Origin of the sequence: Vibrio sp. MEBiC08052 (genome assembly GCF_001506075.1) — a bacterium.
In the GTDB taxonomy this organism is placed as follows: Bacteria; Pseudomonadota; Gammaproteobacteria; order Enterobacterales; family Vibrionaceae; genus Vibrio.
Window position 1 is genome coordinate 661,799 of sequence record NZ_KQ947475.1, and the last position, 115,343, is coordinate 777,141.

At 46.9% G+C, this 115,343-nt stretch carries 120 protein-coding genes, 1 tRNA gene and 1 pseudogene (1 of these 122 cut by a window edge); 72 read left to right on the forward strand and 50 right to left on the reverse strand.

Going from position 1 to position 115,343, the window contains the following annotated elements:
* The first annotated feature begins 31 nt into the window (after positions 1-31).
* Together VRK_RS03040 and VRK_RS20815 are read left to right on the forward strand one after the other, a co-directional pair.
* Positions 32-108: transfer RNA gene (locus tag VRK_RS03040), tRNA-Trp, on the forward strand.
* Between the two features lie 319 nt (positions 109-427).
* A complete protein-coding gene (locus VRK_RS20815; protein ID WP_157371837.1) occupies positions 428-595 on the forward strand; it encodes a hypothetical protein in 168 nt (55 codons plus the stop codon).
* Between the two features lie 43 nt (positions 596-638).
* On the opposite strand, the gene VRK_RS03045 is transcribed toward VRK_RS20815, so the two are convergent.
* The 20 genes from VRK_RS03045 to VRK_RS03130 all read right to left on the reverse strand — a co-directional run bounded on the left by VRK_RS03045 (position 639) and on the right by VRK_RS03130 (position 11,150).
* Positions 639-968, reverse strand: coding sequence for a hypothetical protein (locus VRK_RS03045; protein ID WP_059120042.1), 330 nt, complete (start codon positions 966-968; stop codon positions 639-641).
* Positions 969-1,600: 632 nt separating this feature from the next.
* Entirely contained in the window at positions 1,601-1,822 is a 222-nt protein-coding gene (locus tag VRK_RS03050; RefSeq protein WP_059120043.1) for a hypothetical protein, read from the reverse strand.
* A 91-nt stretch (positions 1,823-1,913) separates the two neighbouring features.
* Complete coding sequence (locus VRK_RS03055) at positions 1,914-2,324, reverse strand: hypothetical protein (protein WP_059122615.1); 411 nt, start codon at positions 2,322-2,324, stop codon at positions 1,914-1,916.
* Between the two features lie 61 nt (positions 2,325-2,385).
* Entirely contained in the window at positions 2,386-3,222 is an 837-nt protein-coding gene (locus tag VRK_RS03060; RefSeq protein WP_059120044.1) for a hypothetical protein, read from the reverse strand.
* Positions 3,219-3,833, reverse strand: coding sequence for a hypothetical protein (locus VRK_RS03065; RefSeq protein WP_157371838.1), 615 nt, complete (start codon positions 3,831-3,833; stop codon positions 3,219-3,221). Before VRK_RS03065 ends, VRK_RS03060 begins: the two co-directional genes overlap by 4 nt.
* Positions 3,830-4,306 (reverse strand): hypothetical protein, encoded by a 477-nt coding sequence (locus VRK_RS03070; RefSeq protein WP_059120046.1) that lies wholly within the window; start codon positions 4,304-4,306, stop codon positions 3,830-3,832. Before VRK_RS03070 ends, VRK_RS03065 begins: the two co-directional genes overlap by 4 nt.
* Positions 4,306-4,719 carry a hypothetical protein gene (locus VRK_RS03075; RefSeq protein ID WP_059120047.1) on the reverse strand — a complete coding sequence of 138 codons (414 nt, stop codon included), beginning with the start codon at positions 4,717-4,719 and terminating at the stop codon, positions 4,306-4,308. The genes VRK_RS03070 and VRK_RS03075 overlap by 1 nt, the downstream gene beginning before the upstream one ends.
* Positions 4,716-4,937, reverse strand: coding sequence for a hypothetical protein (locus VRK_RS03080; protein WP_059120048.1), 222 nt, complete (start codon positions 4,935-4,937; stop codon positions 4,716-4,718). Before VRK_RS03080 ends, VRK_RS03075 begins: the two co-directional genes overlap by 4 nt.
* On the reverse strand, positions 4,934-5,092 hold the full coding sequence (locus tag VRK_RS21180) for a hypothetical protein (protein ID WP_162841948.1): 159 nt from the start codon (positions 5,090-5,092) through the stop codon (positions 4,934-4,936). Before VRK_RS21180 ends, VRK_RS03080 begins: the two co-directional genes overlap by 4 nt.
* A 10-nt stretch (positions 5,093-5,102) precedes the next feature.
* The gene (locus VRK_RS03085) at positions 5,103-5,369 is read right to left on the reverse strand and encodes a hypothetical protein (protein ID WP_059120049.1); all 267 of its coding nucleotides are present in this window, start codon (positions 5,367-5,369) and stop codon (positions 5,103-5,105) included.
* A 10-nt stretch (positions 5,370-5,379) separates the two neighbouring features.
* A complete protein-coding gene (locus tag VRK_RS03090) occupies positions 5,380-6,186 on the reverse strand; it encodes a major capsid protein P2 (protein ID WP_059120050.1) in 807 nt (268 codons plus the stop codon).
* 274 nt (positions 6,187-6,460) lie between these two features.
* Positions 6,461-6,748 (reverse strand): H-type lectin domain-containing protein, encoded by a 288-nt coding sequence (locus VRK_RS03095; protein ID WP_059120051.1) that lies wholly within the window; start codon positions 6,746-6,748, stop codon positions 6,461-6,463.
* A 113-nt stretch (positions 6,749-6,861) separates the two neighbouring features.
* On the reverse strand, positions 6,862-7,521 hold the full coding sequence (locus tag VRK_RS03100; protein ID WP_059120052.1) for an ATP-binding protein: 660 nt from the start codon (positions 7,519-7,521) through the stop codon (positions 6,862-6,864).
* Complete coding sequence (locus VRK_RS03105; protein WP_059120053.1) at positions 7,508-7,990, reverse strand: hypothetical protein; 483 nt, start codon at positions 7,988-7,990, stop codon at positions 7,508-7,510. The genes VRK_RS03100 and VRK_RS03105 overlap by 14 nt, the downstream gene beginning before the upstream one ends.
* Positions 7,990-8,373 (reverse strand): hypothetical protein, encoded by a 384-nt coding sequence (locus VRK_RS03110; RefSeq protein ID WP_059120054.1) that lies wholly within the window; start codon positions 8,371-8,373, stop codon positions 7,990-7,992. Before VRK_RS03110 ends, VRK_RS03105 begins: the two co-directional genes overlap by 1 nt.
* Complete coding sequence (locus tag VRK_RS03115; protein WP_038182612.1) at positions 8,366-8,545, reverse strand: hypothetical protein; 180 nt, start codon at positions 8,543-8,545, stop codon at positions 8,366-8,368. Before VRK_RS03115 ends, VRK_RS03110 begins: the two co-directional genes overlap by 8 nt.
* Positions 8,546-8,547: 2 nt before the next feature.
* Positions 8,548-10,560, reverse strand: coding sequence for a replication endonuclease (locus VRK_RS03120; RefSeq protein WP_331456278.1), 2,013 nt, complete (start codon positions 10,558-10,560; stop codon positions 8,548-8,550).
* Positions 10,560-10,736 carry a hypothetical protein gene (locus VRK_RS20820; RefSeq protein ID WP_157371839.1) on the reverse strand — a complete coding sequence of 59 codons (177 nt, stop codon included), beginning with the start codon at positions 10,734-10,736 and terminating at the stop codon, positions 10,560-10,562. Before VRK_RS20820 ends, VRK_RS03120 begins: the two co-directional genes overlap by 1 nt.
* The gene (locus VRK_RS03125) at positions 10,729-10,926 is read right to left on the reverse strand and encodes a hypothetical protein (protein WP_038182610.1); all 198 of its coding nucleotides are present in this window, start codon (positions 10,924-10,926) and stop codon (positions 10,729-10,731) included. Before VRK_RS03125 ends, VRK_RS20820 begins: the two co-directional genes overlap by 8 nt.
* A complete protein-coding gene (locus VRK_RS03130; RefSeq protein ID WP_021020732.1) occupies positions 10,923-11,150 on the reverse strand; it encodes a hypothetical protein in 228 nt (75 codons plus the stop codon). Before VRK_RS03130 ends, VRK_RS03125 begins: the two co-directional genes overlap by 4 nt.
* Before the next feature lie 143 nt (positions 11,151-11,293).
* Here VRK_RS03130 and VRK_RS03135 point away from each other — a divergent pair, with 143 nt between their 5' ends.
* The 5 genes from VRK_RS03135 to VRK_RS03150 all read left to right on the forward strand — a co-directional run bounded on the left by VRK_RS03135 (position 11,294) and on the right by VRK_RS03150 (position 14,321).
* Positions 11,294-11,947, forward strand: a complete 654-nt coding sequence (locus VRK_RS03135) for an XRE family transcriptional regulator (protein ID WP_059120055.1) — start codon at positions 11,294-11,296, stop codon at positions 11,945-11,947.
* Positions 11,944-12,897, forward strand: a complete 954-nt coding sequence (locus VRK_RS03140; RefSeq protein WP_059120056.1) for a phage integrase — start codon at positions 11,944-11,946, stop codon at positions 12,895-12,897. The genes VRK_RS03135 and VRK_RS03140 overlap by 4 nt, the downstream gene beginning before the upstream one ends.
* 15 nt (positions 12,898-12,912) lie before the next feature.
* Positions 12,913-13,353 carry a hypothetical protein gene (locus VRK_RS03145; protein WP_059120057.1) on the forward strand — a complete coding sequence of 147 codons (441 nt, stop codon included), beginning with the start codon at positions 12,913-12,915 and terminating at the stop codon, positions 13,351-13,353.
* A 202-nt stretch (positions 13,354-13,555) separates the two neighbouring features.
* Complete coding sequence (locus VRK_RS20825; RefSeq protein WP_157371840.1) at positions 13,556-13,909, forward strand: hypothetical protein; 354 nt, start codon at positions 13,556-13,558, stop codon at positions 13,907-13,909.
* A complete protein-coding gene (locus VRK_RS03150; protein ID WP_157371841.1) occupies positions 13,881-14,321 on the forward strand; it encodes a hypothetical protein in 441 nt (146 codons plus the stop codon). Before VRK_RS20825 ends, VRK_RS03150 begins: the two co-directional genes overlap by 29 nt.
* Before the next feature lie 448 nt (positions 14,322-14,769).
* Here the strand turns inward: VRK_RS03150 and VRK_RS03155 are convergent, their stop codons facing one another.
* Positions 14,770-14,943, reverse strand: a complete 174-nt coding sequence (locus tag VRK_RS03155; RefSeq protein WP_231735727.1) for a hypothetical protein — start codon at positions 14,941-14,943, stop codon at positions 14,770-14,772.
* Between the two features lie 427 nt (positions 14,944-15,370).
* On the opposite strand from VRK_RS03155, the gene VRK_RS03160 reads away from it, so the two are divergent.
* From VRK_RS03160 to VRK_RS03170, 3 genes are all read left to right on the forward strand, one after another.
* Positions 15,371-15,703 carry a DUF1904 domain-containing protein gene (locus VRK_RS03160; RefSeq protein ID WP_059122617.1) on the forward strand — a complete coding sequence of 111 codons (333 nt, stop codon included), beginning with the start codon at positions 15,371-15,373 and terminating at the stop codon, positions 15,701-15,703.
* Between the two features lie 25 nt (positions 15,704-15,728).
* Positions 15,729-16,451 carry an oxygen-insensitive NADPH nitroreductase gene (nfsA, locus tag VRK_RS03165; protein ID WP_059120060.1) on the forward strand — a complete coding sequence of 241 codons (723 nt, stop codon included), beginning with the start codon at positions 15,729-15,731 and terminating at the stop codon, positions 16,449-16,451.
* A 137-nt stretch (positions 16,452-16,588) separates the two neighbouring features.
* The gene (locus VRK_RS03170; protein ID WP_059120061.1) at positions 16,589-17,911 is read left to right on the forward strand and encodes an IS4 family transposase; all 1,323 of its coding nucleotides are present in this window, start codon (positions 16,589-16,591) and stop codon (positions 17,909-17,911) included.
* Positions 17,912-17,998: 87 nt separating this feature from the next.
* Here the strand turns inward: VRK_RS03170 and VRK_RS03175 are convergent, their stop codons facing one another.
* From VRK_RS03175 to rdgC, 3 genes are all read right to left on the reverse strand, one after another.
* Positions 17,999-18,253 (reverse strand): YfhL family 4Fe-4S dicluster ferredoxin, encoded by a 255-nt coding sequence (locus VRK_RS03175; RefSeq protein ID WP_059120062.1) that lies wholly within the window; start codon positions 18,251-18,253, stop codon positions 17,999-18,001.
* A 1-nt stretch (position 18,254) separates the two neighbouring features.
* A complete protein-coding gene (gene trhP / locus VRK_RS03180; protein ID WP_059120063.1) occupies positions 18,255-19,655 on the reverse strand; it encodes a prephenate-dependent tRNA uridine(34) hydroxylase TrhP in 1,401 nt (466 codons plus the stop codon).
* A 247-nt stretch (positions 19,656-19,902) separates the two neighbouring features.
* Positions 19,903-20,814: a recombination-associated protein RdgC gene (gene rdgC / locus VRK_RS03185; protein ID WP_059120064.1), complete on the reverse strand. Its 912-nt coding sequence runs from the start codon at positions 20,812-20,814 to the stop codon at positions 19,903-19,905.
* A 298-nt stretch (positions 20,815-21,112) separates the two neighbouring features.
* On the opposite strand from rdgC, the gene phoB reads away from it, so the two are divergent.
* The 3 genes from phoB to VRK_RS03200 are packed head-to-tail and all read left to right on the forward strand — an operon-like array spanning position 21,113 to position 24,125.
* Positions 21,113-21,802, forward strand: a complete 690-nt coding sequence (gene phoB / locus VRK_RS03190) for a phosphate regulon transcriptional regulator PhoB (protein WP_059120065.1) — start codon at positions 21,113-21,115, stop codon at positions 21,800-21,802.
* 38 nt (positions 21,803-21,840) lie between these two features.
* Entirely contained in the window at positions 21,841-23,142 is a 1,302-nt protein-coding gene (gene phoR / locus VRK_RS03195) for a phosphate regulon sensor histidine kinase PhoR (RefSeq protein ID WP_059120066.1), read from the forward strand.
* Between the two features lie 29 nt (positions 23,143-23,171).
* Positions 23,172-24,125 carry a PstS family phosphate ABC transporter substrate-binding protein gene (locus tag VRK_RS03200; protein WP_059122618.1) on the forward strand — a complete coding sequence of 318 codons (954 nt, stop codon included), beginning with the start codon at positions 23,172-23,174 and terminating at the stop codon, positions 24,123-24,125.
* Between the two features lie 57 nt (positions 24,126-24,182).
* Here VRK_RS03200 and ppx read toward each other — a convergent pair whose 3' ends face one another.
* Both ppx and ppk1 read right to left on the reverse strand, forming a co-directional pair.
* Positions 24,183-25,685: an exopolyphosphatase gene (gene ppx / locus VRK_RS03205; protein ID WP_059120067.1), complete on the reverse strand. Its 1,503-nt coding sequence runs from the start codon at positions 25,683-25,685 to the stop codon at positions 24,183-24,185.
* Positions 25,669-27,774, reverse strand: coding sequence for a polyphosphate kinase 1 (gene ppk1, locus VRK_RS03210; RefSeq protein ID WP_059120068.1), 2,106 nt, complete (start codon positions 27,772-27,774; stop codon positions 25,669-25,671). Before ppk1 ends, ppx begins: the two co-directional genes overlap by 17 nt.
* A 512-nt stretch (positions 27,775-28,286) precedes the next feature.
* On the opposite strand from ppk1, the gene VRK_RS03215 reads away from it, so the two are divergent.
* The 4 genes from VRK_RS03215 to phoU are packed head-to-tail and all read left to right on the forward strand — an operon-like array spanning position 28,287 to position 33,699.
* Positions 28,287-30,476, forward strand: coding sequence for an ABC transporter permease subunit (locus tag VRK_RS03215; RefSeq protein ID WP_059120069.1), 2,190 nt, complete (start codon positions 28,287-28,289; stop codon positions 30,474-30,476).
* A 17-nt stretch (positions 30,477-30,493) separates the two neighbouring features.
* Positions 30,494-32,134 carry a phosphate ABC transporter permease PstA gene (gene pstA, locus VRK_RS03220; protein WP_059120070.1) on the forward strand — a complete coding sequence of 547 codons (1,641 nt, stop codon included), beginning with the start codon at positions 30,494-30,496 and terminating at the stop codon, positions 32,132-32,134.
* Positions 32,135-32,136: 2 nt separating this feature from the next.
* Positions 32,137-32,946, forward strand: coding sequence for a phosphate ABC transporter ATP-binding protein PstB (pstB, locus tag VRK_RS03225; protein WP_059120071.1), 810 nt, complete (start codon positions 32,137-32,139; stop codon positions 32,944-32,946).
* A gap of 39 nt (positions 32,947-32,985) precedes the next feature.
* Positions 32,986-33,699: a phosphate signaling complex protein PhoU gene (gene phoU, locus VRK_RS03230; protein ID WP_059120072.1), complete on the forward strand. Its 714-nt coding sequence runs from the start codon at positions 32,986-32,988 to the stop codon at positions 33,697-33,699.
* Positions 33,700-33,815: 116 nt separating this feature from the next.
* On the opposite strand, the gene VRK_RS03235 is transcribed toward phoU, so the two are convergent.
* The gene (locus VRK_RS03235) at positions 33,816-34,427 is read right to left on the reverse strand and encodes a peroxiredoxin C (protein WP_059122619.1); all 612 of its coding nucleotides are present in this window, start codon (positions 34,425-34,427) and stop codon (positions 33,816-33,818) included.
* A 191-nt stretch (positions 34,428-34,618) separates the two neighbouring features.
* Here VRK_RS03235 and VRK_RS03240 point away from each other — a divergent pair, with 191 nt between their 5' ends.
* From VRK_RS03240 to aceA, 3 genes are all read left to right on the forward strand, one after another.
* Positions 34,619-35,524: a hydrogen peroxide-inducible genes activator gene (locus VRK_RS03240; RefSeq protein ID WP_059120073.1), complete on the forward strand. Its 906-nt coding sequence runs from the start codon at positions 34,619-34,621 to the stop codon at positions 35,522-35,524.
* Positions 35,525-36,090: 566 nt separating this feature from the next.
* Positions 36,091-37,728, forward strand: a complete 1,638-nt coding sequence (gene aceB, locus VRK_RS03245) for a malate synthase A (RefSeq protein WP_059120074.1) — start codon at positions 36,091-36,093, stop codon at positions 37,726-37,728.
* Between the two features lie 202 nt (positions 37,729-37,930).
* The gene (gene aceA, locus VRK_RS03250; protein WP_059122620.1) at positions 37,931-39,241 is read left to right on the forward strand and encodes an isocitrate lyase; all 1,311 of its coding nucleotides are present in this window, start codon (positions 37,931-37,933) and stop codon (positions 39,239-39,241) included.
* A gap of 151 nt (positions 39,242-39,392) precedes the next feature.
* Here aceA and VRK_RS03255 read toward each other — a convergent pair whose 3' ends face one another.
* Positions 39,393-39,860 carry a CBS domain-containing protein gene (locus VRK_RS03255; RefSeq protein ID WP_059120075.1) on the reverse strand — a complete coding sequence of 156 codons (468 nt, stop codon included), beginning with the start codon at positions 39,858-39,860 and terminating at the stop codon, positions 39,393-39,395.
* A gap of 226 nt (positions 39,861-40,086) precedes the next feature.
* On the opposite strand from VRK_RS03255, the gene queA reads away from it, so the two are divergent.
* The 5 genes from queA (at position 40,087) to secF (ending at position 45,677) form a co-directional block, all read left to right on the forward strand.
* Positions 40,087-41,154 carry a tRNA preQ1(34) S-adenosylmethionine ribosyltransferase-isomerase QueA gene (queA, locus tag VRK_RS03260; RefSeq protein WP_059120076.1) on the forward strand — a complete coding sequence of 356 codons (1,068 nt, stop codon included), beginning with the start codon at positions 40,087-40,089 and terminating at the stop codon, positions 41,152-41,154.
* 95 nt (positions 41,155-41,249) lie between these two features.
* Positions 41,250-42,383, forward strand: coding sequence for a tRNA guanosine(34) transglycosylase Tgt (gene tgt / locus VRK_RS03265; protein WP_059120077.1), 1,134 nt, complete (start codon positions 41,250-41,252; stop codon positions 42,381-42,383).
* A gap of 106 nt (positions 42,384-42,489) precedes the next feature.
* Positions 42,490-42,822, forward strand: coding sequence for a preprotein translocase subunit YajC (yajC, locus tag VRK_RS03270; protein WP_021020758.1), 333 nt, complete (start codon positions 42,490-42,492; stop codon positions 42,820-42,822).
* A 19-nt stretch (positions 42,823-42,841) separates the two neighbouring features.
* A complete protein-coding gene (secD, locus tag VRK_RS03275) occupies positions 42,842-44,698 on the forward strand; it encodes a protein translocase subunit SecD (RefSeq protein ID WP_082671293.1) in 1,857 nt (618 codons plus the stop codon).
* 31 nt (positions 44,699-44,729) lie between these two features.
* The gene (gene secF / locus VRK_RS03280; protein ID WP_059120079.1) at positions 44,730-45,677 is read left to right on the forward strand and encodes a protein translocase subunit SecF; all 948 of its coding nucleotides are present in this window, start codon (positions 44,730-44,732) and stop codon (positions 45,675-45,677) included.
* Between the two features lie 76 nt (positions 45,678-45,753).
* Here the strand turns inward: secF and suhB are convergent, their stop codons facing one another.
* Positions 45,754-46,557 (reverse strand): inositol-1-monophosphatase, encoded by an 804-nt coding sequence (gene suhB / locus VRK_RS03285; RefSeq protein ID WP_059120080.1) that lies wholly within the window; start codon positions 46,555-46,557, stop codon positions 45,754-45,756.
* A gap of 199 nt (positions 46,558-46,756) precedes the next feature.
* Between suhB and trmJ the strand changes: the two genes are divergently transcribed.
* The 19 genes from trmJ to VRK_RS03380 all read left to right on the forward strand — a co-directional run bounded on the left by trmJ (position 46,757) and on the right by VRK_RS03380 (position 64,617).
* Complete coding sequence (trmJ, locus tag VRK_RS03290) at positions 46,757-47,479, forward strand: tRNA (cytosine(32)/uridine(32)-2'-O)-methyltransferase TrmJ (RefSeq protein ID WP_059120081.1); 723 nt, start codon at positions 46,757-46,759, stop codon at positions 47,477-47,479.
* 113 nt (positions 47,480-47,592) lie between these two features.
* Positions 47,593-48,114, forward strand: coding sequence for a Fe-S cluster assembly transcriptional regulator IscR (gene iscR / locus VRK_RS03295; protein ID WP_059120082.1), 522 nt, complete (start codon positions 47,593-47,595; stop codon positions 48,112-48,114).
* A 26-nt stretch (positions 48,115-48,140) separates the two neighbouring features.
* Entirely contained in the window at positions 48,141-49,355 is a 1,215-nt protein-coding gene (locus VRK_RS03300) for an IscS subfamily cysteine desulfurase (protein ID WP_059120083.1), read from the forward strand.
* Between the two features lie 36 nt (positions 49,356-49,391).
* The gene (gene iscU / locus VRK_RS03305) at positions 49,392-49,775 is read left to right on the forward strand and encodes a Fe-S cluster assembly scaffold IscU (protein ID WP_059120084.1); all 384 of its coding nucleotides are present in this window, start codon (positions 49,392-49,394) and stop codon (positions 49,773-49,775) included.
* A gap of 63 nt (positions 49,776-49,838) precedes the next feature.
* Positions 49,839-50,162, forward strand: coding sequence for an iron-sulfur cluster assembly protein IscA (gene iscA, locus VRK_RS03310; protein WP_038182523.1), 324 nt, complete (start codon positions 49,839-49,841; stop codon positions 50,160-50,162).
* Positions 50,163-50,324: 162 nt separating this feature from the next.
* A complete protein-coding gene (gene hscB / locus VRK_RS03315; RefSeq protein WP_059120085.1) occupies positions 50,325-50,840 on the forward strand; it encodes a co-chaperone HscB in 516 nt (171 codons plus the stop codon).
* A 21-nt stretch (positions 50,841-50,861) separates the two neighbouring features.
* Entirely contained in the window at positions 50,862-52,718 is a 1,857-nt protein-coding gene (hscA, locus tag VRK_RS03320; RefSeq protein WP_059120086.1) for a Fe-S protein assembly chaperone HscA, read from the forward strand.
* A 13-nt stretch (positions 52,719-52,731) separates the two neighbouring features.
* Positions 52,732-53,070, forward strand: a complete 339-nt coding sequence (gene fdx / locus VRK_RS03325) for an ISC system 2Fe-2S type ferredoxin (RefSeq protein ID WP_059120087.1) — start codon at positions 52,732-52,734, stop codon at positions 53,068-53,070.
* Between the two features lie 38 nt (positions 53,071-53,108).
* Positions 53,109-53,303, forward strand: coding sequence for a Fe-S cluster assembly protein IscX (gene iscX, locus VRK_RS03330; protein WP_059120088.1), 195 nt, complete (start codon positions 53,109-53,111; stop codon positions 53,301-53,303).
* 169 nt (positions 53,304-53,472) lie between these two features.
* Positions 53,473-54,759 (forward strand): aminopeptidase PepB, encoded by a 1,287-nt coding sequence (gene pepB / locus VRK_RS03335; RefSeq protein WP_059120089.1) that lies wholly within the window; start codon positions 53,473-53,475, stop codon positions 54,757-54,759.
* A 55-nt stretch (positions 54,760-54,814) separates the two neighbouring features.
* Complete coding sequence (gene ndk / locus VRK_RS03340) at positions 54,815-55,252, forward strand: nucleoside-diphosphate kinase (RefSeq protein WP_059120090.1); 438 nt, start codon at positions 54,815-54,817, stop codon at positions 55,250-55,252.
* A 145-nt stretch (positions 55,253-55,397) separates the two neighbouring features.
* Positions 55,398-56,522 carry a dual-specificity RNA methyltransferase RlmN gene (locus VRK_RS03345; protein WP_059120091.1) on the forward strand — a complete coding sequence of 375 codons (1,125 nt, stop codon included), beginning with the start codon at positions 55,398-55,400 and terminating at the stop codon, positions 56,520-56,522.
* Positions 56,523-56,974: 452 nt separating this feature from the next.
* Positions 56,975-57,958: a cytoskeleton protein RodZ gene (gene rodZ / locus VRK_RS03350; protein ID WP_059120092.1), complete on the forward strand. Its 984-nt coding sequence runs from the start codon at positions 56,975-56,977 to the stop codon at positions 57,956-57,958.
* Positions 57,959-57,966: 8 nt separating this feature from the next.
* Positions 57,967-59,094 (forward strand): flavodoxin-dependent (E)-4-hydroxy-3-methylbut-2-enyl-diphosphate synthase, encoded by a 1,128-nt coding sequence (gene ispG, locus VRK_RS03355; RefSeq protein ID WP_059120093.1) that lies wholly within the window; start codon positions 57,967-57,969, stop codon positions 59,092-59,094.
* Positions 59,095-59,121: 27 nt separating this feature from the next.
* Positions 59,122-60,399: a histidine--tRNA ligase gene (gene hisS / locus VRK_RS03360; protein ID WP_059120094.1), complete on the forward strand. Its 1,278-nt coding sequence runs from the start codon at positions 59,122-59,124 to the stop codon at positions 60,397-60,399.
* Positions 60,400-60,444: 45 nt separating this feature from the next.
* Positions 60,445-61,059 (forward strand): YfgM family protein, encoded by a 615-nt coding sequence (locus tag VRK_RS03365; protein ID WP_059120095.1) that lies wholly within the window; start codon positions 60,445-60,447, stop codon positions 61,057-61,059.
* Between the two features lie 12 nt (positions 61,060-61,071).
* Positions 61,072-62,232 (forward strand): outer membrane protein assembly factor BamB, encoded by a 1,161-nt coding sequence (gene bamB, locus VRK_RS03370; protein WP_059120096.1) that lies wholly within the window; start codon positions 61,072-61,074, stop codon positions 62,230-62,232.
* A 184-nt stretch (positions 62,233-62,416) separates the two neighbouring features.
* A complete protein-coding gene (der, locus tag VRK_RS03375) occupies positions 62,417-63,907 on the forward strand; it encodes a ribosome biogenesis GTPase Der (RefSeq protein ID WP_059122621.1) in 1,491 nt (496 codons plus the stop codon).
* 467 nt (positions 63,908-64,374) lie between these two features.
* Positions 64,375-64,617, forward strand: coding sequence for a zinc ribbon domain-containing protein (locus VRK_RS03380; RefSeq protein WP_059120097.1), 243 nt, complete (start codon positions 64,375-64,377; stop codon positions 64,615-64,617).
* A 7-nt stretch (positions 64,618-64,624) separates the two neighbouring features.
* Here VRK_RS03380 and xseA read toward each other — a convergent pair whose 3' ends face one another.
* Positions 64,625-65,965, reverse strand: coding sequence for an exodeoxyribonuclease VII large subunit (xseA, locus tag VRK_RS03385; protein ID WP_059120098.1), 1,341 nt, complete (start codon positions 65,963-65,965; stop codon positions 64,625-64,627).
* Positions 65,966-66,175: 210 nt separating this feature from the next.
* Between xseA and guaB the strand changes: the two genes are divergently transcribed.
* The 5 genes from guaB to VRK_RS03410 all read left to right on the forward strand — a co-directional run bounded on the left by guaB (position 66,176) and on the right by VRK_RS03410 (position 74,684).
* Positions 66,176-67,642, forward strand: coding sequence for an IMP dehydrogenase (gene guaB, locus VRK_RS03390; protein ID WP_059120099.1), 1,467 nt, complete (start codon positions 66,176-66,178; stop codon positions 67,640-67,642).
* 97 nt (positions 67,643-67,739) lie between these two features.
* On the forward strand, positions 67,740-69,317 hold the full coding sequence (gene guaA, locus VRK_RS03395) for a glutamine-hydrolyzing GMP synthase (protein WP_059120100.1): 1,578 nt from the start codon (positions 67,740-67,742) through the stop codon (positions 69,315-69,317).
* 308 nt (positions 69,318-69,625) lie between these two features.
* A complete protein-coding gene (locus VRK_RS03400) occupies positions 69,626-70,813 on the forward strand; it encodes a tyrosine-type recombinase/integrase (protein WP_059120101.1) in 1,188 nt (395 codons plus the stop codon).
* 47 nt (positions 70,814-70,860) lie between these two features.
* Entirely contained in the window at positions 70,861-72,822 is a 1,962-nt protein-coding gene (locus VRK_RS03405) for an ATP-dependent nuclease (RefSeq protein ID WP_082671295.1), read from the forward strand.
* The gene (locus VRK_RS03410) at positions 72,819-74,684 is read left to right on the forward strand and encodes a UvrD-helicase domain-containing protein (RefSeq protein WP_059120102.1); all 1,866 of its coding nucleotides are present in this window, start codon (positions 72,819-72,821) and stop codon (positions 74,682-74,684) included. Before VRK_RS03405 ends, VRK_RS03410 begins: the two co-directional genes overlap by 4 nt.
* 123 nt (positions 74,685-74,807) lie before the next feature.
* Here VRK_RS03410 and VRK_RS03415 read toward each other — a convergent pair whose 3' ends face one another.
* Positions 74,808-75,851, reverse strand: a complete 1,044-nt coding sequence (locus tag VRK_RS03415; RefSeq protein ID WP_059120103.1) for a hypothetical protein — start codon at positions 75,849-75,851, stop codon at positions 74,808-74,810.
* A gap of 86 nt (positions 75,852-75,937) precedes the next feature.
* On the opposite strand from VRK_RS03415, the gene VRK_RS03420 reads away from it, so the two are divergent.
* The 15 genes and pseudogenes from VRK_RS03420 to VRK_RS03490 all read left to right on the forward strand — a co-directional run.
* Positions 75,938-76,168 (forward strand): helix-turn-helix transcriptional regulator, encoded by a 231-nt coding sequence (locus tag VRK_RS03420; protein WP_059120104.1) that lies wholly within the window; start codon positions 75,938-75,940, stop codon positions 76,166-76,168.
* Between the two features lie 4 nt (positions 76,169-76,172).
* Positions 76,173-77,027 (forward strand): helicase RepA family protein, encoded by an 855-nt coding sequence (locus VRK_RS03425; RefSeq protein WP_059120105.1) that lies wholly within the window; start codon positions 76,173-76,175, stop codon positions 77,025-77,027.
* Positions 77,017-77,925, forward strand: coding sequence for a replication protein C, IncQ-type (gene repC / locus VRK_RS03430; protein WP_059120106.1), 909 nt, complete (start codon positions 77,017-77,019; stop codon positions 77,923-77,925). Before VRK_RS03425 ends, repC begins: the two co-directional genes overlap by 11 nt.
* A 1,157-nt stretch (positions 77,926-79,082) precedes the next feature.
* Positions 79,083-79,859 carry a P-type conjugative transfer protein TrbJ gene (trbJ, locus tag VRK_RS03435; protein ID WP_059120107.1) on the forward strand — a complete coding sequence of 259 codons (777 nt, stop codon included), beginning with the start codon at positions 79,083-79,085 and terminating at the stop codon, positions 79,857-79,859.
* A 2-nt stretch (positions 79,860-79,861) separates the two neighbouring features.
* The gene (locus VRK_RS03440) at positions 79,862-80,059 is read left to right on the forward strand and encodes a hypothetical protein (protein ID WP_000790452.1); all 198 of its coding nucleotides are present in this window, start codon (positions 79,862-79,864) and stop codon (positions 80,057-80,059) included.
* Positions 80,060-80,061: 2 nt separating this feature from the next.
* Positions 80,062-81,357 (forward strand): P-type conjugative transfer protein TrbL, encoded by a 1,296-nt coding sequence (trbL, locus tag VRK_RS03445; protein ID WP_059120108.1) that lies wholly within the window; start codon positions 80,062-80,064, stop codon positions 81,355-81,357.
* A 55-nt stretch (positions 81,358-81,412) separates the two neighbouring features.
* Positions 81,413-81,610: a hypothetical protein gene (locus VRK_RS21400; RefSeq protein WP_059122623.1), complete on the forward strand. Its 198-nt coding sequence runs from the start codon at positions 81,413-81,415 to the stop codon at positions 81,608-81,610.
* Positions 81,611-81,630: 20 nt separating this feature from the next.
* Complete coding sequence (locus VRK_RS03455) at positions 81,631-81,885, forward strand: hypothetical protein (RefSeq protein ID WP_059120109.1); 255 nt, start codon at positions 81,631-81,633, stop codon at positions 81,883-81,885.
* Between the two features lie 72 nt (positions 81,886-81,957).
* A complete protein-coding gene (locus tag VRK_RS03460; protein ID WP_059120110.1) occupies positions 81,958-82,185 on the forward strand; it encodes a type I toxin-antitoxin system ptaRNA1 family toxin in 228 nt (75 codons plus the stop codon).
* Positions 82,186-82,196: 11 nt separating this feature from the next.
* Positions 82,197-82,571 (forward strand): conjugal transfer transcriptional regulator TraJ, encoded by a 375-nt coding sequence (traJ, locus tag VRK_RS03465; protein ID WP_059120111.1) that lies wholly within the window; start codon positions 82,197-82,199, stop codon positions 82,569-82,571.
* A gap of 186 nt (positions 82,572-82,757) precedes the next feature.
* Positions 82,758-83,324, forward strand: coding sequence for a recombinase family protein (locus VRK_RS03470; RefSeq protein ID WP_059120112.1), 567 nt, complete (start codon positions 82,758-82,760; stop codon positions 83,322-83,324).
* A 12-nt stretch (positions 83,325-83,336) separates the two neighbouring features.
* On the forward strand, positions 83,337-85,085 hold the full coding sequence (locus VRK_RS03475; protein WP_197413050.1) for an Eco57I restriction-modification methylase domain-containing protein: 1,749 nt from the start codon (positions 83,337-83,339) through the stop codon (positions 85,083-85,085).
* Positions 85,086-85,829, forward strand: coding sequence for a PaeR7I family type II restriction endonuclease (locus VRK_RS03480; RefSeq protein WP_059120113.1), 744 nt, complete (start codon positions 85,086-85,088; stop codon positions 85,827-85,829).
* A gap of 3 nt (positions 85,830-85,832) precedes the next feature.
* Positions 85,833-86,654: an abortive infection family protein gene (locus VRK_RS03485; RefSeq protein ID WP_059120114.1), complete on the forward strand. Its 822-nt coding sequence runs from the start codon at positions 85,833-85,835 to the stop codon at positions 86,652-86,654.
* Positions 86,655-87,132: 478 nt separating this feature from the next.
* Positions 87,133-87,285, forward strand: a pseudogene (locus tag VRK_RS03490) (Arm DNA-binding domain-containing protein); the annotation flags it as partial.
* Positions 87,286-87,454: 169 nt separating this feature from the next.
* Here the strand turns inward: VRK_RS03490 and VRK_RS03495 are convergent.
* Positions 87,455-88,312 carry a LysR family transcriptional regulator gene (locus VRK_RS03495; RefSeq protein WP_059120116.1) on the reverse strand — a complete coding sequence of 286 codons (858 nt, stop codon included), beginning with the start codon at positions 88,310-88,312 and terminating at the stop codon, positions 87,455-87,457.
* Between the two features lie 99 nt (positions 88,313-88,411).
* Here VRK_RS03495 and gstA point away from each other — a divergent pair, with 99 nt between their 5' ends.
* On the forward strand, positions 88,412-89,026 hold the full coding sequence (gstA, locus tag VRK_RS03500; RefSeq protein WP_059120117.1) for a glutathione transferase GstA: 615 nt from the start codon (positions 88,412-88,414) through the stop codon (positions 89,024-89,026).
* Between the two features lie 365 nt (positions 89,027-89,391).
* On the opposite strand, the gene VRK_RS03505 is transcribed toward gstA, so the two are convergent.
* Positions 89,392-90,312, reverse strand: a complete 921-nt coding sequence (locus tag VRK_RS03505; RefSeq protein WP_059120118.1) for an ornithine cyclodeaminase family protein — start codon at positions 90,310-90,312, stop codon at positions 89,392-89,394.
* Entirely contained in the window at positions 90,313-91,476 is a 1,164-nt protein-coding gene (locus VRK_RS03510; RefSeq protein ID WP_059120119.1) for a DSD1 family PLP-dependent enzyme, read from the reverse strand.
* Positions 91,477-91,582: 106 nt separating this feature from the next.
* Here VRK_RS03510 and VRK_RS03515 point away from each other — a divergent pair, with 106 nt between their 5' ends.
* Positions 91,583-92,491: a LysR family transcriptional regulator gene (locus tag VRK_RS03515; RefSeq protein WP_059120120.1), complete on the forward strand. Its 909-nt coding sequence runs from the start codon at positions 91,583-91,585 to the stop codon at positions 92,489-92,491.
* 136 nt (positions 92,492-92,627) lie between these two features.
* On the opposite strand, the gene VRK_RS03520 is transcribed toward VRK_RS03515, so the two are convergent.
* Positions 92,628-92,876 carry a DUF1330 domain-containing protein gene (locus VRK_RS03520; RefSeq protein ID WP_059120121.1) on the reverse strand — a complete coding sequence of 83 codons (249 nt, stop codon included), beginning with the start codon at positions 92,874-92,876 and terminating at the stop codon, positions 92,628-92,630.
* Between the two features lie 159 nt (positions 92,877-93,035).
* Here VRK_RS03520 and VRK_RS03525 point away from each other — a divergent pair, with 159 nt between their 5' ends.
* The gene (locus tag VRK_RS03525; protein ID WP_059120122.1) at positions 93,036-93,287 is read left to right on the forward strand and encodes a hypothetical protein; all 252 of its coding nucleotides are present in this window, start codon (positions 93,036-93,038) and stop codon (positions 93,285-93,287) included.
* A gap of 117 nt (positions 93,288-93,404) precedes the next feature.
* Here VRK_RS03525 and VRK_RS03530 read toward each other — a convergent pair whose 3' ends face one another.
* Positions 93,405-93,971: a helix-turn-helix domain-containing protein gene (locus VRK_RS03530; RefSeq protein WP_059120123.1), complete on the reverse strand. Its 567-nt coding sequence runs from the start codon at positions 93,969-93,971 to the stop codon at positions 93,405-93,407.
* A gap of 167 nt (positions 93,972-94,138) precedes the next feature.
* On the opposite strand from VRK_RS03530, the gene VRK_RS03535 reads away from it, so the two are divergent.
* Complete coding sequence (locus tag VRK_RS03535) at positions 94,139-94,750, forward strand: LysE family translocator (protein ID WP_059120124.1); 612 nt, start codon at positions 94,139-94,141, stop codon at positions 94,748-94,750.
* Positions 94,751-94,863: 113 nt separating this feature from the next.
* Here VRK_RS03535 and VRK_RS03540 read toward each other — a convergent pair whose 3' ends face one another.
* Together VRK_RS03540 and VRK_RS03545 are read right to left on the reverse strand one after the other, a co-directional pair.
* On the reverse strand, positions 94,864-95,355 hold the full coding sequence (locus VRK_RS03540) for a DUF4865 family protein (RefSeq protein ID WP_331456279.1): 492 nt from the start codon (positions 95,353-95,355) through the stop codon (positions 94,864-94,866).
* A gap of 44 nt (positions 95,356-95,399) precedes the next feature.
* Positions 95,400-95,735, reverse strand: coding sequence for a carboxymuconolactone decarboxylase family protein (locus VRK_RS03545; protein WP_059120125.1), 336 nt, complete (start codon positions 95,733-95,735; stop codon positions 95,400-95,402).
* A 105-nt stretch (positions 95,736-95,840) separates the two neighbouring features.
* Here VRK_RS03545 and VRK_RS03550 point away from each other — a divergent pair, with 105 nt between their 5' ends.
* Both VRK_RS03550 and VRK_RS03555 read left to right on the forward strand, forming a co-directional pair.
* Positions 95,841-96,713 carry a LysR substrate-binding domain-containing protein gene (locus VRK_RS03550; protein ID WP_231735728.1) on the forward strand — a complete coding sequence of 291 codons (873 nt, stop codon included), beginning with the start codon at positions 95,841-95,843 and terminating at the stop codon, positions 96,711-96,713.
* Between the two features lie 399 nt (positions 96,714-97,112).
* Positions 97,113-97,763 carry a LysE family translocator gene (locus VRK_RS03555; protein WP_059120127.1) on the forward strand — a complete coding sequence of 217 codons (651 nt, stop codon included), beginning with the start codon at positions 97,113-97,115 and terminating at the stop codon, positions 97,761-97,763.
* Positions 97,764-97,837: 74 nt separating this feature from the next.
* Here VRK_RS03555 and VRK_RS03560 read toward each other — a convergent pair whose 3' ends face one another.
* From VRK_RS03560 to VRK_RS03590, 7 genes are all read right to left on the reverse strand, one after another.
* Positions 97,838-98,593: a helix-turn-helix domain-containing protein gene (locus tag VRK_RS03560; protein ID WP_059120128.1), complete on the reverse strand. Its 756-nt coding sequence runs from the start codon at positions 98,591-98,593 to the stop codon at positions 97,838-97,840.
* 331 nt (positions 98,594-98,924) lie between these two features.
* Complete coding sequence (locus VRK_RS03565) at positions 98,925-100,517, reverse strand: methyl-accepting chemotaxis protein (protein WP_059120129.1); 1,593 nt, start codon at positions 100,515-100,517, stop codon at positions 98,925-98,927.
* Between the two features lie 109 nt (positions 100,518-100,626).
* On the reverse strand, positions 100,627-101,076 hold the full coding sequence (soxR, locus tag VRK_RS03570; protein WP_157371842.1) for a redox-sensitive transcriptional activator SoxR: 450 nt from the start codon (positions 101,074-101,076) through the stop codon (positions 100,627-100,629).
* 107 nt (positions 101,077-101,183) lie between these two features.
* Positions 101,184-101,756 (reverse strand): GNAT family N-acetyltransferase, encoded by a 573-nt coding sequence (locus VRK_RS03575; RefSeq protein WP_231735729.1) that lies wholly within the window; start codon positions 101,754-101,756, stop codon positions 101,184-101,186.
* 60 nt (positions 101,757-101,816) lie between these two features.
* On the reverse strand, positions 101,817-103,229 hold the full coding sequence (locus tag VRK_RS03580; RefSeq protein ID WP_231735730.1) for an efflux transporter outer membrane subunit: 1,413 nt from the start codon (positions 103,227-103,229) through the stop codon (positions 101,817-101,819).
* Positions 103,230-103,235: 6 nt separating this feature from the next.
* Positions 103,236-106,367, reverse strand: coding sequence for an efflux RND transporter permease subunit (locus VRK_RS03585; RefSeq protein ID WP_059120130.1), 3,132 nt, complete (start codon positions 106,365-106,367; stop codon positions 103,236-103,238).
* A 53-nt stretch (positions 106,368-106,420) separates the two neighbouring features.
* Positions 106,421-107,578: an efflux RND transporter periplasmic adaptor subunit gene (locus tag VRK_RS03590; protein WP_231735731.1), complete on the reverse strand. Its 1,158-nt coding sequence runs from the start codon at positions 107,576-107,578 to the stop codon at positions 106,421-106,423.
* A 101-nt stretch (positions 107,579-107,679) separates the two neighbouring features.
* On the opposite strand from VRK_RS03590, the gene VRK_RS03595 reads away from it, so the two are divergent.
* Entirely contained in the window at positions 107,680-108,450 is a 771-nt protein-coding gene (locus VRK_RS03595; protein ID WP_059120131.1) for a response regulator, read from the forward strand.
* On the forward strand, positions 108,447-109,520 hold the full coding sequence (locus VRK_RS03600) for an ATP-binding protein (RefSeq protein ID WP_059120132.1): 1,074 nt from the start codon (positions 108,447-108,449) through the stop codon (positions 109,518-109,520). Before VRK_RS03595 ends, VRK_RS03600 begins: the two co-directional genes overlap by 4 nt.
* 82 nt (positions 109,521-109,602) lie before the next feature.
* Here VRK_RS03600 and VRK_RS03605 read toward each other — a convergent pair whose 3' ends face one another.
* The 5 genes from VRK_RS03605 to VRK_RS03625 all read right to left on the reverse strand — a co-directional run.
* Positions 109,603-111,159 (reverse strand): alanine/glycine:cation symporter family protein, encoded by a 1,557-nt coding sequence (locus tag VRK_RS03605; protein WP_059120133.1) that lies wholly within the window; start codon positions 111,157-111,159, stop codon positions 109,603-109,605.
* A gap of 470 nt (positions 111,160-111,629) precedes the next feature.
* On the reverse strand, positions 111,630-113,156 hold the full coding sequence (gene dgt / locus VRK_RS03610) for a dGTPase (RefSeq protein WP_059120134.1): 1,527 nt from the start codon (positions 113,154-113,156) through the stop codon (positions 111,630-111,632).
* A gap of 113 nt (positions 113,157-113,269) precedes the next feature.
* Entirely contained in the window at positions 113,270-113,695 is a 426-nt protein-coding gene (locus VRK_RS03615; RefSeq protein ID WP_059122630.1) for a hypothetical protein, read from the reverse strand.
* A 203-nt stretch (positions 113,696-113,898) separates the two neighbouring features.
* On the reverse strand, positions 113,899-114,798 hold the full coding sequence (locus VRK_RS03620; protein WP_059120135.1) for an L-ribulose-5-phosphate 3-epimerase: 900 nt from the start codon (positions 114,796-114,798) through the stop codon (positions 113,899-113,901).
* A 4-nt stretch (positions 114,799-114,802) separates the two neighbouring features.
* Positions 114,803-115,343, reverse strand: partial view of a 3-keto-L-gulonate-6-phosphate decarboxylase UlaD gene (locus VRK_RS03625; protein ID WP_059120136.1) — the 3' portion only. It continues 107 nt past the right edge of the window; 541 of the gene's 648 nt are visible here — the last part of the coding sequence; its start codon lies off the right edge, out of view; the stop codon is at positions 114,803-114,805.

Here is a 115,343-nt window from a genome sequence, read left to right on the forward strand (position 1 = left end):
ACTATTTTATATCTTCGCTTTTAGCGATTACAGGGGTGTAGCTCCAATTGGCAGAGCAGCGGATTCCAAATCCGCGTGTTGGGGGTTCGAATCCCTCCACCCCTGCCATTACAAATTGCATATTTATGCAAAACGAAACCCGCTCATTGAAGCGGGTTTTTTGTATCTTGAGAGGGAACAGGGTTGACACAGATCTGTGTGATGAGTAATTTTTGAATCCACAGGTTTAGAACCCTGTTTTCTATTTGGCGTATGAACTAATTAAGGTTTGTACGGCTTTGCCATATTAAATTATGGTGAGTTGGATGAGGGCGCTTCGTGCGCACCGTTTCCAAGTAGGCGGGGTTCTAACCTTATTCAGCTCACCACCCTCAGTTTAGAGCCTTTGCGGTGGTGTATTGGTTATCTTTTTATACTTGGGGTTCTTATGCCAGAAACCAAACCGGAAAGACTCGACTTAGCCCATACCGCGCGTTTACATCTTATCGATTTAATTGCTTACGCTAAGCAAGATGATTTACATGAATTAAGAGAAGTGTTGGTTTATCTCAATAATCTGATCACATTTGATGAGCAGGAAAATCCACAGAGATAAAAAAAGGCTCACGATATGTGAGCCTTAAATCATTTGAATTCTATTATCTTGCCCAATATCCGTAAGGGATTCTACGGGGATCACTTGGAAGTTTTCTCAGTGTATATTCATCTTGTAGGTACATTCTTTCAAAATTATGCTGTCTTGCACCGTATGATGGTAATTCCCTTAGAATATTAACAATATGCTGCACTGGCGGTGAATTAAAACGATATCCATTACTTAGAAGCTCTTCTAGTACAGGGTGAACTTCCTTATATATTCTATCTGCATCATCAACAGATTTGATTCGGCCATACATTGCCATGAGCAATTTTCCAGCTGGTCCCGCTTTTGATGCTTCTTTTGCAAGAATAGATAAATTGATTGCCATTATTTTCTATTTCTCCATAGTAATAATGAAATGAAAATAGAGAACATTAAATCTAACAAATAATATAATAACCAGTATGAAGGCGGTGTTTGATCCGAATACTCATATATCGGGTATAAATGTTCTAGTGAAGTAATGAGTGGAAAAGCAATGCACAGTATTTTAGCTTCTGTATTATTTAATACTTTGCCATATCGCCAACAGGCGAATAAAGATGCGATAATATAATACATGACTATAGATGAGAGGAATGTTGATATTTTTTCAATACTGTTGCCAACGTATAAGACAGCATACATCACAGATAAAGCTATAATGATAAAAAAGAATAAAGTACCAGATATCTTTGAGTCTTTACTCATTGACATAAAAGCCTCACAAAATAAGTAAAAAGAATAACTTGCCTGAATGTTAACATTTAACAAATAAACTACCTACTACTAAGACTCTTGTCTGTAGTTAATGAGTTAAGAGCGAGATTTTAGTCCCAAAATAAACCCACTAACTTGTGGGTTTTGTTAATTTTTGAGCTTCAAGCTTTAAAAGCCTCTTTTCATGACTTAACCACATGATCAGCGGAATGAGTAATGAAGGGGGAAAGCCAATGCTTGTCAGGTATTGAAAGAGTTCTGTCACTTAAATTCATCCCTCAGTGTTTCCCAGATACCAATGAATACAGGGGCAGCGGTACCAATTAAACCACCATAGTGAACCCCGTCCGGTGTGATACTGGCGGTTAACAGTTCAGGATGACCAACAGCCAGTGCAACCCCTGCACCAATTAGCGCGAATCCCTTTTTTGTTGAGGCTTGGTTGATATCAATGCCTAGTTTATCTTTGAAAAAGTCACTCATAGTAATTTACTCTTCTTTAAGTATTTGATGGTATACGCTGCCAGAATCGCACCGGCAACCGACAGGGCGATCCGCTTCATGTCTTGCTTTGTCATGCCATTGCAACCCCTTGTTGTGCCATGCTCAGGCCGTAGTAATTGCCGACCTCTTTACGGCTCATTGCATAAAGCAGGTGGGCGAGTTGGTCGTTATCATTGACATCAATTGTCTGATTCGGAGCAATCCCCGTCCATTGGCTGATTTGCTGCACATAGAGTGCGGTGTCATTTTCATTGTCTGGCGCGAACCGATAAATCATTTGACTGAGTGTTTTATATCCTTGGCGGCTGTAACTTCTGAGTATCCGTGCGCCAGCTCGAAAGCCATAGACCGGATGTTTGAACTCCTCGAATTCTTTATCACGGTTGAGTGCCGATTTCCCTTCCCAGTCATTCGAAGAGTCTCGAATGTTGAGCGGGTTATTGTTACGAACGCCACGCGGCAAAGTTGCCCGATAAAGCATATAGGTGAGTCCTCCTGCTCCGATAAAAATTAAAACTGCTTTCAGTGTCATGGTTATGGCCTTATGCCAGTGGGATTTCTGCATCAAACCGCAGCCCGGTAACACTCGGATCTGCCCCTCTGGGCGTCGCTCTTCCGGTGATATAAACCCGTTTTCCGCTTGACCACGTACCGATATTCGGGGCTGGGTTGAAGTCCTTATAACTGTTATATCCAGCGGTTGGCTTGGTGCGCATCTGTACCGGCAGGGTGATTTCAATATATGCCCAGCGCATGCCGCCAACTTCAGTCAGCGTCGCGTTGACTTTGCTGCCGACATCGTAATAACGTTCCCAGCACCGTAAACGGTTGAGTGCTCTGTCTGGTTCCTGATAGGGAAGCGGTCGCTCTCCCTCATTGAGAACAACTTTTCGGGCATCACTCGGGACATCAATCCGCCAGTGCCCCGATGACGGGCTGGTCAGTTGTACTGTTGTGACGTTCTCACCGGACAGCGTGTAAATGGTATCCGGCTTGTATTGTCCGCTTTCAACCATCTGAGCAATTCCGTTTTCCGTTTTACACCAGCAATCATAACCATACTGACCCGTTTCAAGCGTTGACCACTGGCCGTTGAAATTCCGTTGTTTTTCCTGAAAATTTGGATTGATCAGAATGTTTTTGACGCAAAGGAGCTGACTGAAACTTGCCAGCTCTGCAATCATGCTTTCCAGCGCTGCATCTTTTGCGGTTAGAGCCTGTGTTTTTTCTGCTAGGGTCTGGTCTGAATTTTTCAGGCTCAGAATATCCATGACAAGCTGCTTATCTTTGTCCGACAGCGTGGTGAGCTTTTCACTCAGACCGATAATGTCATCAATACCGTTTTGAGGTTGATTGAATACAGGATTAATAATATTCATGATTTCACTCCGGTAACGGTCAGGCGTGCATGGGTGGCACTGGCGTTATAGGCGTACAGCTCCCCTGAAAAATCCAATGAGACAGAACCAACTGCATTGCTGCTTCCCATCACCATCAGGCCGCGATTGCTGGACACATTGAAGTCACCAATACGTAATGTTGTGACTTCATCACTGATGACCTGAATTGTCAGTTGACGATACCCGCCCGTGGTCAGTCTGGCTTTTTCGCCAGCGGCAATTTCAATATCTGGCTGAGTGGTCATGGCAGATGGGGAAATCAGTTCTACTTTTTGCCCGTCAGTGACCGTGACCTTTGCATTAAATTTCAACGGCTCAATGATCCGCTGAACAACCAGCCCCGATGTTGAGGCCGGTTTGTGCTCTAAGTCTGAAATCTGATAGTCAAAATTCACGGTGTCGGGTGAATGATGCGTCAGAAACATATTTTCAAACTCAGTGACCTGAATCCGGTCACCGGATTCAAGCCGCTGCGGTTTCAGACCGTCGGCAGAAATAAAAACCGGTGCCGTCGTTGACCGGACAATCAAATATTTTCCCCGTCCCCCGACAGAGATCGGGGTTTCAGTATTGGGTTGTAAAATCATCATTTTCCCCTTAGTGCTACAACACCCAGAACACCACCGACCACACAGGCCGCGATTGCAAACTGAGTCAGGTAACTACGGTTATCTAGTCCGGTTTGCTCGCGCTGTTTGGCGGCATCTGCAACGGCAAGGGCGGTGCGTGTGTTTTCACTGGCCTGATTTGCAACTGTCTTGATTGCATCAATGGCGCTTTTATTGGCTGACAGGGACTTTTCACCAAATGAAAGCGCTTCTTTCAGCGAGTCTTTGCCGAAAGATAAAGCCTCTTTGGTGGTGTCTGCACTGGTCTCAAGGGCTTGTTTGGCGGTCTCTTTTGCTGCATTGACCGCCCCTTGATCGGTGACGGTAATATTACCGACACTGCCCTGAATACCACTCAGAAGCACCCCGAGATTATCGCCCTGTACTGCATTGGTGCCGCTGACGGTAGTTGTATTGGTTGTGTTACTGCTGCTTGTCTTTCCTCCGCCACCCATTAACAGACACCTCCGAATTGCAGACACAAGACCGATTCATCACCATGAGTTTCAGTGATAACAAAACCAAATCGTTTTAAGATCCGTGTCATGCCCTGACGCACTGTGTGATATTTCACGCATTGATACCCCTGAGAGCGAACCGCATCAATGATGACGGGTGCCGCTTGTTTGAGTCCCTTGCCGGTCAGCGCCAGAATCAGATATTCGTTTTGTTCGGTGACATAACCGACGAAGCGTACCGCAACCCCTTTGCCTTTGAGTTGGTAAAAGCTGGCACGTTTACAGGTAACAGCATCACAGCAAAACATATACTCATATTTGGCATCCGGAACACGATTGAAAGCCGGACGAAGCAAAGCCAACTGAGCTTTGATGTCAGCCCGATTCGGGCGGATAAGCGTCAATTTCATTTCTTCACCACCACAAACGTAATTGCAGCAATCACAAGGAGCATCGGCAGGTTTTGCATCAAACGTTGTCCCGCACTGCCGCTAAAATTAATCGCTCCGTTGGTGATCCCCCCGATTGAATTTCTGGCGGTTGCCGTCGCATCACCGGCAGCACCACCGCCCGCATTAATTGGCATGGTGCCGGAGTTTGTCAGTCCGCCTGTGAGAGTTGGGATCATTTCATCTCCTTAACCAGCCGGTAAGCGAGATAGCATCCGCCCCCAATCGCTGACAGTTTGACTAACTTCCCCACACCGGAGCCAGCCCAGAAGCCGCCCCCGAACCCTAATGCCCCTGTTGCAAGGGGGATCAGATAAATCAATGGTAATGGCATTGATACCCCCTTATTTTTTAGCCGCTATGACCACAATCCCAATCAGGAGTAAGGCACCGAGACCGCCCCCGATATACAGGAGGGTCTTGTCATTACCTTGTGATGTCGGTGTGACTTTGTTGCCGTTATCATCGGCCTGATGGGTTGCCTGTGGTTGCGTGTTGGCGTTGACCGAACTGTTATCACTGGTTGCGGCTCCGACAAGGTTGTCGAAGCCTTCCCCGACACTATCGAGCAAGCCGGAGCCAAAATTACTTAAATCATCTAAGAACGCCATGATTGCCCCCTTACTTGATCAGGTCAGGGCGAACAATCTTGACGGACTCAACAATGATCGGGATCGAACCCACTGCACTATCGGTTTTCACCGTGAATTTCAGCTCATTGGTGTGCGCGGTCTGGAACAGTTCATCAATGAAATAACCACGCATAATCGGGTCAAAGTGATACATCCCTGATTGCCAGAATCGGCGGTTACGTTTGGCGCGCATCATTTCAACTGCGCGGGTTGTGTCATACACCTTGATATAATCGCGGTGAATTTCGAGTGAGTTCACAGTTTCTGACAAGAAATGCATCCGACGAACCAGCAGCAGCGGACCCGAGACCAAATCAAGAAACTCATTCTCTGTTGATGTCGCTTGCATGGTTTGCTTTTTGATTTGCGGTACAACAATACGCACCCCTTGTGCAGGGGAGACCGTCGCATGACCTTTGAGCACGACGCCCGGCGCGCTGCCGCTGGCATCCGGTGCAATTTCTACTTCAAGGATAATATTGTCTCCGGCCTCAGTCACAAGGGCGGTGTAACGCATCCCGTTTTTAGTCTTGGCGGTAATGTCAGCCAGTGGAATATGATAAAAACCATCAATCGACGGCATCCCTTTGTAGGCTTCAAGGGATTTCATTAACTTCCCGTCAAGGACAATGATTTCATCACCGTTTAAAGTAATCGAAACCCGTTTGATCTGCTCTGGTGACAGGTTGGTTTCAAGAAAGATTTCTTCATAAACGGGTCCGGTCGGGATCACCATTGAGGCTTTTTCCCCGTAGGCAACGCCCGTAAACGAATTAAGTCGCATCACTGAATTCATACGCTCTCCCCTTAACCGATCGCGTCTTCAACAGAATCAACGTTATTTGATGCCCAGACCACGCCAGCGGCAACCACAGCGGCAATCAGGCCGACCACGGCGATATTCTTTGCGGATAACTTCATTTTTGCTCCAATAAAAAACCGCCCAACATTAGGCGGTCTGTATCAAAGCACACGATTGACAATCGATTCCTAACCCGATTGTGAATCCGGTTTAGAATAAATGCGATAAAAGTCACATTTTATGGGGTGTATGACATTAAGTATTATTCTCAACTGTACGCTACAAAGTTAAAAGCAGCCTCTTTTGTATCACCACTCAGGTTTTCGATACTGAGAGTAAAGCCACTGGTTGAAACATTTTTTAATGAGACTGATACGGTATAGGTCTCGCTAGAAAAGTCCGATGTATCAGGAGTAGCAATCACGACAGGGGTTGATGTAAATTTACCTGAATCGAAAAATACTTTATAAAGCCCGTTACTATGTTTTTCTGATTGAAAACCACTACCGATTTCTACTGTACCGCTGGAAGATACTTTTCCTATTAATTGAGTCATTATATTTTTCTCCAAAAATACGTTTTGTGAATGCATTAGATGTTGCTATTATCTATATGTAACTTATTTAATATAGTTCACATTTGCTGTGTGTCTAATGGGGGTCTGGTGATTCACCATCGGATCGCGCCTTTCTGGTAGGCTTTTCCATCCTGAAGCAGGTACTCAAGCGGGTTTAATCGGTCGATTTCATCGGCTGATATGCCGGTCATCTTTTCTAAATATTGCGCACTGGTATGGGTTTTCTGCATCATCACGCAGGCACGCTGACAGTTATCGATAATGGTTTTAGATACCTCCTGACCGCGCTGGAATAAATTGATTGAATGCAGGTTGAATTTACGGCCCAGCCGCAAGATTTTGCCATGATAACCGGTGGCTTTCCCTGCATTCTCGCTATGCTCGGCAATCTCTTCACAGATGATTTTAAGCGGCTTTGGATGTTTGCCGTTGCCGCAGCCCCAAACCACCCGACAAAAGCGGTCAAAGTCTTTGACGGTGGTTTCATGCTTGGGTTGATAGGCAATTTTAAACCCTTGCCGTGTTTTACGCCCTGCAATCATGGCGGTGGCAAAGTCTTTGATATTGTCATACCCCCGAACGACACGACCGGCCAGCGTGCCGGTATAGTCGCCAACCGGATCAAAGATAGCGACTTGATCGGTTGCACGGATAAAGAGTTTCTTTGCGGCTGAGGTCTTACCGCTGCCACTCATCCCGACCGCATAGACATGACCATTGTGCAGCGCATTATTGGGGTTAATCGGCTGCATGGTCTGGCTCTCCGTCTTTTTTGGCCGCTTGGATTTCTTTCGCTCGGTCAAGGGCTTTAAGCTCTTTCACCTGATGATACGATGAAAAGCCGAGCGCCCCCGCAGCCATGACAAAGGTCAGCTCTTCTTTGTACTGGACAAGCCAAGGCGGAAGCTCACCCCCGTATTTGACGAACAGCGGAGCCGCCGCCCCTGCCACTCCTTTGACCTGCGCTTCATCAAACATGAAATCTTTGTGTACGAACTGGCGGATCACTTCCTCAGTGACGCCTATGACGGCCATTGACGTTGCTTCACCTGCTGCCAGTGCTGCCGCCTCTTTGGGATCGGTTTTGGCAACGGCTTCATCAGGGTTAAAATCCTGCTCGGTGATTTCACTCAGTAATGCATCTTCATCCGCTTTTGAATGGGTTTCGAAACCGATCTCATGTTGCGCTTCGTTTTCTGAATATTCCGTCAGATTTTCCATTAAGAGACCACCTTGATTGCTTTAATCAGACCACCGAATACCACGCCTAAAGCGCCCCCTAATCCCATACAAGCGAGGGTAGTCATTGGCTTTGATTGTGTTTCTGGTTTTGGCTCTGGATTGGGTTTATTTTCCGTCTGGATTGGCAATGATTCCGGTTGCGGCTCCGGTTGGCTCATTTCGTCAATCTGAGCCTGAACCGTTTCAAGGGGCTGAAAGGCTTTCATTTCTGCTTGGGCTGCTTTTCCGGTTCGGGTATCGGGACCACAATCACAGCGACCGTGAACAAAGGCCGAGCGTTTCCCTTTGCCTTGCTTAATGGCTTTGGGATTTTGGCAGGTATGACAAACCACATACCCGAGAATATCGTCAGATTCAGTCATGCTTTATCTCTCCTTCAAGTGTTGTGAGTCGGTGATTGAATGCTTTCAATAACCAAATGGTTTTGGTCAGCCACGGCTTGATAAAGCCAAACCCTAACGGGGGCTTATAGGCTTGTGCTTCGGTGTCCATTTCTTCCAGTAATTGGGTTGTTTTCGTTTGTAGTTTGCTCATGTTTACCTGTCTGTAAGGGTGATTAATCGGTGATTGCTGAGTTTCAGGGAGACATAACGGTCAATGGCTATCTTTGCCCCGCGCATCAACGGAGCAATCAGACACTGAACGCCTTTCACGCTCCATCCGGTGGCGTCAATGAGTGCTTTTTCAAGCGTTGAAATTTCCTTTTCTGGGGAAGGGTTACACTTATTTTCAGTGCTCCAAGGGGAAGCGCGCCGCGCTTCTTGCAAACGCTGGACGTCCTTCTTTTTTACGAGACTGTAACGGGTGGCGCAGGTTTGAATGATTTTTCCGAGCCAGTTCACACCAATAACCCGTTTGACGGTATCCCCGTATTTGTTGAAGTTTTCTTCATAAGCAAGCTTGGCTTTTGCGCCCAACTCACAAAACCCTTTCCAGCGGGATTGATCGGCATGGTCACGCAAGGTTTCCAATTCTTCATCAAAGGCGGTATCGACCGCGCTTGCCCGTCGCAATTGCCGCCACAAACCCACGGCAGGAGAGCCGGACTGTGAAAACTGTTTGATCCGGTGGGTTGAAGCCCACGCACGGGCAGAGAATGCCGACTCTTCTGCATCATTTTCCGGCATGTGTGAGCCGTTAATGTTTTTTGAAATGTATTTGATGATGTAGCCGGTTGCGGTGCCTTTGGCCGGATCGCTGTATTCAATTTTAATCCGGTGGGATTTGTGAAACAGGCCACCACTGATTAACTCGTCCCTGTCTTCTTCACAGGCAATGGATTCACAGATACGCACAAAATCAGCCTTCTGGCTGGGATGAACGTATAAGAACAGATGCGCGTGGGGTGTGCCGTCTTTGTGCGGCTCGGCTACTCTCAGGCCGAACCAGTCAATCTCATGTTTCTTGAACAGGGCACGGGCGCGTTTCCATTGCGCCATGATGTTCTGATGGGCTTCTTTGGGGGTGCAGCCGTTCCATTTACTGGAATTGCGGTGATACTTGGACGGCAGTGTCCACGTCATGAATACGCCCTCATAACCTAAATCAATCGCGCGCTCTTCATCACCACGGGAGCGGACGACTAATTCAACGCGACGGTTTTCCTGATTGGCGGTAGTACGTTTGACGACTTCCTCTAAATCAAAGGCGGTGCCGGTCTCTGGGTCGAAGACGGCCATTGATTCAATAAACCGTTTAGCTTCGCCCTGTTTCTGACGCCAGCGGGCAAACGAACGACGGGAAATATATTTGCGTTGTCCCTGATTGGCTCCGACCCGATCAAGGGCGATTTGTGAATATTCGATATATTGGGTGCGTAAAAACCGGAATTTACGCGCCAGATAACCGACATCGAGACAACGACGGATCGCCCGCTCTAATTCGCGCTCGGCTTCTCGGATATTGTCGTGATGTTTGCGGATTTGTGGCGGCTTGATATGGAGCTGAAACAGCTTATCACTGATTGCTGAAAATGCCGTTTGTAATGCGTCAATGTATCCGTTTTCTGTTGCTTCATCAATAGACACACTGCCCATGATTGCGGTGAATTCATGGGTAAGATTCCATGCAAGACGCTCAATCTGCTCATCACTCATCAGGGTGTCATGATCGAGCGATACCGTTTGATGACCGAGTGTGACAGGGGGTGCCGGTGCATTTTTACGGGCATCGACAAAAGGAAATTTTTTCTCAATCAGCGGGGCGAATTTCAGGCCATGCCGGACGGCATCATTGACTGCTAATTCGATATTCTTACGGGTTGGGTTTGCTCGTTTACGTCGCCTGAAAATCTGATGCTGAATATCGTCCTGCACGATTTTCGGCAGACGGGGCATAAAGTGGCGTGAAAATGGGGTGCCATTTTCGAAGGTATCCCGCTTTGCTGCGTCTTTTTCGGCTGCATTGTGCTGATCGCCTTTTGCCTCCGCCAGCCGAAGCGCGGCCGAGAGATAAGGCGAATCGGGGCACACCTGATAAACGTCAATCAGGTGTTTTTTGCGCAAAGTGCGATTGATATGATGACCAATAAAAGAAGCGGTATATTTCATTATTTTTGTGGCGTTAAACCGTGTTTCTCGCGTAGTTTCTGGATTAAGAAAAGGTTTCGTTTGCGTTGCTGCTCCGTCATCGCGGCACCGGTGACCATGTCAGGACAGGGTTTGTGATAAGGTGCCAGATAATCGGAGTTGTGCCCCTTGGGTAGGGTATAACTCACATCATCCATTGAATTGCGCCTCGATATCATCCGCTTGCTGGCCTTCTGCCATACCGATAATGTCACCGTGAAAAGAATGCAGCGCGAGCCATTCGCCCCCGTTTATTCGTTTGATTTCATCAATAAAGATACTGATGTTGCCGACTTGACAGACAATGCCGCCCGTCATGCTATTGCGGTATTTAATTTCGTGTTTCATGCTTCACTATCCAACAGTTTTCTTTTTCTTGGCGGAATGGGCAGCATGATCTGATTTGCTGCAATCCTTCGGTCAAACTCAAGTTTGTTGATCAATACCAATCCGCCTGATTGCTCCTGTGGAATGGTGGGAATGATACAGTCATTGATTAGCTCTTTGACTTTGGTACGACTCATTCCGGTTTCTTCACAGAATTTATTGATTGTCTGAACGCTTGCAGACATGGATCAAACCTCCTAATATCGGGCGTAATCGGTTGTATATAGTTTTGTCCTAAAATCAGGGCGAGACTAAATTTATTATCTTTTTCAGGGCGAGTCAATATTTTGTCCTGAAAATAGGGCGAGTTTTGTTTTGGAATAGGTTTATGTCATTGATAAAAAAAGAAGAAATAAAATTAAGAGACTTTGCGAATAGACTCAAAGAAGCAATGGGTGGATCATCTTTAAGGGGATTTGAAGAAAAAAGCGGCATTTCTAATTCAGCTTTGTCCTCTTATCTGAACAGTAAAAGCTATCCAACCCTTGATCGTTTGTTTGCGATATCTCAGGCTTCTGGAAAGTCTGTAGAATGGTTGGCGTCTGGTGAAATCCCAGATGAAAATATGGTCACTGTTTATCAGTATGATTTACGCGTCAGTGCCGGTAATGGTGCGCTGGTTGAGCATGAAAATCCTGTTGCTGAATTTCGTTTCAGTGCTGACTGGCTACGTCAGCAGGGGTTGCATGGTAGAACGCTCTCCATTGTTCCAGTGATGGGGGATAGTATGGAACCCAGTCTTTATGATGGGGATTTGATACTGGTTCGTCATGATGAAGTGCGCGACGGGCTTTGTGTGATTCGGATTGACAATGATGTCTTAGTCAAACGGGTACAGTATGACTACGCGGAAGGGAAATATCTGATTTCTAGTGATAACGAGCGCTACAAAGATATTGAGCTGAGCAAAGATTTTAAAGGGGATTTTAAAATCATTGGTCAGGTTGTCCGTGTGTTGCAGAGGGTCAGACAAGCGGCATGATTGAGTCGAGCGAATGGGGGTTTTTTACCACCCATGATCCAAACCGTTTTTTTGCTCGGGAAAGGGACGCTAAAAACCATGAAATCACCCTGACACTACGTGATGAAGAGTTACACCCGAATCGGGATACCCGACGACTGAATGAAATGGTCAGCATCTGGTATCGGCTGCACGGTAAGACGCTCCGTGACCATATCCGGCTGAGAAAGTTACTCTATCGAATGTCTGAACGGCTCGGTAATCCGATTGCTTCCGACCTGACAAACGAACATTTTGCCAAGTACCGTGAGCAACGAACGCAGGAAGTCAGTACAACCACCGCTAACCGAGAACATGCCTACCTACGGGCGATGTTTAACGAGCTTAAGCGCCTCGGGGTGATCGATTATGACAACCCCGTCCAACATATCCGCCAGTTTAAAGAGAGAGAAGGGGAGCTTCGTTTTCTTAGTCATGATGAAATCGCAACCCTGTTACATGCCTGTCAGCTATCCAGCAATCAATCCCTGATCTATGTGGTTAAGGTTTGTCTTGCAACCGGTGCCCGTTGGAGTGAGGCCGAAAGCCTGAAAGCATCACAGGTGGCCGGAGGGAAAATAACCTTTCTGAATACCAAATCCGGTAAGAACCGCACAGTCCCGATCAATGAAATTTTATTCAACGAGTTGAAAAATCTTGGTAAAAGTGGTGATGAAAAACTGTTTTTACATAGTTTGAGTGCATTTCGTAAAGCGATTGCCAGAGCACAAATTCAGCTCCCCAAAGGGCAAATGTCCCATGTATTACGTCATACTTTTGCAAGTCACTTTGTGATGCAAGGGGGAAATATTGTTGTACTGAAAGATATTCTCGGCCATAGCGAGATCACCACAACAATGCGTTATTCACACCTTGCACCAAGTCATTTAAGTGATGCGGTGCAACTTAATCCATTAAATCAACATCAATAATCGTCAGAGGTATAAATGAAATATTTTCTTTTATTAGTTTTTGCTGCATCTTTTTCTGTGAATGCGAATGTATGGGATACGCTGAAAGATACACCAGCTACTAAGTATGACATTGGTCGGGTTTATTTTGATATCGGTGCTTATGAAATGTCTAAAACTCTCGAAGGTAAAGACGTCGGGAAGACTCACTATGAATTTTCTAAAGTGACGAGTCTTGTCACTGATGGGAAACTAGGATTGAAGTTTTCATATCAGGCACGAGGAAAGTACATTAAGAAAGAAGACTGTGATGCTTTCTTGTCAGTATCAAGAAAAATGTTTCCTTCGAATAAGATTGTAAATGATATTTGGCCTGAACTGGATGATTCACACAAGAAAGAAATTGTTGATAGTTTAGTGTTTCAAGCTGACTTAATGAATAAAGATAATAGTTCGGTTTTGGTTGAGTGTCGGTAGAGAAATTTTGGCAAAAAAAACATTGTGAACTATTCTTACATAGTCTAATTATATATTTCACCATATTACTTAAGTAATATGGTGAAATATAATAACGAAATATAATGACCAAGAATATTTAGAGGTATGAATGAAATTTCCCGTTTATTGCAATTGTGAAAGTTGTGAAAAAAATCTTACATATTCACTTAGAGCAGATCTCATGAATCTAAGAGATGATGGATTCTATCATTTTACTTGTCCTTATGGACATGAATCAATTTTCTTATTACAAAATCCACTTTTTGAAATTTTATTTGAAATTGGTATAAGTGCTATTGTTGATGAATATTATCGAGAGGCCGTTTCTTCATTTACCTCAGCGCTAGAAAGATTTTACGAGGTTTTTATAAAATATTATAGCGTGTGTAATGAAATTGATTGGGAAGTTATTCAAAAAGGGTGGAAATATACAAAAAAATCATCAGAAAGACAACTTGGTGCATTTGTTTTTCTTTATATGCAAGAGTTTAAAACTCCCCCCCCCAATGTTAACGGAAGATCAGGTTGCATTTAGGAATAATGTTATACATAAAGGTAAAATACCTAGTAAAGATGAGGCTATTAAATATGGCCAGAATGTTATGGATATTATTAGACCAATGTTGATTTTCATGAAAGATAAAAAACGGCGTAAATATTTATCTGACGTAACTCATAAAATGAATAAAGAACGTTGGAATAATGTTATTAATGGAGAGGATGTTTCAAAACAGAAATTGAGCTCAATAAGAATGACTTTAGGTTTACATTACGAACCCCTTGATCAAAGGAGTTTGGAAGAAATTGTATCTTCAAGATTAAATGATATCTATATGAGAGAAGAAGAAAAAAAGAAGCAAATAGAATCCTTATATAGATATCTTGAACGGGGATCGCATGATCCAGAGGGTATAAAAATGATGCTAGATAGAATAAATGAGATATAAATATTCATTTGGTTTTACATTATATTTTTCTGTTTCTGTATTGATATAGAATTATTTATTTTTTATATGTACTAATTTTATGCCTCCTTACGCCCACATACGCCCAATATGAAATTTCCCCTTTTTGTAACCCATTGATTTATTAGTGGTGTAAAGGGTTTTCCAAATCCGCGTGTTGGGGGTTCGAATCCCTCCACCCCTGCCATTACAAATTGCATAATTATGCAAAACGAAACCCGCTCATTGAGCGGGTTTTTTGTATCTTGAATAGCATTAATCGAGATAAACAGTGTGTCACGAAGAACTCTGTTACTTCAGAATAACCTCATACAATACGCCTATCTTATCGATAATTTGTATGAGTTAAGAGAAGTGTCGGGCTATGTCAATAATATGCTTACATGTTATAAGCAGGAGGAAGTCCTGAATAAAAAAGGAGACGACCAAATTAGACTATATCACTTAGATGTATTTTATCTGCTTCCACATAAGGCTTAAACTCATCATGAGTAAGAACAGTTTTATCTAGCTCTTTCTTTGCTCTCCACTGAGTATTTTCTCTTAAATAATTTCTATTTTCTTTTGACTTTGATTTATTAACCAATTCTAGATGATAATTCATCTCGTGCTCTTCACTGAAATTAACATGATTGTGATCTTTCATATAAATAATACCTATATTAATTAATATGCTATGCAATATTGTATTACTAGATATAGAGCTATCGTGGATTTTTTCAAGGTGTCTTTTTATCTCAGGTGCAGACTGTCGGGGAATTATGCGAAAAGAAACCCATAATTTTTATTATATATTGAGTTGCTACATGCTTAATCATTGAGTGGCTAACTGAATCTCTCGCTCAATCGCTGTACCGATATAATCATTGAAAGCGTCCTGTCATTGCTTCAATTCATTTCTCTGTCTCTCCGGTAGGAGGATAATGCACCCAAATTGTTCATCTGGAAGAGCACTGACAGTTAAATATCCCTCATGCTCTCAACAGCTTTGGGGAAAAATGATATCATCTGCTGAAAAAGAGGAAGTCAGTATGCCCCATTTTCGATTTCGTGCGGTCGAACCGCAAACTGTTCAACACCTTTCTAAAACATTGGTGGATGAGCTACAGTCCCCGATGAATGCTCCCCGTGAAGATTTTACATTCGAATACATCTACACCACTTTTTTCCAAGAGGGTGAGGTCGCTCCAGCTTATCCGTTTGTTGAAGTCTTGTGGTTTGATCGAGGCCAAGAGACTCAGGATCGGGTTGCGCAAATCATTACGCGACAGGTTCGAGGGGTGATAGGAGAAGAAGTGGATGTCGCTGTGATTTTTACTGCACTCTCCCAGAAAGATTATTATGATAATGCTCAACATTATTGATTGATACAATGGAGACAAGTTTAAAATGAATCCAGTTATTGAAACGATTCGGGGACATCGCTCGATTCGTTCCTTTGAAGAGAGACCACTGACAACAGAGCAGATGGATGCCATTATTGCTTCTGGGATTGCTGCATCTTCTTCAAGTTTGTTGCAAACCGTCTCTATCATTCGAGTTACGGATCAGGAGAAGCGGCGAGTCTTAGCTGAACTTGCGGGTAACCAACCCTATGTGGCAAGTGCGGCAGAATTTTTAGTGTTTTGCATCGATTATCAACGTCATGCTTCGCTGAATCCAGATGTTCAGTTAGAACATACTGAGCTCACCTTGATTGGTGCGATTGATGCCGGGATTATGGCGCAGAACTGCTTACTGGCAGCAGAATCGATGGGCTTGGGGGGTGTTTATATTGGTGGATTGCGCAATGCACCGAAAGAAGTCGATGAATTGCTGGGGTTACCGCAATATACCGCAATTTTGTTTGGTATGTGTTTGGGATATCCTGCTCAGGATCCGGAACTGAAACCACGTCTGAGTCCTGAAGTGATTGTGCATGAGAACAGCTATCAGCCACTAGATCTGGCGATGATTACGGAATATGACCAGCAGATGGAAAAGTATTATCAGCAGCGTTCATCCAATATGAAGCAGCAAGCATGGTCCGATCAAGTCACAACCAAACTCAGTAAAGAGCAACGACCTTATATTCGGGATTACCTGAACAGTAAGGGATTAGCAAAAAAATAGCGGTCAACCTATCTTAGGACGGGACAAACAATAAAAAAGCCCAATTTTAAAATTTAATGCCGATCGTTTAAGAAAACTTGAATGATCCTAGGGTGGCCTCATAATCGGTCTCAGAGTAATTTCTGAGGCCGTTTTTTATGTCTGAATTTTCTCGCGAGTTACAAATCGCAGCTGAATTTCATTACCCTGAATCAATCGATTCATTTCAGAAAAATATTCCTATTGAATGGATTTCTGAAGCAGTAAAGCAAACTGGCCGTGCTGCGGTTAGAAAACGAAGATTTCCTGCGGAACAAGCCGTTTGGCTGGTGTTGGGGATTGGGCTAATGAGAAACCGCTCTATCAGCGACGTCTGCGATAAGCTTGAACTGGCCTTTCCTGATTCAAAGGGGGAACTTCCCCCTCTTGCGACTAGCAGTATTGTGAAAGCAAGGCAGCGTATCGGTTTTGAACCATTACGTTACTTATTCCATACCACCGCGACTGAGTGGGAAAAAGAAGATACCGCGACCTCAGTTTGTGGGCTGAAGGTTTTGAGTGTAGACGGAACTCAATTCAGGGTGCCTGAAACAAAAGATAATCAACAATTTGGCTATAGAAGTGCCACATCCACATTCCCTTCTGTATTAGCCGTCACATTAACGTCTACCCGAACTCATTTGGTATCCGATGTGGCTTTTGGCCCGATAACCAATAGTGAAATATCTTACGCTCAGCAACTTGTTGGCTCTGCGCCAGATAACTCACTCACTCTTTTTGATCGTGGTTTCTTATCAGCGGAGCTTTTCCAATCATGGCGCGGAGCTGGCAAGAATATCCATTGGCTGACACCAATCAAGAGTAAGTTCAGATATGAGGTTCTGGAGGAGTACTCTCCCTATGACAAACTCATCAAAATGCCGGTCTCTCCTCAAGCTCAAAAAGAATATCCTCATCTGGGACAAAACTGGCAAGCTCGCTTGGTACTCATTCCTGAGCCAAAAGGAGAAATCAAAGGCTTCATCACATCAATGGAATGCCCAGAAACCTATCCATTGAAGGAGATGGTCAAAGTATACTGGGAACGCTGGGAAATTGAGCAAAGCTACGGTGAGCTGAAACAGAATCAACTGGACAACACCACTGTTCTTAGAAGTCAGAAAGCGGAAGGGATTTATCAAGAGCTCTGGGGAGTTTTTATCTCTTACAATCTTGTCCGCTTAGAAATGAAAAGGATGGCAGAGTATTACGGTGTGGAACCACTCAGAATTAGCTTTATCAATGCGCTAAGACTGATACAAGATGAGTTTTTATGGTGTTCTGGCCGTACACCAGGGACGGTACCAAAGAAACTTCAAAACCTGAGAGAGAATGGCAAACGGTTCATCTTACCAGAGAAGAGAAAACGCAAACCGATACCAAGACAGGTACTCTACAAAGCCCCTCGTTATCCCTATAAGAAAAGAGTCGCTCGCTGTTAAGCGAGCGGCATTAAATTTTAAAATTGGGCTTTTTCGTGAACAAGCTGATATGGCTGTCATTTCACATAAAGATAGTGGACTGGATTATCAGGTCAGCCCTTGAATAATGACAAATTTTTCCAGCAGTTCATCTTCTGTTTCAATATGATTCGGATCGGTGATGATGCAATTGCTGATTGGACAAACCGACTGACAAGTCGGCTGATCATAATGTCCCTTACACTCAGTACACAGATCCGGATTGATTTCGTAAAGATGTTCACCAAATGAAATTGCATTGTTCGGACACTCAGGTTCGCACATATCGCAATTGGTACATTTACTGGTGATCAAAAGTGCCATATTACTTGCCTGTCGGGTTACGAGTATCCTGACCAACGTTCAGATTGCGCATCAGTAATGCATAATCGAGTTTGACGTCTTCAGGTACAGGAATATAGACGAAATGACCATTTCCTTTCGCGTCATCAATGGTTTCACCTTTACGGTTTTCCATCGCTTCGAGCGTGAACACGACATTCCCTTGTGGTGTCATCAGTTCCAGACTATCACCGAGGCAGAACTTGTTTTTCACCTCAACCTCGACCAAATCGCCACGACGTTTACCGGTAAACTCACCAACAAACTGCTGACTATCCGATACTGAATATCCATAGTCATAATTCTGGTAAGCATCATGCGTATGGCGACGCAAGAAACCTTCGGTATAGCCCCGGTGTGCCAGACTTTCCAGTGTCCCCATGAGTGTCTCATCAAAAGGCTTGCCTGCGACAGCGTCATCGATCGCTTTACGATACACCTGAGCCGTCCGGGCGCAATAATAGAATGACTTTGTCCGGCCTTCGATCTTCAGGGAATGAACGCCCATTTTGGTGAGGCGCTCAACATGCTGGATAGCACGCAGATCTTTTGAGTTCATGATATAGGTGCCGTGCTCGTCTTCAAAAGCCGCCATTTTCTCATCCGGGCGGTGGCTCTCAGACAGTAACACCACATCGTCAGTCGGTTTGCCGGCACCAATTGTGGTTTCAGGGCGCTCATTTTTCACTTCGATGGTTTGCGGTGCATTGGGATCAAATTGCTCGACGATCTGACCGGCTTCGTCTTCTGTGCCTTTTTCGACTTTGTATTCCCAACGGCAGGCATTGGTACATGTTCCCTGATTCGGGTCGCGTTTGTTGATGTATCCGGACAGGAGGCAACGACCGGAATAGGCCATACAAAGTGCGCCGTGAACGAATATCTCAATTTCGGTATCCGGACATTTTTCCCGGATTTCTTCAATCTCTTCCAGCGAAAGTTCACGGGAGAGAATCACCCGAGTGACGCCGTGCATCGACCAGAATTTAACGGTTGCCCAGTTAACGGCATTTGCCTGAACCGATAAGTGAATTGGCATTTCAGGAAAAGCTTCCCGAACCATCATAATCAGCCCCGGATCTGACATAATCAGCGCGTCCGGCCCCATATCGATGACGGGTTTCAAGTCGCGGATAAACGTCTTCAGCTTTGAGTTGTGCGGCTGAATATTACACACCACATAAAACTGCTTGCCCTGAGCATGGGCTTCATCGATGCCGATTTTCAGGTTTTCATGATTAAATTCATTGTTACGAACCCGCAGACTGTATCGTGGCTGCCCTGCATAGACCGCATCGGCACCATATGCAAACGCGTAACGCATATTCTTGAGGCTACCAGCCGGGGAAAGGAGTTCTGGTACGAATGTTTTTTCTGTTGTCATTGCTTCTATTCCAAATCTGATCACAAGTCAGGCCGATACCACCTGATGGTATCGGAGGGGGCGAATTTTACGTCAAAACAGGTTGTGATCCTAGCTTTGTTTCGAGGATTTCGCGGTAAATTCCGGAGGAACGCGAGGTGATTGAAAAGGGTGAAATGACCACGTGGATAGTGTCGGAAAAATCAAAGCCAGAAGTCGGGGAGCCAACTTCTGGCTTTTCAATCATGAAGTGTGAATCAAATCAGTGTTACTCGGCTTCAGGTAAGCCACCTAATGCTTCAAACAGGTTCGGCAGAAAAGCACTGAGTTCACCGCACATCAATGAGAAATCCGCATCGAAGCGAGCGGCACGATCTTCGCGGGGAATATCTTCGTTGTGATCTTTCAAATCATCGCTGTATTGGACTCTTTTCAGGCTTGCATCGTCGGCCAGTACGAACGTGATTCGTTCTTGCCAGCTAAGTGCCAGCTTGGTCACCACTTTATTGGCCGTGATGTGGCTCATAATTTCGTCACTGGTCAGATCCTGTTTTTTACAGCGTACGACGGCACCATCTTCCAGTAAGGATTTGAGCTCGGCTTCATCTTGGAGTTGAAAACCTGTCGGTAATTGTCCGCTCTGAACCCATTCAGTGAGCGTGGTTTCGACAGCATTTTGTGGAATTGCCGGAATCACAGGCAGACTGCCCATGGTTTTACGCAGCAAGGCGATCACCTCTTCTGCTTTTTTATAACTGCCTGCATCGACCACGATTAACCCCAGTGAAGGCAAAATCAACAAATAGGTATATTGGCTTTTGCTAAACGCACGGGGGAGCAGGTCAATGATGATATCTTCTTTGAGCGTATCTTTTTCTTTCTTTTTGATGGGGCGGCCTTCTTCCGCTTCCAGCGTTTCAACCTTACTCGCAAGAGAATCTTGAATCACGGAGGCTGGCAAGAGCTTTTCTTCTTTTCTGGCACATACAAGGATGCGGTCTTCAGAAACATGGGTCAGCATATCACCATCTTTTCCCATCACACTTGTCCAGCCGAATTTCTGCTTATCCTGACTGCCGCACGGTGTAAAGCGGAATTCATGAAGTTGTTTTTCCAGTTGATCGGCATTGAAGCGGATATCGCGGTTTACACGATAAACCATACAGTTTTTAAACCACATAAAGTCTCTCTTGTCCCATAATCAAGGGCAAATATCATAGGCTAAAAGCCGATAAATGTCTCAGCCGATTTGCAATCTCTGGAGCCGGTTAGCTTCCTGAATACTGTCGAAGCACCACCATGACAATGCGGATCGATCCGGTAAATATTTATGGTTGCAGGATATTGCGGTAAAGCACTTATCTGTGAACTTGCGACGAAAGTTATGTGAAAATTTGTTTTCAAAGGTCACAAAAGTGTCATAATTATTTTTAATAATGCAGAGCGTTGATAGAAAAACAAACAAAGGCTAATCGGATATGTCCAGAAGGATTCTTGTGGTTGAGGACGAAGCACCTATTCGAGAGATGTTGTGTTTTGTACTTGAACAAAAAGGTTATCAGGCGGTTGAAGCTGAGGATTATGAGACCGCAATTAACAAACTCGCAGAACCTTTCCCTGATCTTGTTTTACTTGATTGGATGCTTCCCGGAGGAAGCGGTATCAATTTTATCAAGCATATGAAACGAGAAGAGTTGACCCGAAATATTCCGGTCGTAATGTTGACGGCTCGCGGTGAAGAAGAAGATAAAGTCCGGGGGCTCGAAGTCGGTGCTGATGATTACATTACCAAACCCTTTTCTCCGAAAGAGCTAGTTGCCCGACTCAAAGCGGTGATCCGACGCGTGACACCGACCGCTCTGGAAGATGTGATTGATGTTCAGGGGCTCAAACTTGATCCGGTGTCTCACCGTGTGACGGCCAATGATAAAGCGCTGGACATGGGGCCGACAGAATTTAAATTACTGCACTTCTTCATGACGCACCAAGAGCGGGTTTATAGCCGTGAACAGTTATTGAATAATGTCTGGGGGACGAATGTTTACGTCGAAGACCGGACGGTGGATGTTCATATTCGTCGCTTGCGAAAGGCTCTGGAAGATGCAGAGCACGATAAATTAGTGCAGACGGTTCGCGGTGCCGGATATCGTTTTTCAACGAAAGCATAACTGATGATTGCTCGGTTGAAGAATTGTAGAGGAGTGAGATGGTCGAACGTCTAACTTGGAAAAGGCTGGCTTGGGGGCTGGCTTTTTTTTACTGCCCTTGGTTACTTGTCGGTTGGATCTTTGGCTACATGCCTTGGTTGCTGCTGATCGCAACTGTGATTCAATTGCTCTGGCATTTGGGCAATCAAGTCCGCCTTTCCGCTTGGTTGTGGGATGAGCGTCGTTTAGGACCACCGTCTGGTAAAGGGCAGTGGGAGTATCTGTTTAATGGTATCTACCACCTCCAACAACGTCAGCGTAAAAAGCGCAAAGAGCTGACGAATCTGATCCGCCGTTTCCGCAACGGTGCTGAATCGTTGCCGGATGGTGTGGTGGTATTCCGTGATGAAGGTAATATTGTCTGGTGTAACCGTCTCGCTCAGAACCTGTTGGGGTTTCGTTGGCCGGAAGATGAAGGTCAGCCGATATCCAATCTTTTGCGGGCTCCTGATTTTATTAAATATCTCGAAAAGAATGATTTTACCGAACCGCTGGAAATTCACTCACCGCTGAATGTTGATCGCATGCTGGAGCTGCGTATTGTTCCTTACACCAAAGGTGAACACTTGTTGGTGGTTCGTGATGTGACCCAGTTAAAGCAGTTGGAAGGAATGCGGCGCAACTTCTTTGCCAATGTCTCTCATGAATTACGGACGCCAATGACCGTACTTCAAGGGTATCTGGAGATGACTGAAGACCCGGATATGCTGGGCGGCCCAATGTGGGAGAAGGCCCATCAGGTTATGACTGAGCAGTTGAGTCGGATGAATAGTCTGGTCAATCAGCTACTAACCCTATCGAAGATCGAAGCGGCACCGATGCATGAACTGGATGAGATTGTCGATATTCCTGCGATGCTCAAGGTGTTAGAGAAAGAAGCAATAAGCCTCAGTGGCGACAATCAACACCAGTTACATTTTGAAGTTGATCCTGCCCTGAAAGTTTTGGGCGATGAAGATCAGCTCAGAAGTGCGGTCTCTAATCTCGTTTATAATGCGGTCAAATATACCCCGCCCAAGGCAGAGATTCATGTGCGTTGGTATGCCAGTTATCAAGGTGCATGTCTGGAGGTTGAAGATTCAGGAGAAGGGATTGCACCGCAGCACTTACACCGTCTGACGGAACGGTTTTATCGGGTCGATAAAGCGCGTTCCCGCGATACCGGTGGCAGTGGCCTTGGGCTGGCAATTGTGAAACATGCACTCTCTCACCATGACTCACATCTTGATATTCACAGTGAAGTCGGTGTCGGCAGCCGGTTTTCTTTTGTATTACCCAAACGTCTGGTTGTGCAGCCATGAGTCGGTTCAAGCGCTGGTTATGGGGTGTTATGGTCTGTTGGTGGAGTGGTTGGTCGCTTCAAGCCGCTACATTACCTGACATTACATCACTTGAATCGTTGCCTGCATATCACAAACAGATTGGTGTCTCCGGCAGTCTATTGTCGGTGGGGTCCGATACACTGGCTGGTGTCATGTCTTTGTGGGTGGAAGCCTTTCAGGCTTATTATCCGAATATCAATATTCAAGTTCAGGCTTCCGGCTCTTCGACGGCACCACCGGCATTAATACAAGGGACGGCACAACTGGGGCCGATGAGCCGTGTGATGAGACACCGGGAGGTCGGAGCGTTTGAACAAACATATGGTTATAAACCGACGGCTTTGCGAGTGGCAATTGATGCCATCGGTATTTTCGTTCAGCAGGACAATCCGATTCAGGGACTCAGTTTCCAGCAGATCGATGCCATGTTTTCAACGACACTGCGATGTGGTGAAAATCAGCATCTGATAAGTTGGTCGCAGTTAGGCATACAGGCACGTTGGGCGCTGCGGGCGATCCAGCTATTTGGACGTAATTCTGTATCAGGGACTTACGGCTACTTTAAAAATCACGCATTGTGTGGCGGTGATTTCAGCCCCAAAGTCAATGAACAGCCCGGTTCGGCTTCTGTGGTTCAGTCGGTTGCATCGTCGATGAATGCTATCGGCTATTCTGGCATTGGCTATTCGGTTTCCGGGGTTCGGTTGGTTCCGGTATCCCGTCAGGGAACCGATTATATCTTTCCTAGCCGAGATAATATTTTATCCGGAGACTATCCGTTATCACGCTATCTCTATATTTATATCAATAAGAGTCCGGAACGGTCGCTGCCACCTGTGGAGGAAGCCTTCATTCGCTTTATTTTTTCCCGGGAAGGGCAGGCGCTGGTTGCCAAAGACGGGTATGTCTCGGTTTCGCCACAAATTGTCAAACAAGAGCTGGCGAAAGTCGGGTTAAATTGAGACTCAAAAGACGATGACGCTGCAATATGGTCACCGTCTTTAACTCTTAGAAGTCTTTTAAAAGTTCAATGTCCAACCAATATTTTCCCAGTATTGCTGTTCGTTGAGCAGATCGGCATGAAGCAGTTTGTTGTTTTCTAACCATTCGGCGTCATGGCTGGAGAGCGTCCAGACGTTGTCCTCTGCCGTCAGAAATATCTCCGGGAGTAAGTCATCACTTCTTTGTCCATTCAGAACAATAGCCAGCCGGAGAATGCGGATTAGCCGGATGATCTGTTTTTTCTTGTAGAGTGTGAAGTCCGGCATTTCGTTGAGCTTTAAAGCCTTTCTCTGAAAACGGGCTAATGTTGAGAGCACCAATTGCTGCTCGCTGTTAAAGCCCGGCATATTGGTATAGCGAAGAATATACTCCGAATGACGGTGGTATCCTTGTAGACTAATGCTGAGACCAACTTCGTGTAACAGTGCGCTCCATTCCAGCAAATCGACCAGTTCATCATCCTGAGCCGAAATATTGGCTCCGTGATTGATTTGCTCAAAAAACTGGCGAGCCAATCCTTTGATTTTGGCAGCGTGTTCCAGGTCTACCCGATGTTTCTGAGCGAGACTCTCGGTTGTTCTCAGACGAATATCCGAGCATTTAAAGCGTTCTTCCATCTCATACAACAGACCCTCTCTGAGGGCACCTTGTGAAAAATGCATCTCTTTGATATTCAGATCTTTTAAAATGGCATAAATAATGGCAACGCCTGCGGCAAATACCGGTTTTCTTTCGTCACTGAGTCCCTTGATATCCAACTCTTCAATCTGTGTTTTTTCACAGAGTTTGTCGATCAGTGTCTCCAATCGTTCGATGGTAATGATGCCATCGTCATAGCCAATGCCGATCAACACTTCCCGGACCGCTTTGATTGTACCAGATGAGCCAAACGCACTTTGCCAGCCTTTCTTTCGATACTGTCGGGCGACGGATTCCAGCTTTTGCTGTGCGGCAACAAATGCTTGGGCAAACAGCTTTTTGGAGAGCTTGCCTTGTGGGAAGAAGCGCTGATTGTAACTGACACATCCCATCTGGAGGCTGTTGACGAGTTGCGCTTCGAATCCCTGACCAATCACCATTTCCGTACTCCCCCCGCCAATATCAACGACAAGCATTGAGTCCGATTGTGGTTGGGTATGAGCAACTCCTAAATAAATGAGTCGCCCTTCTTCCATACCCGGAATAATCTCTATCGGGTAGGGCAGAATTGCCCGGGCACGTTCGATGAATTTCTGAGCATTTGTTGCTTGTCGTAAGGTATGGGTTGCCGCGATACGGACATTTTCAGGTGCGAACCCCTGAATGCGTTCAGCAAACATCGCAAGGCAATCCAACCCGCGAGTGATCGCATCGGCATTGAGTTTTTTATTGTCATCTAGCCCTGATGCCAGCCGGACACGTTGTTTATGGCTGCTGATCAACTGAAGATCCTGGTCGATGACCTGTGCGACAACCATGTGGAAACTGTTTGAACCTAAATCAATTGCAGCAATATGCCGGGGTTCACTGGATGCTTTCATTAGACTTTACTTCTATTGCTTTTTGCTTGCGTGTTTGTTTTTCGACATTTTTCAGATAATCGTAAATTGCTATCTGAGAACGTATTTTCTTCCGGTTACCGCGGTTAACATATCTGTTACTCATCTCTTTGTCTATCCAGCGAGCTTTAACCGTATCGGTAAAGTGAATGTTGATGAGGTCAATGATACGTTTTTTCAGGCGCTCGTCACGAATTGGTGTGGCAACTTCAATCCGGTGATCGATATTTCGCGTCATCCAGTCTGCGGAAGAAATATAAACCAGCGGATCCCCGTCATTGTGGGTAATGATGACGCGAGGATGCTCCAAAAACCGATCAACGATACTAATGATTTGGATGTTGTCACTGATGCCTTCTATTCCGGGTACCAGAGAACACATACCTCGGATGATCATTTTGATCTGAACACCGGCAGAACTGGCTTCATAAAGTTTGTTACTCAGATCTCGATCAACCAGATTATTCACTTTCAAGGTAATGGCGGCTTTCTTATTGGCTCTGGCATTGGCAATTTCATTATCCAACAATTCATTGATACGGACGCGGGAGTTTCGGGGCGATACAATCAGGTGACGGAATTTGACCGGGCGGTATGGATTCTCAATGTAGCCAAACACGCTGCGTACTTCATTGGTAATCTCCGGATCTGCGGTTAACAGTGAAAAATCGGTATAAATTCTGGCGGTTCTTTCATGAAAGTTACCGGTTCCGATATGTGCGTAGCGGACGATTTCTTCTTCCTCTTTACGACTGATCAAGAGCAGTTTTGAGTGGATTTTGAGTCCCGGAGCACCAAAAATAACATGTACACCGGCTTCAGTCAGGATTCTGGACCATTCGATATTCGCCTCTTCATCGAAGCGGGCTTGTAGTTCGACCACAACCGTCACCTGTTTACCATTCATGACGGCATGGATCAGGGAATGCATCAATTTCGAATCTTTCGCGACGCGATAAATATTAATTTTGATACTGAGAACTTTAGGATCAAATGACGCTTGTCTGACCAGCTCGGTAATATGTTCGAAAGTGTGGTAGGGGTAATAAAGCAGAATATCTTGCTCTCTGATCGCATCAAAACTGTTGGCGAAACCGAAAAAATCAGCACACTTGATCGGTGGCATCGGCTTGTTTTCCAAGTAGTCCCGACCGACATTTGGAAATGAGATAAAATCTTTGAAATTATGATACCGGCCACCGGGAAGCAGGCTATCATAATTGGAAATTTTGAGTTTATCGCACAGAAACTGCAACATCTCTTTCGGCATGCTATTTTCGTAGACAAAGCGTACCGGCATGGCCGTTAAACGCTGACTGAGGCCTTCCGACATCTGTTCCAGCAAACTGTGTTCCACTTCATGGCTGAGATCATATTCGGCATCCCGGGTCATCTTAATCGCGTAACCATTGAGTTGCTCATACTCGAAGAACCCTCTGAAAATATCGTCCAGACAATAGCGAATAATATTATCCAGTAACATAATCGTTTTGCGCTGTTTGCCTTTTTGCTCCGGCACCATGATAAACCGAGGCAGGTGATTGGTCGGAATCTCAATCAGTGCATAGTGAGAACGTTCATCGGTGTTCAGTTCTACGGCAATGTAAGCATATTCATCTTTGAGAAATTGCAGCATGTCAGCTTCTTCATTGAGTAGCCAAGGCGTGATGTGCTGAATCACTTCATTTTTGAAATACTTTCTGACCCATTTCCCTTGAAATTCGTCCAACTGGGTTTCATTGACTAAAAAAATTCTCCGGCGAGCCATCTCCTTAATGAGATCGTTATACAGTTCTTCGAATTCCAGATTGAGTTTGAGTGCTTTGCTTTGCATCTTGGAGAGTAGGTGCTTGTATGTACTGTTGCCGCCATGCTCCCGATCAATCAGGATCCGCCGTTTTACATCGGCAAAACGGACTTTGTAAAACTCATCTAAGTTGTTAGAAAAAATTCCCAGAAAACGTATCCGTTCAATGAGTGGGACTGACTTATCCGCAGCTTCTTGGAGAACTCGTTCATTAAAAGATAACCAGCTTAATTCTTTTTCAATATATAACTTTTCAACACTCATACAATCAGACCTTTCATACAAAACTCGGGGCGATATATTTAGCGACAGTTAATCAGTCATGATGACTGATTCTCAGTGAAATAATAGTCAGTGAAATAATAGTCAGTAAGATAATAACTAGTGAGTCATAGCGTTAGTATACGTAGCCCACATCATATAAAGAAAACATAACTATCAGTAATAAAAAAGAAAGTTAGGTGTTTTGTGTTACATTTTTATTTCAAAGTATATAAGACATTTGGTGATTCGTGGCGTTGTCTAGGGATATTTGCTCATTTGGACGAGGGGAACAAACTGAAAAAATACTGACGAATCAATCATAAAATCAGACTCATGGGTCACTTGTTATTTCAGGTGGTTAGCGCTTGTTGTAATATAAATGTCACGTCATTGACATATGCTTATGGGTCGGAGATATAGAAGCTCGAGGCCTTGTGAGTCCGTCGCTGGCCGGACGGGCGTTATTCTCTGTCTGTGTTATTGGTATATCGGTCAGATTCATTAGGACAAACATGTCATACCCTCAGTTTTCTCTCAAAGCAGCGGATAAAAAGCGTCTTGTTAAAGATCGGCTGATTCGTTTTACCGTTAGTGCTGGTGGTGTCAGTGTGCTTGGGGCTCTGATCTTAATTTTTGTGTATCTGATTTGGGTGGCGTTTCCCCTGTTTTTCAGCGCTGAAATCAAGATGTCTCCCGCTCATATCAGTGTCTCAACCTCTGATCAGGTCCCGATCCAACTCGCCGTTGATGAATATGGTCAGTATGTCTTTATGCTGGATCATCTTGGGAAAATGACGTTCTGGTCTACTCAAAAATCAGATCAGTCTCCGCTCTGGCTGCAGCAACTCGATTTCGTACCTAAGCAGGGTGCGGTCGTCGGGCATTGGTTTGCAGCATTAGGTGCCGATAAACAGCTGGTTATCGGCCGACCTCAATTTACCCATCGGCTTCGTGCGGGGGCGACGGTTTTCGTCCCGGATGTTGAACAATTACCATTACCTTCATCACTCAGTGCCGATATCCCGGATCATGTACAGCGCTTGACGTTTGCTGTGTCTGCACAGGAAGTAACGCTCGCATTTGCCACGCAAGGTGGCACGCTGACGGTTTTGTCATGGTCCCGGCATTCAGCGCAAGTGAATGCCTTTCATTTTCCTGAGCCGATTGCGGCTGACGCGTTATTATTGTCCCCGGATGGTCAGATGCTGTATGTCCGCGAAGGTGGGCATCTTGTCATTGCAACCCGTAATGGTCAGACATATCAGGTCAGAGAGGTGGTTGATCTGACCCGAGGTGATACCCACCAAACAATCGTCCAGATGGCGTTATTACCGGGTGGTGACTCACTGTTAGTGCGTGACCAGCAAGGCGTTGTCACCCAATGGTTTGACGTCATCCGGGATCAAAAAAGACAATTTATGCCAATCCGTGCATTCAACACTGGTGAGCAAACCAGTCTGATCGTGACGGATGCTTATCATCAGGGATTTTTCTCATTCCATCACGATGGTCAAGTCCGCAATTATCAGGCAACGAATCATAAGCTCGTTCTGAGCCGAAAGGTGTTTGAACAATCGCCGGATAAGGTGGCGTTGTCTGACAATGAAAAATATCTGGTGGCTTATCATCAGGGGCGTCTGAATCTGGCTCGCGTTGATCTCGGATATCCGGAGATATCATTTTCTGCACTTTGGCAGAAGCTGTGGTATGAAAATTACCCTGAGCCTGACTATGTCTGGCAAACGACCTCGGCTTCAGATAGCTTCGAACCCAAGTTTAGTTTGATTCCTATCGCTTTTGGTACTATCAAAGCCGCGTTGTATGCGATGATTTTTGCTGTGCCGATGGCAATTTTAGCCGCGATTTATACCGCTTATTTCATGTCTGCCCGGATGCGACGTAAGGTAAAGCCGACAATCGAACTGATGGAAGCATTACCGACCGTCATTATCGGCTTTCTGGCCGGGTTGTGGCTGGCACCGATTTTAGAGCGTCATCTGGTCTCTGCGGTAGTCATGATCATCTTATTGCCGTTATCGACGATTGTGTTTGGCCTGATTTGGCATTTTTCACCGGATCGATGGCGCGGAACAGTGCAGCGTGGCTGGCACGCTGCGCTTTTAGTGCCAGTTTTGGCCGGTGTAATTGTCCTGATGTTGCCCATTGGCTTTCACCTTGAAACTTGGCTATTTGATGGCGATATCCGGGTGTTTCTGGCGCAATACGGTATCGACTTCAATCAGCGCAATGCATTGGTGGTTGGGATCGCCATGGGATTTGCGGTAATTCCGACCATTTTTACCATCGCTGAAGATGCGATTTTCTCGGTGCCGAAACACCTTTCTGATGGGTCGCTTGCATTGGGAGCGACGCCTTGGCAAACCCTGACTCATGTCGTATTGCTGACGGCAAGCCCGGGTATCTTTTCCGCGATCATGATGGGGCTTGGACGCGCAGTCGGTGAAACGATGATTGTATTGATGGCCACCGGCAATACACCGATTATGGACTGGAACATTTTTGAAGGAATGAGAACGCTGGCTGCGACCATTGCGGTGGAACTACCGGAAGCAGAAGTGGGAAGTAGTCAGTATCGATTGCTGTTTTTGGGCGCATTGCTTCTGTTTATCTTCACATTTTTAGTGAATGCGTTGGCGGAATGGATTCGATTGCGCCTGCGAGAAAAATATCGGGCATTGTAATGTTAGGACTGGATTAAATGGTGAATTGGATAAAGTCCGGCTCTCCGTGGATATGGTTGACAGGCGGTGCGGTGAGTTTCAGTTTACTTGCAGTATTAGGGCTATTGCTGCTGATTGGTTGGAAAGGATTGACCTATTTCTGGCCGACACCGCTGTTATCATGGCAGACGTCGTCAGGTGAGCGTTTGATTGGTCAGTTGTATGACCAAGATAAAGTGCTGGCCTCTCATTTGTTCCCACCGGAAGATGCCAAGACAGAACAACAAGGGGATTCGATTATTCGTTTGCATATTAAGGTTGCGAATCGAGATATTTATCCGTCAGATTTTATATCGGTTCTGAAAAGTCAGCTCTCTGAACCATCGATGCCACAAGGATGGGCCGTGATTGAGCGGGTACGGGACGGGCAGTTTTTTGGCAAACCAATCGGCTATCAGCTGGCTGACGGCGTGATGGCGGATGACATTGATGCAGCCTTGCAAGTCGGACTGCATGAGTCAGAGCAGCGCCATCAACAGATTCAAACCCTTATACATGACAAAATGCAGGTCTGGAGCCAACAGATTGAAAAACTCCGTTTAGAGAAACGCAAGCGGGAACTGAATCATCAGATCAATGCCGCTTATCTGGCACAATATGAACAGCAGAAGTCAGTGTTGGAACAAAAGTTAACCACGATTTCTCAGACCTTGGATGCGTTGCGGGAGCAACTCAGGATGCAAGCGCTGGTGGTGGTGGATATGCGAGGGGATACGATTCACATTCCGGTAAGTCAGATCTTGAATATATGGTATCCCAACGATATGTCTTGGCCGGAAAAAGTGGTTCACTGGGGAAAACAGGTATGGCATTTTGTTTCGGATAACCCAAGAGAGTCTAATTCGGAAGGTGGGGTTTTCCCGGCAATTTTCGGCACCATCTTACTGGTGATTATTATGTCTGTCATCGTCATGCCGTTGGGTGTGGTTGCAGCGATTTATTTGCATGAATATGCCGGTGAAAATACCTTAACCCATCTGATCCGCGTTGCGGTGATGAATTTGGCTGGTGTGCCTTCAATTGTTTATGGTGTTTTCGGACTCGGTTTTTTTGTCTATACCATCGGTGGGACAATCGATTCGCTCTTTTATGCCGAGCGTTTACCAGCCCCGACTTTCGGCACGCCCGGTCTGTTATGGTCGGCGTTGACGCTGGCTGTGCTCACGTTACCGGTTGTGATTGTTGCGACAGAGGAAGGGCTAAGTCGAATTCCACTTGCTGTACGCCATGGCTCGTTGGCACTGGGAGCCACCCAGTTTGAAACCATTTGGCGGGTGGTTTTGCCGATGGCAACACCTGCTATGATTACAGGGTTGATTCTGGCTGTTGCCAGAGCTGCCGGTGAAGTGGCACCGTTGATGCTGGTTGGGGTGGTCAAAATGGCATCTCGCCTGCCGGTTGATAATGAGTTTCCATTTATTCATTTAGAACGAAAATTTATGCATCTGGGATTTCATATTTATGACGTCGGTTTTCAGACCAGCAATATTGAAGCTGCACGTCCGCTGGTATTCGCGACCTCATTCTTACTCGTGGCCGTGATTGTTGCGCTGAATCTGACAGCAATTAGTATCCGGAATAATCTGCGGGAGAAATACAGAACAATGGGACAGGATTAATCATGTTGCCGCTGAATCATACGCAGCCATCAATTGATGTGAATCATCTCAGTGATAAACAGACAGCGATCGAGATTGATGATCTCAGCCTGTTTTATCAGGGAACCGTCGCGCTCAGCCATATTTCAATGCGGATACCCAAAGGGCAAGTCACCGCGTTTATCGGGCCTTCCGGCTGCGGTAAGTCAACGTTATTGCGTTGTATGAACCGGATGAATGATTTGGTTGAAGGCTGTCGCGTCGAAGGAAGAGTGACACTGCACGGTCAGGATATTTATGCGCCATCCGTGGATGTTGCAACACTGCGCCGGCGAGTGGGGATGGTGTTTCAGCGTCCGAATCCGTTCCCGAAGTCAATCTATGAAAATGTGATTTATGGGCTTCGTTTACAAGGTATCCGGAATGCCCGGATATTGGATGATGCTGTGGAGCGTTCGTTGCGGGCGGCAGCGCTGTGGGAAGAAGTGAAACATCGTTTGCATGAGAATGCATTCGGCTTATCCGGTGGGCAGCAACAGCGTTTGGTGATTGCCCGGGCCATTGCGATTGAGCCGGAAATTCTCTTATTGGATGAGCCGACTTCAGCGCTTGACCCGATCTCGACTCTGACGATAGAAGAGCTGATCAATGATCTGAAAACCAAATATACGGTGGTGATTGTCACGCATAACATGCAACAGGCAGCGCGAGTCAGTGATCATACGGCCTTCATTCATATGGGAAAGTTGGTTGAATATGCTGATACGGATACCATTTTTACATCGCCGGTGAAAAAACAGACCGAAGATTATATTACCGGGCGTTACGGATAAACGTTCGTCGTTACGACGATACAATTTAAGAGAGGTATTATGCAGTTTGGTCGTCACATATCCGGACAGTTCAACGCTGAGCTTGAAGCGATCCGGACTCATGTCCTGACAATGGGGGGATTGGTCGAGCAGCAGTTATCCTATGCCATGCAAGCATTGCACAGGCAAGATCTGGAACTTGCTCGTCAGGTGATCCGCGATGATCACAAAGTCAATGCAATGGAAGTATCTATTGATGATGCCTGTACCCGGATTATTGCCAAGAGACAGCCGACCGCGAAAGATTTACGCTTGATTATTGCCATTATCAAGACCATCACTGATTTGGAGCGAATTGGCGATGTTGCGACCAAAATGGCTCACGTTGCTATCGAGAGTCCTGCTTCGAAAGAGCGTCGGTTTCAAGTGTCTCTGGAGCCATTATGCCGCCAAGCAATTGCAATGCTGCATCAAGTGCTGGATGCATTTGCTCGTATGGATGTGGAGGCTGCGGCCCAGGTTCACAAACTCGATGATCGGCTCGATTCAGAATACGAAGCGGTGATTCGCCAGTTGATGACCTATATGATGGAAGATACCAAAAATATTCCGCATATCCTGCAAGTGATGTGGTCTGCTCGAGCCATTGAACGCGTCGGTGACCGTTGTCAGAATATCTGTGAATACATTATCTATTTTGTGAAAGGTAAAGATGTCCGCCATCTGGGCGATCAATCGCTGGATGATGTGTTAAAAACTGATTCCGACACATAAAAAAACCGGAGCAGAGCTCCGGTTTGGTATATCGACTTTACTTTTCATGATTGGGGTAAGTGATTGTTTATTTATTATCCAACCATTGACCAGTGTTGAGAACTGGCAAGCCTATGTTATTTTTTATCTAAATCTGAAGTGTGCTCAGATAAGTAAGCGGCAACACCGTCAGGTGATTCTTTCATGCCGGCTTTACCTTCTTCCCACTGTGCCGGACAAACTTCACCGTGTTTTTGGTGGAAGTTCAGGGCATCAACCATACGCAGCATTTCGTCGATGTTACGGCCCAGAGGCAGATCATTGACGACTTGATGACGAACAACACCTTCTTCATCAATCAGGAAAGAGCCACGGAAAGCAACACCAGCGTCTGGGTGCTCAACATCGTATGCTTTGACGATTTCATGTTTTACATCAGCAACGAGTGGATATTTTACTTCACCGATACCGCCTTTATCTACCGGTGTATTACGCCATGCGTTGTGTGAGAATTGAGAGTCGATTGACACGCCGATAACTTCAACGCCTTTCGCTTGGAAGTCTTCGAAGCGTTTGTCAAATGCGATTAACTCTGATGGGCAAACGAATGTAAAGTCTAGTGGATAGAAGAAAACAACCGCTTTTTTACCCTTAGTAAACTCTGCAAAGTTAAATGCATCAACAATTTCACCGTTACCCAAAACAGCAGCAGCAGTAAAATCAGGGGCTTTACGACCAACTAGTACCATTTTTTTTGCTCCTAATAATATGAAAATTCCAGACTGTTGAAAAACGGCCCGGTCCATGTTTGTTTCCGATCAACTATAGACAAATCCTAGTATAGGAAAAAGCGAAATAAATAGATTAAGTTTATCGAAAAAAACGATGAACTAGGATATGCTAGCCTTTATACAGATTTAACCCGTATATTAATGATTTTATGAATAAATGGCCGAGTTTAAAGCAAATTCATTACTTGGTAACCCTGTATGAAACACGCCATTTCAGCGAAGCGGCTGAACGCTGTTTTGTCAGTCAGTCAACATTGAGTAAAGGCATTCAGACGCTGGAAGCGCTCATCGGTTGTCCTTTATATGAGAAAAAAGACAAGAAGGGCCCGTTAGTCTTTACGCATGCCGGAGAACAGGTGGTTCTTCAGGGCAGAGAGTTACTCGCGAAAGGACAAGACCTGATTGAAATGGGAAAACTCTGTCAGGGTGATCTCATGGAAGGCCAGCTCAGAGTCGGCTGTATCCCGACGATTGCGCCGTTCCTATTGGGGGATCTGGTTCAAGAAGTCAATATGCGCTTCCCTAAGCTTCATTTATTGTTACGAGAAGATACCACCACCAATTTGCTGCAAGGTTTGCGTCACGGTGAACTGGATGTGCTGGTCTTAGCTTTACCGGTTGATATCGGTAATATGGAAAGTCGAATTGTCGGTAAAGATCCCTTCCGAATGATTATCAGTAAAAGTCAGGCTGATCGTATTCCTGTGCCGATTTGTTATGATGATTTGCCAGATGAATCTGTATTTCTGTTAGAGAATGAGCATTGTTTGACCGAGCATGCGGTGTCTGCTTGTCAGTTAACGGAAAAAGAAAAAATTAATCCCTTCATGGCAACGAGTTTGCACACGCTGGTGCAAATGGTAGCGAATGGGTTGGGCACGACGTTTATTCCGCAGATGGCGATTAAACACGGTTTGCTGGATAACCAAAATCTGGTGGTGGTTGATCCGCCCGGTCAAAGTGCATTTCGTCTGATTGGTTTAGTCTGGCGGCCGAGTTCCTCTCGCAGTCAGGTCTTTCACCAGTTATCTGAGGTCGTTTCAGAACTCCTTTAGCAGTTGGTCTTAGCCAGATATTTATACTGCGGGCTGATGATTTCATAGTTCTTTATTTCGATGGGTTGCGATTTTTTGTAAAATTTTACAGCACTTATCGATTGAAGCTTTCATAAAATCAAAAATATTCACAATGTCAATTTTACACAACTCGGTGAGCCAGTTGTTGCTGACGTATTAGATGAATTTGAATGAAATCAATCACTCACCAATCTCCCTTGAAAAGATAACCTTTTATCACACGGTTTTGTTGTGAATTATTTTAGTAATTTTATTACGAAATAAAATTACTTTTTGGGTTTATCTCTCTTACAGTATGAAACTTCGAATTTTGTTTTTTGCTGCTCAACGGTCTTTTCATTTATCTATTTATTTCCTAGAGTTTATCTAGATTAACTAAGACTTATGTCTAGTATGAGAACGGTTGAAAAATTGATCATTCTGGAACATGGTAGATAACATCAAGGTAAAAATATCGGGTTTAAGTTGTATTTAAATGTTGTTTTAAATTTACAAATGAAATTGATGTGTGATTGGATGATTTTGACGAAAAAAAGAGGGAAGCAATGATGGAACCACTCGCTGATGAACAAACGCTCTCTTGTGAGCAACAAAAAGTACTTGAACGACTCAACATTCACGGCAGCGTGCCTGAAGCGCAGTCTTATATTATCTCATCGGCAGCACTGCTCTTTTTGGCTGAACTTTGTGCTCGTTTTGCGCCTCATATCGAAACCTTATTGCAGCGTCGTATTGACCGTCAGGAAAGCATTGATCAGGGGACATTACCTCACTTCTTGCCGGAAACTCAGTCGATTCGCAACGGGCAGTGGAAAATTTTAGGCATTCCACAAGATTTGCAGGATCGACGGGTTGAAATTACCGGGCCGACCGAACGGAAGATGGTGATTAATGCGCTGAATGCGAATGTAAAAGTGTTTATGGCTGACTTTGAAGACTCAATGTCTCCGGTGTGGTCAAAGATGCTGGAAGGACAGATTAACCTTCAGGATGCGGTGAATGGCACCATCAGTTATGTACAACCGGAAACCGGTAAGTCTTATCAGTTGTGTGATGATCCTGCGGTGCTGATATGCCGGGTGCGTGGTCTGCATCTGCGGGAAAAACATGTCACGTTTGAACAACAGCCGATTCCCGGTGCATTATTCGATTTTGCACTCTATTTTTTCAACAATTATCAGGCGTTACTGAAAAAAGGCAGCGGTCCTTATTTCTATATCCCTAAACTGCAAAGCCATCAGGAAGCGAAGTGGTGGAGTGATGTCTTTCATTTCACCGAAGATTATTTCGGGCTCAATACCGGTACGATCAAAGCGACCGTCTTGATTGAAACACTACCGGCAGTGTTTGAAATGGATGAAATCCTGTTTGCCATGAAAGAGCATATTGTCGGTCTGAACTGTGGCCGTTGGGATTATATTTTCAGCTACATCAAAACGTTGAAAAACTATCCGGATCGTGTGCTGCCTGATCGTCAGGTTGTCACGATGGATAAACCCTTTCTCAGTGCTTATTCCCGCTTACTGATTCGCACTTGTCACCGACGCGGTGCTTTTGCGATGGGGGGAATGGCTGCTTTCATTCCTGCCAAAGATGCAGCGCAGAATCGTCAGGTTCAGGAAAAAATTCACCAAGACAAGCGACTGGAAGCAACCAACGGACATGATGGAACCTGGGTTGCCCACCCAGGCCTCGCGGATACCGCCATGGCTGTGTTTGATGAGGTGCTTGGCAGCAAATCCAATCAATTGGACGTCACGCGTGAGCATGACGCGCCGATCTCCGCCGAAGAATTACTCCAACCTTGTGAGGGGGAGCGAACCGAACAGGGAATGCGGCATAACATTCGGGTCGCACTGCAATACATCGAGGCCTGGATTTCCGGCAATGGTTGTGTACCGATTTACGGGTTGATGGAAGATGCCGCAACGGCAGAGATTTCCAGAACCTCTATCTGGCAATGGATTCGACATCATAAAACGTTGGATAACGGGGAGGTTGTCACAAAAGCTTTATTCGAGCGGTATCTCGCTGAAGAAGTTGACGTGGTACGCACAGAAATCGGAGCAGAACGGTTTGAGCAAGGGCGTTTCAGTGAAGCCGCACAACTGATGAAACGTCTGACGACCAGTGATGCGTTAACGGCATTTTTAACGGTGCCGGGATATGACTATCTGGCGTGACCCGCGAGGAGCGCGTTCAGTGTGGGGAGCATCTCGACTCAGGCTCGGTGGTAGTAAACGAAGCCGTGACGGGAATAACAATAAAATGGATCAAAACGTGAAACAAGCTTTTCAATATCAACTGTTTAAAACGGTCTGGTAAAGAAAAGGGAGAAGGATTACCGATATCATTCGGGATAACATGAGGGATAAAACTATGACTCTGACTCTGACTCGTCGTCAACAAATTGAAGCGCTGGAAAAAGACTGGGCAACCAATCCTCGCTGGCAGCATGTGAAACGGACTTATACCGCTGAAGAAGTCGTCGCACTCCGGGGATCGGTCATACCGGAATATACCCTGTCACAGCGCGGTGCCGACAAACTTTGGTCTTTGGTTAATGGACAGGCGAAAAAAGGCTATGTGAACTGTCTGGGCGCACTGACCGGCGGACAGGCGGTTCAACAAGCCAAAGCCGGTATTGAGGCCATTTATTTGTCGGGCTGGCAAGTCGCCGCAGATAATAATACGGCTTCAGCGATGTATCCGGATCAATCCCTCTATCCGGTCGATTCTGTACCGGCGGTGGTCAAACGAATCAATAGTGCATTCCGTCGTGCCGATCAAATCCAATGGTCGAATGGCATTACCCCGGAAGATGAAGGGGGAATCGACTATTTTCTGCCGATTGTTGCCGATGCAGAGGCTGGTTTTGGCGGGGTGCTCAACGCTTATGAGCTGATGAAACATATGATCGAAGCCGGTGCGGCTGGTGTCCATTTTGAAGATCAACTGGCATCGGTGAAAAAATGTGGTCACATGGGCGGTAAAGTATTAGTCCCCACTCAAGAAGCCGTGCAAAAACTGATTGCAGCCCGTCTTGCTGCTGATGTTGCGGGGACGACGACATTAGTGATTGCGCGGACCGATGCCAACGCAGCCGATTTGTTGACCTCCGATTGCGATCCTTATGATCAGGATTTCATTATCGGAGAGCGGACGGCTGAAGGGTTCTATCGGGTAAAAGCGGGGATTGAACAGGCGATCTCGCGCGGTCTGGCCTATGCACCTTATGCTGATTTGGTCTGGTGCGAAACTGCCAAACCTGATTTGGAGGAAGCACGGCGTTTCGCCGAGGCGATTCATGAGCAGTATCCGGATCAGCTACTGGCATATAACTGTTCTCCTTCCTTTAACTGGGAGAAAAATCTCGATGCAGAAACCATTCGTCACTTCCAACAGTCACTCGCTGACATGGGATATCGCTATCAATTCATCACGTTAGCGGGGATTCATAACATGTGGTACAACATGTTCGATTTAGCCCATGCTTACGCGCAGGGAGAAGGGATGCGTCACTACGTTGAAAAAGTTCAGCGGCCTGAGTTTGAAGCAGCAGAGCGAGGATATACCTTCGTTGCACACCAACAGGAAGTCGGAACCGGTTATTTTGATCGCGTGACCAATACCATTCAGGGCGGGCAATCTTCTGTGACAGCACTGACGGGGTCAACCGAAGAAGATCAGTTCTGAATCTCGCGAAGGTTTTTTACAATTCATCTTGCCATTTTACTTTGCAATTCATCTTGTCAGATTGCAAAGAGAGCAGCTTAGGCTGCTCTTCTTTTGTGTAATCATTCATCGATTGGAGCTCACCCATCAAATTTGGCTATCGCCATTCTCGTTAAAGGGAATCAAGATCTTCATCTTCGCCTTCAAACTCATCCGGTTCGGCTTCTTCTTGTAGTTCAAGCAGGTTAATCGCAATCGCAACAAAGTCGTTGTCGGTGATGATCCCAACCAAACGCTCATGTTCAATCACGGGGAGACAACCGACCTTGTGTTTTTGCATAAATAAGGCACTCTCTTTCAGCCCTGCATCGGGAGAAACCGTGACCATATGTGTATGCATGATTTCTGAGAGCGGGTGGGAGAGTAAAATTGTCGAAGGAGAAATATCACGATTCAGACAGGAGTGCTGGGCCTGTAAGATGTCTCTTTGGGAAACGATACCCAAGATTTTCTGGTGTTGATCGACAATCGGAATATGGTGAATTTCATATTTTTCCATAAATGCCCGAGCATCTTCTATGGTATGTGTGGGGGTGAGCGTATGTGGATGGCGAGTCATCATGTCTTCAATCTTGATCATAGCGAACTCCTTACTGAAGCGGCAATCATCGGGTGTTGTGAATCCAAGAAGGTGGATACCCTGACTATAGTTTTTTCTGCTGAACCGAGATGAGAGATCGCGACCGATTTCTGGCTTTTGTTAAAAAAATTATTCCAGATTTAGCCTGAATCAATGGAATACGCTGCCGTCCTCGCTGATTTCCGTATATACTACCGCGCTGCGAATGACTAGACAGAAAAGAGTGATGCAAGTTTCCGATTTTCATTTTGACTTACCTGATGAGCTGATAGCCCGATACCCCAAAGCTGAACGGACATCAAGTCGTCTGTTGCAGCTCGATGGTGAGACAGGTGCCGTTGTTGACGGAACCTTTACCGATGTGCTGGACCTAGTGCGGCCGGGTGATTTACTGGTGTTTAACAACACGCGAGTTATCCCGGCGCGAATGTTTGGTCGCAAAGCCTCCGGTGGTAAGATTGAAGTGTTGGTTGAGCGAGTTCTGAATGAGCACAGTATATTGGCTCATGTTCGCTCTTCAAAAGCCCCGCGTGCCGGCAGTGCATTATTGCTGGGAGAAAGTGACGATTATCCAGCCACGATGGTTGCTCGTCATGATGCCTTGTTTGAGATTCGTCTGGAAACTGAAGTCGCAGTTCTGGATGTCTTGAACGCAATCGGACACATGCCTTTACCGCCTTATATTGACCGGCCGGATGAAGACGCTGATAAAGAGCGTTATCAAACCGTCTATAACGAAAAACCGGGTGCGGTTGCCGCACCGACCGCCGGGTTACATTTTGATACTGATTTGCTTGAACAAATTGCGGTAAAAGGTGTCGAAATGGCTTATGTTACGCTCCATGTCGGTGCCGGCACATTTCAGCCGGTACGGGTTGAAAATATCGATGATCACCATATGCACGCGGAATACGTTGAAGTGCCTGCCGCAGTTGTTGATGCCATTGCCGCGACTCGTCAACGTGGTGGCCGGGTTATTGCTGTCGGAACCACTTCGGTTCGTTCGTTAGAAAGTGCTGCACATCAGGCGTTGAAAAATGGCCAGGCGTTGGCCCCTTTCTTTGGCGATACCGATATTTTCATTTATCCGGGGTATGAGTATCAGGTTGTCGATTGTCTGATTACCAATTTTCACCTGCCGGAGTCAACCTTGATCATGTTGGTGAGTGCTTTTGCCGGCTATGACAATGTGATGGCAGCGTATCGTCATGCCGTCGAAAAAAAATATCGCTTCTTCAGTTATGGGGATGCAATGTTTATTGCAAAGCGTCAGCATGAAAGAACATGCGCTTAGCGCACGCAAGCGCTAATCGAGGGATGTTCGCGAAACATCCGAGAGAAAATTTCTCGTAGACCGTCAGATTGTTTCTCTGGCACTTTGGAGGCATTGTGAAGTTAAAATTTGAACTGAAAAAGAAACAAGGAAATGCCCGACGCGGGCAGATTACTTTTGAACGAGGGACAGTACAGACACCTGTATTTATGCCGGTCGGTACTTACGGCACCGTAAAAGGCATGACCCCTGAAGAAGTCAAAGAAACGGGTGCTGAAATTTTATTGGGTAACACGTTCCACCTTTGGCTTCGCCCGGGGCAGGAAGTGATGAAAATGCACGGTGATTTACATGATTTCATGAATTGGCAAGGGCCGATTCTGACTGATTCCGGTGGTTTTCAGGTCTTCAGTCTGGGAGATATTCGTAAAATCACCGAAGAAGGTGTTCATTTCCGTAATCCGGTTAATGGTGAAAAAATCTTTATGGATGCGGAAAAGTCGATGGAAATCCAGAAGGATCTCGGCTCTGACATCGTGATGATCTTCGACGAGTGTACACCGTATCCGGCGACGCATACGGAAGCCAAACAGTCGATGGAAATGTCATTACGTTGGGCAAAGCGTTCGCGAAACCATTTTGACCAGCTGGAAAACCCCAATTCACTGTTCGGTATCGTACAGGGTGGGGTGTTTGAAGACTTACGCGATGTGTCGGTTGCCGGTCTGACTGAGATTGGTTTTGACGGCTATGCCGTCGGCGGTCTGGCTGTCGGTGAACCGAAAGAAGATATGCATCGTATTCTGGAGCATACGTGTCCACAATTACCTGAAGATAAACCTCGTTATCTGATGGGCGTCGGAAAACCGGAAGATCTGGTCGAAGGGGTTCGTCGCGGGATCGATATGTTTGATTGTGTGATGCCGACGCGTAATGCCAGAAATGGTCATTTGTTTGTGACTGGTGGTGTGATAAAAATTCGCAATGCGAAACACAAAACGGATACGACACCGTTAGATCCACATTGTGATTGCTATACCTGTAAACATTATTCTAAGTCTTACTTACACCATCTGGATCGTTGCAATGAGATTTTGGGTGCTCGTTTGAATACTATCCATAATCTTCGCTATTATCAGAGACTGATGGCAAGTATCCGTGAAGCGATTGAAGCGGATCGATTTGACGCGTTTGTCGAGGAGTTTTACGCACGTAGAGAGCGTGCGGTTCCGCCACTGGCGAAAGCCTGAATGGATTGCGCCGGCAGATAATCACCAAGTGGTTGAAATTCCAATGGCGCAACCCAACATAAGATGAATATGATTTAACAACAATAACCCGAGAGGACGTTTCTCAATGAGTTTAATTTCTGTTGCCCATGCGGCGGGCGAAGGCGCACCACAAGGTGGTGGTTTTGAAATGCTGATCATGCTGGCTGTGTTTGCTGTCATCTTCTATTTCATGATCTATCGACCACAAGCCAAACGTGCCAAAGAGCATAAAAACCTGATGTCTTCGATGACCAAGGGTGATGAAGTATTAACCAGTGGTGGTTTGATTGGCAAAATTACCAAAATTGCTGATGACAATGATTTCATCACGATCGAACTGAACCCGAATAATCCAGTTGTGATTAAAAAGGACTTCGTTACTGCAGTGTTGCCAAAAGGTACGCTTAAATCTCTATAACAGCTAGAGGATCCTCGCTGTGCTGAACCGTTACCCATTATGGAAGTATCTAATGGTGGCATTGATTATCGCCATCTCTGCATTGTATGCACTTCCGAACATTTACGGTGAAGACCCAGCTGTTCAAATAACAGGGGCGCGAGGCGCCTCCGTTGATATGGCAACGCTGGATACTGTCACCCAGTCGCTTGACAAAGCGCACCTTTCATATAAATCAGCCGCTTTAGAAAACGGCTCTATTCTTGTCCGGTTCAATAATACCGATACTCAATTGAGTGCCCGAGATACGATTCGGGATGCGCTTGATCGTAATATGATCGTGGCATTGAACCTTGCACCATTGACACCGCATTGGCTGGAGTCTATTGGTGCGACACCGATGAAGCTAGGGCTTGATTTACGCGGTGGCGTGCATTTCCTGATGGAAGTGGATATGGATGCCGCCATGGACAAATTACTGACTCAGGAAGAAGATGCCTTCCGAACCGAGCTTCGGGAAGCTAAGATTCGTTATCGTGCCGTTCATACTGCTGACAACAAGCGTTTGGAAGTCGTACTGCGTAACGAAGAACAGGCTAATGAGGCAGTAAACATTCTTCAGCCAAAACACCGGGATATGACTATCTCAGCGGCAGAAAACCAAGGTCGCTATGTTGTGACTGCGATGTATACCGAAGCGCGTCTGCAAGAAATCCGTAATTACGCAGTTGAGCAGAACATTACGATTTTAAGAAACCGGGTCAATGAGCTTGGGGTTGCGGAGCCATTGGTGCAGCGTCAGGGAGCCAACCGTATTGTAGTTGAACTGCCCGGTGTCCAAGACACTGCGCGTGCCAAAGAGATTCTGGGTGCGACGGCAACACTGGAATTCCGTGAAGTTGATACCAGTGTCGATTTGGCAGCAGCTGCTGCCGGACGTGTTCCACCGGGAACGGAGGTCAAACTTGACCGTCAAGGTCGTCCGGTCGTGCTGAAAAAACGCGTTATCCTCAGTGGTGCCAGTATCACCGATGCGAGTTCGAGCGCTGATGAATATGGCCGGCCTCAGGTTAATATTTCTCTCGATAGTGAAGGCGGTAATAAAATGTCCGCATTCTCCGAGAAAAATATCGGTAAGTTAATGGCAACTGTTTTTGCTGAGTATAAAGACAGTGGTCGTAAAACACCGCAGGGGAAAATTATCCTGACGAAACACGAAGAAGTGATTAACCAAGCGACAATTCAGTCGGCTTTGGGACGTAGTTTCCGGATTACGGGGATCGATTCTTCCGCTGAAGCACATAATCTGGCATTGCTGCTCCGTGCCGGTGCTTTGATCGCTCCGATTTCTATTGTTGAAGAGCGGACAATCGGTCCGTCTATGGGACAACAGAATATCGATATGGGGGTTCAGGCATGTGTCTGGGGGATGCTCGCAGTGATGCTGTTCACCGCACTTTACTATCGTAAGTTCGGTTTGATTGCGAATTTGGCGCTGGTGGCAAACTTGATATTGATTGTCGGGGTGATGTCTATGATCCCCGGGGCAACGATGACATTGCCGGGAATTGCAGGGATTGTATTGACTGTCGGTATGGCGGTGGATGCCAACGTGTTGATCTTTGAGCGGATCCGGGAAGAACTCGTTGAAGGGCGTAATCCGCAACAGGCGATTCATCAGGGATATGCCAATGCATTTAGCACCATTGCTGATGCAAATATCACAACGTTAATCACTGCGATTATCTTGTTTGCGGTCGGAACGGGTGCAATCAAAGGATTTGCTGTGACGTTGTCCATTGGTATTCTGACTTCAATGTTTACTGCCATTATTGGGACACGTTGTGTGGTGAACTTGCTTTATGGCGGCAAGCGGATTAAGAAATTGTCGATCTAATCGTCGTCATGATTAAAAGCTGGGAATAGATATGTTTCAAATTCTAAAAGCAAAGCAAGCGATCAACTTTATGGGTTGGTCGAAGTTTGCCTTCCTCCTTTCAGCGTTAGTGATTGTGGCGTCTATCGTGACAATCTCTACGAAGGGGTTTAACTGGGGGCTTGATTTTACCGGTGGCACACTGATTGAAGTGAGTTTTGAGCAACCTGCTGATCTTGAACGGGTCAGGAGTGCGCTTGAAGCGAAAGGTTTTGGCGATGCGACTGTGCAAAACTTTGGTTCGGCCAAAGATGTGTTAGTTCGTCTTCGCCCGCGTGATAATGTTGCCGGTGAAGCACTGGGTAACCAAATCATCAGCGCAATCAATGCTGGTACAGGACAGCATGTTGAAATGCGTCGTATCGAGTTTGTCGGCCCCAACGTCGGTGATGAACTCACTGAAGCGGGCGGGATGGCAATCCTGATATCGCTCCTTTGTATCCTGATGTATGTGTCGATGCGTTTTGAATGGCGTTTATCTGCCGGGGCTGTTTTGTCTCTGGCGCATGACGTGACCATTACGCTCGGTGTGTTTTCGTTCTTACAGATCGAAGTTGATCTGACTATCGTCGCGGCATTGCTGACGGTGGTGGGGTACTCACTCAACGATACTATCGTTGTCTTTGACCGGATTCGTGAGAATTTCCGTAAAATGCGCAAAGGAGAATCTGCCGAAGTTATGAATAATTCAATTACACAGACGCTGAGCCGGACTTTAATTACTTCCGGTACGACGTTATTCGTGGTGATTGCTTTATTTGTTGAGGGTGGCGCGATGATTCACGGGTTTGCACTGGCATTGTTACTGGGTATCACCGTCGGGACCTACTCTTCAATCTATGTTGCCTCTGCTCTGGCCTTAAAACTAGGGATCAAACGTGAGCACTTACTTCAACCGCAAGTCGAGAAGGAAGGTGCGGAGTTTGATGAACTCCCTTAATCATTCGTACTGAGCTTAATAATAAAAAACCGCTGATATCAGCGGTTTTTTTATGTTCAGACCATTCAAGCAATGATTATTTTAGAATCGCATCATTACCTTGTTCGCGGATATGCTTCAGGATTGCTTTGGTTCCTTTGGCGCTTGATGCCACGATATTACCTGACTTGATGTAATTTGTCCCACCTGCGAAATCCGTGACGATAGCACCGGCTTCACGGGCGATGAGCTCGCCTGCTGCCATATCCCATGGTTTCAATCCCAGTTCAAAGAAACCATCGACACGATTAGCGGCAACGTAGCATAAATCCAGTGCCGCAGAGCCTGTTCTGCGGAAATCAGCACATTCAGTAAAGAGAGAAGAAACAATTTTCAGGTAAGACTCTGCGTGCTGTTTTTGTTTAAAAGGAAAGCCCGTTGCCAGCACGGTGCCCTGTAAATCTTTGAGCGCATTGACGCGAATGCGGGAACTGTTCAATTGTGCGCCCGAGCCACGCTGTGCGGTAAACAACTCATTCATCATCGGGTCGTAAACACAGGCGACTTCAGTTTTGCCTTTGATGCGTACAGCGATAGAGACGGAGAAGTGAGGTAGTCCTCTGAGGAAATTGGTGGTGCCATCCAGTGGGTCGATGATCCATTGTACGTCTTGATCTTTTCCTTCAATCACGCCATTTTCTTCAGCAATAATGACATGTTCCGGATAAGCGTTTTTGATAACGTCAACAATAATAGACTCTGCTTCTTGATCTACATTAGTAACGAAATCGTTCGTACCTTTTTGAGTTGACTGAATTTTTTCAGAATTTTCTAGTGATTTAGCAATATGGTTGCCAGCTTTTCGTGCGGCACGAATAGCAATATTAAGCATTGGATGCATACGGGTTTCCCAACGGATGTTAAAGAACGAAAAAAGCGGGCTAAAGTATACCAGAGATCCTCAGAAAAGGAAGTGGTTAAATTATGTTCTATAGGGGGATTATTTCACTCAGAACCTGACCATTTTTATCTGCTTTATGGTAACATCGGCAGCTATTCAATGATGTCGTCATCCCATAATCAATAAAGTAGAATCACCCATGCTCAGTCAAGTGAAAATCGTGCTGGTCGGCACTTCTCATTCAGGTAACATCGGTTCAGCGGCTCGGGCAATGAAAGTGATGGGATTCAGCCAGATGGTTTTGGTTACTCCTCAATGTGAGATTGATGCACAGGCCATTGCAATGGCAGCCGGTGCTAGCGAAATTGCGTTAAATGCAACGATTGTTGATTCCCTTGAAGCTGCGGTTGAAGATTGTCAGTTAGTGGTTGGCAGTAGTGCTCGTTCGAGAACACTGTCTTGGCCTATGTTGACTCCGAGAGCTTGTGGCGAACGCTTTGTTCAGGAAGGAGAGCAATCCCCGGTAGCATTAGTGTTTGGCCGGGAGAGAACGGGGCTAACGAATGAAGAGCTGCAGAAGTGCCACTATCATGTCGCGATTCCGGCTAATCCTGAATACAGTTCTTTGAATCTGGCGATGGCGGTACAGACGCTTTGCTATGAGATTCGTGTCGCCTATCTGGAGCGCCAATCGCAGGCTTTTCCTCAAGACCTGCAACCTGCGTATCCGCGTCATGATGAGTTAGAACGATTCTATCAGCATCTGGAGAAAGTGCTGTTTCAGACCCAGTTTATTACCGAAGAACAACCGAGTCTGGTGATGAATAAATTACGACGTTTATTTAGTCGTGCTCGTCCGGAATCTCAGGAAATCAATATATTAAGAGGTATTTTGACGTCGATCGAACGATGCGGGAAATAACCATCTTTATTGAAGGGATAAATACCTGACTAAATAGGTCAATTAAATACTTGACCTATTTAGTCAGGTATGGCAAGCTGTGATCCACATAAACGGTGTGGATAAAAGTGATTATGAGATTAACATCAAAAGGAAGATATGCAGTGACCGCCATGCTTGATGTGGCTCTGCATTCGCAACAAAATCCAGTGCCGCTGGCTGATATCTCCGAGCGCCAGGGTATTTCTTTGTCCTATCTGGAGCAGTTATTTGCAAAACTGCGTAAAGCCGGATTGGTTGCAAGTGTTCGGGGGCCGGGTGGCGGCTACCGTTTGGGTGCTGAAGCTTATGCGATTTCTGTCGGACATGTCATCGGTGCCGTTGATGAATCCGTTGATGCAACCAAATGTTCAGGGAAAGGTGACTGTCAGAGCGGAACCCGTTGTCTGACACATGCACTTTGGTGCGATTTAAGTTCTCGTATTAGTGATTTTCTCAATAATATTACACTGGGTGATCTGATGAATGATAACGAAGTAATAGAAATTTCAGATCGACAGAATGTAGACCTTGCAATCAATCAGGGACGCACGCAGCAGAAACCGCTTTCGGTGTCAGCCGAACCTGTGTCTCTTAGAGCGAATGCTCGGTCATAATTGCTAGTTTTACATTGGAGTAGAAAATGAAACTGCCTATTTATTTTGATTATTCAGCAACATGTCCGGTTGATCATCGTGTTGCTGAAAAAATGGTTCAGTACATGACGGTTGATGGTATTTACGGTAATCCGGCGTCTCGTTCTCATCGTTATGGCTGGCAGGCAGAAGAGGCTGTTGATACGGCCCGTGAGCAGATCGCAGCATTGTTGAATGCAGATTCAAGAGAAATTGTTTTCACCTCAGGTGCGACAGAGTCTAATAACCTTGCGATTAAAGGTGCGGCTCATTTTTACGGTAAGAAAGGCAAGCATGTCATTACCTGTAAGACCGAGCATAAAGCGGTTCTGGATACCTGTCGTCAACTTGAACGCGAAGGTTTTGAAGTTACATATCTTGAGCCAGAGTCAAATGGCTTAATTGATCTCAATAAGCTGAAAGCAGCAATGCGTGATGAAACGGTGCTTGTCTCTATCATGCATGTCAACAATGAAATTGGTGTGATTCAGGATATAGAAGCCATCGGTGAGTTGTGCCGTGAGCATAAGATTGTATTCCACGTGGATGCGGCTCAATCGGCTGGAAAACTACCGATTGACGTTCAACAGATGAAGGTTGATCTGATTTCTTTATCCGGACACAAGATTTACGGCCCGAAAGGGATTGGTGCTTTATATATTCGTCGTAAGCCGCGTATTCGTCTTGAAGCGCAAATGCATGGTGGCGGACATGAGCGCGGATTCCGTTCAGGAACGCTGCCCACGCATCAGATCGTTGGTATGGGAGAAGCTTGCCGAATTGCTAAAGAAGAGATGCAGCAAGACTATGATCATGCGAAAAAGTTACGTGATCGGATGTTGGCCGGCCTAGAAGGAATGGAAGCTGTCACGGTTAACGGTGATCTTGAACAGCGTTTGCCGAACAACCTGAACATCAGCTTTGCTTATGTTGAAGGTGAATCGTTACTGATGTCTTTAAAAGACCTTGCAGTCTCGTCTGGTAGTGCATGTACTTCTGCCAGCTTGGAGCCATCTTATGTATTGCGCGCTCTGGGGATGAACGATGAACTGGCTCATAGCTCAATTCGTTTTTCATTTGGTCGTTTTACGACGGAAGAAGAGGTAGACTACGCGGTCGAGCAAATCCGGGTAGCTGTAGATAAATTACGCGACATGTCTCCTCTATGGGATATGTACAAGGAAGGCGTTGATTTGAGTTCCGTTGAGTGGGCTCATCATTAATTTCTTCCCAGCGATAGAGGATATGAGGTAATCATCATGGCATATAGTGATAAAGTAATCGACCACTATGAGAATCCACGAAATGTTGGTTCTTTTGACAAAGAAGACCCGAGTGTCGGAAGTGGTATGGTAGGTGCACCTGCGTGCGGCGACGTTATGAAACTGCAAATCAGAGTGTCACCGGAAGGCATCATCGAAGATGCGAAATTTAAAACTTATGGGTGTGGTAGTGCGATTGCTTCCAGCTCATTAGTCACCGAGTGGGTGAAAGGCAAGTCGATTGATGAAGCGGCAGCGATAAAAAATGCTGAAATCGCTGAAGAACTTGAACTGCCACCAGTGAAAATTCATTGTTCGATTCTTGCAGAAGATGCGATTAAAGCAGCTGTTGCGGATTATAAGAAAAAACACGAGCATTAATAATTGATCGAGGGAGTCTGACAGACTCCCTCTGAAACCCACTAGATTTAAGGTTAGAGTTGTATGTCCATCACCTTAACTGAAACAGCAGCAGATCGAGTTCGTTCTTTTTTAGACAATCGCGGGAAAGGGATCGGCTTGCGTTTAGGTGTTAAAACAACAGGTTGTTCCGGCATGGCGTACGTGCTGGAGTTTGTTGATGATCTCAATGAAGAAGACCAAGTCTTTGAAAATCATGGTGTTAAAATTATCATTGACGCCAAAAGTCTCGTCTATCTTGACGGTACTGAGCTCGATTATGTGAAACAAGGATTAAACGAAGGCTTTGAATTCAACAACCCGAATGTCAAAAGTGAATGTGGTTGTGGTGAAAGCTTTAATGTTTAAGACGATAGCTGCTGTGAATACGACCACATCGATTCATATCGCAGTCTACAATTAAGAACATTCATATCAAGATGCGTATCACGAAAGTGAGAACAACGACATCGAAAGTCAGGATTGATGAATGTTGAATTGGATAGCCGATGAATCAGGACTGATATTGACATGAATTATTTTGAATTATTTGGGCTACCAACTCAGTTTGATCTGGATGGTAGCCTTCTTTCTTCTCAGTTCCGAGAGTTGCAAAAGAATTTTCACCCAGATAACTTTGCCATCGCTTCAGAGCGTGAGCGTTTAATTGCGGTGCAGAAAGCTTCAGAGATCAATGATGCTTACCAGACGCTGAAAAATGATATCCGTCGTGCGGAGTATCTTTTAATGCTCCATGGGATTGATCTTCGGAGTGAACAACAGACCATGCAGGATCCTGAATTCCTGATGGAACAGATGTTGTTACGTGAAGAACTGGAAATACTTGAAAGTGCTGCAGATGCTCAGGAACAACTAATCGATTTTGAAGGGAAAGTCAGCAAAATGTACAAAATACAATTGACTGTCCTGAAAGAACAACTTGCGCAATTTCAATGGGAATCGGCTGCAAATACAGTCCGGAAACTCAAATTTATTGCCAAACTAAGAAATGAAATCGAACGCGCCGAAGAGAAACTTCTCGGCTAGTTCAGAACAAAGGAAAGCCCTATGGCATTACTGCAAATCGCTGAGCCTGGTCAGAGTGCGACACCTCATCAACACAAGCTGGCAGCAGGCATTGATTTAGGTACAACAAACTCACTGGTGGCTTCGGTCCGGAGTGGTACTGCTGAAACGCTACCCGATCAAAATGGATGGTCCATTGTCCCTTCGGTTGTCAATTATGCCCGGGATACGGTAACAGTTGGTGTTGATGCGCGCAAAAAAGCTCAACAAGATCCTGAAAATACAGTTATTTCCGTAAAAAGACTGATTGGTCGTTCGCTGGAGGACGTTCAACAACGTTATCCTCATTTACCCTATCGGTTTAAATCGAGCCAGAATGGTTTACCTGTGCTCCAAACCGCACAGGGGGATAAAAACCCAATTCAGGTGTCTGCCGATATTCTCAGAACTCTGGCACATCGTGCGGAGCAATCACTTGGTGGCGAATTGGCCGGCGTAGTGATTACTGTGCCTGCTTATTTTGATGATGCCCAGCGCGCAGGCACGAAAGAGGCCGCCCAGTTAGCCGGACTCCATGTATTACGTTTATTGAACGAACCGACTGCCGCTGCTATTGCTTATGGCCTTGATTCTGGACGTGAAGGGGTGATTGCGGTTTATGACCTCGGTGGCGGGACATTTGATATCTCCATTCTGCGCCTGTCAAAAGGCGTCTTTGAAGTACTGTCGATTGGCGGTGATTCTGCGCTTGGTGGGGATGATTTTGATAACCTCATCGCAGAGCATCTCAAAGAATGCATTGGCATTGAACATAAGCTCAGTGCTGAAGAGTATCGCACGTTGTTAGATGCCGCATCGCAGGCAAAAATTGATTTATCGGACGCTGAATCGGCGGATATCTCAGTGCTTGGCTGGCATGGACAACTGAGCCGTGAACAGTTTGAAGTACTGATTCAACCATTAGTGAAAAAGACGCTGATGTCATGTCGCCGCGCATTGAAAGATGCCGAAGTTGATGCAGACGAAGTGATCGAAGTGGTGATGGTTGGTGGTTCGACCCGAACTCCATTCGTCCGGGAAATGGTTGGTGAATTCTTTGGTCGCGAGCCGCTGACCAGTATTAATCCCGATGAAGTCGTGGCGATTGGTGCTGCCACGCAAGCTGATATTCTGGTGGGTAATAAACCGGATTCGGAAATGTTGTTGTTGGATGTGATTCCTCTTTCGCTGGGCATTGAAACCATGGGCGGATTAGTAGAAAAAATTATTCCACGTAATACAACGATTCCGGTTGCCCGGGCACAAGAGTTTACGACGTTTAAAGATGGCCAGACAGCGATGATGGTCCATACGGTGCAGGGAGAGCGGGAGATGGTTGCCGATTGTCGCTCTTTGGCGCGTTTCTCGTTAAAGGGGATCCCACCGATGACCGCCGGTGCTGCACATATCCGGGTTACTTATCAAGTTGATGCCGATGGCCTGCTTTCTGTCACCGCTATGGAAAAAAGTACCGGTGTTCAGGCTGAAATTCAGGTGAAACCGTCTTATGGTTTAAGTGAAGACGAAGTTGCCTCAATGCTCAAAGATTCCATGGCTTATGCCGCCGAAGACATGCAGGTCCGGGCGTTGGTGGAACAGCGCGTCGAAGCTGACCGTGTGATTGAAGGGTTAATTGCAGCAATGCAGGCTGATAGTGATGAACTATTGGATGCGCAAGAAAGAGCTGAGCTCCTGAAAGCGATTGAAACGCTGATTGCTTTGAGAAATGGTGATGATGCCAATGCGATTGAACAGGGAATCAAAGATATTGATATAGTGAGTCAGCCATTTGCTTCGCGCCGTATGGATAAATCGATTCGCGAAGCACTAGCGGGTCAGTCTGTAGATGATATTGAGTAGTTGAGATACAAACATGCCAAAGATTATTGTGTTACCTCATGAAGAGTTGTGTCCTGAAGGTGCTGTCCTTGAGGCTGAGACCGGAGAAACGGTTCTTGATGTGGCATTGAAAAATGGGATTGAGATTGAGCATGCGTGTGAGAAATCATGTGCGTGTACCACCTGCCATGTTATCGTTCGAGAAGGGTTTGACTCACTGAATGAAAGTGATGAACTGGAAGACGATATGCTGGATAAGGCATGGGGGCTTGAGCCTGAGTCTCGGCTGGGTTGCCAGGCTAAAGTGACCGATGAAGATTTAGTGATTGAAATCCCTAAATATACATTGAACCATGCAGCGGAAGAGCATTAATTTTTACCGCTGCACACAGTATCTGATAGGAACGAATGATGAAGTGGATTGATTCACGGGATATTGCTATCGAACTATGCGAACTTTATCCTGATGTTGACCCGAAAAATGTACGTTTTACCGATTTACATCAATGGGTCATGGATTTGGATGATTTTGATGATGATCCAAATCATTCGAATGAAAAAATTCTGGAAGCAATTATTCTGTGTTGGATGGACGAAATCGATTAATGTTGTCATCTTTCTTGCGTCAAGAGTGCTTGTAAAATAAATCTCGTCAAAAGCGGATCTTTACAGGTCCGCTTTTTATCAATTTGACATGTTTGCCAGATATAATGGTAAATTGTCTGAGTGAACCAGAAAATAAGTGGCAAAAAGTGAAGAAAGACAAGGAGAGGCCATGTCTGTAAATATGTCAGTATCTATTAGCCAAGAAAAAGCCCCTGAACAGTGGGGGGAAAATGCGACAATTTCTTATTCTGAATCCGGTGTGACCATTCATATCGATCCATTATCTACCCCTCTGGCCACGATTCAGAAAGCAGCCCGAAAAATGGATGGGCAAAGCTTGCGTAATATTTCATTAGTTGGCAGTGATTGGGATTTGGAGCGGATTTGGGCTTTTTATCAAGGATATCGTGATCCTAAAAAATTAAACACGTTAACATGGGAAGAACTTGCTGAAGACGATCAGCGAGAACTTGAGGCTCGGATCAAAACATCTGACTGGGCAAGAGATGTCATTAATAAGAGTGCTGAAGAGGTTGCCCCCCGACAACTGGCAACAATGGCCGCTGAGTTTGTGAAGTCTCTCGCGCCTGAACTGGTTTCTTATCGTATTGTGAAAGATAAAGATTTACTTTCCGATGGCTGGGAAGGGATTTTTGCTGTCGGACGCGGCTCTGAGCGAACTTCAGCAATGCTGCAATTGGATTTCAACCCGACGGGTGATGAAAACGCACCGGTTTATGCTTGTCTGGTCGGCAAAGGTATCACATTTGATTCGGGCGGCTACAGTCTGAAACCTTCGAACTTTATGGCATCCATGAAGTCTGATATGGGCGGTGCGGCGCTGGCCACCAGTGGGTTAGGACTAGCGATTTTACGCGGTCTGAATAAACGGGTGAAACTGATTCTGTGCTGTGCGGAAAACATGGTATCCGGACGTGCACTGAAATTGGGCGATGTCATTACCTATAAGAATGGTAAAACAGTTGAGATCATGAACACGGATGCGGAAGGCCGTTTAGTATTGGCCGACGGCTTGATCTATGCCAGTGAACAGCAGCCAGAAATGATCATTGACTGTGCAACGCTAACGGGTGCTGCGAAAACAGCATTGGGCGTCGACTATCATGCGTTGATGAGCTTTGACGAAACCTTAAGTCATCAAGCGCTTTCCGTTGCGAAAATGGAAGGGGAACGGTTATGGCCACTGCCGCTGGAGTCATTCCATCGTGACATGTTGCCTTCTAGTTTTGCCGATCTATCGAATATCAGCGCTTCTGATTATTCGCCGGGTGCCAGTACCGCTGCGGCATTTTTGTCGCACTTTGTTGAAGATTATCGCAAAGGTTGGTTACATTTAGATTGTGCCGCGACTTACCGTAAATCAGCCACGGATAAGTGGGCTGCCGGTGCGACAGGGATTGGTATTCGTACTTTGGCTCGTTTATTGATTGACTAAAATAAAATTCAGATCGTGATATCTGAATAACGATAGAGAAAGAAAGGACAATTTTATGGCGTTAGAGAGAACGTTTTCTATCATAAAGCCAGATGCTGTAGAGCGTAACCTGATTGGTGAAATTTATCATCGTATTGAAAAAGCCGGATTGCAGATTATTGCAGCAAAGATGGTGCATTTGACTGAAGAGCAGGCGAGTGGTTTTTACGCAGAACATCAAGGAAAACCATTTTTTGATCCGCTAAAAGAGTTTATGACTTCCGGACCGATTATGGTGCAGGTGCTTGAAGGTGAAAATGCCATTGCTCGCTACCGAGAGTTGATGGGAAAAACCAACCCGGAAGAAGCTGCTTGTGGTACGCTTCGCGCTGATTACGCATTGAATATGCGTTTGAATTCAGTTCATGGCAGTGATAGTGAAGATTCTGCTGCCCGGGAAATTGCTTTTTTCTTCCCTGATTCAGAAATCTGTCCAAGAGTATTTCAGTCATAATTGAATGTGATTTATGACTGAAATATGCAATTGAAAACCCTGTTTTAAACAGGGTTTTTTGCTTAATCAACGGGCTTGTTGTCAGTGCTCAAAGGCTGTACAATTCGCGCCCTGAATTTGATGTTCGGTTTTTCTGAGAGGCACCATGACCACACAAAAAATTAATCTGCTCGATTTCGATCGTACAGCTTTACGTCAGTTTTTTACTGAAGAACTGAACGAAAAAGCGTTTCGTGCTGATCAAATTATGAAGTGGATTTATCACTTTGGTTGTGATGACTTTGAACAGATGACCAACATTAATAAAAAGCTGAGAGAAAAGCTGAAAAAGCGCTGCGAGATTAAAGCGCCACTGGTTTCAGCTGCTCAACATTCATCGGATGGGACGATCAAATGGGCAATGCGTGTTGGTGACCAAGATGTCGAAACCGTCTATATCCCGGAAGATGATCGGGCCACATTATGTGTGTCATCTCAGGTTGGTTGTGCGCTGGAATGTAAATTTTGTTCTACCGCGCAACAAGGGTTTAACCGTAACTTACGCGTTTCCGAAATTATCGGGCAAGTCTGGCGTGCTGCCCGTGAAATCGGCATGGAGAAAGAGACCGGCCGACGTCCCATCACTAATATCGTGATGATGGGAATGGGTGAACCATTGCTCAATATGAAAAATCTTCTTCCTGCGCTGGAGATCATGCTGGACGACTTAGGGTTCGGATTATCTAAGCGTCGAGTAACGGTCTCTACCTCTGGTGTTGTTTCCGGACTGGAACAGATGACCGGACGAATTGATGTTGCGTTGGCGATTTCTCTCCATGCTCCGAATGATAAACTGCGTAGTGAAATCATGCCGATCAATGATCGGTGGGATATTCAGGATTTTCTAGCATCGGTACGTCGCTATATTGCTTCGTCAAATGCCAACCGTGGCAAAGTGACGGTTGAATATATTTTGCTGGATCATGTCAATGACGGTACTGAGCATGCTCATGAATTGGCGGAATTAATGAAAGATACGCCATGTAAGATTAACCTGATTCCATTCAATCCTTATCCGGGATCACCGTATCGAAAACCAAGTAATTCTCGGATTGATCGGTTCATGAAAACCCTAATGGGGCATGAATACACAGTAACCGTGCGTAAAACGCGTGGGGATGACATTGATGCCGCCTGTGGTCAACTGGTCGGAGATGTGATTGATCGGACCAAACGGACCCGGTTATTGACTGAGCAGGAAAATACAATTCCGATTAAAGCGGTTAATTGATTGTTATTACGCATGACTTTCCCTGATGCAGACGTTTATTTTTCTATGATTGAAACTGTTCCGTGTCGGAATCCCCTTTATTTGATATGATTGACTTCCTTTATGGGAGCTTTCTGAGCGTATATTTTACCTCTGTTCAAGAAGTGCGATGAGTTGATAAAAGTCGTTTTCTTACCTGTTTCACCCAGAAGTTGGCTCTGTTTTGTGTCAATTTCCCGAAAAACTTGGATTTGACCGAGTCTTCTTCCTTAATTCATTGTTGTTTCAGTTTTAATATCCTTTAGAATGACCTGTATGTATCAAAATTATTTGAATTACTGATAATTTTGACGCTAAGATGAACCTTATTTTGTGCTGGAACGGAAATAAGCTATCCCAAAAGAACTAAAATCAATAAAGCACTATGCTTATTATAAAGTTACAGCAAAGAGACAAGAGATAGATGCGACGTGATGACAGAATCAGAAATAGTAAAAGAAGAAGATAGCCAGATAGGCCCCGGCTCGCTTCTGAAACAGAAACGAGAATCACTTGGGTTGACTCAAAAGCAGATCGCGGACAGGCTTCGGTTACGTCTGACGATTATACAGTCGCTAGAGGAAAATAATTTTGATATCGATAAGGTATCAACATTTACAAGAGGTTATGTTCGCTCTTATGCCAAACTGGTTGGGGTTGATGAGCCGGAGATCCTTGCCGCGTATGATCATTACTGCGGTGCTACTGACCCTGATTTATTGATGACCAGTTTTTCAAGAAAAACGACCCGGGAGCAGCATAACAGTCGGATTAATCTGATTACGGTCGGTATTGTTGCCATTGTGATCGGTATTTCATCAGTCTGGTGGTATCAGAATCAAAAACAGGACACGCTGATTCCGCCTCAGTCCCAGGCATCATCGGAACAGGATCAAGTTGCGGGCTCGTCGGGAGATGAGAAAACAGATGATTTTACGACGGTGCGTGATCTGACTCAGTCATCCCAAGAACAAGCGTCACCTGATGTTGAGAATGCCGTTTCACCTGAAGAGCCCGGAGCAAACGTAGCCGATGATACGGATACAGTATCTGCACTGGCACAATCCCCTCAAGACAAGCAAGAAGCTGTGACTGATGAAGATACCGCGCCAGCAGAGCCGGTCGTTTCCGATCCAGCGACATCCTCACCAGTAGCAGATGAGCCGCAATCTTCAGTTGCATTGACGACTTTGAGCATGAATTTTAAGGATGATTGCTGGGTTCGTGTCATTGATGCAAACGGTAAAACGCTATTGATTGGATTGAAAAAAGAAAATCAATCCGTTCAGCTTCAGGGGGAAGCTCCATTTAAGGTTATTTTAGGGGCTCCAGAAGGTGTTTCTATGACATTTGCAGGTGAACCTGTGGACCTTTCTGGGTATACTTCAGGCAAAGTAGCCAGATTTAGCTTACCTTAGACAAAAATATGCAATATGAGTCTCCAATAAAGCGTCGCCGTTCGACACGTATTTACGTCGGTGACGTTCCTATCGGCGATGGTGCGCCCATCGCAGTTCAGTCGATGACAAATACGAGAACGACCGATGTCGAGGCAACGGTTGCTCAAATCCTTTCACTGGAAAAAGTCGGTGCAGATATTGTTCGGGTTTCAGTTCCGACCATGGATGCAGCGGAAGCATTTCGAGAAATTAAGAAACGTGTATCGATTCCTTTGGTGGCAGATATCCATTTTGATTACCGCATAGCACTTCAGGTTGCTGAATACGGTGTCGATTGTTTACGGATCAATCCGGGAAATATCGGCCGTGAAGAGCGGATTCGTGCAGTTGTGGACTGCGCACGTGATAAAGGCATTCCGATCCGCATTGGTGTGAATGGCGGATCATTAGAAAAAGATATTCAACAGAAGTATGGTGAGCCGACGGCCGAAGCGCTGGTGGAATCCGCAATGCGTCACGTTGATATTCTTGATCGACTTAATTTCGACCAATTTAAAGTGAGTGTCAAAGCATCCGATGTTTTTCTGGCTGTTGATTCTTATCGTCTGTTGGCTCAAAAAATCGATCAACCTTTACATTTAGGGATCACCGAAGCCGGTGGTGCCCGCGCTGGCGCGGTTAAATCCTCTGTCGGGCTGGGTATGTTGCTTGCCGAGGGGATTGGCGACACGTTGCGTATTTCACTGGCTGCAAATCCAGTTGAAGAAATTAAAGTCGGATTTGATATCCTCAAATCTTTGCGGATTCGTTCCCGGGGGATCAATTTTATTGCCTGTCCGAGTTGTTCCCGTCAGGAGTTTGATGTCATCGGCACTGTCAATGCACTTGAAGAGCGTTTGGAAGATATTCTCACACCAATGGATGTCTCGATTATAGGCTGTGTCGTCAATGGTCCCGGTGAGGCTGAAGCTTCACATCTCGGGATTGCCGGCAGTAACCGAAAAAGTGCATTTTATGAAGACGGTATCCGCCAGAAAGAACGATTCGACAATGATGATTTAATTCATCAGCTTGAAGCAAAAATCCGGGCAAAAGCATCAATGCTCGACCAGCAAAATCGCATTCAGGTCACTCAAGTCGAAGACAACAATTAATATCATGATGAATTTACGGTAATCCTTGTGGCAAAAACAATTCAAGCAATTCGAGGCATGAACGACTGCCTCCCGACACAATCACCGCTCTGGCAAAAGGTTGAGGGCAAGGTAAAACAAGTCATTAATGCATACGGTTATAGTGAAATCCGTATGCCGATTATTGAAATGACGCATCTGTTCAGCCGTGCTATCGGTGAAGTCACCGATGTGGTTGAAAAAGAAATGTACACGTTTGAGGATCGCAATGGCGACAGCCTGACTCTGCGCCCTGAAGGGACGGCGGGTTGTGTTCGTGCCGGGATTCAAAACGGTCTGCTCTATAATCAGGAACAGCGTTTGTGGTATATGGGGCCGATGTTCCGCCACGAACGGCCGCAAAAAGGACGATACCGACAATTCCACCAGTGTGGTGCTGAGGTGTTTGGCCTTGACGGGCCGGATATTGATGCTGAATTGATCATGATGACTGCCCGGATTTGGCGAGAGCTGGGAATCGCTCAGTATGTACGACTTGAACTGAATTCTATTGGTTCACCAGAAGCACGAGCCGAATACCGGACCGCATTGATTACTTTTCTGGAACAGCATGAATCGGTGCTGGATGAAGACAGTAAACGTCGGATGTATACCAATCCATTACGTGTTCTCGATACCAAAAATCCTGAAATACAGGCAATTTTGGGCGATGCACCGAAGCTATCAGAGTATCTTGATAATGATTCGCGCGCTCATTTTGCCGGTTTATGTGAACTTCTTGACGCTGTCGGTATCGAATACACCGTTAATGAACGTTTGGTTCGCGGACTGGATTACTACAACCGTACCGTTTTCGAATGGGTAACCGAAAGTCTCGGTGCTCAGGGGACTGTCTGTGGTGGTGGTCGTTATGACGGCCTTGTCGAGCAAATGGGTGGTAAAGCGACATCAGCTGTTGGTTTTGCTATGGGACTAGAGCGTCTGGTTCTGATGGTTGAAGCGCTGGAACTGACTGATGACGTTGCGCGTCAGGTCGATGTTTATATCGTGACGGCTGGTGAAGGTACCTTATCGGCAGGGGGGACTCTGGCAGAATCGGTACGAGAATCATTGCCGACACTACGTGTCATGAACCATTTTGGTGGTGGTAACTTTAAGAAACAGTTTAAGCGGGCTGATAAAGTCGGCGCCTCTGTTGCATTAGTTCTGGGAGAGGACGAAATGGCACAACAGATGGTCGTTTTTAAAGATCTGAACGGTGGAACTCAGGAAACGGTACTCCAGTCAGATATCATTGAAAAACTGGCTTATTTTTTCAAGTGCTGATGGTTGGAAAGTGCAGCTGAGAGGCTTAATTAAAGAGGGAAAAACGTGGAACTCTACGATACCGAAGAACAACAAGTTGAAGCGATTAAGAGTTGGTGGAAAGAAAATGGCAGATCCGTCATTGTCGGTACTGTTGTTGGCTTAGCTGCAATTCTGGGCTGGAATTATTATCAGTCGTCAGTGAAAGCGGCTCAGGAGGCTGCCTCTCATCAGTATTCTGATGTTATTGCTTCACTTTCTCAGCAAGGGCTAGACGCAGAAAAAACAGTTCAGAGTTTTATTGAACAGCATTCAGACAGTAATTATGCCGTACTGGCAGCGATGCAGTTAGCGAAATCCCAGATTGATGCCAAGCATCTGGATGAAGCGCTTGCTCAGCTTGAGTGGGCCAAAGCGAATACTGATGATAAAGCACTGGATACGTTGATTGATTACCGAGTTGCCCGCATTCAGGCTGAACAAGGTAATTATGAGAGTGCCGAGGCATCTTTGAAACAGATTACGGACTCAGGCTGGGTTGGCCGTGTTGCTGAACTGAAAGGTGATATCGCGCTGCGTCAGGGCGACAAGAAAGCAGCTTATGTTGCTTATACAGAAGCTCAGCAGGCTGAGGATGCCAGCCAAACATTACAGATGAAGTTAGATGATCTTGCCAAATAAGGGCGTTAGTGAATGAAGAAGTGGTTTGGCAACTTATTTTTAATGGCTGCAGTGACGAGTGGATTGGTTGGATGTTCCGGAGAAGAGGAGTCGGTCGTCATGGCTCCTGTTCCTGTCGTCAATAGCCAGTTTACGCCACATACGGATTGGCGAGCTTCCGTCGGTAGTGGTGTCGGTCATTATTTTTCAAAACTCAAGCCGAAGTATGCCTATGACACCGTTTTTGTTGCAGATCGCAATGGTTTAGTCAAGGCGCTGAACCCGGAAAATGGCAAAGAGCTCTGGCATCATGATCTTGAAGTTGATGATCCCATCCGCTTGGCCGGAGGAATCGAGGCCGGATTTAACCAGATTTATGTCGGTAGCGAAAATGGTCTTGTTTACGCGCTGAATGCTAAAACCGGTGAGCTGAAGTGGAAGCAGAATATCGGGGGGGAAGTTCTGGCAACCCCGACAACCGATAGTAACCTATTGATCATCAATACCAGCAATGGCAATTTGACAGCTCTGGATCAAAACAGCGGCAAAGAACAATGGGTGATTAGTACCGAAGTGCCAAACTTGACGTTACGCGGTGTGAGTGGGCCGGTTGCTGTGTCTGGTGGTGTTTTTTGGGGTACGGCAGGTGGGCGGCTGGCAGCAGCGATTACGTCTCGTGGGCAGATGATTTGGCAACAACCGATCGGTATACCGAAAGGGGCAACAGAAATTGATCGACTTGTGGATGTAGATTCATCACCACTGGTCATCGGGGATTCTCTATATACCATTGGTTATAACGGTCAACTGGTTGATATCGATCTTCGTTCCGGAAAACCTGTCTGGAAACGTACATATTCATCAGCAAAAGATATTGCAACTGATGGCGGGCGTCTGTTTATCGCGACTGATGAAGATCATATCGTTGCGGTTGATGCGCGAAGCGGAACGGAATTGTGGAGTAACCGTAAACTCGAGCATCGTTTGGTAACTGCACCGGTCGTAATCAGTAACTACGTCGTCGTTGGTGACAGCGAAGGTTACTTATATTGGATTGATCGTAGTAGTGGCGAATTTGTTGCTCAACAGTTTGTCGATAGCAGCGGTTTTGCTGTTTCTCCCATTGCTTTACCAGATAATAGTTATCTGTTGACCACTCGAAATGGCGATCTGAAGAAACTGACGATCCGCTAAGAATTCGTGATATAATTTTTATAATCGGCTCCCGGCTGGCAACAGTTAGGAGCCATTTTATTGTGGTTTTGAACGGCTGCTTGTTCTAAGTAGTCGTGCTTTGTGTCACATTGACCGGACTGATGAAATGAATAAATGCAGTCATATGGTGGTACACATCGCATTGAACAATTTAGAGGGTGTTATGGTTCCTGTGGTTGCGCTGGTTGGGCGTCCGAATGTCGGTAAATCTACATTATTCAACCGATTAACCCGTACTCGCGATGCATTGGTGGCAGACTTTCCCGGTCTGACTCGAGACCGTAAGTATGGTCATGCCAAAGTAGGCGAGCAAGAATTCATCGTCATTGATACCGGTGGTATTGATGGCGGTGAAGAAGGTGTAGAAAGCAAAATGGCACAACAGTCTCTGGCTGCAATTGAAGAAGCTGATGTTGTGCTATTTATGGTCGATGGCCGTGCCGGATTGACACCAGCCGATGAAGGGATTGCATCGTATTTACGGAAAATTGAAAAGACTTCGTTTCTGGTTGTGAATAAAGTCGATGGCATTGATGCCGATGCAGCCAGCGCTGAGTTTTGGCAGTTGGGGATGACACAGATGTTCCAAATTGCAGCTGCCCACGGACGAGGTGTCAGTGCACTGATTGAACGGGTGATGACGCCAACGATTGAATCGTTAAAAGCGCAGGCTGAGGCTGAAATCGAAGATCTGACCGAAATCGAGACAGCGGAACAACCGGCAATACACGATTATACCGAGGAAGAGGCGGAAGCTGAGTATCAGCGTCTGCAAGAGCAACCAATCAAGCTGGCAATTATTGGTCGCCCCAATGTGGGTAAGTCAACCCTCACCAACCGTATTCTGGGTGAAGAACGTGTTGTCGTTTATGACATGCCCGGTACCACTCGCGATTCGATTTACATTCCAATGCAGCGTCATGAGCGTGAATATGTCTTGATCGATACTGCCGGTGTCCGACGTCGTAAGCGCATTCATGAGACCGTAGAAAAATTCTCTGTCGTTAAAACACTCAAAGCGATTGAAGATGCCAACGTTGTATTACTGTTGATCGATGCGCGGGAAAATATTTCAGATCAGGATTTAAGCTTGCTTGGCTTTGCCTTGAATGCCGGACGTTCTATTGTTCTTGCGGTGAACAAGTGGGATGGCTTAGATACCGATGTCAAAGAACGGGTGAAAAAAGAGCTCGACCGTCGCTTGGGATTTGTTGATTTTGCCCGTATTCACTTCATTTCAGCGTTACATGGTACAGGCGTTGGTCATTTGTTTGAATCTGTTGAAGAGGCCTACAAATCAGCGACAACACGAGTCAGTACATCGATATTGACTCGTATTATGAAAATGGCAACGGAAGATCATCAGGCACCGATGGTTCGGGGGCGGCGCGTTAAATTAAAATATGCGCATGCGGGGGGATATAACCCACCGATTATTGTCATTCACGGAAACTTGGTCAATGAGCTGCCTGACTCTTACAAACGTTATTTAATGAATTACTATCGTAAATCTTTGGAAATTATGGGTACACCGATCCGGATTCAGTTCCAGAACAGTGAAAACCCATATGAGAATAAATCTTCTAAGTTAACGTTGTCTCAAGAAAGACAGAAGAAACGCTTGATGTCGATGATGAAGCATCGTAAGAAATAGGATTTCGCAGTTCAAGACACATGAAGAACCCGGCAGATAAGCCGGGTTTTTTATGTCTGGCGATTGGTCCCAGTAACCAACTATCTAAGGAAAATGATCTTTTTATGAAATGCTTCATATGAGTTTTTGATACGGAAATATATTTATAATATATCGTTTAAAATTCAAAAACAGAATATGTAACTTATGCTTTCGGTGTGTGGTTATATAAATGTTCTTTTTGGCATTGATCGCTGATCAGGGTGAATAAAGCATGAGATCAAGCAAAGATCTTATCCTGTGTTGTCCGGATCGACTTTATCATCTTTTTTACCAATGAAGGCAAATACTTACATGTATCCGTTTGACTTAGTATACAATCAGGCGACTGATTTCGGATCCGATCCTTTCTGATATACAAATCTGGAGATGTGGATCCGATCAACGGTGAGTTAAATCGTTCTATCCCAAAAAAGGAAGGAGAAAGAATGAGCCAGAATCAATGTCCAGCATGTCATGGGGAACTTGAATGGGATGGGCAGTACTATTGTTCTGAATGTGCCACGCATTACCGCAAAGTGGCGTATTGTCCTGATTGCCAGACCGAATTAGAACGACTGCAAGCCTGTGGGGCGGTCAGCTATTTTTGTCCGCAGTGCAGCGAACAGAAGTCAAAACGACACCCTGAATTACGGTTGGTATTTCAGCCGGTAGAAGATCATTTGGGTTGAGCGGATATTAGTCTGACTGAGTCACGGTGGAGTGAATCGTCCCATCGGTGAGGCGAGTTGTAATGCATTCTCCGGGTTTGACGTCGCGCAGACGCCGAATGATCTGACCGGCCTGATTTTGAGTGACGGAGTATCCCCGTCTTAATGTCGAAAGTGGGCTCACTGCTTCTAATGTCTCAGCAGCAAGAGCCAGTTGATGGCGTGAGTTGAGCAATTTTCTTTCCATCGCATCAATATATCGCTGTTCATATTTTGTCAGCAGATAATGCTGTTGCCGGATCTGTTGCTCCGGAGAGTGATACCTGAGCTGGTAGGCTGTCCGTTCCATCATTTGCGAATGTCTGTCTAAGTAGCGCTGTATTGCTTGTTGCAAACGAATACTCAACTCATCCATTTGCTGAATTTGTCGCTCCAGACGGTAAGTCGGATGCTGTTTTTCTAAAGCATACTGGTGTGTCTGACTTTTCTGGCGTTGCGCTGCCAGATAGTAGCGGATGGCCTGACTCAGACGGTGATGATAATTGAGCAGACCTGTGCGTTTGTAACTACTGTCCCGACTGACGAGCTCCGCTGCAGCCGAAGGTGTCGGAGCGCGAACGTCGGCAACAAAATCTGCGATTGTAATATCAATCTCGTGACCGACCGCACTGACAATCGGAATCTGGCTGGCAGCAATCGTCCGGGCGACAATTTCATGGTTAAAGCACCACAAGTCTTCCAGCGAACCGCCTCCGCGTCCGACGATTAACACATCACATTCCTGACGGGCATTGGCCCGGCCAATCGCTTGAGCAATTCGAATCGCTGCATCTTCTCCCTGTACGATCGTTGGATAAATAATGACGGGAAGTGTTGGGTCGCGACGCTTTAATACATCGAGAATATCAAACAGTGCAGCACCGGTTTTGGAGGTAATGATACCGATACATTGTGGGTGCTCAGGCAGAGGTTTTTTATTATCGGGAGCAAAAAGCCCTTCAGCGGTGAGCTTTTGTTTCAGTTGTTCAAATTCTTGCTGTAGCCGTCCGTCACCTTCAGCTTGCATACTTTCAATGATTAACTGATAGTCGCCGCGCGGTTCGTACAATGAAAGACGAGCTCTGACCAAAACCTGCTGTCCGTTTTGGGGCTTAAAAGAGACAAAACGATTGTTGCCTTTAAACATCGCACATTTGACTTGTGCCCGGGCGTCTTTCAGCGATAAGTACCAATGCCCTGAAACAGGCATAGAAAAGTTGGAAACTTCACCGAGCAGCCAGATGATGCCCATCTCATTTTCGAGGAGCAGACGAACTTCTGCATTCAGGCGGGATACCGTGTAAATGTTTTGATTGTTTGCAGATAGCACAGGCGAATGTCGTGGCCGTAGGAATGGAAATTAGCCGCAATATAATACATATCAAGGGGGTAATTGCAAATAAAAATTGAATAAATGTGTAGTAAAACGATTAATCGCTCGGTATAATCCCTCCGCAATATCAAATCCAATTCACTTTGATGAAAAATGCTTAAGGGATTGGGTTCTTTCTTTTAACACCCAAGCTGTGAGATATTGCAAATGCTACGAATCGCCAAAGAAGCCCTGACTTTTGATGACGTATTGCTCGTCCCCGCCCATTCAACTGTTCTCCCGAATACTGCTGACCTGAAAACTCGGCTGACCAAAAATATCACGCTAAACATTCCGATGATTTCTGCGTCCATGGATACAGTCACTGAGGCTCGTCTCGCAATTGCTCTGGCTCAGGAAGGTGGGATTGGCTTTATTCATAAAAATATGTCAATCGAGCAACAAGCGGCTCAGGTTCGTCAGGTAAAAATCTACGAAGCCGGGGTTGTTACTTCTCCTGTGACCGTTCAGCCGGATCAAACTATCGCCGATGTGATGGCTCTGACAGAGAAACATGGCTTTGCCGGATTCCCTGTTGTGACAGAAAGTAACGAGTTGGTTGGGATTATCACTGGTCGTGATGTCCGTTTCGTGACGGATTTGACCAAAAAAGTCTCAGAGGTGATGACGCCAAAAGAACGCTTGGCAGCGGTAAAAGAAGGTGCCTCTCGTGCAGAAGTGCAGGAAAAAATGCACCAAGCCCGGGTTGAAAAAGTGCTGGTTGTGAATGATGAATTCCAACTGACAGGCATGATCACCGCCAAAGATTTCCATAAAGCAGAACTCGCCCCGAATGCTTGTAAAGATGAGCAGGGACGTTTACGTGTCGGTGCTGCTGTCGGTGCCGGTGCGGGTAATGAAGAGCGTGTCAAAGCCTTGGTTGAAGCAGGTGTTGATGTACTGCTGATTGATTCTTCTCACGGTCACTCTGAAGGGGTCTTACAACGGATTCGTGAAACGCGGGCTGCTTTCCCTGATTTAGATATTGTCGGCGGGAACGTCGCAACAGCCGAAGGTGCACGTGCGTTGATTGAAGCTGGTGTGAGTGCGGTAAAAGTCGGGATTGGCCCAGGTTCTATCTGTACCACTCGCATTGTAACAGGTGTTGGTGTACCTCAAATTTCAGCTATCGGTGATGCGGCATCGGTTGCCAATGAATACGACATTCCGGTGATTGGTGACGGTGGTATCCGTTTCTCTGGTGATATCTGTAAAGCCATCGCAGCCGGTGCATCTTGCGTCATGGTTGGCTCGATGTTTGCCGGAACAGAAGAAGCACCGGGTGAAGTCATCCTGTATCAAGGTCGTTCTTATAAAGCTTATCGTGGTATGGGTTCACTGGGAGCGATGTCCAAAGGCTCTTCTGACCGTTATTTCCAGTCAGATAATGCGGCTGATAAGTTAGTCCCAGAAGGCATTGAAGGGCGCATTGCATACAAAGGCCTGTTAAAAGAAATCGTTCACCAGCAAATGGGTGGTCTGCGTTCTTGTATGGGACTGACCGGCTCAGCAACCATTGAAGATCTGCGTACCAAAGCTGAATTTGTCCGGATTTCCGGTGCCGGTATTCAAGAATCCCATGTCCATGATGTTCAAATTACCAAAGAAGCACCAAACTATCGTTTAGGGTCATAATCCCACGACGAAAACGTTTGCTTTTTGCTTGATGATGACATGAGAGGCGGGTAAACTCGCCTCCGTTCCATAAACTTTTCTTTGAAGACGACTCAACATGACCAAAAACATTCATGACCAACGGATCCTTATTCTAGATTTTGGTTCACAATACACACAGCTTGTTGCACGCCGTGTCCGTGAAATTGGCGTATATTGCGAACTATGGAGCTGGGATGTCGATGAAGCCGACATTCGAGAATTTAATCCGAATGGCATCATATTATCAGGTGGCCCTGAAAGTGTGACGGAGGAAAACTCTCCTCGCGCCCCGCAATATGTCTTTGATTGTGGCGTGCCTGTTTTGGGTGTTTGCTACGGTATGCAGACCATGGCAGAACAATTGGGCGGAAAAGTCTCCGGTTCGACTGAGCGTGAATTTGGCTACGCTCAGGTTAAAGTGGTTCAAGAGTCGAAGCTGTTTGAGGGGTTACGTGATAGTTTGACCGAGGACAACAGCGCTTTATTAGATGTCTGGATGAGCCACGGTGATAAAGTTGTCGAAATCCCAATGGGATTTACTCAAGTTGCGCAAACGGATACATGTCCATACGCAGCCATGGCCAATGAAGAGAAAAAATACTACGGCGTACAGTTCCACCCTGAAGTGACTCACACGAAACAGGGGCTACAAATGCTAGAGAACTTCGTTCTTGGTGCATGTGGCTGTGAACGCCTATGGACACCGAGTTCAATTATTGAAGATGCTATTGCAAGAATCAAAGAAACCGTCGGTGACGACGAAGTGATTCTGGCGCTTTCCGGTGGTGTTGATTCCTCGGTTGTTGCGATGCTGGTTCAGCGGGCCATCGGTGACAAACTGACCTGTGTCTTTGTCGATAACGGCCTGTTGCGTCTGAATGAAGGTCAGCAGGTGATGGAAATGTTCGGTGACCATTTCGGGCTGAATATTATCAAAGTTGAAGCTGAAGAACGCTTCCTCAAAGCATTGGCCGGCAAATCGGATCCGGAAGAAAAACGGAAAGTAATCGGGCACGAGTTCATCGAAGTCTTTGATGAAGAAGCCAGCAAACTGAAGAATGCCAAATGGCTGGCTCAGGGAACCATCTATCCTGATGTGATTGAGTCCGCTGCTTCTAAAACGGGTAAAGCACATGTGATCAAATCGCACCACAATGTGGGCGGATTACCGGAAGATATGGAAATGGGCTTGGTTGAACCGTTACGTGAATTGTTTAAAGATGAAGTGCGTAAAATTGGTTTAGAACTCGGTCTGCCATACGACATGCTCTACCGTCATCCATTCCCGGGGCCGGGGCTGGGAGTGCGGGTTTTAGGCGAAATCAAGAAAGAATATTGTGATTTACTGCGTCGCGCTGATGCAATCTTCATTGAAGAGCTCCGCGCTGCGGACTTGTACAACCAAGTCTCACAAGCATTCACCGTATTCCTTCCGGTTCGTTCTGTGGGCGTGATGGGTGATGGCCGTAAATACGACTGGGTTGTATCGCTACGTGCTGTAGAAACCATCGACTTTATGACCGCACACTGGGCACACCTGCCTTACGAATTCTTAGGCCGGGTATCAAACCGCATCATTAATGAGGTCGATGGGATCTCACGTGTGGTTTACGATATCTCAGGCAAGCCACCGGCAACGATTGAGTGGGAATGATCACACGTTAGGCATTAGCTGGTACTAACTAGCATTAAATGATACCTAAGCCCATGTTTTCATGGGCTTTTTTGTTTTTATGTCTGGCAGTGTTTGGCAACTGATGGCAGCGGGAAGCACCGCTTGAGCGTGGTATCCAAGGTGGTATTATCGAGACATGATGCCATGAGTGATAGCCGATACCATGCTGCTTGATCTTGTGTGTTCATGGTATCGAAATTATTTAATTAACTGTTTTTATTGAATTTATGGCCTGATTTTCGGGTGATCTTCCAGCATGGTATTGGAATCGAAGAAGGATAAGACTCTTGCTGACCGATACCAAGCTGCGCAACCTCAAGCCGAGGGATAAACTCTACAAAGTGAATGACCGGGATGGCCTCTACGTGGCCGTCACTCCTGCCGGTTCTATCTCATTCCGTTACAACTACTCGATCAATGGCAGGCAAGAGACAATCACCTTTGGCCGCTATGGCGTTGGGGGTATCACTCTGGCAGAAGCCCGTGAGCGTCTCAATGAAGCGAAGCGGATGGTCGCCGATGGGAAGTCGCCAGCGAAGGAGAAGGCCCGAGACAAGGCGCGTGTTAAAGGGGCTGAAACCTTTGGTGCCTGGGCGGAAAAGTGGCTACGTGGCTATCAGATGGCCGATTCTACCCGTGATATGCGCCGCTCGGTTTATACGAGAGAGCTGGAAACGAAATTCGGCAATCAGAAGCTGACCGAAATCACCCACGAGGACTTGCGAGCACTAACCGACGCCATCGTAGAGCGCGGTGCACCTGCTACGGCGGTTCATGCGCGTGAGATTGTACTCCAGGTATACCGCTGGGCGACTGAGCGAGGCCAGAAGGTTGAGAACCCGGCAGACCTGGTTAGGCCCGCAAGCATTGCCAGGTTTGAGCCGAGAGATCGAACCCTTACGCCCGAAGAAATCAGGATTATGTACCAGTACATGGGGCGTATTGGTACATCGCCATCGATCCGGGCAGCGGTAAAGCTACTGTTGTTGACGATGGTGCGTAAAAGCGAGCTGACGAATGCCACCTGGAGTGAGATCAACTTCAGCGAAGCGCTCTGGACGATCCCCAAAGAACGGATGAAGCGGCGAAACCCTCACCTGGTGTTTCTATCCAGGCAGGCCATGGATATCTTCATCGCTTTGAAGACGTTCTCCGGTGGATCGGATTATGTTCTGCCATCACGCTACGATTCTGACGTCCCGATGAGCAGTGCCACGCTGAACCGGGTGATGACGATGACTTACAAGCTGGCTCAGAAAGAGGGACAACCGCTTGCCAAATTCGGCCCGCACGACCTGAGGCGAACAGCCAGTACCTTGCTCCATGAAGCCGGTTACAACACCGATTGGATAGAGAAATGCCTGGCACATGAGCAAAAAGGTGTGAGGGCGATATATAACAAAGCCGAGTATCGTGATCAGCGTACATCTATGTTGCAGGACTGGGCTGATATGATTGATGAGTGGGTTGTTTAGGGGCTCGCTAACTTTTAAAGGCATCTCTTACAAAAAGGTAATCAGGGATGAAAATAGAGAAGATAAAGCTACAGAATTTTCGTTGTTTCGGGCATGAGGTGGTCGAGCTAAATTTCGAGGAAGAGCTGACAATACTTGTCGGCGGAAACGGCTCCGGAAAGACCGCGGTGCTGCAAGCTGTGTCCAGGTTGTTTGGTACATCATCATCGCAACGGTCGGTACAGCGTCGGGATTTTCACATACCTATTGACCGGCAGGAGCTGCAGTCTGGCGATAGTTTGTTTATCGAAGCGGTACTTGCCTTCCCTGAACTGGAAGAGCAAGACGCTTCTCCTCTTGATGCCGTTCCGGAGTTCTTTAATCAGATGGCGGCTTCCGGTGAGGGAGAGCCCCTTAAGGCCCGGATACGACTAAAAGCAACATGGACGGATGACGGTACGCCGGAAGGAGCAATTGAAGAGGATATACGCTGGATAAGAACCCTGGATGATAATTTTGAATGGGATGACTGTTCCAGGGTTCAGGCTGTAGAGCGCTCTTCAATCCAGTTTATTTACTTACCGGCAAATCGTGATGCGACGACTCAGGTGACCGCCCTTCTAAAAGGGCGGTTATGGCAGGCTGCCAAGTGGTCGACAGCATTTAGGGATGCAAGCTCTGATAATGCCGGTCAGATCCAGAGCAGTTTTGAGGAGGAGGAGCCGTTAAGGGTCTTGCTGGGGCGTCTTTCAAGACGGTGGCAACAGGTCCATGAAGCCGATACAGACAGTCAGCCGCGTTTAAGGCTTATCGAAAACCGTTTTGAGGAGCTTGTTCGTAAAGCCGAATTTACCTTTACGCCTGATGAAGAAGGTCAGGAGCGCCGTTTGTCCGAGCTGAGTGACGGTCAGCGCTCTTTGTTCCATATTGCCCTTACAGCGGCAACGCTCGAAACCGAGCGGGAAGCTTTTTCTTTGCCTGCTGATGATAGCTCATTTGAACAGGATAAGTTACGCCGTATTCACCTGACGATTCTTGCCATCGAAGAACCAGAAAACAGTCTGTCACCATTCTTTTTGTCTCGCATCATCAAGCAGGCGAGAGAGATCGGCGCACTGCCTTCCGCCCAGGTTCTGCTATCCAGCCATTCCCCGGCTATCCTGAGCCGGATAGAGCCGGAGGAAGTGAGATATTTTCGTATGGACCGGAGCACCCGGTGCTCATCAATCCGAGAACTGATCCTGCCTGAGGATGATGTTGAGGCCAGCGTGTATGTCAGACTGGCCGTAAAGGCATATCCCGAACTTTATTTTGCGCGATTTGTAATCCTGGGTGAGGGAGACTCTGAGCGAGTCGTTATTCCGAAAATTGCGGAGGAAATGGGTGTTCCCCTTGATCCATCATTCGTTCCCGTCGTTCCGCTCGGTGGGCGATTCGTAGCGCATTTTTGGCGGCTGCTTAATAATCTTGAGATTCCACATGCCACATTGCTCGATCTTGATCTGGGGCGCAGGCATGGTGGGGCGAACGCCATGAGGAGTTGTCTTCAGAATCTAGCAGATATTGGGAACGATTGGGGGAACAGAAGTCGTGCGAATGCTGTTCAGCTTACCGACCAACAGCTTTATAACGAAGGTTCGCAAGGTCAATGGCTTCAAGCTTTCAATGAGCAGGGTGTTTTCTTTTCCGCTCCCATTGATCTCGACTTTGCCATGTTGCTCGCCTTTCCAACCGCTTATCAGGTTGCCAATCCAGGTGGTAATGGACCCCAGAGTAGTGCTGCTGCTATTCAAGCCAAAAAGGTCAGCACGCTGAAAACAGGTGGTAATCCTGCCTTGTATACTGCTCATTTTGATGATGCATTCAAATGGTATCCCTATCTGTTCCTGAGTCGCAGTAAGCCCGAAACTCACCTAGCGGCTTTTTCCCGCATCGCGGACGGCGGTGTTGCTGCATCCGCTCCAGCAGAGCTTAGGGCGCTCATTGAGTACGTTACGGATAAGCTCCATCTGTCAGGAGAGAATGAATGACCCGTGTAAGCAGAGACGAATGGGTACCTCTGGGTGTCGGTGGTCTGGAAGGCAGAGCGTGGGAGGCCTTACGTGAAACCGATAGCAGCATCCTTGTGACCGCTGGTGCTGGTGCCGGAAAAACTGAGTTTCTGGCACAGAAGGCGACCTATCTTCTGCAGACAGGTATTTGTCCGGCACCCAAACGTATTCTTGCCATCAGCTTTAAAAAAGATGCCGCCCGAAACATCGCCGAAAGGGTTGCAAAGCGTTGCCCGAGAGATCAGGCGCGGCGCTTTGATTCGATGACTTTTGATGCCTTTACCAAGGGGCTTCTGGACCGGTTTCGTCCGGCTTTACCTGAGCCGTTCAATGCGCCCGGTACGTATCAGATTGTTAATCCGTTTCGCAGGGATTATGACGATTTTATTGAGCGACATGGCTATCACGAAGTGGGTGCTCAACAGCTTGAGAGAAGACTGCTTCTGACAGACCTGCCAATTGACTTGTCAAATGGATCTGAAGTACATCGTGCGTTAGCAGATTACTGGCATGAACAATTCTTCGGGGGCGACGAGATATCCCTGTCCTTCCCGATGATAAACAGGCTTGTAAAACTGTTGCTTCAGGAAAATTCATATATCCGCCGGGCCTTACAGGCAACATATCCCATCGTCTTTCTTGATGAATATCAGGATACCACCTATGCCCAGTACGACATGCTGCTAACGGCATTTGATGGCAGTGACGCTGTCTTTACGGCAGTCGGCGATGATAAGCAGCGCATCATGGGATGGGCGGGAGCCATGGATGACGCCTTCGACCAGTTTGAAAACGACTTTGGTGCGAGGCGCATCACATTGCTTTCAAACTGGCGGTCACATGCGGATCTGGTTCGTATTCAGCACGAGATTGCCCGCCGGATAGACGGCAATGTGGAAGCGGTGCAGGCACAAGGGACCCGTGAAATTGAAGGTGAGGTTTCTGCTATCTGGCAATTCCGGAACGCAGATGACGAGAACAATTATCTAGCAGAATGGGTGAGCCGTGAGGTTCAGTCAGGGCGTGTTGCGCCACATGATGTAGCAATTCTGATCAGAATGCGGGCAGATCAGGTGGAGGGTGAGATAGCCCCTGCTTTTGCGGCACGAGGTCTCAGGATCAGAAATGCGGCCCGGTCAGTCGGTGAAATTCAGATACAGGATCTGCTTGGTGAAGAGCTGACCAGCATATTCGTTCCTTTGCTCCGCCTGGGAGCGACGGACCGAAGCCCAGAAAACTGGGAGCAGGCCCAGCAGAACTATCTGTTTCTGGAGGCTGCCGATCCGGATAACGATCTCACGCAGGAACGGTTACTGGTTAAGCTTGAAGCATTCGTCCGTCAATTAAGAGCAGAGTTGGCGCGTCGCCAGCCTGATCCGGATGCAGCGGAAGAGATTGCAGAGATGCTTCTTGAATTTGTAGGGACCCCTAGGCTTCGGCAATCCTTTCCCGCTTACCTGCGTGCAAGGGATTTTGAGAGGGTGTGGAGTGGATTTGTCACTCTCCTGAAAGAGTGTGCAGAACACAGCAGCAGCTGGACGGAAGCGCTGGATGAGTTCGAAGGTCTTGGCCAGGTAGCTCTGATGACCATCCATAAAAGCAAAGGTCTTGAGTTCCATACGATGATATTTTATGGGCTCGACAATCAGACTTGGTGGAGCCTTACGCCGCAACGGGGTGAAGAGCTAAACACTTTTTTTGTTGCCTTTACCAGAGCAAAGCAGCGTGCGTTTTTCTCCCAGTGCGTTGAGCGAGGGCATGCTATTGGCTGGATACAGCAATTATTGGCCCCGGCGGGAGTCGAAACCATAGATGGTACGACTATATTGGGTACTACGTGAGCATACTTAAGGTAATGCTCTCCAAGTTCATCTAATAGAAGTTTCATGTCTCCTTGGGCCGTTGTTTTCTTCCAATTCGGAAAGAGAGTATCGGCTCAAGCCTGGGTTGGTATATTTTAGCCGCTAAAATTTCTGTTGGCTTTTTCCCGGCCTGTTAGCAGGAAGCAAAAAATCTTTGCGAACTGCTGCTAATGCTTTAGATACTGCTTGAGGTGTCATTGGTTGTTGTTTTCTGCTTAGTAGCTTTGTGCCTATTTGAGATTGAGTGTAGCCATAATGCTGAAGTACCAGCATTTTCTTCTTATTGTCTGAAAGTTTAGAGTCGACCATCTTTCGAGCCAGATTGCGAAGCTCCGCTACGTCTGCTGGCTGTAATGTTAAATTCAACATGAATAGGAAGAAATAGTCATCGATCAGTTTGTCTCCTGACATAGCATGAGGCTTAGCGCGATGTGCAGATTGATGAGCTAACCTAGAAAGTTCGATATTGAATTGTGCGAGGGAGCGCTTTGCCTGTTTGTAACTTGGATTCCACTCGTCATTGGCAAGTTTGGGGCGATGCTCTTTGCAGTAATTGTGGCTAAGTTCTAGTTTCTTGTGGTCTATAAGTTCAACCTCATTTGTTTGTCTCTGCTCTACTGTGAGCATGAATTTTGAGTACTCCGTAAGGTTCCCACAGAATTCGCAGAAACTATGTTTTCGTTGTACGTTTAGGTTGACGCCTTTGGTCGCTGTTGATTTCTTCGGACGCTTACAGGCGCAATCCCAGGTTAATTCAATTAACGATTCAATGGTTGCGACGAAGCACTGATCTCTTTGGGTTTGTTCATCACTTGTCTTTATGAACTGACGTAGCAGTTGGCGCTGCATGCGCACCATTGCTTCCAGCCCTATCAGCCGGATGATTTCGCTAAATCCAACTCCTGAGCCAATACCCGCAACATGGTTTTTATAGCTGTTTGGGAGGGAATCCATGTACTCAGCTATGGCAGGATCGATCAGTTCTTGTATCAGGCGAAGAATGGGATAGCGCCGAGAGAAGGCAGAGTAAGGTCCCCAGCGCGTTCTAAATTTGGCGATAGCAAGAGAAACAGGCTGGGCGCAGCCTGGAAGGATGGCTATGTAGTCTTGCCCTAGGTCTAGTCTAGCTTGGTGTTCGATATTCATAACAACTTTATAGTCCAAAAATAAAGCTTAATCAAGTTGCATTGCTTGGCACGATGAAGCCTCAACAGGTAAATGGAGGTTCAAGCATGCAAACAATGGTAAATAAAGTTCTCATCAACAGGAAACAGCTCCTGGAGATGATTCCACTTTCAACGCGCACAATTTATAACCTGGAACAGCGTGGGGAGTTTCCGAAGCGCATAGCGCTTACAAGCAGAAATGTTGCTTGGGACTTATCGGAAGTCGAAGAATGGATAGAGACGCGTAAAGCGTCTGGAATCCAGGCTGCTCGACCTGGCAACACCATAGAGGCCTAATCGTATGGCCCTTGATCTTATGGCGGCCTTTTCGGAAACGCCGCCGCCTCTTGATTATGTTTTACCTAACATGGTTGCCGGTACAGTGGGAGCTTTGGTTTCACCAGGTGGTGCCGGAAAATCCATGCTGGCCTTACAGCTTGCCTCGCAGATCGCTGGAGGCCCGGACTTGCTGGAAGTCGGAGAATTTCCTGTTGGGCCAGTTATCTATCTTCCCGCAGAGGATCCTCCTGCTGCTATCCATCACCGATTACATGCGCTTGGGGCACATCTCACTGCCGAGCAGCGGCAAGCTGTTGCTGAAGGTTTGCTGATTGAGCCGCTGATAGGAAGGTGCCCCAACATCATGTGTCTCGATTGGTTCGATGGCCTTAAGCGAGCGGCTGAAGGCCGTCGCCTGATGATCTTGGACACCTTACGCCGTTTCCACATCGAAGATGAAAACGTTAGCGGTCCAATGGCACAAGTGATCGGACGTATGGAGGCCATCGCCGCCGATACGGGGTGCTCTATCGTATTTTTGCACCATGCCAGTAAGAGCGCCGCTATGATTGGTGCGGGTGACCAGCAACAGGCCAGCCGTGGGTCGTCTGTTCTGGTCGATAACATTCGCTGGCAATCGTACCTGTCTGGTATGACGCAAACCGAGGCTGTGGAATGGGGTGTTGATGATAGTCAGCGTGGGTACTTCGTTCGCTATGGCGTGAGCAAGGCGAATTATGGCTCTCCTTTCGCAGAGCGTTGGTTCCGGCGTCACGAGGGCGGTGTGCTGAAACCTGCCGTGCTGGAGAGGCAGCGCGTAGCCAGTGGCGTGCTGCCATTCAAGAAATCTAAGGTGAGATCACGTGATGAGCTTTGATCTTACCCATGTTCGACATGATCCAGCTCACTGCCTGGCTCCTGGCTTGTTCCGTAGCCTGAAGCGTGGAGAGCGCAAGCGGCTCAAGCTGGACGTAACCTATACCCATGGCGAGGATTCGATACGTTTCTGGGGGCCCGAGCCTCTAGGTGTTGATGATCTTCGCATCTTACAAGGGCTTGTGGCTATGGCCGCAATTTCTGGTGATAGGGGACGCGGGATTGTGCTGCGAAACGAAACAGAGTCAGAAGTTGGGCAGCAATTGCGTCTCTTGCTAGACCTGAAGTGGGACGCGGTTGAGAAGGATGCAATGGTTGCCAAGGGCAGCTTCCGACAATTGGCGCGAGAACTTGGGTATGCCGACGATGGAGGCAGCCAGTTCAAAACTATCCGCGATAGCATCGAGCGCCTATGGGCAGTATCGGTCATTGTGGAGCGTAAGGGGCAGCGTCAGGGATTCCGCATATTGTCCGATTACGTCAGCGACGACCGGGAAGGTAAACTGTTTGTCAGCCTTAACCCTCGATTGGCAGAGGCTGTAATGGGAGAGCGTCCACATACTCGGCTCGACATGACTGAGGTTCGGGCGCTACAGACCGATCCTGCTCGATTAATACATCAGCGATTATCGGGGTGGATTGATGTCGGTAAATCTGGACGGGTAGAACTGGATACTCTTTGCAACTACGTTTGGCCGGACGAAACGAAGAACCCCAACACCTTGAAAAAGCGCCGTCAGACGGCCCGGAAAGCGTTGACTGAACTTATTTCAGTGGGTTGGACTGTACATGAATACGCCAAGGGGAAATGGGAAATTAGGCGGCCAGGGGCCAACCTGGCCACCCCCCGGCGTGACAGCACCCATCCCCGGCATAATAGTACCCGTGCCCCGGCATAACAGTATCCCATCCCCGGCATAACAGTACCCGCTTCAATCGCGCAAACGCTTGCAGGGCAATGCTTTCCGGCCTGTTTTGGAAATCGATCCAAGATATTCCAAAGAATATCCATCATGCGCGGCATAGCCCGCGCCTGAATGGCGCGTTCATGCCTTGCCAACTCAATCGGCCTCCGGCCGATGTTTTAACGCCAAGAGGGTGGCCGATTCTGCTTCCTCGCCAAGGGCTATCACCTCTTCTTGGCGTTAAATCCGTCCGAAGGACGACCAAAGCCGCCTTATAAGCTCCAGGAGCGTCGTTCAGAGGCCAACTAGGGGGTTAGTGGAGGGGGATGCCTAAAGCGCCTCTCTGGGCGGCTCAGGAAGCCGTATTCCATACATCAAGATGAATAGCCACTTAAGCCGGTAGTAGGCTGAAAATGTGTGCGGTTTGTAGGTTGTAGTATGTAGTAGCACCATACAACATACTACAACACTACATTTCCTATCCACACTGACGTTGTGCTCAAAAATCTGTCCGAAATTGGGCGCTAGCGGCTCGACACGCACAGAGTGTTGGTAGCGATCCTTCCTGACCTGATGACCCAACCGATACCAATCTGAAACCGTCAAAGAAAAGGCCAACGAGAGTGTCTAGTGGGTTTGAAAATCCATGTGATACAGCGATTTACATTCGATGTGTTGCTAGCACTCGTACGTTTCATTGACACTTGAGGGGCGCTATCCCTCCTGAATTGGTAAAGCTGTGTATTTCTGTGTTTGTTTGCTGTGTAAACCCCCGCGTTAGCGTAGTAATTGCCTGATATTACGTGTTTATTTCGTGCTTCTGTTCTAGCAAGAAGGGGAACAAGCGATTTTATATGGTTTGCACTAAAAAACAGATTTTCGCTGCAACACTTTCCTTGGCGTAAACAACGCTGAAAAGCGGGCAAGATAGGTGAAGTAGGCCCACCGACAAGTCGGCGGTTCCTATTTCACTCCCCTTTATTCGCACCGGAGGTGCTCAACGGGAATCTTGCTCTTCGAGGCTACCGGCTGCCGCCGTAGGAGTTATTGGCTTAAATTTCTTCATGTCAACTTTTATGTCCAATTATTGAGCTTATACGTTATGCATTGAAAGGCACGATAAAGCATTCATTGGTAATGGAGATCAACGTATGCAAAAAGTTAGAAGAAAAAATTTAGCCGCTAAAATTGCTCTGGCCGTCGTTATGACGACCTGCACTTTGCAGCCCGTCTACGCCGGTATTCCAGTAGTTGATGGCACCAATCTGACGCAAAACATCATGTCTGCTTTGGAAGCGGTCGCGCAGACGGCCAAGCAGATTCAGGAATACCAAACCCAACTCCAGCAGTACGAAAACCAACTGCAAAACACGATGGCCCCGGCGGCCCATATTTGGGACCAGGCGCAGCGCACCATCAACGATCTGAACCAGGCGACCAACACGCTCGCCTATTACCAGAACCAGCTTGGCAGCCTCGATGCCTACCTGGGCAAGTTCCAGGACGTGGCCTATTACCGCAGCTCGCCTTGTTTCTCGGCGGCGGGATGCAGTGATGCCGAACGAGCCGCGATGGCCGAGAACCGTCGCCTGGCGTCTGAATCGCAGAAGAAGGCCAACGACGCGCTGTTTAAGGGCCTGGAGCAGCAGCAAGTCAATCTTGAAGCCGACGCCCGACAGCTTAACCGCCTGCAATCTGCCGCCCAGGGCGCAGACGGCCAACTGGCCGCCATTGGCTACGCCAATCAGCTCGCCAGCAACCAGGCTAACCAGCTCCTGCAAATCCGTAGCCTGCTGATTGCTCAGCAGAATGCCGTTGGCACTCGAATGCAGGCGGATGCTGACCGCGAAGCTCAATATCAAGCGTCCCGTGAAAGGTTGTTCGATATGGGAGAGCCAACCGACCGTTCAGAAAACAGGGGGTTCTAATCATGAAGAATATCACCCGAGTTTTTATCGTTAGCGCGTTGGCCTCTTTCGTTCTGGTGGGGTGCGGTGAAGATGACGGGCCTAAGCCTGCAACGATCAACTGTGACAACCCAAACCTGACGAAAGAGCAGAGGGAAGAAGGGAACTGTCTTTGGGATATGGGCGAACCCACTGATCGCTCCAAGAACAAGGGGTTCTAACCATGAGCAAGATATTCATTCGACTTGTGATGCTCCTGGCAGTTTTACTGACTTCGCAAACTGCGTCAGCGGCCATTGAGCCTAATGGTGTCTTGGATGAAGTGGCCGTGCGTTTCATGACGGCCAGTGCTACTTGGGGCACGGTAATTACAAACTATGCCGCCTGGCTGTTCTGGACGCTGGGCACTATATCCCTTGTTTGGACTGGCGGGACCTTAATCCTTAAACAAGCGGATATAAGGGAGTTCTTTGCCGAGTTCGTGCGCTTCATCCTGACGTTTGGTTTCTTTCTCTGGTTGCTCAGAAACGGCCCAGACTTTGCGACGTCAATCATCGACTCGTTGAGAATGATCGGTGCTCAAGCCGGTGGCCTTCCGAGAGATCTAACCCCGTCAGAGCCTATTAGTATTGCGTTCGACATTATTGTGAAAGCTGGTGAGTCCTACAGCATCACAAGCCCGATAGATAACTTGTCTATCTTCTTAATCACGCTGGCAATTTTGGCCTGTATGGCGGTAGTGGCGGCCAATGTGTTGTTGGCCTTAGTGACGGCTTGGATATTGATCTATGCCGGTGTCTTCGTGCTGGGGTTTGGTGGTTCGCGTTGGACTTCAGATATAGCAATCAACTACTTCAAAAGCGTATTGGGCGTTGCTTTGAAGTTGATGACAATGACGTTGCTCATTGGCATTGCCATGTCGATCATGGACGGTTTCTATGCCGATCTATCCAATGATGCCCCTATGCGTGAACTGCTGGTGATCTTTGTCGTTTCACTGGTTCTTGTGATGCTCATTCACTCGGTTCCCAATGTGGTCGCCAGCCTGGTTCCTGGAGGCGGCGCGGCGGCAGGTGCTGGCAGTATCAGTGCCGGAGCGATGGCCGGAGCGGCTGTTGCCACTGGCGGTATGGCTGCCGGTGCAGCAATGGCTACCGCCGGCGGTGCGTCTGCTATTCAGGCTGCATTTGCAAAAGCAGGTGAGAACGTAGCGAACAATACTGACGTTATGTCGAGCCTGGGCGGAGCATTTAGCGGTGGCGGCGACTCTGATGAAGCTGGCTCATTTTCCCAAGCGTCCGGCCAATCTTCTAGCGGTGGCGAATCCTCTGGCGGCGGCTTTAAAGGCAGCGCTGTAAAAGCTGGTCGTATTGCAGCGGATACCGGTGCAAATTTGATGAAGGGTATGGGTGATATGGCCGGGGATCGGATTGGCCGAACTGCTGGAGGTCGTCTAGCCAGCTCGATCCGAAACAGTACGAAAGATAACGGGGATGACGACGACAAGGAGGGCGACTGACGACGCTTCCCCTGCATTTGACAACGATAGCTTAGGCGGTGGCGGCACTGGCTGGATGAATCAAACCGGCGGTTTTGATGGCCTATCCAGTGAGGACCAGGAAGAAGCCCGCCAAGCACACGCAGAATGGCAAGAGCGCGACCCGGAAAAGCACACCTTCGACGTTGAGGATTACGTTTCGTATGCCCAGGAACGTCAGCAGGAACGAAATAGTGAGATTGCCAGCTTTGTTAAAAAAGGCCGCATGGCCTAACTAGATAAGGATTACTGATTATGGAGTTTAACTTTCCACCCCAAAACCTTGCGGAGGTATTTGGTTTCTTCGCAGTGATGTTCATTGTGATGCTGGCCTTCTATTTTTTGGGGCAGTGGCTGCACAACACCGGACACGGCTCGAAGATGAAAGCCATTGCCGACAAAATGGAGGTATTCCAAAACAGGTTGGCCGGGCGTGCTTACAAGGACATGACGAGATCGGTCGATCAAATCGACAAAATGAGACGCTGGCCGTTTGGCCGACGCAAGTAGTTAGAAAGCACACGGGCCGGTGATGGTGCACCGGCCCGCATTTCCACATACCACCTGACAGAGAGGTGACACATGACAACCACACATAATATCGAAGTTCAGAACGTAATTCATCAGGCCGCGACCAAGTTGGCTGCCTTGGAGTTCATCGACCAGGAAACCGCCCGGCAGATTTCGCCCGTTGCGGAAGCCGTCGCCAATATGTTCACGATCCTGTACTACCAGGCTGAAACTGGTCGAGCGACGCCGGAGGACTTCCAGGAGGGGTTGGACACTATCCGCCAGGTAACAAGGAGGTAAGGCAAAAGGTGATGAACGATAAGGCAAAACGAATAACGAGGAAGAGCAGTACGCCTATCAAGGTGTACTGCTTACCCGAGGAAAAGGAGCATATCGAGGCGCAAGCAAAGCGAGCAGGCATGAGCGCTGCGCGTTATCTGCGTGAGGTTGGCCAGGGCTACAAGATCAAGGGTGTGGTCGATTGTGAGCAGGTACGGGAGTTGGCTCGAATCAACGGCGATCTTGGCCGTTTGGGTGGCCTATTGAAGCTATGGCTGACCGATGACGTGCGAACTGCCCAGTTCGGCCAGTCAACAATCCTTGCTGTTCTCAGTAAGATCGAGGCGACGCAGGAGGAAATCGGTAAGGTCATGACCAAGGTTGTTATGCCGAGGTCTGAATCATGACAATATCGTACGCTAGGGATATGGGGCGACCAATTGGTCGCCCTATTATTTTAGCGGCTAAATTTTTCTTCACGGTGTTCACTAAACGGTAGTTTTCTGGACAGAGAGAGCCGCCGCATTTTTTCATTTTTCTGGCTATTCTTCTCTGTTAATATACCCGTTAAGTTTTCAATGTTGAGAATGTCCATGAATCAACGCATTGGATACGCCCGTGTTTCGACGGACGACCAGCACCTAGACCTGCAGCGTGATGCGCTCACGCAGGCAGGGTGCAGTGTGATCTACGAAGAAGCGGTCAGCGGCAAGAATGCAGCTCGCCCAGAGCTTAATCAGTGTCGCAAGGCGCTTCGGGAAGGGGATACTCTCGTAGTGTGGCGACTGGATCGGCTCGGACGTAGCCTACCTGACTTGGTAACGATTGTTGCAGACTTAGAGCAGCGTGGTGTGCATTTTGAGAGCCTGACCGAGCAGATAGAGACTGGTAGTGCTGCGGGCAAGCTGCAGTTTCACGTTTTTGCGGCGCTTGCGGAGTTCGAGCGTAGCTTGATCCGGGAGCGGACCCAGGCCGGGCTGGCAGCAGCTCGTGCTCGTGGGCGACTCGGGGGGCGCAAGCCAAAGTTAGACGACCGGCAAGTGCGAGAAATCAAGGCGTTGTTACGCGATCCAGATATTCAGGTGGCTGAGGTTGCCCGCCGTTATGGCGTGTCGCGAACTACCCTGTACAAGTACGTCGGTGTCGTCACGCCGCGTTAATGAGGAATTTTAATGCTCCAACAATCATTAGAGGTTGGCTCTACCAAAAAGATACAACAGTCTGTTCAGGAGTCTGAGCCTAGTTGTCCTGTTATGGCCGCGAGTGAAGCAATGGCGATAGGAGGGGGACATGAAGCCCGTGGAGCGATTTTTACGCGCCCAGAAGTGGTTGATTTCATTTTGGATCTATCTGGATACACGGAAGATCAACCCCTCCATAAAAAGCGGCTTTTAGAACCATCCTTCGGCGGAGGAGATTTTCTGCTGCCGATCATAGATCGACTCTTATGCACATGGCGGGCAGCCAGGCCGAACGGTTCTGCATTCGATGAGCTGGCTGATGCGATTCGAGCGGTGGAGTTGCATCACGAAACCTTTCGTAGCACTTATACCGCCGTTGTCGCGTTGCTCAATCGCCACGGGATCGCTGAGGATGCTTCGACTGCTTTGGCTGACTGCTGGCTGTCACAGGGTGATTTCCTGCTGGCACCACTCGAAGGGCAGTTTGATTTCGTGGTAGGCAACCCGCCCTATGTCCGTCAGGAGTTGATCCCGGCACCGCTGCTTGCCGAATACCGCAGTCGTTATCTGACAATGTTCGACCGGGCCGATATTTATATTCCCTTTATCGAACGGTCGTTATCGGTATTGTCAGATGGTGGCAACTTGGGCTTCATCTGCGCGGATCGCTGGATGAAGAACCGCTATGGTGGGCCGTTGCGCAGCCTTGTAGCTGAGGGTTTCCATCTAAAACTTTATGTCGACATGGTGGACACACCGGCTTTCCACTCTGCTGTGATCGCCTATCCTGCCATCACTATTATCAGCCGTGAAACTCCGGGAGCAACGCGCATCGCTCACCGTCCGGACATTGACCGGGCGACGCTCAGCACGTTGGCTGGTTTGCTTACAGCCCCTACATTGCCGAAAGGACCCAGCCAAGTACGCGAACTTGCTCGCGTGACTAACGGCGCGGAGCCGTGGCTGCTGGAGTCATCCGACCAGATGGCGCTTATTCGCCGCCTGGAGAGTGTTTTTCCTCTGCTAGAAGATGTGGGATGTAAGGTTGGGATCGGTGTTGCGACTGGTGCTGATAAGGCGTTCATAGGGGAGTTCGAGACGCTTGATGTAGAGCTAGACCGTAAGCTACCGCTGGTGACAACAAAGGACATCATGAGTGGTGAAGTGCACTGGCGTGGGCAAGGTGTAGTCAATCCCTTTGCCGAGTCCGCCGGACTGGTTGATCTCGACGAATACCCGCGTTTACGGCGCTATCTTGAGGCTAGACGAGAGGTAATTGCAGGGCGGCACTGTGCGAAAAAAGCACCTGCTAGGTGGTATCGTACGATTGACCGCATTAATCCGGCACTAGCCACAAGGCCGAAGCTACTGATTCCAGACATCAAGGGGGAGGCTCATATTGTTTATGAAGGCGGTGAGTTATATCCACATCACAACCTCTATTACGTTACGTCCGATGACTGGGATTTGAGAGCCTTGCAGGCAGTGCTGCTGTCCGCCGTCACACGTCTATTCGTGGCGACCTATTCAACGAAAATGCGGGGAGGATTCTTGCGCTTCCAAGCGCAGTACCTGCGCCGGATTCGTATCCCAAGGTGGGAGGATGTGTCTGAACCGATGCGTCGTGAGCTGGCCGAAGCAGCCATCAAGAGAGACGTACAAGCATGTAATTTGGCAGTATTCAAGCTTTACGGCTTGAGCCGCGAAGAACGATCATCCCTCGGGGGTAATGGAGAATAAATGGCACTTGATCTCGTCAACTACGAAGAAAAAGCCCGAGAGGCAGTGAAAGCATTTTGGGGTAACCGTGAAGCAGCAAGACAGAAACAGATAGAGTCAGGTAATGCCGACCAAGGTGAGCGGGCAGGCGTAACTGCTGGAAAGAACATGGATGGTTTTTTGGCCTTGATACTCGATGTCGTCAGGGCTAATGGACTCTCACATGCTGAAATACACCAGAGCAGCAGAATGCTGACATTGCCTGGTTATTTTCGACCAACAAAATTGTGGGATTTGTTGGTGCTCTACAAAGGGGAGCTGATTGCCGCTGTCGAACTGAAAAGTCAGGTTGGCCCCTCATTCGGAAATAATTTCAACAATAGAACCGAGGAGGCTATCGGGACAGCCCATGATCTTTGGACAGCTTTTCGTGAAGAGGCTTTTGGTAAGCAGCCACGCCCCTTTGTTGGCTGGTTGATGGTGGTCGAGGATGCACCGGCGTCGCGCAAGCCTGTCCGCAATGCATCACCACATTTCCCAGTGTTTGAGGAGTTCAATGGTGCATCTTATCTCAAGAGGTATGACCTCCTATGTCAGCGGCTGGTTCAGGAGCGGTTGTACACAACAGCAGCCGTCTTAACTGCAGAGCGGAGTGCGCTGGATACGGGCGAATTTGCTGAGCTGTCATCAATGACCAGCCTTAAGACGTTTGTTACTGCTTTGGCGGGTCATGTCGCTGCTGAAGCCGCACGTCTCGGAGAGTAATGAATGGCAGACCTGAGCGCATTCGAACGGCGTAAGCTCGAAAAGCTGCTTGGAATGGGCAGCGGGTATGTACTGAACTTCTCTGATCGTACCTATTCCGAGTTCTTCTTGGACTATCGCGTTGAAATCGATGCGGCCATGTATCGAACGGGTGGGGACTCAAAGGCCAAGCGGATGCGTACCTTCTGGGATATTGCTCCTAATCACACCGCCGGCAGGGTAATTGATGGTTTGATCACCTACGGCGTTCAAGAAGACTGCTTTGGAGATAGCAATCCTCTGCTGACCGATGATTGCCGGAAAATCTCTCAGCGGCTTCTTAGCGACCAGCCGGTGGCAGAGTTGGATGCGTTGACTGCTATCGCTGATGAGCGAGACTTCGAGGTAGTGGCGGAACACGTCCGTGAAGCCATTGAGAAAAATCAGCCCGAAGGCGGGCTAGATCGCTTGCATACCTTTGTTAACAAGTTTGTCCGTGTGACGTGTGAGCCGCACGGCATCACAATCACTCGTGACAAACCGCTACATAGTGTGTTTGGAGAGTATGTGAAGGCGTTACGCGCTGGTAATCATCTTGAGTCTGCGATGACTGAGCGTATCTTGAAGTCCAGTATTTCTGTGCTGGAAGCTTTCAACGATGTGCGTAATAACAAAAGTCTTGCTCACGACAATCCGATATTGAACTATGAAGAAAGCTTGCTGATTTTCAATCACGTGGCAGCCTCTATCCGTTTCATCAAGAGCTTGGAGACAAAGATAAAAACTAAGGTGGTGATCTGCGAGAAGGCTCAGAAGACGAGCTTGGATGACAGCATCCCTTTCTGACTCTAAAGGTGCTTTTATGGCCGATATCTCAAAAAAATCCGCCTCTCTAGACGATGACAGCCCGAGTGATACTGAGGCTAATGTGCGTCGGTTGACCCCTGAGGAGCTAGTAGAGTTACGGCGAGACATGGCAGAATCGTCAGCTTGGGCCAAAGCTGAACTAAAGCGTCGACGAGCAGAAAGAATCAAAAAAATCTGAACATGGCATAGATAATGGTATTGATAGCAAGTGATTTTATAAATATCTGTTACTTAAGGGTATTTTCTTCTTGTTGATGTTAGAGTGGGAATAATGCTCCTTTAAGAAACGTCTGGCACTAACAGGCACTAAATCATACTTAAGTCCGCGTAATAGCGGACTTTTTTTGTTTTTGGCTTAGTCATTGTTGGCAATGTCTGGCAACGCCAAGCACGGTTTGACCGTGGTATTTTTGATGGGTATGATTCATCGGTAATGTCATGGATTACGCCCGATACCATGCTGACTGATACCAAGCTACGCAATCTCAAACCCAAAGATAAACTTTATAAAGTCAATGACCGTGATGGCCTCTATGTTGCTGTCACTACCGCAGGCTCTATCTCTTTTCGCTACAACTACTCGATCAATGGCAGACAAGAAACCATTACCTCAGAAAGTTGAGAACCCAGCAGACCTGATTCGGTCTGCATGAACTACGTCGAACGGTGAGCACATTGTTACATGAAGCAGGCTACAATACGGATTGGATAGAAAAATGCCTGGCACACGAACAGAAAGGAAAGGGTGAGGGGCTATTTGTTGAGGAGGAGATAATAATCTAATACCTTTTTGTTAATTCCATCATTAATGTTGCTGGTCGAGATGTTGAATGTTTTGATACCATCATGCCAAATTGCCGACACATGGGGGGATTTAGCGGCAGCACTCGTAAACCTTTACGATTTTCTGGTAAGTTTGATTCCGGAACTAGGCTGATACCTTCCCCCGCTCGTACAAGGGCAACCGCGCTGACCCAATCACGTACCTCAATTCTCACGTCCGATAGCGATAAACCAGCATCAGCCATAATTGAGGCCGCGTGCACATGGCATCCCCCCGTAGCTAATACAAATGGCTCGTTGGTCAATTCGACCAATGACAGTTCTTTGTGTTGTGCTAGATGATGCCATATGGGTAAAACGGCTACCCAGGCGTCCTCGCCAATTAACACGGCATCACTCTCTGAAGTAGGGTTTAGGACAACGCCAAGGTCAATGGTTCCGGACTCCAACCAAAGCTCAACTTCTCGGTCATCGGTTTCAAGGGCGATAACCTCAATATCGGGATAAAGCGATCGAAAGCGGCGCAGTAATGGTGGTAAGACCGTTGCAAAAACGCTGGGAAAAGCAGCCAATCGTATTGAGCCGGCTTGATCTCCTGCTATCGCCGCAGCCTTGTGACGGATGGACTCCAGATGGGCGAAGGCCGAGCGGGCATGATCCAGAGCTTGCTCCCCAAATGCCGTCAGCGTCACTCCATGTCGTTCACGTACCAGTAATTTAATACCCAGACTTTCTTCCAATGCCGTAATAGCCTGGCTCATCCCTGACTGGGTAACCCCCACATTCTCGGCAGCAGCGGTGAAGCTTCCTGCTTCGGCGACTGCGATTAGGCTTTTTAGTTGGGTTAGATTCATATTAGTAAAACTTATACCTGAAATTTATATAATTAAATTTACTTAATTTTAGTGCAAGGTCAATATTGGTGTTGACCTCAACCCATTGGAGAAATAACTATGAAACTGTATTTTGCGTCTAATACCTGTTCCTTATCCCCACATATTGTTATGCAAGAGTTAGGAATTGAGTATGACCTGATTCGGGTGAACAACGCTACTAAACGGACTTCTGATGGCAAGGATTTTCTAACCATCAACCCGAAAGGTTATGTCGCGGCACTGCAACTCGATTCCGGTGAGGTACTCACTGAAGGACCTGTGCTACTTCAGTACCTTGCGGATTTGAAACCGGAAGCCCACCTAGCACCGAAGCAGCATACTCTTGCACGACTAAGGCTTCAGGAATGGCTCAACTTTATTACCAGCGAATTACATGCTGGTTCCGCACCACTGTTTAACGCTGAATTACCGGAGTCAGTACGTGAACTATTCAGAGCAAAATTGCGCAAGCGACTGAATGTCATTGAATTAGAGTTATCACAGAAAAACTATCTAATGGGTAGCGAATTCTGCGTAGCAGATGCTTACTTGTATACCGTCCTGACCTGGATGCAATGGTTTTCGATTGACCTTGAAGACTGGCCTTGTATCGTGGAGTATAAGTATAAAATTGAAGCTAGAGAGTCAGTAATAGCAGCGTTAAAAAGGGAAGCGATAGTTCCTGCTGCGTAATGGTTTATGAGAAATTTACGCATTATTAAGGTCTTCTAATCGTTGGGTGAAATCAGCGCTGAAGTTGCAAAAATCAATTGTTTTTTGTCCTTAACTAATTTTTTGTTTGGTATTTTAAAACCCAATACTTTGGCGATACACATAATCGCCAACTCAGTTTCAACCACTGATGCGCTATAGAAAGCACACGGGCCGGTGATGGTGCGCCGGCTTGCATTTCATATACATCAAACCGATTCTGCTGAAGATGTAACTTGTCCTTGGAGAAAAGTTTGCTGGTGACATTTGCTAATGTAGTTATTCATGGATTAATTTAGGTATAGCAAAGTCACTCGTAGTTTGTTAACACAACCGGACCGACTAAATTATTCATCAGCCTTTCTATCCGCTAAACTCAGTAGTTTTGCTGCGACAAATAGATCCTGAATGGCAATGCCAGAACTATCAAAAACTGTGATTTCTTTATCCGTCGTTCTCCCTTGAATATTTCCAGTTATGACATGACCAATCTCAGTAATGAGTGGATTTACCGCATGTTGAAACTCACCTATAGCAACCGATTGCATTGTATAGTCGCAAAATAGCCTTGCCGTATTATATAGTTCTGGTGGAAGCTCTTGCTTACCAGTTTTATCCGCGCCCATAGCAGAAATATGGGTTCCATCTTTTACCCATTGAGCATCAAATAAAGGCGCTTGGGCTGTTGTCGCTGTTACAATTATATCAGCTTGCTCACAACCCGTTTGTGCACTGGCGCTTTGTGCATTAATACCTTGTTGCTTTAATTTTTCAGTGAATGCTTCGGTATTGCTTCTTCCTACGACCAAAACTTTTTCAATCTTACGAATTTCACAAATTGCTAAGACCTCGAATTCAGCTTGGTGTCCAGTGCCAAATACAGTCAGAACCTTTGAATCTTTTCGGGCTAGGTAGTCAACAGCCACAGCATCAGCTGCCGCTGTTCGATAGGCATTGACCTTACTTGCTGCAATTGCTGCCTGCAATTCACCTGTATCTGGCTTTAGTAAAAAAACAGTAGTTCCATGGCATGGCATATTTAGTGCCCGATTATTGGGCCAATATGTCCCTGTTTTCCAACCGACTAAGGTGGATGTACAAGCTGACTTTAAAGAAAACATGGAACCTTCTTGCGAACCAGCAGCATTGACTACAGGAAAGAGCGTTGCATCATCACTCACTGCTGCTATAAATGCTTCTTTTACAGCATCATAAGCAAGCTGATGAGAAATAAGTTGTGATGTTTGTTGCTCATTTAGATAAATCATTTACCACCCCTGAACTCGATTCCAAATTTCATAAGTTTCGTTTTTAATATCAAATACATGGTATTGCTTATGCATCGATGCCATGGCACAGGCATGGTTAGGCAACACATGTATACGGCTACCAATTGGAAAATCAAAAAAGTCGATGCTTTCACCATTTACCGCTTCAATAATACCGTGCTCCTGATTGACACTGGTAACTTGCATATTAGACATTGGGGCACCGTTATTTTTTGTCACTAAGCCATATCCGCAATCAGTAGGTTGGTCAGCAGTGCCACGATCTGCTGACAACGCCATCCATCCGGCATCAATTAAAACCCAACCTTTTGCTTTATTATGTCCAATGACAGTTGCAACAACGCTGGCGGCAATATCGCTATACTGACAAACACCTATTCCTGCCATAACCAAGTCAAAAAAGGAATAGACTCCCGCTCTTACCTCTGTAATACCCGTAAGATTTTGATAATGGTGTGCCGTTGGTGTTGAGCCAATACTCACGATATCGCAGGGAATACCATGCTCTTTCAATATATCAACAGCCTGTAGTGCAGCCTTAACCTCATTAGTTGCACTGTTTTGTAATGAGAGTGTGTCAAAACAGTGATATGACTCCCCTGCGTGACAAAGTATGCCCGCAAAATGAGCCTTTCCATCACAAAGTAACTGTGCAATATCTAATAATTTAGGGTCTTCAGGAAAAACGCCACCTCGATGTCCATCACAGTCCACCTCGATTAAAGCAGCAATAGTGCACTGATTTTTTAGACAAAACTCATTGAGTTCGACGGCTTGCTCCACACTATCCAGCAGGACTGCAATATCAATTCCTTTCGCAATGAGTTCAGATATTCTGTATAACTTTTGAGCTGAAATACCGACCGCATAAACAATGTTGTTATACCCGATACCAGCGAGTTCTTCTGCTTCTTTCACCGTTGAAACGGTAACGGGAGAAGCGTTATCTGGTAATAAGTATTGAGCCGCTTCAAGCGAACGAAGCGTTTTGAAATGCGGTCTCAAGTTTGCCCCTTGTGATTCTATTTTACTTCTCATTCGGGTTAGGTTTTTAAGAAACGTACACTTATCAACATACATAAATGGCGTGTCAATTTTTTCATATTGAGCCAGCAATGTAGAAGATTGATTCAAGCTAAACATGCTTTCTTACCTCAGCGATTAGATCCAAGTAATAAGCTCTAGTATCCATCAATTAGGTTTTATCGTACATTAACAACAATTAACTTATAGATTAGGTTTAAACCAAATGATTACGACTGAAGATCTGAAGTTTATTGTGACAATAGCGGAGAGTCGTACACTGGCTGAAGCAGCAAGATCACTGAATATCACACCTCCGTCAGTAACTCTTCGGCTTCAGCATATTGAAAAGAAGCTAGCTGTAAAATTAATTCAGCGGCCATCTAGAATCGTTACTTTAACTGAGGAAGGTCAACTTTTACTCGACAAAGGACGTTTGCTCCTCCAAGGCTTAGATGACTTGCAAGAGCAGATTAACGAAAGGAAAGAACAAGTTTGTGGCAAGCTAAGAGTCCTGGCGCCTCTAGGATTTGGTAACGACTACATAGCCCCTTTGCTTGGTGAGTATAAAACCATGCATCCGCAATTAGATATTGAACTTGAACTCTCTGATAACCCTAATTGGGTCAAGCATCATAAGTGGGACATTATTATCTATATTGGCGAATTAAATGATTCATCTCTCAAAATGATCACACTGGCTAAAAATCAACGCTTTATTTGTGCATCCCCCAAATACATCCAAAGAAGAGGAATCCCAAAAACACCAAATGAATTGACCAAGCATGAATGTATTGTCCTTCGAGAAAATAATGAAGACGTAACATTATGGCAATTTGCAGATGAAAAAGGGCAACCTGATATGATTCGAATTTCCCCTACACTTGCGAGCAATGAAGGTCGGGTCATCAAAGACTGGGCAATATCAGGACTTGGCATTATCATGCGATCAGAATGGGATGTTCAGCCTCAAATTAATAGTGGTGATTTAATACGTCTGTTACCGACGTATTCGTTACCCAATGCTGATATCGTTGCATTGTTAAGCAGTCCATCTAAAGAACGCTCAGCTAGAATATCTGGTTTTATCTCACTTTTGAAAGAAAGAATTACACCAATGCCATGGAAGCAATAACATGACATAACAGATAGCATTTAGATTTTTATAGCTCAATATGATATCGACGAAATCACCTAAGTTGCAGGGGAATCATAGAAGATAGCCCCTGTGTTAATGGTTTAAAATTCCTTTTTGAAGTATTTCGACGGTCTTATTCGTTTCCTTCAACAAGTACAAAGGTGCCTGTGGCTGCCTTGGTGCGTAACTTCTTGGCTGTTTGATAGCTGTCACTGTGATAAAAGCGCTGAGCCTCGGCAAAAGAGGAAAATTCAAAAATCATATGCTCTTGATGAGTTTCTCCTTCGAGGTTTTCATACTGCCCAGACCAAGCCACAATTTTGGGGTTGAATGGCCTCACGGCTTCTTCAGCTGCTTTGCCGGGGGCGGTACAGGTAAACAATGTTCAAGCTTACCATGAGTGCGAATTGGCTGGGGTTGGACTGATTCAGGCCGTCTACACCAGCAATAAAAATGTCCATGTTTGACGATATCAAAGAGTAAACATGAACCTTAAATTATGCTACCGTAAAACCGATATTCAACTTGATGGAGATAAATTATGAACGACGGCAGCTGGGCTGACTTCTTTCCGTACTTTGCTGGTGCCTTTAAGATTATTGTATTAGGGATTGTGGCCTACTTAGCCATTAAATGGCATTTTGATGAAGAGCGGCGGGTGAGAGAAGCAGAAGGTGCGGTATTTGATACACCAAGCGCCATGAAAAAGTTGTCAATGATATTTGCCTTTATCGCCTTTTTCGTTGTGCTGATCGTTCTGGTGGTTTATGCGACAAACTGGGTACTTTACTGATGGGGTTTGTTGGCCACTACAACCACTGACTCTGACTCGATATTAGGAGTTGTGTTACTTGGTCGAGGATTTACTCGGCCTTAAGCCCAGCGTGTTTCCCGGCGTTTTTATTTGTCACTATACGTTCGACCGACGCTCTAAAACCATCATTGCACATGTCCCTTCCTGTAAGGCTTCGAAGATGTGCGGTAAATCTCCAGGGTAGCAAATATAATCACCTTCATTAAGTTCATAGCTTTCAGACTCTGATCCAATCCGCGCCTTTCCTTTGGTAATAATTACATGTTCGATGACACCTTGATGATGTGGCTCCGAGTGATGGGTCTCACCAGGATCAGCTTCAATCAAATATATATCTCGACTGACATTTGGTGGGCAAGCGGCAAGCAAAGTTGCTTGGTAGTTTTTACGCTTTGACGCTATCGTGACGCCTTCCCCATAACGAATAATTTTCGTCTTCTGTTTAGGCAACTCCAGCAAACGTGATACAGGAATATCAAGGACGCCACATATCGACCACAGTGTCTCGATACTCGGATTACCCACACCATTCTCGAGTTGAGATAGGGTGGATTTCGCGATTTTCGCCTGTCTAGCAACTTCAGCAATACTCAGCCCAGAGCGCTTCCTCTCCGAAGTGAGTGTCGCTGCAATCTGAGCGATAGGGGGTTCATGTCTATTCATAGGAAAGTTACTTGTCTAAATAAACGTTCATTTTAACAAACGTATGTTTGATTTGACAGTTATATGTCTGTCGTTCATTATAAAAAACAATTGTTCGATAAAATATTTGCCGGATTCTATCGTGCGCAGAGAGTCGGAATGAAAAACACAATCAAGAGGAATGACAATTGGAATACATCATGTCTATGGCGTTATTTGCTATAACGACTTCCGTTACACCAGGTCCCAATAACATTTTGGTTATGACATCGGGATTAAACTTTGGCGTACGAAAGAGCTTACCTTTACTGACTGGTATATGTGTCGGATTTACGCTCATGCTCTTATTGGTCGGATTGGGATTCGGCCATATTTTTAACCTGTATCCTCATTTAAGCCTGCTCATCAAAATAACAGGAACAGTCTATCTAGTTTACTTAGCCTATCTTATCGCCAAGAGTCGTTCGGTTGAAAATGGCCATAAACAAGCGATCCCATTAGGGTTCTTAAAGGGGGCTCTCTTTCAGTGGGTCAATGCAAAGGCTTGGGTTGTTGCTATTGGTGCGATTACGGCTTTCACAACTGCGGGCGAACAGAACACAATCCAGAACCTGGCAGTCGCGACAACTTTTTTTCTTCTTTCGTTTCCATGCGTCGGGGTGTGGTTGATATTTGGTACATTACTTCGTCAGAAACTGGAAAATGATGTCTATCTACGCAGATTGAATATGTCTATGGCCTTTTTGCTATTGCTTTCAGTCTTTCCTGTGATTAGAGATATCTGGCAACAGCTCAGCTAATCGCAATTGGGTAGAAAATCGTCATCTAAAGGGGGCTGTGAGTGTTCACGTCCCCCGAGACCTCATGGTTTTTATATTCGCTAGGTTATTTGGTATTCGTTTGCCGTGAAAGCTCACCCCCGGGCCACATATCCTACTGCATAAAGCTCTCGCCCTTGGTAGGCACTGAGTTCAGTGTCGCAAATCCATGTGACGCTCAGTGTTTGCCATGCATGGTAATTGATGCCTTGAATATCCGTTTCCGCTTGTTGATTGGCATCATGAGCAATAGATGCAAAGTGATGCTGCTCAGCGGGTGGTGTCGGCACCGCATCAAGAAACCAAGTTTCGACTTTGGGCCGGCCAAATTGCTGACACAGCGCTTTGAATCCGTCACTGTTGAGAAAGGCCATCATCGCCTGATGATCTTCCCACACATACAAGGGCGCATAGCAATTCACAGGGCTGTGATATTGCGTTGCATCCTGACGTGCATATAAGTAAGCCTTGAACACTAACCCCGGCCAGCCATCTAATAAATATCCCTTATCTTTGATCCTGCGTTCTATCAGTTCCATGTCGTAATCAGCAGGGAGTACGAATTTGTATTGCATTGCTATCATCATGATTTCTCCTGTAAATCTGTGGCTGGAATACCACAAGTAAAAGATCAGTCTGCCGTCTGATTGCATTGAGACGGGGTTGCATCTAAACGTTCGAAAGCTGAGGCGGCGACAGGCCATCCGGCATAAAAGGCTAAGTGGGTGATCGCTGCGCTAAGCTCTTCGGTACGCAAGCCATTGCTCAATGCACGCGTCAGGTGGCCGGGTAATTGTTCCATTCGGTTGAGCACCACAAGCGCGGTAACCGTGATTAAACTCCGGTCTCTTTGGCTGAGTGTGTCATCCTGCCAAACTTGTCCGAAGAGCACCTCTGAAGTGAGCTGGTGGAACTGAGGCGCAAGCCGGGCAATCATTGCCATGAGTTCGGTTTCCTGAGTCGTCATCTGTTTTCCTCGCCTGATTGAAGTGACAGGGAAATCATAAGTTGAAATTTTGATTCAAAAAATCAAAACTATTGGTATTGACTGTTTTGTTTTTCGGGATGATTGATGATGCGTAGCCTTGATTTAGATGCTTTGCGATGTTTTGTGTTAGGGATTGAACTGGGCAGTTTTGCACTTGCCGCCGAGCGGCTGAGCCGTTCTCCGTCTGCCGCCAGCGCACAGTTAAAGAAGCTCGAACAGCAGTGTCAAACACCGTTAGCCGTGAAAGTGGGGCGGAATCTTGAACCGACGGAGGCCGGGGAAGTGGTGCTGGGATACGCCCGGCGAATGTTGCAGTTAAATGATGAATTGCTGAACCGTTTGAGCGGCAGCCGACTGGCAGGTAAAGTCACCTTTGGCTTACAAGAAGATTTTAGTGATGTGCTATTACCGCAATTGTTAGGTGCATTTTCACGCAGCCATCCACAAATACAATTGCAGTCGATTGTCGGACGTCATCAAGAGCTGCTGCGTGATCTTGTCTCTGGTGAGTTAGACTTCTCACTGGGATGGATGGGTGAAAAAAGTGCGCCTTACAGTGAGTTTTTAGCGGAATTACCCATGCAATGGTATGGCCCGGCCAGTAAACACCTCAGAGAATCCGTGCTGATGGCGAAGCCTTTGCCGTTAGTGATGCTGGACGGTTCATGTCTGATCCGTCAACAAGCCACCGAAGCGTTAGATCATTACGGTATCCCGTGGAAAATTAACTTTGTTGGCAGAAGCTTAAGTAATTTATGGCGTGCCGTTGAAGCCGGATTAGGGATTACCGTACGTTCCTCTTTCAGCCACCCGGAGAGCATAACCAAACTGAGCGGTTTACCACCGCTGGGGAAACTCAAACTGTGTCTGGACAGAAGCCAATATCAGCTCGATGACGTTCAGGCTCAGTTGTATGCAGAATTGAAACAGCAGCTATTGCAGTATCTGGAAATGTAAGGGGAGGAGAGCCAAGCTTGCGCTCTATTCTCAAAATATCGGTTCAGTATCGGTGAGGGAGAGTTAATTTCATCACCATCTGAATGAGGGCAATCTCGTCATCGCCTCAGTTCCTGAAGGCTGGATGAATCATTCCGGTTGCGGCAAATATCCGGGATTTATCTTCTTATTTTGGATTTATTCATATTTTATCCATCTCTAAAAGCGACTTAGCATGTAAGCCATTACAACAATGACACGAAGCTAGGGAATCGCATGTCTCAACAATATCTGACACCGGAACATCATCAGCCCGAACATGCTCCCGGCATCATTGAATGGCATTGAACGGGTGCCAAGTGACACGGAGCCAACGTAAAAAGCTCGCATTAAAGTGAGCTTCATTCATTGAGGGAAGTTATGGATTTCACGACCGCATTATTGTCTATTTTGACCATTCATTTAATGGCCTCCATTTCACCGGGGCCGGACTTTGTGGTGGTTTCTCAACAAACACTCCGTCAAGGGCGCAAAGCCGGCATTGTTTGCGGGATGGGGGTTTGTGTCGGTTTATTGGTTCACATTAGCTATTCCGTTGCCGGTTTAACCACGGCATTAGGGCATTCGGATTATATTACCCAAGGGATAGGTATTTTTGGGGGAAGTTATCTGGTGTTCTTGGCATATAAATCCATCAAAGGGTCGTTTGCCAAGCCAACGCAAGAGCCCATTCAAGCGGAAGTGCCGATTCCAGCGGAAAAGAAAACGGAAAATAAATCTGCTTTTTGGAGCGGCTTGATCGTTAATATCTTCAACCCGAAGGCCGCAATATATTTCATCTCTTTATTTTCCATTATTATTTCTCCTGCATTGGAGACAGAAAAGCTCTTATTGGTCATTATCTCGATCATTGCCGTACAAATGGCATGGTATCTGACATTTATTTTCATTGTGACCATCCCAAGCGTCAGAGTAAAGTTTGACCGTAAAGTCTATTTGATTGACCGATTCTTGGGGATGCTCATGGCCGCGATGGGTATTTATATGATAACCACGTATGCCTTTATTTAGATAAATTGACGGTTTTCGTATACCGCAATTTGAGTCGATCACTACAAATGCAATTATTCTGTGCCCTTGTTGTTTCACTCAAGGAAGGCAAGGGCTTGTTTTATCTGGCGGAGCAGCAGGTGAAGTTCATTTTTATAGTCTGATCTGAATTTTTCGTCACTCAGGTTATCGCCGACACGCCAGTAGATAGTATAAAGCAGCACCTTAGTAATTTTTTCTCTTAATTCAAACAGTTCGATACTATTCCCCGGGGCTGAATAGTGGCTTAAGAAGTGATGATAGCAATCATTGATGCGTCGAAAATGGTTCAAGACAGTCTCTTGATCCGGTTTGATGAAAGATAATCCGCTCTTATCCTGCGTGATATTGACGGACTCGGTATACGCAATGCTGTCTTCAATAATGGCTGTGATTTCCTTTAAAAAGGCATGTTTATTTTGTCCATCCTCTTTATCTGCCAACAGTGGTAACCATTTGCCGGAAACTTTATATCCCAGCCCCCGAACGGTCACAATAAAATCATCGATCATCAGATTTTTTAAAATTGACCGGACCTTAAAAACATATTTATTGGCGATGATATTGTCGGGGCAATCTTCCATATGAAATGTTGACTTTTGTTCTCTGACAATACAACCGATATCGTGATAACTGAGCACCGCCGCCTCGTGGGTGAAAAAGTGGTGAAGAAGCACGAATACCGCAGTATCCTGGAGAAAGACTTCTCGTCCGGAAGACTTCAATATTTTCAGATTAGCGTCAAGTGTGACAAGCTTTGCGGTTTCTCTATTTTTGAAAGTCAATATATTTTTGAACGTGAACTGGCTCATTGTGATTCCTGACTGCTGTTGAGCTCCGATATACATATTATCGACATTGATTCCCAATACGTTGATTGCTCTGCAAATTGGAGGCCGAATTTATATCGCATCATACTCTATGCACTATTTTACCGAGCATAACTATAACGATAGTTTTTGTGAAAGGGAAAATATGCAGAGATAAACGATCACAGTCGGTAATCATGGGCACGTCATATCACTGAACAATGTTCAGTGATATGTGAAACAGGAGGAATTTTCGCGCGCTCTCAATGACGGCAGACATCATTTTCTGCACTGAAACACGCCTCAAAGTTCGTCCTGAGAGTCAGCCGATTTCTTACACGCCAAAGCGTTGGATTTGCAGCTTTAACGCATCGACTTGCGCTAACAATTGCTCTTTGACCGCGACGCTGGCACGGGTTAAATCTGCATTTTCACTGGCGTTACTGGCGATACTTTCGATTTGCTGATTCAAATGCAGCGACGATTGACTTTGCTCATGAGTTCGCGCGGTTATCTCTTGATTAGAGCGACTAAAATCATTAATCGCGGAGATAATTTCATCAAATAGTACCATGGCGCTTTGGGCTTCGGATGACACTTTACCGGTTAGCTCTTGCGAGTCTCGCATCGCATTCGCTGCGCTACTTGAACCTTTTTGAATCCGTTCAACTACGGTTTGGATTTCAATTGTGGAGGCATGGGTACGATTTGCCAAGTTGCGAACTTCATCTGCAACCACCGCAAAGCCACGTCCTGATTCTCCGGCTCGCGCAGCTTCAATCGCCGCATTGAGCGCCAGCAAATTGGTCTGCTCTGCAATACTGCGAATCACCTCCAGCACCGAACCAATGTTTTGTCCATCCTCCTCGAGTGTACGGATTACACCAGAGGCCTGCGTCATTGAGCTAACGACCTCATCGAGAGATTTCACGGTACTTTCCAGCGTTCTCTGCCCCGTTGCCGAACGCTCCTGTACCTGCGTTGCGCTGAGCAGCGTCTGACTGGCTGACTCGGCGACTTCATTCAGTGACAGGCTCATGTCTTGGATGGATGATGCAACCTCATTGGTATCATGATTCTGTCTGCGTGCCCGCTCATCGATTTGTTGCAGGTTATCACCGATTGAATCAGCGAGTCGGGTGGTATTTTGCATCGTGTCACCAACCTGATTGACGATCTTGAAAACCACATCGATAAAGTGATTGATATGACCGGCTAGCTGTCCAATCTCATCGTTACTCTTCACATCGAGCTTCATATTTAGGTTGCCGTTTGAACTCCCCAGTGAAGCAATACGTGTAATCATTAAATGGAGTGGCTTAAGCACTAATGTTTTAACGGTTGTCACCACTGCGATCGCAATTAAAATGGCAGCGATTAAAACGGCAAGAGAGTAGTTTTTAATACTGGCTATGGTGCTTTCGAGCGCGACGGCTGTTTTCTCAACTTTTTCATCGCCGGATTCCTCGAGTTGCCCGATAAATTCTTGCATCGCGTCAAACTGAGTCAGTAATGCACTTAAAGCCCTGAGCCTACTTTCATCATTTGCGTTGAGTAAAGACCGTTTACTGGTTTCAAACTCGGTCAGGTAGATATCTAACTGCTTGATTTTGTTTTGTTCGATTAATCCGGCTTCTTTTAACCGCTGGAAAGATTCGGTGGCAAAAGTTGTGGGCTCGCTTAATGCCGCTAACGTCTTCGCTTTGGTGATTTCACCGGATGCGAAGCGCTGTAACTGGATCAACTGCCCCTGTAACCCAATCGTGCCTTCCATCGCGCCATCAGCGGTTGACCATGCAGGCCCGGTCACAAACTCGATCGCATTAATTAATTTGCTTATGCCTGAGTAACTTATCCAATAATTAATCACAACCAGCGAGATAAGCACGCTAATACTAAGATAGAGCTTCGAGCTAATTTTCATCATCCATTCTCAAATGCCTTCAATATTACATAACTATAGAATTAATTATGGTTTCTGCTACTCAAGGACATCATTAGCTCGATGGTGCTTTGTGACAACATGTTGCAAAGTCTTACTGACTCATCAGATGCGGACCTGCACCTTTTTCGCCTAATTTATCGTAGGGATTGAGAAGCCGGCATCTTTCAAGAGACAGACAGCCGCAGCCGATGCAATCGGTTATCATGTCTCTTAACTCAGTCAACTGCGTTATTTTTTTATCGAGTTCTGTTTTCCATCGGGAGCCCAATGCTTCCCAATCCTCAAGTGTGACACGGGTACTGTTCGGCAGGCCTTCAAGCTCTGATAATATGTCGTCCAAAGAAAAGCCGGTCCGCTGTGCCACTTGGATCAGCGAGACAATCCGAATGACATGTTTGGGATACTGTCTGTGGTTAGCTGCGTTTCTCTGACTCTTGATTAAGCCTTTTTTCTCATAGAAATGTAACGCTGATACTGCAACACCGGTTCTTTCACTCAGCACCCCGACGGAGATCCACTCTGGGATGATTTTCTTCTGCATTCGTCTGTTGACCTCAACTTAAATTTAGGGCTTATGATAAGCATCAACCGAGTATTGCTCAAGTTTTGTTCTTCACATCCTACTGAAGAGCCGCGTGTTGCTGAATATCAATTTGATTTCAATTGTTCGTCAGTTGGCGGCGTCATCACTTTCTCAAAGATGAAGTATTCATATTCATATAAATCCGTCAGGTTGTAATCGCGGAGACCGGCAGGGAAGTGCGTATCCGGATGATAGCGATTGTAAAATTCAGTAATGTGGAAGCCACACTTGTTGAGATAAAAGTGGACGTTTCTTTTTTCAAAGTAGGGCGTTCCGGTTTGCCAGACCTTGGTTGCCGGATAGGTCGCTTCTATCGCCTGCCATGCAGCAAGGCCGAGCCCTTGGTTATGATTGCCTGAGTCAATGAAAAACCATTCGAGTTCATGATGTTGCGTCTCTTCGTTGATCTGCAGAACCGCGCCGCCAACGGGGTTATCATTGGATAAGATATGGTAGAGAACCGTATTCTCCTCATCAAATGACGACTCGATATCTTCATCAGAGGGAATGGGTTTACCATGATACTGACCAAACTCTTTGATTACTGCATCGGTGAATGCCGTCTTTAATTTTTGTTTGAATTCGAGCCGGTCTTCTTGTTGAACCGGTATTAATGTGACATGTTTTTCTTGCATCATGGAAATACCTTTTACTGAATATAAATGTTGCTGATTGAGTATGCTGAGCGAGTCGGACCGCTAACGCGATGCTGATGAGGCAGCCAATCCGCCGCCTAACGCTTTGTATAAAAACACCGCATTACTTAATTCTTGCTGCTTGAGTTCCAGCCATGTTTGTTGTGCCGCGTAGAGTTGCCTTTGCGCATCCAGTAACGTCAAATGCCTTTCAACACCGGCCTGATAGCGCAGTTTAGACAGTTTTGTTCTGCGTTGTTCTGCGGCGACAACGTTCATTTGTGCCGCTATTTGTTGTTGATATGTTTCACTGCCTGATAAACCATCCGCAACTTCTTTAAACGCGGTCTGAATGGTTTTTTCATATTGCGCGATGGCACTGGAGCGGTTGACTTTTGCCAGCTGTAACGATGCATCAAGTTTTCCCGCTTGGAATATGGGCAGCTCGATTTGTGGTGACAATGACCATATGGAATGCCCTGAACCGACCAGATGGCGGATATCCGAACTGGCATAACCAATGGCGCTGGTCAGAGAGAGACGAGGAAAATAAGCGGCTCGTGCTGCGCCAATATCTTCATTGGCTGCGATGAGGTTTTGCTCTGCCTGCAAAATATCCGGCCGATACAGTAATAAATCCGAAGGCAGCCCTGCGGGAAGCCGGGTCATGACACCTTGATCTGCCAGTGCCCGGGGCGCCGGGAGATCGGCTGGTAAGCTCGAACCGACAAGTAACCGCAGTGAGTTTCCGGCTTGTGTCAATGCGCGTATTTTGGCCGCTCGGTTGGCCTGCGCACTGGCGACCTGACTTTCCGCCTGGGCGACATCAAGTGCACTGGTTTGATTGCCCATTCTGAGCTTTTGCGTCAAGTCGAGCGACTTCTGCCAGTCAGTTAACGTCTCTTCGGTCAAGCTGAGTTGTTCTGCGGCCAGACGTTCAGAAAAATAAGCGTCAGCAATCGAACTGATGAGCGCAATTTGTGCGGCCTTACGGCCATAATCACTGGCTAAGTAACGTGAAAAAGCGGCATCTGACAGTGAACGCATACGGCCGAATAAGTCAATTTCAAATGCGCTGAAGCCAATATTCAGATTGTTCTGTTGTTGGATTTCCGATGTTGTGACACCGCTGTCGTTTGTTCGGGTTCGTTGGCGACTGGCACTCATGGTTAAATCCAGATGAGGGATTCGTGCCGAACGCTGAATCCCATATTGGGCTTTCACCGCTTCAACATTGAGGATCGCAATCCTTAAATCGCGGTTATTGGCCAATGCCAACTCGATGATCTTTTGTAAGCGCTCATCACTGAACATGCTTCTCCAGCCAAGCTCAGCGATTGGCGTTGAAGCCGTCCCTGCCTGACTGTCGTGGGGCGGAAAAGTCGCCGGTACGGGGAGCGCTGGTTTGGTCAGTTCGGGCGTCAGAGAACAGGCCGAAAGTAAACCCGTCAGACAAAAAATAAATAAACGCATCATATTAACTTAACCTTTGGGCTGTGCCGATGATTTTTGATTCGCTGTTCGCCAGTTGGTGAGGCGTTCTTGAAAATGCGTCACGAATACAAAGAATGTCGGAACAAAGTAGATAGCAAGGACAGTCGCACTGACCATGCCGCCAAATACACCCGTCCCAATCGCATGCTGTGTTTCGTGACTCGCACCGCTTGCCAGCATCAGCGGTACAACGCCCAGACCAAATGCCAGTGAGGTCATCAAGATCGGCCGTAAGCGTAATTGTGCGGCTTGCGTGGCAGACTCAATTAATCCGTGGCCTTGTTCGCGTAGTTGTTTGGCAAATTCAACGATCAGAATGGCATTTTTCGCTGACAAGCCAATCACGGTAATCAGGCCAACTTTAAAAAACACATCATCAGGCAGGCCGCGTAACGTCACGGCAATCACCGCGCCCAGCAAACCTAGCGGAACCACCAACATCACGGACAGTGGAATCGACCAGCTTTCATAGAGGGCGGCCAGCACTAAAAATACCACCAGCATGGAGAGCGCCATCAGCAATGGTGCCTGTGAAGCCGATTGACGTTCTTGTAAAGATTGTCCTGTCCACGCAATGGTAAATCCGGAAGGAAGTTGTTTTGCGAGTCGTTCAACTTCGGCCATTGCTTCGCCACTGGAGACGCCGGACGCGGCACTGCCGGAAATGCGTAACGCCGGATAGCCCTGAAAACGAACAAACTGCGGTGAAGTTTCACGCCAGCTTGGCGTGATGAATTCTGACAGTGCCACCATACCGTTATTTTGATTGCGCACATAAAGTTGCAGGACATCATCGATCTGCATCCTTGCCGGAGCATCCGCCTGCATGATGACTTGCTGCATTCGTCCGGCATTGGGGAAATCGTTGATGTATAACGAGCCCATTGCGGTTGATAGTGTGTCACTGATATCTGTATATGAGACGCCTAATGTTGCTGCTTTCTGACGATCAATCTCTAAATGAATGCTTGTTCCCGAGGGAAGCCCGTCTGAGTATACCTCGGTCAGTTTCGGACTTTTTTCAGCGAGCGCCAATAGTTGCGCTTCCGCCTCTTTGAGCGCTTGCTCACTATGACCACTCCGATCCTGTAAAAAGAAACTGATCCCCGAGCTGGTGCCGAGTTCTTCAATCGCGGGAGGCATCATATGCATGACGGTGCCTTCCGGTACATCAGCCATCGCTTGCTGAGCCAGTAATAATTCTTGACGTGTTGAAGTGTCATCGCGGGTTTCCCAATCTCGTAAAGTGGTAAAGGTTTGGGCGGTATTGGTGCCTGAACCGGAAAAACCAAATCCGATCACCGTCATGGTGGACTGTACCGCAGGCCGGGAGAGGATATAGTCTTCAAACTTTTTGACGATGGTTAAGGTTCGCTCAGCCGTGGCATCCGCAGGCAACTGGATGTTGGTCATAAAATATCCCTGATCTTCTTCGGGCAGAAACGAAGTGGGTAACTGGCGGAATATGACAACCAGTAGCGCACTCAGCAGAATAAAGAGCACCATCATGCGTCCTTTGCGCCGGATACAGCCTTGTACATGAACCGCATAGCGCTGGTTGAGATGCTCAAAGCCGCGGTTGAACCCCTGAAAGAATCTGCGTTTTTCGTGTGTCGCTTTGACCGGCTTGAGTAGCGTTGCACACAAGGCCGGTGTCAGGGTGAGGGCTAAAAATGCAGAGAACAGAATAGAGACCGCCATAGAGAGGGCGAACTGTCGATAGATTACGCCCACCGAATCGCCGGATAGTCCCATCGGAATAAATACTGCGGTGAGAACCAGCGTAATACCGATGATCGCGCCCGTGATCTCTTTCATGGCGATCGCGGTGGCGGCTGGTGGTGAGAGCCCTTTTTCTGACATCAGGCGCTCGACATTCTCGACGACAACAATGGCATCATCAACGATGATCCCGATCGCGAGCACCATACCGAACATGGTCAGTACGTTGATTGAAAAGCCTGCGATCAACATGATGCTAAATGTCCCCAGCAGCGCAATCGGGGCGACGATCGCCGGGATGAAGGTATAGCGAATGTTCTGCAAAAATAAGAACATCACGCAAAACACCAATACCATCGCTTCAATTAACGTCTGGATCACTTTGTAGATCGAGACTTTGACGAAAGGAGCGGTATTAAACGGGATCGAATCTTTCATCCCTGCCGGCAGGCTGTGCCTTAATTCCGGGAGCCGTTGTTCGACGGCCTCCGCTGTGCTGAGTGCATTCGCCCCGGGTCTCAGGAGGATCGCGGCTGCCGTGGCATTTTTACCATTTTCCCGGTTTAAGAAACCATAGGATTGCGACCCGATCTCCACGCGAGCCACGTCACCTAACACCACTTTTGCACCATTGGTATTGGTCCGCAGAATAATATTGGCAAATTGTTCCGGGGTCGTTAACTGACTTTGTACCGTTAATGGCACAGTTACTCGCTGTCCGGATATGGTTGGCGCAGCCCCGACGCTGCCGGGAGCGATTTGGGCATTTTGTTGCGTCACGGCCTGACTGATATCCGCCATGGTTAAGCCCCGAGCATTGAGTTGATCCGGTTTGACCCAGATACGCATCGCTTTTTCTGCACCGAATGACTGTACCCGTCCGACCCCGTCAATACGGCGGAGTTCTTCAACAATATTACGGGACAGATAGTCGTTGAGGGCGACTTCATCGAAGCGGCCGTCATCCGATCTTAATCCGACAATCATGAGAAAGTTCGAGGTGGCTGACTCAACGGTTAAGCCATTCTGACGGACAGCCTGCGGCAGTCGTGACTCAATTGTTTTAAGCTGATTCTGAATATCAACCTGAGCAATATCGGGATCGGTTCCGGGTTTGAACGTAGCGGTGATTGAGGCTGAGCCGGAGGTATCCGCGGATGATTCGAAGTACATCAGGTTCTTTACATTGGATAATTCGCTCTCGATGAGACTTAAAACCCCATCGTTCATCGCTTTGGGCGTTGCCCCCGGATAAGTAGCCATAATACTGACGGTTGGCGGTGCCACCGATGGATAGCGGGAGACCGGCAATTTCGGAATCGCCAGACAGCCGAATAAGATAATAAATAGTGCAATCACCCACGCAAAGACCGGGCGCTGTATGAAAAACTGAGACATAAGAGGACACTCTCACCTAAATCATGGATTGTGGATGTGTTGACTGTGAATATTTAAAGGGGCGTTGACGTTTGCCACGGCCGCTGATGAACTGTCATACCGTCTTGCAGTCTTTCTTTGCCTTCAACCACAACATGATCTCCGGCATGCAGACCGGATTTGATATGGTATTGGCCTTGCACCAACGCACCGAGTGAGACGGCTTTCAGTGCTGCTTTGTCTTGGGAGTCGATGACCCAGATATGGGGCACACCGCCGATGTGGGTGATGGCTTGCTGCGGCACGGTCAGGGCGTTGGCATAACGCGAGCGTAAAACACGGGCTTTGACAAACATCCCCGGTAGCAACAGGCGCTGCTGGTTATCAACCAACACCCGCAATAAAACATCTCCGGTGCTGGTATCAATATTGATCCCTGAAAATAGCAATTGCCCTTGCAGCGGATAAGGCTGCCCGTTCGAGCGTAATATACTGATATTGGTTGGCGTTGCAGCGGTTGGTTCAGCCGTATCTGCTGCGAACGTATCACGGAGTGATTCAAGCGATGATGACGGACGGCGAATATCAACAAAAACTTGGTCAATCTGTTCAATGCGTGTCATCGGGGTGTTATCCGATCGGCTGACGAGTGCCCCCTCGCTGACCAGCGTTTGATCAATGCGCCCAGCGATCGGGGCGGTGACACTGGCATACTTTAAATCCAGCAACCGGCGAGCAAGCGTCGCTTTGGCTTGGGCAACGTCTGCACTGGCTTGGTCACGTTGTAAAACGGCATCATCATATTCTTGGCGACTAATCGCGTCTGCCTCAACCAGCGGTTTTAGATATGAGGCTTTTTCTAAAGCGCGTTTTAAGGTTACTTCGGCTTTCAGTAAATTGGCTTTGGCCGTATCGACATCCGCTTGAAAGGGCATCGGGTCAATCTGAAATAAAGGTTGACCGGCTTTGACTTCGGCCCCTTGTTTGAAGAGGCGATGTTGGACGATGCCGCTCACTTGTGGACGGATCTCTGCGACGCGGACAGCCGCGACTCTTGCCGGCAGTTCTTCAAAGACCTCCAGTTGTGCTGGCTTCATCGTCATGGTTGAAACGAAAGGTACGACTGCTTGCGACTCTGTTTCTTTATCGATCTCGGATTGATTACAAGCGACTAAAAAGAGAAGGGTCAATATATGTAAGTGACAACGGACACATATATTTATCTTTTTCACTGAGGTATCCTTTTGGCAATGATTGAAGTGCTGGTGCTGTAGAGATGGGTTAAGTCTACCACCCATATGTGGAGGTTCCGCCGAATAAATGTGGAGATTTGATGGAGATGAACGATTTACGCTTTGACGCGCAGAAATTGAGCGCTGATTCAGAACAAGACGCAGGAGCAAACCATCAGGCCTTGATTCTGATCGCAGAGGACGAGCCTGAAATTGCGGATATACTAGGTGCTTATTTAGCACGGAGTGGTATGCGTACTGTGCACGCAACTGACGGGGTGAAAACACTGGCGCTTCATTCATCGCTGAAACCTGATCTCATACTGCTCGATATTCAGATGCCGAAGATGGACGGATGGAAAGTTTTGACTGAGCTGCGTCAGCACAGTCATACCCCCGTCATCATGTTGACGGCGATGGATCAGGATGTCGATAAACTGGTGGCGCTGAGAATTGGTGCCGATGATTATGTGATTAAACCGTTCAATCCGGCAGAGGTGGTGGCGAGGGTACAAGCCGTGCTTAGACGGACAATGGACAGTCCTCAACACCATGCGCAGCGGATATTGCGTGTTGCTCCGTTTGAAGTTGACTTAGACAGTCATGAAATCTCGGTCAATCAAGACGGGCAGCGCTATTTGCTCTCTTTAACACTGACTGAATTTAAGTTACTGACCCATTTTATTCGCTCACCGAAGCGGGTCTTTACCCGAGGCGAGTTATTGAGTGCGTGTTTACCGGAGGGCGACACGCTGGAGCGTACGATTGATAGCCACATCAGTAAGATCCGCAAAAAACTCGAAGTGGTCGGTATTTATGGTATTCCTGCCGGAGTACGTGGGGTCGGGTATCGTTTCCGGGGAGAGTCATGAAATTAGCGGGGTTGAGTCGCCAGATTGCATTATCGATGATGAAAATTGCGATGGGGTCGGCGTTACTCGTGCTTTTCGGCTCATTTGTGTTTTATTACTTGTGGGAAAAGTATTGGCCGAATGAAATCCCCAGTGAGAGTGATATCACGCCTTCCTTCCCGGAATGGGTTTGGATTCTGTGTACCTTTGCTTTTGTGATTTGGTTTGCTGTCCATGTGGCGATTAAGCTATCCAGACGAATTTTAGAACCTTTAAACTCCGTTGCGCAAGGGATACGAACCATTGCCAAAGGGGATTTGGATGTGCGGGTATCCGTCGGGGATCGTTCGTTAGGAGAGGCAGCGCTGCTGGTAGAGGATTTCAATCTTTTAGCCGAGAAATTACGACAGATGTCTGAAGCGCAAAACTTTTGGAATGCGGCGATTGCCCATGAATTAAGAACCCCGGTGACTATCTTACGGGGGCGATTACAGGGATTAGCCGAGGGTATTTTCACCCCGGACAAAGCACAGTTTCTGAAGTTATTAACTCAAGTCGAAGGCTTATCTCACTTAATCGAAGATTTAAGAGTCGTGAGCTTAATGAATAGCGGCGAGCTGAACATCAATATTGAAGCGGTCGAGCTCGCTGCGGAAATCAAGTCGGTGACAGATATGGCTGAGAATATGCTGCAGGCCGCAGGGCAATCAGTCAGACTGGACTTACATACTCAGCCCGTTATCTGTGATTCAATGCGGATCCGGCAAGCATTACTGGCAATACTTGAAAATACCAGCAAATATGCTGTGCCGGGAACCGTGACGATTCATTCAAGGGAACAAGACGGGCGTTATTTTGTCAGTGTTGCCGATCAAGGCCCCGGTATTGAACCGGAATTATTGCCGAATGTGTTTACGGCATTTCACCGGGCAAAAGATACTTCACAGCGAGGGAGCGGGCTAGGCTTAGCCGTCGTTGCAGCGATTGCTCATGCTCATAAGGGCGAAGTGAGCTGTGTGCTCAATGAAGCCGGCGGGACGACTATTGAGTTATGCTGGCCTGCACCAGTGAGCAATACAACGGAGCAGTGATCACGAGTACCGGGATTCATCGGTGACCAACAACAATGAAAAAAGGGAGCCTCGGCTCCCTTTTAACTATTTTGCTCAACCGTTATGATTCAGCCCGCTCACTCGTCAGGGGCAATACTTCACTGTCAGAGGTCGCAGTCGGTTTCTGACCGGTTTGACGCTCATAGCGACGTTCCCAGTACTCTGCGCCTTTAATGCCCAGTTTCACCGGGTTGAAGGTATATTGTTCGACACCGAGTTTCTGTTGTTCTTCATAATCGCTCAGGGCGGACATCGCCGGTTTATTGAGGAAGAAGATGATCAGAATCCCGATAATATTGAGCCACGCCATCAGACCCACACCGATATCCCCCATTGCCCACGCGAGGTTGGCGGTTTTCACCGAACCGTAGAACGTTGCACTGAGCAGGACAATCTTGAGTAAGAAGGTCAGAGCCTCAGAACCAAAACGACGACAAATATAGGCGACGTTTGTTTCGGCGATATAGTAGTAGGCCAGAATGGTGGTAAATGCGAAGAAGAACAGCGCAATGGCGACAAAGGTTTTTCCGACCCCCGGCATCGCTTTTTCAATCGCAATCTGCGTAAATGCCGGGCTGTTTGCCGCCACATCGGCAGCCAGATGTTGCACGAGGAATGTCCCTTCAGCAGCGCCGTGCACGTTGTAAGCACCGGTAATCAGAATCATAAACGCAGTTGCGGAACAAACCAGCAGCGTATCAATGTAGATGGAAAACGACTGAACCAAACCTTGTTGAGCCGGGTGTTGTACATGCGCAGCGGCTGCCGCGTGAGGCCCGGTTCCCTGACCCGCTTCATTGGAGTAAACCCCGCGCTTAACCCCCCACCCGATAGCTGCTCCCACTCCAGCCATTGGTGTAAACGCATCACCGATAATCAGGCTGAAGACATGCGGAACCTGACTGATATTGAGCAGGATAATTACGAAGGCGGTAATAATATATGCAAGTGCCATAAAAGGGACGACAATCTGAGTGAAACTTGCAATACGTTTAACGCCACCGAAAATGATGAAAGCCATCAGAATAGAAATGATAGTCCCGGTCAGGATCTTCGCCATACTGAATGTACCGATTGCAGTCTCAACCATTTCACCGCTGCCGAAAGCTGATTCGATGGCATTGCCGATACTGTTTGATTGAACGCCCGGTAACAGCACACCACACGCAATAATGGTGGCAACCGCAAAAATCATCGCGTACCATTTTTGGCCCATTGCTTTTTCGATGTAGTAAGCCGGGCCACCACGAAACTCACCGTTATCTTCTTCTTTATAGATTTGAGCCAGTGTTGACTCGGCATAAGCTGTGGCTGCACCGAGGAAAGCGACTACCCACATCCAGAAGACTGCGCCCGGACCACCGAAACCGATCGCGGCCGCAACCCCTGCAATGTTCCCGGTTCCGACACGCCCCGAAAGCGACACGGCCAAAGCCTGAAAGGAAGAAATCCCCTTCGTTGACGTTTTGGCCGAAAAGAGTAAGCGGCACATTTCTGCAAAGTGACGGACCTGAACAAAGCGAGTCAGGATCGAATAGAAAAGTCCGGCACCAAGGCATAGATAAATCAGTGCCGGGCTCCAGATGATCCCATTCAAAAAATCAACAAGTGACTGCATAGTTATTTTTCCTGTATTTGAGTGTTGTTGTGTGTCATTGAGGCGGTGTTGTGTTTGCAATATATTCATCTCAATGTAAATCAAATGTTAATATATGTGACTTTCCAATGCTATCTATTTTTAAAACGATGTTAAATTTTGAATTGTGTCAATAATTTGAATATGTATTTCGGCTGAAAATAAAAAATATAGATAGTTATGTCAGTTTTTGGTTTATTTATAGAATAATAAATAGATGATGTTTTTTTGGCATTTTAAGCGAGATGTGACTTGTGAATAAAATATATTGATATTTTATTCTGCACCCGGTCGGTATAAAGGTCAGAACTTAGTGGGAGTGGTTGAATTTTAAACATGTGTGTGGGGTGGGGATGTTTCCGGTGTGGTATTAAACGTGAAACAGTATTTTGGTTAAAAATGCTACAAAGATGGTCAATGGCCGATTGACCATCTTTGCGAACAATCGTGATTTATAAGCTATCAATCACACTCAATGCCCGGAACTCATCAAAAGCGAACTGATCGGTCATACCACTGATGTAATCCTGAATCAGTCGGACCCGAAAGTAATATTCCCAACTGTTCTCATCCAGTGAATACCCTCCCGGGAAATCCCCCCGCTGAATTGCTTTCAGCGCATTTTCGTAGGCTCGCAAGTGTTTGTTCGGTAACTTTTTATATAAGCGAGCAGGGAGAAGAGGCTTGTTCTCACCGTCCACGATCGCTTCAAACTGCTCTTTGCTCAGTTCTAATAACGGTTTATAGAATTCGAGCAAGCCAGTGATAATCTGATAGCCTTGCAGTTCACGGGCTTCCACTTCTTTATCACAGAACGCATGTTTTTTGGCGACGTTTTTCAGCGTCTCGACCAGCACATGTTCGGTGCTGTTGTCTTCAATCAGCGCACGGTCGAGATTGCCGTGGTAAATGGCCTCGATATTGTGAATAAACTGCTCGGCAGCATGTTTCGGCAGGCGTTTGCTGATTTCGACCCTTAAGGTAATAAAAAAATGGCTCACCGCGCAGTTATTGGCACGAGTGGCACTAGCGAGTGACGTCTCAACAATGCTATCCATCGTGTCTTGATCAGCATGCGGATAGTCTTCTTTCCGCAGACGTTGATACTCGGCTTTCAGTGCGGCACTGGTCTGTTCGATATCTATAATGCCTTTCTCGACGGCATCCTCAATATCAGCGACACCATATGAGATATCATCGGCTGCTTCCATAATATAAGAGAATGGCGCGCGATTGCCTTTTTCCAGAGAAAGAGAGCGGTACAGTTTATCGATAAAGATCTCTTCACTGAGATAGTAACCGACTTTCTTTTTCAGATATTTCAGCTCACCGACAGCAAACTGATGACCTTGAGCCTGCAATGTCTTCGGGCTTAATTCATCGCCACGACGGGTATATTTGAGGATCGCTGAGATCTGTGTGTAGGTGAGGTTCAGGCTGAGAATCGAATGGACCAACCGGACGGCCTGAGCATTGCCTTCAAATTCGGTGAGGTCGCGTTGCAATGGCTCAGACAGCGGGACTGTTGCGGCTTTCGAGGGAATATATTGCGCAAACCAATCATTGATTGCCTGCTCACCGAAATGGCCAAAGGGTGGGTTGCCGACATCATGCATCAGGCACGCCATTTCCACGATCGATTCAAAGTGGCGTTCCAGCGATTCAAGCCCGTAGCGTTCTGCATCTCGCCCCAGCATCTTATAAATTTGCTGCACAATATGACGCCCGACTTGCTGCACTTCCATCGAATGGGTTAGACGACTCCGGACTGAGGAGTTGCGTTCCAGCGGAAAAACCTGCGTTTTTTGTTGCAAGCGCCGAATTGCTGCGGAATTGATGATCCGGCCGCGATCACTTTCAAAGCAGGATAACGACGGGATTTTCCCATTGTGGTTATATGGAATGATACTTTCTTCTTTGCCGTTACTTTGGTCATAAGGGCGGTTGAATCTGAATCTGGCTCTGAAATCGATCGACATAACTGACTCGTTCCATCTGTGTCGCACGGGTGTTTGCTATTTAAAACAATTTTTTAACGAATGAAAACTGATTCTTATGATTATCGTGACTGATCCGCATCCGCAAGTGTTGTTTATGACTGGGTTTGAATAAATTTACTGTAAGAACTGAGTTGTCCGTTAATATATTCAATACCGCAGTGAATATTCTGTTCCGCACAACCGACGACTTGATACTCAATAATAAACTCGCCACTGACCACTTTCATGAATAAGAAACCATTCACCACTTTCCACAGGCCGTGTAGCGCTTTGTCACTGAATAAATCCTGTTCGGTCAATGTTCCGTTCGGCAGCAAACACAGGCTGGAAGACGCTCCCTCCACATTAACTTTGACCCACGGTTGATGGTGCACCTCATAAGCAAGGATCTTACGACGTTGTCTGAGCCAGTGTTTGAGTTCCTGTGCTTGAGTCGGTGACAGCGTTGGCAAGTCTTCCATGTCAAGCAGTGTGTGATACTTCTCATACCAGAATAGTTGTAAGTGGATTAATTTCATCAAATTGCGAGCGAGATCAGCGTTATATGCACAAGCATTCACCTTGCGACAACCCGGGAAAGATGTCAATTTTTCCGGTTAAACTTTTTACTCAGCGTATATGTTCTTCTCAGGCGTGCTTTGGATTAAGAGATGAATCGGTTTTATGCAGAGGCAGAGAGCAAGGACAGACACCGATGTGCCTGTCCGGACTGTCAAGGGGGCTAATGAACGGCAACTGCCGGTTGTGGAAAGAGCGGTGGCAGGTTTGCCACCATGCAGGCTTGGTTGAGACGTTGCTGGGCGGTGTGAATATTATCTTGCCAGCGCTCATCCTGAGCCCACATTTCGAGCACTAACGGCACCACGCAGTCAAGCTGTTTAAGGGTGCTGAATACTGCCGAAAAATCAACGTCGCCTTCACCGATCACCAGATCGCGGAACTGCCCCGGATAACCCGGTCTGACCGGATGGGTGTCTTTAAGATGAATCTGCGTGATATGCGGTAAGCTCAACGCAAGTTCCGTGCAGACGTCGTAATTCCAACCACTGATGTTACCGACATCCGGATAAGCAGTGAAATAGGGGGAGTGCACCGCGCGATTCAGCACTTCAAATTTACTCAGCGCATTGAGATACGGCGTATCCATAATTTCTACCGCCAGCATGACCCCGGCACGTTCTGCCAATTTTGCCGCGCGCTTCATCCCTTCCACAAAATAGGCGTGAGTTTGTGCACTGGTGGGTTCGTAATAAACATCATATCCCGCGAGTTGAATCACCCGGATGCCCAATTTATAAGCCAGTGTGATGGCTTTTTCCAGATGCAGATCCGCTTGTTGACGAACGGTTGGATCCAGCGAACCGAATGGAAACTTTCGGTGGGCACTCAGGCACATCGAATGCAGCGGTACCTGAAGTTGCTCACACAAATGACGCAAGCCATAAATGGTGTCGTTATCCCAGTCGAGCCGGCTACGCCGCTCGTCCGATTCATCAATCGAAATTTCAAGAAAATCGAATCCCAATGCGCGCGTCGTCGTCAGTTTCTCTTCCCATGTCATGTTGGCTGGCAGGGCTTTCTCATACAGGCCGGTCCGGTGACGTTGTACATGTTGGTACATCCGCTTACCCCCAGAAACGTTCTATCTGTCCTTTCAGCGCGGCTGCCGTTTCGCGGCCTTGCGCTCCGGCCAGCGCCCGGCCGGCAATGAAGGTCTTCGCTTTGATTCCCTCAAACAGATAAAGATCATCCGGAACAATGCCACCGGTGATTGAGAGTTCGAGTCCTAGATCTGACAATTGACGCATCTTATCCAGATCGTCCGGTGTCCAGCCGACACCCGCCAGCTCTGCATCGCGCGAGCGGTGATAAATTGCCTGAGTAATCCCCAAGTCAACCCATGATTTAGCGTCAGCCATTGTCCAGTTGCCATAGATTTCGATCTGAATTTCACCGTTAAACTCATCGGCGACTTGTTTACAGGCATCGATGGTTGCGATGTGAGCCGCAGCGGAAACGGTGATCCAGTTTGCCCCGGCCTCAAATGCCATCCGGGCCAGAATCGCACCGCCATCGGTGGTTTTCATATCGCAAACCAGCAGATGATCCGGATGATTGTGACGCAGCGTTCTGACGGCATTCATGCCTTCAGCAAAAGCCAGAATG

Bases quoted from the DNA above. Each gene is read 5' to 3' on its own strand.
- VRK_RS03380 (WP_059120097.1), top strand. From the start codon at position 64,375: ATGAGCCAGAATCAATGTCCAGCATGTCATGGGGAACTTGAATGGGAT.
- VRK_RS03420 (WP_059120104.1), top strand. From the start codon at position 75,938: ATGCAAACAATGGTAAATAAAGTTCTCATCAACAGGAAACAGCTCCTG.
- VRK_RS03595 (WP_059120131.1), top strand. From the start codon at position 107,680: ATGGAGATGAACGATTTACGCTTTGACGCGCAGAAATTGAGCGCTGAT.
- iscR (WP_059120082.1), top strand. From the start codon at position 47,593: ATGAGATTAACATCAAAAGGAAGATATGCAGTGACCGCCATGCTTGAT.
- trbJ (WP_059120107.1), top strand. From the start codon at position 79,083: ATGCAAAAAGTTAGAAGAAAAAATTTAGCCGCTAAAATTGCTCTGGCC.
- gstA (WP_059120117.1), top strand. From the start codon at position 88,412: ATGAAACTGTATTTTGCGTCTAATACCTGTTCCTTATCCCCACATATT.
- phoR (WP_059120066.1), top strand. From the start codon at position 21,841: ATGGTCGAACGTCTAACTTGGAAAAGGCTGGCTTGGGGGCTGGCTTTT.
- VRK_RS03575 (WP_231735729.1), bottom strand. From the start codon at position 101,756: ATGATGCAAGAAAAACATGTCACATTAATACCGGTTCAACAAGAAGAC.
- rodZ (WP_059120092.1), top strand. From the start codon at position 56,975: ATGACAGAATCAGAAATAGTAAAAGAAGAAGATAGCCAGATAGGCCCC.
- guaA (WP_059120100.1), top strand. From the start codon at position 67,740: ATGACCAAAAACATTCATGACCAACGGATCCTTATTCTAGATTTTGGT.
- VRK_RS20825 (WP_157371840.1), top strand. From the start codon at position 13,556: ATGAATCTAAGAGATGATGGATTCTATCATTTTACTTGTCCTTATGGA.
- VRK_RS03415 (WP_059120103.1), bottom strand. From the start codon at position 75,851: ATGAATATCGAACACCAAGCTAGACTAGACCTAGGGCAAGACTACATA.
- VRK_RS03110 (WP_059120054.1), bottom strand. From the start codon at position 8,373: ATGACTGAATCTGACGATATTCTCGGGTATGTGGTTTGTCATACCTGC.
- VRK_RS03155 (WP_231735727.1), bottom strand. From the start codon at position 14,943: ATGAATTATCATCTAGAATTGGTTAATAAATCAAAGTCAAAAGAAAAT.
- VRK_RS03150 (WP_157371841.1), top strand. From the start codon at position 13,881: ATGTTAACGGAAGATCAGGTTGCATTTAGGAATAATGTTATACATAAA.
- VRK_RS03545 (WP_059120125.1), bottom strand. From the start codon at position 95,735: ATGACGACTCAGGAAACCGAACTCATGGCAATGATTGCCCGGCTTGCG.
- VRK_RS03410 (WP_059120102.1), top strand. From the start codon at position 72,819: ATGACCCGTGTAAGCAGAGACGAATGGGTACCTCTGGGTGTCGGTGGT.
- rdgC (WP_059120064.1), bottom strand. From the start codon at position 20,814: ATGTGGTTTAAAAACTGTATGGTTTATCGTGTAAACCGCGATATCCGC.
- guaB (WP_059120099.1), top strand. From the start codon at position 66,176: ATGCTACGAATCGCCAAAGAAGCCCTGACTTTTGATGACGTATTGCTC.
- VRK_RS03345 (WP_059120091.1), top strand. From the start codon at position 55,398: ATGACCACACAAAAAATTAATCTGCTCGATTTCGATCGTACAGCTTTA.
- VRK_RS03580 (WP_231735730.1), bottom strand. From the start codon at position 103,229: ATGATGCGTTTATTTATTTTTTGTCTGACGGGTTTACTTTCGGCCTGT.
- VRK_RS03060 (WP_059120044.1), bottom strand. From the start codon at position 3,222: ATGAATATTATTAATCCTGTATTCAATCAACCTCAAAACGGTATTGAT.
- pstB (WP_059120071.1), top strand. From the start codon at position 32,137: ATGTTGCCGCTGAATCATACGCAGCCATCAATTGATGTGAATCATCTC.
- VRK_RS21400 (WP_059122623.1), top strand. From the start codon at position 81,413: ATGAATCAAACCGGCGGTTTTGATGGCCTATCCAGTGAGGACCAGGAA.
- VRK_RS03235 (WP_059122619.1), bottom strand. From the start codon at position 34,427: ATGGTACTAGTTGGTCGTAAAGCCCCTGATTTTACTGCTGCTGCTGTT.
- VRK_RS03105 (WP_059120053.1), bottom strand. From the start codon at position 7,990: ATGGAAAATCTGACGGAATATTCAGAAAACGAAGCGCAACATGAGATC.
- VRK_RS20815 (WP_157371837.1), top strand. From the start codon at position 428: ATGCCAGAAACCAAACCGGAAAGACTCGACTTAGCCCATACCGCGCGT.
- hscB (WP_059120085.1), top strand. From the start codon at position 50,325: ATGAATTATTTTGAATTATTTGGGCTACCAACTCAGTTTGATCTGGAT.
- VRK_RS03085 (WP_059120049.1), bottom strand. From the start codon at position 5,369: ATGGCGTTCTTAGATGATTTAAGTAATTTTGGCTCCGGCTTGCTCGAT.
- VRK_RS20820 (WP_157371839.1), bottom strand. From the start codon at position 10,736: ATGGATGATGTGAGTTATACCCTACCCAAGGGGCACAACTCCGATTAT.
- VRK_RS03140 (WP_059120056.1), top strand. From the start codon at position 11,944: ATGATTGAGTCGAGCGAATGGGGGTTTTTTACCACCCATGATCCAAAC.
- VRK_RS03515 (WP_059120120.1), top strand. From the start codon at position 91,583: ATGATTACGACTGAAGATCTGAAGTTTATTGTGACAATAGCGGAGAGT.
- nfsA (WP_059120060.1), top strand. From the start codon at position 15,729: ATGAATCCAGTTATTGAAACGATTCGGGGACATCGCTCGATTCGTTCC.
- VRK_RS03600 (WP_059120132.1), top strand. From the start codon at position 108,447: ATGAAATTAGCGGGGTTGAGTCGCCAGATTGCATTATCGATGATGAAA.
- VRK_RS03100 (WP_059120052.1), bottom strand. From the start codon at position 7,521: ATGCAGCCGATTAACCCCAATAATGCGCTGCACAATGGTCATGTCTAT.
- aceB (WP_059120074.1), top strand. From the start codon at position 36,091: ATGATGGAACCACTCGCTGATGAACAAACGCTCTCTTGTGAGCAACAA.
- VRK_RS03125 (WP_038182610.1), bottom strand. From the start codon at position 10,926: ATGAAACACGAAATTAAATACCGCAATAGCATGACGGGCGGCATTGTC.
- VRK_RS03480 (WP_059120113.1), top strand. From the start codon at position 85,086: ATGGCACTTGATCTCGTCAACTACGAAGAAAAAGCCCGAGAGGCAGTG.
- VRK_RS03540 (WP_331456279.1), bottom strand. From the start codon at position 95,355: ATGATGATAGCAATGCAATACAAATTCGTACTCCCTGCTGATTACGAC.
- VRK_RS03090 (WP_059120050.1), bottom strand. From the start codon at position 6,186: ATGAATTCAGTGATGCGACTTAATTCGTTTACGGGCGTTGCCTACGGG.
- VRK_RS03240 (WP_059120073.1), top strand. From the start codon at position 34,619: ATGAATAAATGGCCGAGTTTAAAGCAAATTCATTACTTGGTAACCCTG.
- VRK_RS03405 (WP_082671295.1), top strand. From the start codon at position 70,861: ATGAAAATAGAGAAGATAAAGCTACAGAATTTTCGTTGTTTCGGGCAT.
- VRK_RS03550 (WP_231735728.1), top strand. From the start codon at position 95,841: ATGATGCGTAGCCTTGATTTAGATGCTTTGCGATGTTTTGTGTTAGGG.
- VRK_RS03510 (WP_059120119.1), bottom strand. From the start codon at position 91,476: ATGTTTAGCTTGAATCAATCTTCTACATTGCTGGCTCAATATGAAAAA.
- VRK_RS03530 (WP_059120123.1), bottom strand. From the start codon at position 93,971: ATGAATAGACATGAACCCCCTATCGCTCAGATTGCAGCGACACTCACT.
- VRK_RS03055 (WP_059122615.1), bottom strand. From the start codon at position 2,324: ATGCTTTATCGGGCAACTTTGCCGCGTGGCGTTCGTAACAATAACCCG.
- VRK_RS03585 (WP_059120130.1), bottom strand. From the start codon at position 106,367: ATGTCTCAGTTTTTCATACAGCGCCCGGTCTTTGCGTGGGTGATTGCA.
- iscA (WP_038182523.1), top strand. From the start codon at position 49,839: ATGTCCATCACCTTAACTGAAACAGCAGCAGATCGAGTTCGTTCTTTT.
- VRK_RS03255 (WP_059120075.1), bottom strand. From the start codon at position 39,860: ATGATCAAGATTGAAGACATGATGACTCGCCATCCACATACGCTCACC.
- repC (WP_059120106.1), top strand. From the start codon at position 77,017: ATGAGCTTTGATCTTACCCATGTTCGACATGATCCAGCTCACTGCCTG.
- VRK_RS03045 (WP_059120042.1), bottom strand. From the start codon at position 968: ATGGCAATCAATTTATCTATTCTTGCAAAAGAAGCATCAAAAGCGGGA.
- VRK_RS03425 (WP_059120105.1), top strand. From the start codon at position 76,173: ATGGCCCTTGATCTTATGGCGGCCTTTTCGGAAACGCCGCCGCCTCTT.
- ndk (WP_059120090.1), top strand. From the start codon at position 54,815: ATGGCGTTAGAGAGAACGTTTTCTATCATAAAGCCAGATGCTGTAGAG.
- VRK_RS03135 (WP_059120055.1), top strand. From the start codon at position 11,294: ATGTCATTGATAAAAAAAGAAGAAATAAAATTAAGAGACTTTGCGAAT.
- VRK_RS03485 (WP_059120114.1), top strand. From the start codon at position 85,833: ATGGCAGACCTGAGCGCATTCGAACGGCGTAAGCTCGAAAAGCTGCTT.
- secF (WP_059120079.1), top strand. From the start codon at position 44,730: ATGTTTCAAATTCTAAAAGCAAAGCAAGCGATCAACTTTATGGGTTGG.
- soxR (WP_157371842.1), bottom strand. From the start codon at position 101,076: ATGCAGAAGAAAATCATCCCAGAGTGGATCTCCGTCGGGGTGCTGAGT.
- VRK_RS03095 (WP_059120051.1), bottom strand. From the start codon at position 6,748: ATGACTCAATTAATAGGAAAAGTATCTTCCAGCGGTACAGTAGAAATC.
- traJ (WP_059120111.1), top strand. From the start codon at position 82,197: ATGAACGATAAGGCAAAACGAATAACGAGGAAGAGCAGTACGCCTATC.
- trhP (WP_059120063.1), bottom strand. From the start codon at position 19,655: ATGACAACAGAAAAAACATTCGTACCAGAACTCCTTTCCCCGGCTGGT.
- VRK_RS03525 (WP_059120122.1), top strand. From the start codon at position 93,036: ATGAACGACGGCAGCTGGGCTGACTTCTTTCCGTACTTTGCTGGTGCC.
- ispG (WP_059120093.1), top strand. From the start codon at position 57,967: ATGCAATATGAGTCTCCAATAAAGCGTCGCCGTTCGACACGTATTTAC.
- VRK_RS03470 (WP_059120112.1), top strand. From the start codon at position 82,758: ATGAATCAACGCATTGGATACGCCCGTGTTTCGACGGACGACCAGCAC.
- VRK_RS03160 (WP_059122617.1), top strand. From the start codon at position 15,371: ATGCCCCATTTTCGATTTCGTGCGGTCGAACCGCAAACTGTTCAACAC.
- bamB (WP_059120096.1), top strand. From the start codon at position 61,072: ATGAAGAAGTGGTTTGGCAACTTATTTTTAATGGCTGCAGTGACGAGT.
- VRK_RS03050 (WP_059120043.1), bottom strand. From the start codon at position 1,822: ATGAGTGACTTTTTCAAAGATAAACTAGGCATTGATATCAACCAAGCC.
- der (WP_059122621.1), top strand. From the start codon at position 62,417: ATGGTTCCTGTGGTTGCGCTGGTTGGGCGTCCGAATGTCGGTAAATCT.
- VRK_RS03065 (WP_157371838.1), bottom strand. From the start codon at position 3,833: ATGATGATTTTACAACCCAATACTGAAACCCCGATCTCTGTCGGGGGA.
- VRK_RS21180 (WP_162841948.1), bottom strand. From the start codon at position 5,092: ATGCCATTACCATTGATTTATCTGATCCCCCTTGCAACAGGGGCATTA.
- VRK_RS03565 (WP_059120129.1), bottom strand. From the start codon at position 100,517: ATGATGAAAATTAGCTCGAAGCTCTATCTTAGTATTAGCGTGCTTATC.
- VRK_RS03170 (WP_059120061.1), top strand. From the start codon at position 16,589: ATGTCTGAATTTTCTCGCGAGTTACAAATCGCAGCTGAATTTCATTAC.
- VRK_RS03505 (WP_059120118.1), bottom strand. From the start codon at position 90,312: ATGATTTATCTAAATGAGCAACAAACATCACAACTTATTTCTCATCAG.
- VRK_RS03620 (WP_059120135.1), bottom strand. From the start codon at position 114,798: ATGTACCAACATGTACAACGTCACCGGACCGGCCTGTATGAGAAAGCC.
- trmJ (WP_059120081.1), top strand. From the start codon at position 46,757: ATGCTCAGTCAAGTGAAAATCGTGCTGGTCGGCACTTCTCATTCAGGT.
- trbL (WP_059120108.1), top strand. From the start codon at position 80,062: ATGAGCAAGATATTCATTCGACTTGTGATGCTCCTGGCAGTTTTACTG.
- pstA (WP_059120070.1), top strand. From the start codon at position 30,494: ATGGTGAATTGGATAAAGTCCGGCTCTCCGTGGATATGGTTGACAGGC.
- VRK_RS03215 (WP_059120069.1), top strand. From the start codon at position 28,287: ATGTCATACCCTCAGTTTTCTCTCAAAGCAGCGGATAAAAAGCGTCTT.
- VRK_RS03175 (WP_059120062.1), bottom strand. From the start codon at position 18,253: ATGGCACTTTTGATCACCAGTAAATGTACCAATTGCGATATGTGCGAA.
- VRK_RS03115 (WP_038182612.1), bottom strand. From the start codon at position 8,545: ATGAGCAAACTACAAACGAAAACAACCCAATTACTGGAAGAAATGGAC.
- VRK_RS03495 (WP_059120116.1), bottom strand. From the start codon at position 88,312: ATGAATCTAACCCAACTAAAAAGCCTAATCGCAGTCGCCGAAGCAGGA.
- VRK_RS03560 (WP_059120128.1), bottom strand. From the start codon at position 98,593: ATGAGCCAGTTCACGTTCAAAAATATATTGACTTTCAAAAATAGAGAA.
- VRK_RS03605 (WP_059120133.1), bottom strand. From the start codon at position 111,159: ATGCAGTCACTTGTTGATTTTTTGAATGGGATCATCTGGAGCCCGGCA.
- VRK_RS03300 (WP_059120083.1), top strand. From the start codon at position 48,141: ATGAAACTGCCTATTTATTTTGATTATTCAGCAACATGTCCGGTTGAT.
- hscA (WP_059120086.1), top strand. From the start codon at position 50,862: ATGGCATTACTGCAAATCGCTGAGCCTGGTCAGAGTGCGACACCTCAT.
- VRK_RS03200 (WP_059122618.1), top strand. From the start codon at position 23,172: ATGGTCTGTTGGTGGAGTGGTTGGTCGCTTCAAGCCGCTACATTACCT.
- VRK_RS03455 (WP_059120109.1), top strand. From the start codon at position 81,631: ATGGAGTTTAACTTTCCACCCCAAAACCTTGCGGAGGTATTTGGTTTC.
- dgt (WP_059120134.1), bottom strand. From the start codon at position 113,156: ATGTCGATCGATTTCAGAGCCAGATTCAGATTCAACCGCCCTTATGAC.
- phoU (WP_059120072.1), top strand. From the start codon at position 32,986: ATGCAGTTTGGTCGTCACATATCCGGACAGTTCAACGCTGAGCTTGAA.
- ppx (WP_059120067.1), bottom strand. From the start codon at position 25,685: ATGAAAGCATCCAGTGAACCCCGGCATATTGCTGCAATTGATTTAGGT.
- VRK_RS03145 (WP_059120057.1), top strand. From the start codon at position 12,913: ATGAAATATTTTCTTTTATTAGTTTTTGCTGCATCTTTTTCTGTGAAT.
- VRK_RS03555 (WP_059120127.1), top strand. From the start codon at position 97,113: ATGGATTTCACGACCGCATTATTGTCTATTTTGACCATTCATTTAATG.
- ppk1 (WP_059120068.1), bottom strand. From the start codon at position 27,774: ATGAGTGTTGAAAAGTTATATATTGAAAAAGAATTAAGCTGGTTATCT.
- queA (WP_059120076.1), top strand. From the start codon at position 40,087: ATGCAAGTTTCCGATTTTCATTTTGACTTACCTGATGAGCTGATAGCC.
- VRK_RS03080 (WP_059120048.1), bottom strand. From the start codon at position 4,937: ATGATCCCAACTCTCACAGGCGGACTGACAAACTCCGGCACCATGCCA.
- iscX (WP_059120088.1), top strand. From the start codon at position 53,109: ATGAAGTGGATTGATTCACGGGATATTGCTATCGAACTATGCGAACTT.
- yajC (WP_021020758.1), top strand. From the start codon at position 42,490: ATGAGTTTAATTTCTGTTGCCCATGCGGCGGGCGAAGGCGCACCACAA.
- pepB (WP_059120089.1), top strand. From the start codon at position 53,473: ATGTCTGTAAATATGTCAGTATCTATTAGCCAAGAAAAAGCCCCTGAA.
- VRK_RS03615 (WP_059122630.1), bottom strand. From the start codon at position 113,695: ATGAAATTAATCCACTTACAACTATTCTGGTATGAGAAGTATCACACA.
- fdx (WP_059120087.1), top strand. From the start codon at position 52,732: ATGCCAAAGATTATTGTGTTACCTCATGAAGAGTTGTGTCCTGAAGGT.
- VRK_RS03460 (WP_059120110.1), top strand. From the start codon at position 81,958: ATGACAACCACACATAATATCGAAGTTCAGAACGTAATTCATCAGGCC.
- phoB (WP_059120065.1), top strand. From the start codon at position 21,113: ATGTCCAGAAGGATTCTTGTGGTTGAGGACGAAGCACCTATTCGAGAG.
- suhB (WP_059120080.1), bottom strand. From the start codon at position 46,557: ATGCATCCAATGCTTAATATTGCTATTCGTGCCGCACGAAAAGCTGGC.
- iscU (WP_059120084.1), top strand. From the start codon at position 49,392: ATGGCATATAGTGATAAAGTAATCGACCACTATGAGAATCCACGAAAT.
- VRK_RS03070 (WP_059120046.1), bottom strand. From the start codon at position 4,306: ATGGGTGGCGGAGGAAAGACAAGCAGCAGTAACACAACCAATACAACT.
- VRK_RS03120 (WP_331456278.1), bottom strand. From the start codon at position 10,560: ATGAAATATACCGCTTCTTTTATTGGTCATCATATCAATCGCACTTTG.
- VRK_RS03075 (WP_059120047.1), bottom strand. From the start codon at position 4,719: ATGAAATTGACGCTTATCCGCCCGAATCGGGCTGACATCAAAGCTCAG.
- VRK_RS03130 (WP_021020732.1), bottom strand. From the start codon at position 11,150: ATGTCTGCAAGCGTTCAGACAATCAATAAATTCTGTGAAGAAACCGGA.
- VRK_RS03440 (WP_000790452.1), top strand. From the start codon at position 79,862: ATGAAGAATATCACCCGAGTTTTTATCGTTAGCGCGTTGGCCTCTTTC.
- VRK_RS03475 (WP_197413050.1), top strand. From the start codon at position 83,337: ATGCTCCAACAATCATTAGAGGTTGGCTCTACCAAAAAGATACAACAG.